The sequence below is a fragment of the Haloferula sargassicola genome (genome assembly GCF_040362925.1).
Taxonomy (GTDB): Bacteria; Verrucomicrobiota; Verrucomicrobiia; order Verrucomicrobiales; family Akkermansiaceae; genus Haloferula; species Haloferula sargassicola.
In genome coordinates this window covers 55,726-168,810 of record NZ_BAABRI010000004.1, presented here as the reverse complement: position 1 = coordinate 168,810, position 113,085 = coordinate 55,726, and the positions used below count along the sequence as shown (strand labels likewise).

Below are 113,085 nucleotides of genomic sequence, written 5' to 3'. Positions count from 1 at the left end.
CGACCACTTCGGCGTCGGGCGCCAGGTGATGCGCGATCCAAGGATCGGCCGCTTGGAGAAGCTCCGCAGGCCGAGCGCGGGTTGATAGCGGCGCATCCACTGCTGGGTATTGGGCAACAGCCAGACGAGGAGAACGCAGGCGATGGCCCGGTAGGCGTGGCTTGCCTTGACCACGTAGCTGCTGCGGTCCGGCCAGGCGGAGATGCCGTGGAATCCGAACATCGATTCAAGCACCGAGCGGATGGCATCGAGCGCGGCGGTGGTCGATCCGTGAGGGCCCAACTCGAAGCTTCCCGCCCGGAATGGGACCCAGGCCACCAGCACTGCCAGGAAGGTCAGCGCGCCGCCGAGGACGGCGGGCATTTTCGGCCAGCCGCGCGATTTTCTGAGCGCGACCCAGCCATGGTTCACGCACAGGTAGAATCCGTGGAGGGCACCCCAGAGAACATAGGTCCAGCCGGCGCCATGCCACAGGCCGCCGAGGAGCATGGTCAGGAAAAGATTGAAGTAGCGCCGGGAAACGCCGAGCCGATTGCCGCCGAGCGGGATGTAGAGGTAATCGCGCAGGAAGCGGGAGAGCGTGATGTGCCAGCGGCGCCAGAACTCGATCAGCGAGGTCGCCTTGTAGGGCGAGTGGAAGTTCACCGGCAGGCGGATCCCGAACAGGCGTGCCGAGCCGATGGCCATGTCCGAGTAGCCCGAGAAGTCGAAGTAGATCTGCAGCGCGTAGGCAATGGTCGCGGCCCAGGCCTCGCCCATGGTGAGGTGGCGCTCGCCAAGCGATGCCTGCTCGAAAAGCCGGGTGGCGATGGGCGCGAAGTTGTCCGCCAGCACGACTTTCTTGAACAGGCCGATGGCGAGGATGGTCAGGCCCACGGACAGGTCGATCGACCGGCGACCGGAGGAGCGGGTCCGTTCGAGCTGGGGCATGACCTCCTTGTGGTGGACGATCGGGCCGGCGATGAGCTGGGGGAAGAAGGTGACGAAAAGGAAGTAGTCCGTGATGCGGTATTCCTTCGTTTCCCCCCGGTAGGCATCCACCAGGTAGGCGATCTGCTGGAAGGTGAAAAAGGAAATGCCGAGGGGCAGCAGCACGTCGGGAATCGTCAATCCGGCACCGGTGAGGGCGACGATGGTCTTGGTGAACAGCCCGGCATACTTGAAATAGCCGAGCAACCCGAGGTTGGCCGTGACCCCGAGGGCGAGCATCCGTTTCCCGCGGGGGCCATGGTGTTGGGCGAGGTAGCGGCCGAAAAAGAAATTCGCCAGGCACGAGCCGACGATCAGGCCGAGGAAGGCGGGGTTCCAAGGCTCGGCGGGATTCGGGTTCCACCAGCCGTAGTAGATGAGTGAGGCAAGAACCAGCCAACCCATCGCCGCGCGCAGACCGGTCCTGCGGAAAAGCAGGAAGCCCGCGTAGGTCAGCGGGAGGAAAATCAGCAGGTAGATGTACGAATTGAAGAGCATCCCGGGCGCGGACGGCGTTGTCGAAGGAGGTCGGAACTTTGTCGAGGGCGAATGGATGGAGTCCGGGCGCGGCTCAGAACACCCCGGCCTCGTGAAGGGCACTCAGCGCCAGGGGCATGAGGCGCTGCGAGAGGTGGACGCCGTCGTGGAAGAACGACAGGTCGGCCTTGGCCTCCCGGGGGTGATAGAGGCCGGCGATCGCGATCATCGGGAAACCGCGGGTAGAGCATTCCCGGTCCAGCGCATCGATGAAGGCGTAGGTGATGTCCCGCCGCAGTTCCCAGGGGCCGACGAAGGGGAAGGTCGGGCTGCTGAGCTTCTCGTCCTTCGGGATGATCTGCGGCGGCCCCCAGATCACCGGCTCGAAGCCCTGCGAGGCGATCCAGGCCGGAAGCTCGACGAACTTGGTGGCCGTCGCGGCCACGGCCTCATGGAGGTCCTTTCCTGCCTGGATGGCGCGGGCCATGTGGATGCGGCAGTCGATCTCCCCGAAGGAAATGAGGACCTTGGAGCCCTTAGCGACGTCCTTTTTCAGGAGGATCTCCAGCTTCTCACGCGAGCGGGTGGAGGAACCATGGTCGCCGGCTTTCCAAGCCGTCGCGGGGCCCACGTGGAACACGCGGAAGCAGGGGAGCAAGTCGAGCCCGCGGTTGATCCAGTTCGGCTTCCACAACCCGCTGCGCCGGTAGCGGATGAAGCGCAGGTGCTCGGCGCCGGCGAAGAACATCGTGTTGCTGTCGCCGATGCAGGTCAGCTTCTCGGTCGGAGGCCGGCTGGTGTGGCGGGCCAGCAGGGCGTGGCGCCGATCCTCAAGCTGGCCGGTCGGGGTGGCGCGGGGCCGCCGCGTGCGGAAGGCATCCAGATCGTTGGCCAGGCCCTCGATCTCAGCGCGCAACTCGTCGGACAGGGGCGGAAGGTCGGTCATGCGGTCAGGCTCCAGCCGGGGGCGAGCCAGCCATCGGGCGTGGCGTGGGAAACGAGCACCAGGTCGGTGTGGACGCGGTTCGGGTCGCCATGGAGCTTCGGCACGTCGGCGAAACAGGTCACCTCGGCCAGCTTCTTGTGTTTCGCGGAGACGACGCGGTAGGTTCGGAAATGCTGCTGCAGCCAGTTCAGGTAGTCATCCGGATCCTCACCCGCCCAACGGATGTACTGGCCGTCGAATTCGATGAAGCCCACGGCCCGGGCCGCCTTGCTGAAGGTCCCGACGAAGCCCTTCAGAGCACGGCTTTCGTAGCCTTCGATGTCCATCTTGAACAGCAGCGTGGCCCCGTCCGCCTGCTCGGGCGGAACGACGGAATCGACCGGCCGCGCGGGCAGCCTGAACTCAAGCGCCTCGGGGCGGTCGTTCAACTCCTTCACCGCGGAGGAGCTGCCGCTCCAGTCGGGGTTGACGAGGAACGGGACGCCGTCGGCCGGCGCGTCCGAAACCAGGCAGTGGGTGATCGTCATCCGTTCGCCCGCCGGATGACCGTCGCGGCTTTTTTCCAAGTGTGGAATCAGCCGCGGATTGGCTTCGAAGCCGAACATCCGGGTGTCCTCGGGATAGTCGGCGCCGAACAGGCATTCGCCGTAGTTGAGCCCGACATCGACGATCAGGGTCGGCTTCAGGTGGGCGATGAAGTCGCGCCAGAAGGCCAGGTTGTCGGAGACTTTTCCACGCAGCGGCTCCTCCACGACCTTCTTGATCGCGCAGGGATCGCCGGCGTCGATGTAGATCCAGTGGGGGCTGCCGTGCAGCCGTGCCCGCGTCGGCTTGAGGGTGCCGTAGCGCAGCAGGGTCAGGGGCTTCAGGTAGGCGCTCTTGAAGGCCTTCTCGAACCGTTTGTAGGGGCTCGGCTTCATCCGGCTCAGTGGGGCGGCGTGATACGGATGCAGTCAGTATCGACCTCCACCTTCCAATCGGGGCGGTGGCTGGAAACGAAGGCCCGCACCTCGTCCATGCCGGGATAAACCTGGTCACTCTGGCCTTGGAAACAGCGGGCGTCATCGATGAGGATCACGCAGCGGAAATCCGGGCGGGCGAAGATGTGGCCCAGCTCCTCCATGACCGGCGTATCCTTGTCGCCGCGGGCCGTATTGCCGGCCGAATAATGGCCGTCCAGCCAGAACAGGGTCGGGCCCTCGAGCTTCGGCACCAGCTGTTCCATCACCCGGCCACTGTCACCGTGCAGGATCTCGACGTTGCCGTCTCCCTTGAAGCGCTCCACCGCGGCGGCGTGGAAATGGTCCGCTAGCTCGATCGAGTAGACCTTCTTGAAGTCGTGCTTCATGGCCTCGACCATGTCGCCCTTGAAGGTCCCCGTTTCGACCATCACCTCCAGGCCGAAGCGCTGGCGGTAATCGTGGATGTTGCGCTGCTTCACCGCGTGCGGTGGCGGGGCCGGCCGGCCGGCGGCCTCCCACTTGGCGAGGGCGCGGCGTTCTTTCCAACGGGCGATGATGCTCATGGCGTCTGGGGCGTGGGGTTACGATGGTCCTCGTAGATGAATCCGTGCATGTCGATCTCCTTGCGATAAACCCGGTCGATAATTTCCAAGTGGCGGGGCTCCAATACTTCGCTGTAGTGGCGGCGGTCGGTGCGGTAATCGCCCTTGGCGCGCACGCCGAGCGAGCCCTCATAGGGGATGCCAAAGCGATCGCAGAGGCGCCCGATCCCGGCGGCCAGCTCGTGGTAGGGGATAACCTCGTCGACCATCAGCCCGCCGCGCTCATCACAGTATAGGCTGGTGTTCACGCAGAACTCGCCGCGCTCGAAGTACTCGTCGAGCGTCATCGTCCCGCCGCGGACGGAGCGCTGCATGTGATAGTGGGAAAGCGTCTTGTCCCACGGGTTCCGCTCGATGGTGAACTTGTGGTAGCCGTTCCAGACCTCGGGGGGCACCCGCTGCTTGACGATCCGCGCCGGAATGTGCTCGTGGAACTTCCGCCGCTTCACCATGTCGGCGACGGTCCTTTTCGGCGTGAGGAAACGGCGCTCGGCGAACACCCGGCGGTCGATCGGGTAGTTGAAGCTCAGGATTTCCTTCAGCGGAAAAAACCAGCCCTGCCAGTTCCTCGGCTGGTGACCCTCCACGGGGGGCCGGGTCGGGGTGAAGACGTCGTCCGGGCCGCAACGCGGCGAAAAGAAGGCCTCCACGCTCGTTCCCGCCGTCTTGGCGGTCTTGATGAAGATGAACTTGTGCTGGTGGGAAATGACCATCCGAGGCCCCGTGGATAGGCATCCGGGCGCCCCGCGCGCAAGTCGTTTCCCCACGCTTGCCCGGCCGCGAGGGATGCCCGATAACGACCCGGATGTCCGCACCTCGAGCTTACGCCACATGGCTCATTGCCGCCGTTGTCGGGGTCTCGGTGGCCGCCTTCATCCTGAACACCCGGGTCAATCCCTGGCGGGTGACGCCGGTGCCGTGGGCCGACGACCAGCTGGACGCCTATCGCGACGTGTCGTCGCAGATCCGCACGGCCAAGGCCGGCATGGTCCGCTCCGCCGGCGAGCTCGGCGTCGGCTTCTTCGGCTCCTCGCGGGTGGCCAATGCCTTTGATCCCACCGATCCGCGCTGGGGTCGCGACGACGTGCTGAACCTCGGGTGCAGCGGAGGCTTCCTCTACGAGAGCACGGCCATGTGCCGCTACGCGATGCGGCACCATGCACTGGAGATCGCCATTCTCGGCGTCGATCCCGGTGATCTTTCGTCCGACCTGGACACGCGCCCGATGGGGGACTTCTACGCCTCGCCGTTGGCCAGCCGGCAGGATCCCGATCGAGAACTTCGCTACCTGATCGGGATCTCCACCGCCGAAGCCTCGCTGGAGACGCTGAAGAGGTCCTGGAAGGGAGTTCTTCCGCAATATGCGCCCGGCGGCCAGCGAGTCCGGTCAAGGAAGGCCCGGGGAAAGCCGCAGATCGCCTTCATTCGGGAGCAGATCACCGGTGAGGCGGAATTCGGGATGCTGGCGGATGGTCGCGGTGCCGCCACGGTGCGTGAGGAAAAGGCGGTTCTGGTCGAAGACCTGGCACTCGAGGCGCGGCGGCGCGGCACGCGGCTGATCCTGCTTTTCCACCCCACCCACGCCCTACGCCACCTCCGGGCGACCGATGCCACGGATCCCCCGGTGCTGTTTGAAAACGAACGCCGAAGGCTGCTGGCAATCGTCGACCGAGCCAACGCGGCCGGGGGCGGCGGCCCGCCGGTGGAGTTCTGGGATTTCCTGGATGCCCATCCGCTCAACGATGATCCGCTGCCTGAGGGCGACGGGATGATGGAGCACTGGACCGACCTCGACCACTACACCGACGAGGTCGGCGGCATCATCCAGGCCCGCGTGATGGGCTGGAAATGCGCCGCGCCGGATTATGGAACCCGCGTGACGGCGCGTAACCTCGACGCCTGGTTCGAGCGCGTGAGGCATTCCTGTGGACAGTATGTGGCCACGACCGGTCGCGAAGACATCCGCTGGAAGGAAGCCCTGATCGAGTCCTCCGTCGGCCATCCCTGATGCTGTTCAACTCTTACATCTACCTGCTGATATTCCTGCCGGTGGTCCTGGTCGGCTACCAAGCCTTGCGGCGGGCGCCGTTGCGGGTCGGGCTCGGGTGGTTGGTGCTGGCGAGCCTGGTCTACTTCGGGTGGTGGAAGCCCTCGCCGGACGAGCCGTGGACGCCGCGCTACCTGGCCCTGATCCTCGGCTCCTGCGTGGCCAATTATTTTGTGGGCCGCCTGATCTCGGGTCGCCGCGGTAGGCCCGCGGGACGGGCGGCGCTGGCGACCGGCGTGACCGCGAACCTTCTCCTCCTCGGCTATTTCAAATACGCGGGCTTGTTCGACAAGACCCTAGCCGCGCTGACCGGCAACGGTCTCGACCTTCCCGACATCGTGCTGCCTCTCGGCATCTCCTTTTTCACCTTCCAGCAGGTGGCGTATCTGGTCGATGCGTGGCGCGGGGAAACGGAGGAATACCATTTCATCGACTACCTGCTTTTCGTCACCTTCTTCCCCCAGCTCATCGCGGGACCGATCGTCCACCACGGGGAGATGCTGCCGCAGTTTTCGGAAAAAAAGTCGCGCGGGATCCGGTCGCTGGACCTTTCGGTCGGGATCACCTGCCTGGCACTCGGTTTGTTCAAGAAGGTCGTGCTGGCCGACTATCTGGCGCGGACCGCGACGCCGATCTTCGGGCTTGCCGCGGCGGGGGATCGCCCCCTCACCATGGGCGAGGCGTGGGCGGGGATGCTCGCCTACACGCTGCAGATCTACTTCGACTTCTCGGGCTACTCGGACATGGCCATCGGCTCGGCACGCCTGTTCGGCATCCGCCTGCCGCTGAATTTCCATTCACCTTACAAGGCGGCGTCAGTCATCGACTTCTGGCGCCGCTGGCACATGACGCTTTCCCGCTTCCTGCGCGACTACCTCTACATCTCCCTCGGCGGCAACCGCAAGGGCACCGCCCGCCGCTACCTCAACCTGATGGCCACCATGCTGCTCGGAGGGCTGTGGCATGGCGCGGGCTGGACTTTTGCCATGTGGGGCGCCCTCCACGGGTTCTACCTGTGCGTGAACCATTTCTGGCACCACTTACGGAAACACCTCGATTTTCCCGCGCTGCCGCTCCCGGCTTCCGGAGTCCTCACCTTTTTCGCCGTCGCCCTGGCATGGATTCCCTTCCGGGCGGGCAACTTCGAACTCGGGCCGGAGGGATCAACCACCGCGGCCCTCGCTGCCACCAAGTCCGTCCTGGCCTCGATGTTCGGACTTCATGGTCTCTCCGGCTGGCCCGGGGATTCGGTGATCGTGGTGACGAAATCCCGCGCCTTGCGGCCGATCGTCGGCGGGCTTGTGATCGTGTGGCTGCTGCCGAACACCCAGCAGTTTCTCCGCCGCTACCGCCCGGCGCTCGGACTCAAGCCGCTCGATCCGTGGGGGGCCCGCCGCTGGTGGCAATGGCGCCCGAGCTGGCCGTGGCTGCTGTTCACCCTCGGGCTGCTCTATGCCGTGGGCCGCGGGTTCGACCAGCTTTCGGAGTTCATTTATTTTCAGTTCTAGCCACCACGTCCTCCATCTCCGGCAGGCGTTTCTCGATCGCCCGGACCAGGGCGAACTGCGCCCGGCAGCGGTCGAGGTTGTGGCCGGGACGGTGGGTCTTGAAGTAGTGGTCGCCGTCCAGGTAGTCGGTCAGGAAACGGATGCCGCACTCCAGCGCCAGCAGCTTGCCGGAGAAGGCGAGATGCTCCACCTCCGCCGGGACCAGGAAACTGGCGGCGGCGAGGTAGCCGCGGATCAGGGCCTCGAAGCGGTCCATCCGCACGTCGATCACCGACAGGTCGACTTCATCCTCGCGCGTGGTCGGGCAGGCGGTCCGCACCATGTCGCCGAAGTCGTAGAGCACCGAGCCGGGCATGGTGGTGTCGAGGTCGATCACGCACACCCCTTCCGAGGTGGCCTCGTCGAGCAGGACGTTGCTCAGCTTGGTGTCGTTGTGGGTGACCCGCTCGGGCACGTCCCCGGAGGCGATCAGGTCGGTGATGACGCGGGCGTCCGCTGCGCGGGAAAAGGCGAACTCGAGATCGTCGCCGACCCGCTCCATGCGGTCCTTCGGCGCGTTTTCGAGGACCGCCCGCAGCGCGTCGAGGCGCTTCGGCGTGTGGTGGAAATCCGGGATGGTCTCGTGCAGGCGCGGCCCCTTCAGGTCGGCGGCGAGCTTCTGGAACTCGCCGAAAGCCTTGGCGGCCTCCTCGGCCTGGCGGAGGTTCTCGATTTCCTCGTAGCCCAGCGCCCCCTCAATGAAGGGGAAAGTCCGCCAGTAGCCGCCTTCGGCATCGCGTGCCCACGGCAGGCCATCGCAAGAGGGAATCAGGGTCAGCGTGCGGCGGTGGGCCTCGGAGTGGCCGGCCTCGACCAGCCGGGCGAGCGAATGGCGGGTGACCCGGTCGATGTTTTCCATCAGGGCCTCCGGGTTCCGGAACACATGGGAATTGATCCGCTGGTGGATCAGGCGGATCTCGCGTCCGGCCTGGTTGTAGGTGGCGCAGAAGGTGTCATTGATGTGGCCGGAGCCGTGCGGTCGCGCCGTCAGGAAGTCGGCGCGGGTTTCAAAGAGTCGGGAAATCGCCTTCAGGTCCTGCACGGCGCGGATCGTCGGTCGGCTGGAAGGATTCCGACAAGAGAAACCCGCGCGCCCCGGACGGCGGGGATTTCGATTGCCTCAGGCCCCGCCAGCCGGGAGTTTCCCATCGTGCTGTCGAAAGGGTTCCGCGATCTGGTGAAGGCGCCGTGGCTGAAAATCCTCGAGGAGCTGAAGATCTCCGGCGGCCTGCCCGTGCCCGAGCTCCAGCGGCGGATCGGCGGCAGCTACATGGGCGTCAAGGACCAGTGCGAGGCGCTCAAGAAACGAGGCTATCTGGAAACCTGGCGGGTGCCGCGCACCGAGGTCGGGCGGCCCGAGATCATGTACCGGCTGGCCCCGAAGGCCGACGGACTGTTTCCGCAGGCGGCGCGCGAGATGTCGCTGGGCCTGCTGGACGCCGCCCGCCAGGTGTATGGCGATGCCGCCCCGGAGCGCCTGCTGCTGCAGTATTTCCAAAATCTCGGCACCAGCTGGCAGCCGCGGCTCAACCGGGCGAAATCGATGGTCGAAAAGGCCACCATCCTTTCCTCGCTGCGCGAAAAGATCGGCTGCTTCGGCCGCTGCAAGTACGATGCCGACCGGGGGTTCCGGATCGAGGAATACCATCACCCCCTGCGGGAAATCCAGGAAGCCTACCCGAACGCGATCCAGTATGAGCTGCGCATGATGGAGGAGCTGCTCGGCAGCCGGGTGGTCCGCCGGGAGGTGCCGGGCGGGCGCGGCGGCCCGGCGCGGATCGACTATGAGGTAGCGACTCTCGGAGTTCGTGAATAAACTGGCGCTCGCCCCGGTCTGACGAACCGAACCTCCGTGTTGCCATGAAAAAACCGATCCTTCTCCTGCTCGCTGGCTCCTGCCTGATCGCCGGCTGCGACCGCATTTCCCAAACCAGCGACCGGGGCGGGGACGATGCCGCCATCGCGGCGCTCGATGAAGCCCGCGAGGCCGCCCGCCTGGAGCGCGAGGCCCTCGAAGCCGAGCGCCAGCGGCTCGAAGCCGAACGGATCGCGCTGGAGGACATGAACGCGGTCGACAACGAGGACCTCGGCGAGATCGATCCGGTCGATTCCGTGCCGGTGGCGGTCACCGTGGATGACGACGCCCCCGACGCCGAGCGGGCGATGCTCGAGGCTTGGGAAAACGAACTGACCGAGCGGGAAAAGGAACTCGCCGGCCGCGAGGCGCTGGAGGACGAGATCGAGCCGCTGCCCGAAAGCTACCAGGAACCGGTGGCCGATTACGGACTGTTCTACAACTCGCTGGATGACCAGGGCGAGTGGTTCGATACGCCGGACTACGGATACATTTTCCAGCCGACCGTGGTCGTGCAGGACCGCAGTTGGCGCCCCTACACGCATGGCCGGTGGGTGTGCAGCGACCGCGGCTGGATGTGGATATCCGAGGAGCCCTTCGGCTGGGCGACCTATCACTACGGCCGCTGGGTCCTGCTGGCAGGCCGCGGTTGGTGCTGGGTGCCCGGCGGGGAATGGGCTCCGGCCTGGGTGGCCTGGCGCCATGGCGGCGGCCACGTGGGTTGGGCCCCGCTGCCGCCGGAAACGCTCGGCGTTTCAGGCCACGGCTGGGGCGTCAGCGTGGAGGCCGATTTCGGCATCGGCGAATCGTGGTTCACCTTCGTCGAGGAGCGCTACATCGCCGCGCCCATCTGGCGCCATTGCGTGCCGTTCAACCGGTATCGCGGTTTCTGGGGTCAGGCACGGCCGTGCACCAATTTCTACTACGCCCACGGCCGCCCCATGGCCTGCGGCCCGGCCTACGCCGCGCTGCGCAAGCACGTCCACGGACCCTGGCCCGTGCGGCGGATCGAGATCGATCCGATCGGTGGCATCCGCCATCCCGGCATGCGCCTGCCGCACCAGCGCGATCGCGACATCCGCGTCTTCGCCCCGTCCTTGAATGCCGCGTGGAACCCCGCGATCCGCCCGCCGAAGGTGGCGAAAAGGCTGCAGGACCTCCGCGTCGAGCGCGCCCCGGGCGGGGTCAATCGCGAATGGATGAAGCGCTTCGAGGACCAGCGCCGCCAGCGCGAGCAGGCCCAGAAGCAGTGGGCCGGAAAATTCGACCAGCCCCGCCAGCAGCAGCTCCGCCAGAATCGCCTGGCCGCGGTCAACGGGCGCAACCAACAGATCAAGAAGCGCCTGGAGCACTGGAAGCCCACGCCCGCCGGAGTCCCCGGGAATCGCCCGCGTCCCGATCAAGGACGCCCTCAAGTCGATCGCGGACCCCGCCCGACCATGCCGGGAAACGGTTCCGCGGCCGATCGCCTTCGCGCCGCCCAGCAGGCTCAGGCCGAAAAGCTGAAAGCCCAGCAGGAGCTTCAGCGTGAAAAAAGGCAGCAAGCCGCCACGGACCAGGCCGCCGCCCGCCAGGCCCGGGCCGACCAGCTGAAGCAGCAGCAGGAACGCCTGCGGGAAAAGATGCAGCAGGCCGGCAAGGGCACGTCTTCTCCCCGCCAGCCGAGCGGCAATGGCGCCCTCCGTCAGAAGCAGGAGGCTGCCCAGGAAGCCATGCAACAGCGCCAACGCGCGCAGGAACAGCAGCGCCAGACGGCTCAGGAAAAGCTCCGCCAACAGCAGGAAGCCGCCCGCCGTACGGCGGACGAACGCAGCGCCCGCCGGGAGCAGCAGAAGCAGGAGGCGCAGGAAAAGGCGCGCCAGCAGCAGGCGCAGGCTCGTCAGGCCGCCCAGCAACGGGCTGCCCAGCAGGAGCAGCAGCGCCAGCAGGCGCAGGAAAAGATGCGCCAACAGCGGGAGGAGGCCCGCCGCGCTGCCCAGCAACGCGCCGAACAGCAGGAGCGGCAGCGCCAGCAAGCCCAGGAAAAGATGCGCCAGCAACAGGAGGAACGGCAACGCCAGCAAGCCCGCGAACAAGCCCGCCAGCAGCAGGAGGAGGCCCGGCGTGCCGCCCAGGAACGCGCCCGTCAGCAGCAGGAGCAGGCGCGCCAGGCGGCCGAGGAACGCGCCCGCCAGCAGCAGGAACGGCAGCGCCAGAATCAGGAACGCCTGCGCGAGCAGCAGGAACGCGCCCGCCAGCAACAGGACCAGGCCCGGCAAGCCGCCCAGGAGCGCGCTCGCCAGCAGCAGGAGCGACTGCGCCAGATCCAGGAAGAGCGCCAGCAGCGCCGCGGCCGGTGAGGGCTTGAGTCAGGCCGCCGGGCACCCATGCTCGGCGGCGTGAAACCTCAAGTCGGTGATCCCGCCCCCGAGTTCGCGGGCCAGCTTGCGTTGCCCGATGGCACCGCGCGGCCGGTCGATCTGAAAGATTTCCGCGGCCGCCGGCTGGCGCTGGTCTTTTACCCGCGGGATGCCACGCCCGGCTGCACCACCCAGGCCTGCGCCCTGCGCGATGGTTGGAGCGAGCTTGAGGGCAAGGTCGACGTCATCGGCGTCAGCATCGATCCGTTGAAGAGCCACCACCGTTTCATCGAAAAGCACTCGCTGCCCTACCCGCTGCTCGTCGATGAGGAAAGGAAGCTCGTCCAGGCCTTCGGCGTGTGGGTCGAGAAGTCGATGTACGGCCGCACCTCGATGGGCACCGAGCGCACCACGTTTCTCATCGGGACCGATGGCAGAATCGAGGCGGTGCTCGAGAAGGTGAAGCCGAAGGAGCACCTCCAACAACTGCTCGCGGCGCTCGCTTAGCCCTGCGGAAAATCGAAACGCGTCAGGAGGTCGTCGATCACCCGGCGCGAGGTGGTCATCGCGGGGTGGATCGCCACCGGCACCTCGACATTGACCGCGCGATCCCACACCGAGCTGGTCGAGGGCACGATGATCAGGTCCATCGGGGTCCGGTAGGACAGCAGCGGCATGTCGCCCAGCCGGTGCTGGCCGGCCTCGAGTTCATTGAGAAACACGCTGCCCGGCCGCATTTCCGCGGCCCCCTTGCCGTAGTGGAAAAACGCGGCGCGGGTTCCGTGGTGCGGAGTGGCAAGGGTCACCAAGGCCTGGCAGCGGGCTGCGCCGCCGAGATCCTGCAGGTAGGTGCGGGCGATCAGACCACCCATGCTGAAGGCGATCACCGCAAAGCGCGATTTCGGCGGCAGCCGGAGGTCGATCGCGTCCTTCAGCTGCTGCGCCATCGGCTCGAGGCCCTCGCGCCCATCAGCCGGCGACAGGCTGGGGGCGATGCATTCGACGCCCCGCTCTTCCAGCGTGCGCCGCAGGCGGCCGAAACACGTTGCCTCGTTCTGCCAGATGCCGTGGACGAAGACGACTCGGTCGACCTTCAGCGTGGTCCACCCGGCGGGCTGCGGCTCGGCGAGGGCCAGGCCACCGAGCACGAGGAAAAGGAGGACTCGGGACATGCGCACTAACCGGGGGGCCAGGTCATCGCGCGACCGGCGAGAACGTGAATGTGGAGGTGCGGCACGGCCTCGCCACCGTCCGGGCCGTTGTTGATCACGAGGCGAAAGCCCTTTTCGGCGAAGCCGCCCGACCGCGCGAGCTCGCCCGCCACCAGCAGCATGTGCCCGAGCACCGCTTGATCTTCGGCGCTCGCTTCCGCCACTCGCGGGATGAGCTTTTTCGGCACGATCAGGAGGTGGGTGGGTGCTTTCGGGTCGATGTCCTTGAAGGCCAGGCAATGCTCGTCCTCGTGGACGATGGTCGCCGGGATCTCGCGGTCGCGGATTTTCTCAAACAGCGTTTTTTCCGCCATGGCGGGAGACTGGCACGGAGGTCCGGCCGGCGCAAGGATGCGGGTTCAGTCGAGGCAGCCGTCCTCGGCGCGGAAGGCGATGCGGTTGATGCCGTCGCGCGTGCGATCGTGAAGGTGGAGAAAAGATCGCACCTCGGACAGGAACTGGTCGCAGCGGTCGTTCCAGTCGTCGGCATGGCACAAGTGCAGCGCCGATTCGCGGAGCCGCACGAAGCGGACTTCTTCGGCGCCGGCCTGTCGCAGGTCGTCGATTTCGTCCCGCAGCAGCTGGAAAAACGCGAGTTCGAAGCCATCGCCGGCCTCGTGGGCCAGGGTTTCGAGGCACAGGGTGACGGGCGGCGCAAGCGGCTCAAGGTGCTCGGCCAGCGGGCGGCAGCCGATGGTTTCCAGCAGGCGGCGCAAACGGTCGAACAGCTCCTGGAGGGGGAGGAGCTGCAGGGAACAGCGGGTTTCGAGGTAATACTCGATGCCTTGCTGGATCTCGTCGAGGCAGGGGAAGTCCTCGCGATCCGCGGCGCGGGCGGCGCGGCGGAGGGCGTCACCCAGCCAGCCGGTATCGTAGTCGTGGACCTGATAGCGGCCGACTTGGATCACGGGGCGGTTGCCGATGAGGGCGATCACGCGGGGGATTCGGGAGTCGAGGTGGGGCGGGGGAGAGGTGGCGCGGGGTGGGGTGGTTCAGCGGTGGCTAGAAAAGCTTTCTTTGCATCGGATCGCGCAGCGCGCGGCGCTCGAGGGCCTGGATTTCGCGGATGAACTCGCCGACGTCCTCGAACTGCCGATAGACCGAAACGTAGCGCACGTAGGCCACCGGATCGATCTGGTGCAGCTTGTCCATCACCTTGGCGCCGATGTTCGACGAGGGCACCTCGGAGACGTGGTCGCGATGAAGTTCGGTCAGGATCTCCTCCACGGCGCGGTCGATGCGTTCCATGGAGACCGGTCGTTTCTCGCAGGCCTTGATCAGGCCGCTGCGGATCTTTTCGCGGTTGATCGCCTCCTTCGTGCCGTCGCGCTTCGTCACCCGAAGCTCGGTCCGCTCGATCGTTTCGTAGGTCGTGTAGCGGTAGCCGCAGGCCAGACACTCGCGGCGACGGCGGATCGCCGTCCCTTCCTTCGTGTTCCGGGAGTCGAGCACCTTGTCCTTTTGGGATCCGCATTGCACACAACGCATGGTTTCAGCCGAGCGATGGCGGAGACCCTATCGCAAGATACGGTATCGCGTGAAGAAAAATGCTAGCTTATTTAGTGGTTGATCGCGGATGTTGTAGCTCCCCGAAGGGGCTTTTTTCAAAAATGGGGGTCGCTCCTCGCAGGGCACCTTCTCCCGTCAAAAACTTCGTTTCCGCGCATGGAAAAGGGCCGGCGACTTGCGTCACCGGCCCGGGTTTTTGAGCTTGGGGAGGCGTGGGCCTCAGGCCGAAACGAACTGCTCCTTGAGCATCGCGATGCCGTAGTCACGGTTGAGACGCGCGATGTGGTCGACGCTGATCTCCTTCGGGCAGGCGGCTTCGCATTCGTATTGGTTGGTGCAGCCGCCGAATCCTTCCTCATCCATCTGGCGGACCATGGCGAGCGCACGGCGCTCGCGTTCGGGCTGGCCCTGGGGCAGGTGACCGAGGTGCGAGACCTTGGCGGCGGTGAAAAGCATTGCGGAAGCATTCTTGCAGGCGGCCACGCAGGCACCGCAGCCGATGCAGGCGGCGGCCGAGAAGGCGGCATCGGCATCGGGCTTGGGGATCGGCACCGCGTGGGCGTCGGGCGCCGCGCCGGTGCGGACGGAGACGAAACCGCCGGCCTGCTGGATGCGGTCGAGCGCGTTGCGGTCGGTGACGAGGTCCTTCACCACCGGGAAAGCGCGGGAGCGGAAGGGCTCGATCCAGATGGTGTCGCCGCTGCGGAATTTCCGCATGTGGAGCTGGCAGGTGGTGATGCCGCGGTCCTTGCCGTGCGGGATGCCGTTGATGGTCAGCGAGCACATGCCGCAGATGCCCTCGCGGCAGTCGTGGTCGAAGTGGATCGGCTCCTCGTTGGTCTCAATGAGGCGCTCGTTGACGATGTCGAGCATTTCAAGGAACGAGGCCTCTTCGGGAATGTCCTTGGCTTCGTAGGTTTCGATTTTGCCGGGGGCGTTCGGCCCGGCCTGACGCCATACCTTGAGGGTGAGTTGAAGCTTCGCCATGGTCAAAAGGATCGCTGGGGCCAATCTAGGGGGCGGGCACGGCACCGCCAGCCAAAATCAGGACTGTAGGGCGCATGGTTTGCGTTTTGGTGCGCATATAGGACATGCTGAGTTCCGGGCGGAAGATCGCGCGCAGTTTCGCGCAATCGCGGTTTGCCAATCCCGGCTGCGGGCGGTACGGGACGGGCATGTCGATGCTAGCCGATGACTCCGCCGTAATGACCAAGGTCCGCGAACTCTGCGCGGCGATTGCCGAGGACGACCGTTTTCAATCGCTCCAGGGCGACGTGGAAAAGTTCATGGACGACGAGCAGGCGACGCTGATGTATCGCGGCGTTCACGAGCGTGGCAGCGAACTTCACCAGAAACAGCACGCCGGTGTGGAATTGAGCGACTCCGAGATCCGCGAGTTCGAGTCGGCGCGCGACCAGCTCATGGCCAACCCGGTGGCCCGTGGTTTCATGGATGCCCAAGGCGAGCTGGAAACGCTCCAGCGCTCGGTGATGAAGTACGTGAACATGACCATGGAGCTGGGTCATGTGCCCTCGACCGAGGAGATCGCCGCCGCGGAAGGTGGCGGCTGCTGCGGTGGCGGAGGCGGCGGCTGCGGATGCAGCCACTGAGCGAACTTGGGGCGGTCCCTTGCTTCTCGGAGCCATGGGTGCCCGTCCTTTCCTGCGCAGGAAGATTCCGACGGCCTCCTTGGGCGAATGGCGAAGCTCATGATGGGGGTCTCCGTCGTGCCTCGATCCGGGCGCGGGTCATGCGTTCGCGGAGGCCGCCTTCTTTGAGAAAGTCGAGCTCGAGGCGGCGGATGAGGCGGTCGAGGAGGTAGTTGGCTTGGTGGATGAGGCAGACGAGGATGTTGGCGATGACGGGGGCCTCGCGGGTTTCGAAATAGGTCCGGTAGGTCTCATAGGACTCATTTTCCTGGCGACCGAGTTTTCTCACGAAGAGGGCTTCCTTGGAGTTCTTGTCCCAGAGGGGGTGGTTGCCGCTTCGAAGGAAGTCGCGGTAGTCCTCCAAGAGTTCTTCGAGGCTGGCGCGCGCGACGTTCATGAGCTTGATCTCGGTTTCCTTGGAAGTGCCGGAGGCTTGGCTGCCTTCGAGGATGTTCTGTTTCCCGGAACGTGCGGCCTGGACCATCTGGTCATGGGTGCGGGAGCGACGGTTGATGAAGCGGTCGCAGAAGACGACGGTGGCATCGTAGACGACGCGGGATTTGTGAAAGCACTTGAGTTGCTCGTAGCCGCCGTGAGGGGGAATGAAGCCTTCTTCCATGGGAGCATGGCTGTTCGGGATGGAAGGAAAAGGCAAGAAAAGAGTGGGCAAATGAACAGGTGAGCGGGCTGCCGGGGAATAGGTCCTATGAGTCCGATAGGACCTATGGGGGAAGAGCCCCCCTCGCTGGGCTGAAGAGCCGCTCAGGTGAAAGAGAGCGCGTCCATGTCAAAGACGACCGTCACATCCTCCGGGAGGGTGGTCTTTGCCAGGACCTGCTGGACATGCCTCGTGAGCGCCCGCGCTTTGGGCCCGCGGAGCATGAGCTGGAAGCGGAACTGGCCGTGGGCTTTCACCAACGGACTCGGCAAGGGTTCGCCGAGCTCGATGCCTTGGGGAAGGTCCTCCTTCAGGCGGCGGTGCAGCGTTTGCAGGGTGAACTCGGCGCGGCGTTCGTGGGTGGAGCGGCTGGTGAGGACGGCACAGCGGGTGAAGGGCGGAAACCCGAACTGACGCCGCATTTCAAGCTCCTGCTCGGCAAAGCCGTCGAAGTCGTGGTGGCGCGCGAACTGAATGCTCGGGCTGTGCGGCGTGAAGGTCTGGACGATGACCTCGCCCTCGAGCGAGCCGCGGCCGGCGCGGCCGGCGACCTGGGTGAGCAGTTGGAAGACGCGCTCGCCGGCGCGGAAGTCGGGGACGTGGAGGCCGATGTCGGCATTGAGGATGCCGACCAGGGTGACGTTGGGGAAATGCAGGCCTTTGGCGATCATCTGGGTGCCGATGAGGACGTCGATCTTGCGCGCGCGGAAGGCGTTGAGAAGGTCGCGCAGGGCGTTCTTTTTCCGCAGGGCGTCGGCATCGATGCGGGCGATGCGGGCCGCGGGGAAAACCTTTCGAAAAACGTCCTCCACCTTCTGCGTTCCGAAGCCCTGGAGAACGATCGCGGGGTCCTTGCACTCGGGACATTTCCGCGGGACGACGGCCTGGTGTCCGCAGATGTGGCAGATAAGTCGGTCGTCGGTGCGATGATAAGTGAGCGCGAGCGCGCAGTGCGGGCAGGTGCAGACGTGGCCGCAAGCGGGGCACTGGAGCGAGCGGGCGAAGCCGCGGCGGTTGAGGAAAAGAATGGTCTGCTCGTTCTTTTCGAGGCGGTCGGTGATGGCGTTGCGGAGCCGGTCGGAGAGGAAGGTGTCCTTGGATTTCTGCTTCTTCGACTCAAGGCGCATGTCGATGACGCGGATGAGCGGGAGGCTCTGGCCATCGGCGCGATGGGTGAGGCGGAGGAGTTGGTATTTTCCGTCGAGCGCGTTTTGCCATGACTCGAGCGACGGCGTGGCGGTGCCGAGGACGACGGTGGCGCCTTCGAGGTGGCCGCGAAGCACGGCGACGTCGCGGCCGTGGTAGCGGGGGATCTGGTCCTGCTTGTAGGAGTTCTCGTGTTCCTCATCGACGAGGATGAGTCCGAGGTCGGGCAGCGGGGCGAAGACGGCGGAGCGGGCGCCGATGACGATGCGGGCCTTGCCTTTGCGGATGCGATGCCATTCGTCGAAGCGCTCGCCTTGGGAGAGATTGGAGTGGAGGACGGCGACCTGGTCCTGGATGTCGGCGAAGCGGGCGCGGAAACGGCGGACGGTTTGGGGGGTGAGGGAGATTTCGGGAACGAGGACGAGGACGGTTTTTCCGGCTTCGAGGGTGTGGCGGGCGGCTTGGAGGTAGACTTCGGTCTTGCCGGAGCCGGTGACGCCGTGGAGGAGGATCGGCTTCGCCGGAGTGCCGAGTGTCGAGTGATCAGTGATCCGTGGGTGAGTGCGGCCTTCGGCCGGGGAGGGGGGTGAAGGAGTTGAAAACTCCTTCACCATAATGGCGGCAAGGGCTTGTTGTTGCTCGGAGGAAAGGGGAAGGTCTGTGGTGGGGAGGAGTTCGTCGATGCCGTCGGCTTCGGGATCGCGGCGGACTTGTTGGTCGAGGAGCTGGACGAGACCCTTCTTTTCGAGGGCTTTGACGCTGGCGTTGGCGGTGGCGCCGAGGTCGGCGAGGGGGATGGTGTTTCCCTCGGCGTGAGCAAGAAGGCTGAGGATGGCGTGCTGCTTGGGAGCGCGCTTGGCGAGCTGGTTCAGCTCTTCAGCGGAGGGCGGCTGGGGGAGGTGGACGGCCTTGCGGGTCTTGGCGGACTTGTCCTCGGTGCGGACGGCTTCGGGGACGAGGACGCGGATGACGCTCTCGATACTAGCTCCGTAGTAGTTGACGATCCAGTGGGCGAGCTCGAGGAGCTTGGGCGTGACGAGCGGCTCCGGATCGGTGAGGGAGTGGAGCGGGCGGAGGGCGAAGCCGAGGTCGGCGGGGTCGCTGGAGGAAACGGCCAGGACGGTGCCGGTGGAGGTTCGGTTGCGGAGGGGGACGCGGACGCGGCAGCCAGGCTGGACGGGGAGGCCCTCGGGGATGGCGTAGTCGAAGACGAGCTCGGAGGGGCCGTCGATGAGGACTCGGGCGGCGGGCACGGTGCGAGGCTGCTCCGCGAGTAGCGAGTGGAAAGGAAAAAAGTGGCGGGTCCGGTCAGCGGACCGCGGCCGGGGGATTCAGGTGCCCGCGATGAGGTTGCGAAGACGCTGGTGGCAGCCGGTGGGGACTGAGGCGGAGAATTTCACGCGACCTGTGCCGTCGACGGCGATGGTGCCGCGGGCGACGCCGAATTCGGCCAGGACACCATCGACCTGGTGGAGGGTCCGGCTTTTCACCAGACCCTTGGCGAGGCGGCAACGGCCGTCGCGGATGGCGATGACCGTGGGATTCAGGAGTTTCGAAAGCCAGAGCACGGGCCTGAAAGCCTCAGAGGTGTTTGCTGATCTTCTTGATCGCGGCCTCGACGGTGAGGCCGTGTTTTTCGCGCAGGATGTCGTTTTTCCCGTGCTCGATCCATTCATCCGGCCAGCCGATGCGCTCGACTGGCGTGGTGATGCCGACGCCGTGGAGATGTTCGATGACGCCGGTGCCGAAGCCGTTCATGAGGACGTGGTCCTCGAAGGTGCAGACGACTCTGGCGTTGCGGGCGACCTTTTCGAGGAGCTCGGTATCGAGAGGCTTGATGAAGCGGGGATTGACGAGGGAAACGGAAAGTCCGCGCTGCTCGAGGCGGGCCTTGGTTTCCCCGGCCATGCCGAAGAGGGTGCCGAGGCCGATGAGGGCGACGTCGGTGCCCTCGGAGACGAGCTCGCCCTTGCCCAGCTCGATGGGCGGGCAGGGGGCGTCGAGGGGAGTGCCGGCGATGGGGCCGCGGGGGTAGCGGATGGCGGTCGGGCCGTCGTCGTAGGCCGCCATCCATTTCAGCATGGCGACGAACTCGGCCTCGTCCTTCGGCTGCATGTGGATGAGGCCGGGGACGACCCGGAGGTAGCCGATGTCGAAGAGCCCATGATGGGTCGGGCCGTCATCGCCGGAGAGGCCGCCGCGGTCCATGCACAAGCGGACGGGGAGATTCTGCAGCGCGATGTCGTGCAGGATCATGTCGTAGGCCCGCTGCATGAAGGTCGAGTAGATCGCGAGGAAAGGCCGGATGCCTTTGGTGGCGAGGCCGCTGGCGAAGAGGGCCGCGTGCTCCTCGGCGATGCCGACATCGTAGTAGCGCTCGGGGATCTCGTCCTTGAAGATTTCCAGCTTGGTGCCGCCGGGCATGGCCCCGGTGATGGCGACGATCTTCGGGTCGTCCTTGGCGAGGTCGGTGACGGTGCGGCCGAAAATCTCGGAGGCGGTGGGGGTGGACGAGGCTCCGGTGGAGCCGTCCTCGATCTTGTAGGTGCCGAGGCCGTGGAACTTGCCGGGGTTGTCGATGGCCGGCTGGTAGCCGCGGCCCTTCTCGGTGATGACGTGAAGGACGACGGGCTCGTTGAGGTTCTTCAGGTAATCGAAGGTCTTGACCAGCAGGTGGACGTTGTGACCGTCGATGGGACCGAAATAGCGGATCCCGAACTTTTCGAACAGGACGTTGGGAAAAAGGAGGTTCTTGGCGCCTTGTTCGACCTTGTGGGCGAGGTTGCGGGTCGCCTTGCCGGCCAGTCTTTCCACGAAATCGGCGGCGGCATTGCGAACCGAGGAGTAGGTCGAGTGGGTCTGGAGGGCGTTGAAATAGCGGGCGATGGCGCCGACGTTCTTGTCGATCGACCACTCGTTGTCGTTGAGGACGACGATGAACTTCTTGGTGGTCTCGGCGATGTTGTTGAGTGCCTCGAGCGTGGGGCCGCAGGTGAAGGCGGCATCACCGGCGAGGGCGACCACGTGGCTGTCCTCCTTGAGCTGGTCGCGGCCGGCGGCCATGCCGAGGGCGGCCGAAAGGGCGGTGCCGGCGTGACCGGCGCCATAGCAGTCGTGCTCGGACTCGCTCCGCAGCAGGAAACCATTGAGGCCCTGATAGGTGCGGATCGTGTGGATCTTGTCCGCGCGGCCGGTGAGCATTTTGTGGACGTAGCCCTGGTGGGCCACATCAAACACGAAGTGGTCCTTCGGTGTGGAAAACACGCGGTGGAGGGCGATGGTCAACTCGACCACGCCGAGATTCGGGCCGAGGTGGCCGCCGGTGCGGGAGAGATTGGTGATGAGCGAGTCGCGGATTTCCTGCGCCAGCCGCGTCAGGTCCGCTTCCGGGAGAGCCTTGAGGTCCTCCGGCGAGTGCAGGTTGGCCAGCAAAGGACCGGGGTGGGGAGGCTCAGAAGAGGCGGATGTCGTCATCGGGATCGTCGTCGGACGCATCGGTGCTTGCTTCTTCGTCCGGGGTCAAGGGGTTTGCAGTGGAGGTGCTGATCGTCAGCAATCGCTCTCGGGCGCTGGTGAGCACGGCTTGGCAGCGCTCGAGCAGCTTCACACCTTTCTCGTATCGGGAAACCAGATCCTCAAGGGGAAGTTGATCTTCCTCCATCGACTGGACGATGGTCTCCAGCTCCTCAAGCGCCTCCTCGAACGAAGGCGGCGCGGGAACGGTGGCGTCGGCTTTTTTCCGGGCAGCCATCAGTTTCCGGCATCAAGATTGCGGATCTTCTTCTCCGAGTAATACATCAGCTCCTGGGGAATCAGCGAATATCGGTAGGGGAAGCGGTTGTAGAGCGGCTGCGTGACGGGGGCCTTGTCGTAGAGTGATTGGCCGGCATGTTTGGGGGTCGGCCCGGTGATCTTCGCGAACGACCCGTCAAGGATGAGGGCGGCGAAATCCTCGTTGTTGGAAATGACGTTCGAAACCGAGCCGTCGTTGCGCGAGGAGGGGGAGATGAGGATGCCGGCGAAGCGGTTTCCCTGATCGATCGCCTTCGTCTCAAGCGTGTCGAAATCCTCGATCGTCTTGGGCAGCCACAGGGAGGTGACGTCCGCATACCATGCCGTGGCCCACGGTTGGTCGGAAACCACGATCTCGGCGGAGTCGGGGCGCTTGTCGACCCAGTCGGAAAGCCCCTTGTTCAGGAGCAGCGGATAGTAGGGGGGCCACTGGGGGATGCCACCTTTGTCGACGAAGAGCAGGTAGGTTCTGACTTCCCGCGGCAGGGAAAGGAGCAGCGGTGCCGCGGAGAGGATGACGATCGCGTAGTAGTGGGCATCGCGCAGGAAAGGCACGGTGGTGGCGACGTTGAGGCGGCTCCACAGGATGGACAGGAAAGCGAGCCCGTACGCCGCCATGACAGGAGCAAAGAGGAGGTGGATCTGGTTCGGGTGCAGATCCTCGAAGCTGTCGATGCCGAAGATCGCCATGCCGATCGCGGCAAACAGCCACATCAGCGCGACCATCCAGCGGAACTTGGCGATCGAGGTCCGCTTGAAGGGATGGAGCAGCGCCACGAAGAACACGGGTGCCGCCAGGATCCCGCCGAGGAAGGGCACCAGGTTGCTGGCCTGGACCAGCGTCGTGGCGAAAATCTTCAGCAGCAGGCCGTTCATCACCAGCGGGGTGGAACTCAGGTCGAGGGTCCGCATGACGGCCGACTCGGAACCGGCGGAGAGCCCGTTGTAGAAAACGAAGCGGGCGACGCCGAAGGGCTGGCCGGTGATGTTGGCCATGCGGGCGAGCGGAACGGCGACGAAAACGAGGAGCACCACCAGGGAAGACAGCGCCACGATCCCGCGGGGCCGGAAGGCGATGGCGGCGTAGATCAGAAAACCGAAGAACACCCAGGCGGTGAGCCAGTGGGTGAGAACCATCAGCGAGAAGAAGACCGCCGCGAGCAGGGGTTGGAGGTAGGAGCCTTTGCCCTCTTCCTGCTCCTCGATCGCCCGGTAGGCAAAGTAAAGGCCGCAGCTGAAGAGCAGCAGCAGTAGCATCTGCGGCATCCCGCTCTGGGAAAAGCGCCAGTACATGTCGCAGAACAGCATCAGCACCGCGGTGAAGCCGGCGATCTTGGCATCAAAGATCCGGCTCACCAGCAGATAGGTCACGCCGATGGCCATGAGGAAGAACAGGGTCGAGACCAAGGCCACCACCCGGTCGAGTTCGTAGATCAGTTCCTTGGGAGGCATGGTCCACTTGTCCGGCTGGTCGGCCCCCACGAGCTTGAAGACGGCACCCAGCACCAGGGGGTTCAGCGGCGACTGATAGGTGTCGCGCAGCCCGACCATCGGCACGGGCGAGTTGCTGTGGCTTTCCGCCAGGTGGAGCTCGAGCGGACGGATGACCTTGGTGGCGAAACCCTCGCCGCGGGCGATTTGGCGGCCCAGCTGGGCCTGATCCATGGCCTCCGCCGTGCCGAGTCCCCGGAAGGTGATGAAAAGATGGATCAGTGCGAGCCCGAACAGGCACAGGAAAAAGACGGCGCGACGGATCAAGGTCGCAGCGTCGAAAGTCGAAGAAGGATCGCTCATGGGGAAAAATCGAATCGGGGAATCGGCCTCATTCGTCGAGTTCTTTCAACTTCCGCTGAAGAGTCCGACGGCTGATGCCGAGAAGTTCGGCGGCCCGGGTGCGATTGCCATCGGCCTCGGCCAGTGCCGCCCGGATCGTCTCAACTTCGAGCGCATGCAAGTTGAATTCCCGTGGAGCGGCAAGGGGGATTTTGTTTTCCGGCGCGGCGGTCGCGGGCGGCGGCGCGGCGGGTGCAAGAACGCCGGCGGGCAGATGCCGGAGATCGATCACCGGATCGTTCGACATCACCACGCCGTGCTCGATGGCGGTGCGCAGTTCGCGCACGTTGCCGGGCCAACGGTGGTGCCTCAGGGCCTGCATGGCGGCGTCCGACAAGGGCTTGACCGGCCTGCCGTTGTCCTCCGCGAATTCCTTCAGAAACTTCCCGGCCAGCAGCACCACGTCCTCGGCCCGCGTGCGCAGGGGCGGCATCTCGATCCGCACCACGTTGAGGCGGAAATACAGGTCCTCGCGGAAGTCGCCGGCCTCGACCAGCGAGGCGAGGTTCTTGTTGGTGGCGGCGATCACGCGGACATCGATCTTGACGGGGGCGTTCGAGCCGACGCGCTCGATGGTCCGCTCGGACAGCGCGCGCAGCAGCTTGACCTGGGTGGCGGCGTCGATTTCCCCGATTTCATCGAGGAAAAGCGTGCCGCCATCGGCCTGCTCGAAGCGTCCGATCCGCCGCTGCGCCGCGCCGGTGAAGGCTCCCTTTTCGTGGCCGAAAAGCTCGGACTCGAGCAGCTGCGGAGAGAGGGCGGCGCAGTGAACGATCACCAGCTTGTCGGCCGGACGGCCGGAAAGGGCGTGGAGGGCGTGGGCGACGACCTCCTTGCCGGTGCCGCTTTCGCCCTCGATGAGCACGGTGGCGCGGGTGGAGGCGACCTGCTTCACCGTTTCCGCCACGCGGCGGATGGCGGAGGAGTTGCCGACCAGGCGGCCGAGGCCGGCGGGATCGGGGACTTGCTGGCGGAGCTGCTGATTCTCGACCTCGAGCTTCTGGCTGCGCAGAGCCCGCTTGAGGAGCATTTCGACCTCGTCGAGATTGAGCGGCTTGGTGACGAAGTGCCAGGCGCCGCGGCGCATCGCCTCGACGGCGGTATCGACCGAGCCGTAGGCGGTCATCATGATCGCGGTCGGCGGCTTGGGCAGGGCGAGGGCGTCGTCCAGGATCTCCATCCCGGAATCGCCGCCGAGGCGGAGGTCGGTAAGCAGCAGGTCGGGGGTGTCCGCCTTGAGGATGGCGCGGGCCTCTTCGCGGTTGGAGGCGAGGAATACGTCGAAGTCATCCTCCAAAGCCGCGCGGAGGCCGTCGCGGGTGGCTTTTTCGTCATCGACGATGAGCAAGGTCGGAGTCATGGGGTGAGGCGGAATGCTGGGGAATAGGTGGTGTAGGTCCTATGGGCCTATCTCAGTCGATGTCGATCACCCCGGGATGATCTTCCAACAGGCGGACCGGTCTCTGGCCTCTGGGAAGGTGGAGGGTGATGGTGGTGCCTTGATCGGGCTCGGACTCGATCTCGATCTCGCCGCCGTGGCTGCGCACGACGCGGCGGACGATCAGCAGGCCGAGGCCGGTGCCGGATTGCTTGGTGGTTTTGTAGGGCTCGAAGAGCGAGCCCATTTGCTCGGGCGAGATGCCGCTGCCGTTGTCGGAGAGGGAAATACGGGACTCGTAGTCGTTGGCGAAGGTGGCGATGCGGATCCGGCCGTCGTTTCCACGGATGGCCTGGTAGGCATTGCGGAGGAGGTTGTAGAAAACTTGCTGGAATTGCGAGGGATCGACCTCGGCAGGTGGGAAATCGGGCGCGAGGTCGAGTTCCACGGCGATGTCCCGCGAGGCGAGTTCGGGCTCGAGCAGGCGCAGGGTCTCATGGAGCAGGGCGTGGAGATCGGTGCGCTCGCGGTTCGGAGTAGTGGGGCGGATCGCCTCGAGGAACTGTCGCAGGATCGTATCCAGCCGCTGGATTTCGCGGCGGGCGGTATCGAGGTGCTCCTCGAGCGGGTCGCGATCGCCGGGCGGGAGTTTTTTGATCCGGCGGGCGAGGAGCTGGAGGTGGATGTCCAGTGAGTTGAGCGGGTTGCCGATCTCGTGGGCGACGCCGGCGGCGAGCAGGGTCAGGGCGTTGAGGCGCTCGCTTTCCAGCGTGTCCTCGGCCTCGCGGCGGGTGGCGGTCTGGTCGCGGACCAGCATGACCCAGCCGAAGGTGCCGCTTTTTTTCGGCGTGGCGATCGGCGACAGGTAGAAATTCAAATAGCGGTTCTCGGGGTAGAACACTTCGAGGTCGCGCGAGACGGTTTTGCCCGGCTTGGCCAGGGCGGTGAAATCAAGGCCGGGCACGCGGCGCTGGAGCGGCTCGCCGAGGACCTCGTCATCCAGCCCGAAGAATTTCTGCGCGGCGCCGTTGATGAAGGTGATGAGTCCGTCCTCATCGAGCACGATGACGCCTTCGTGCAGGGCCTCGAACACCTGTTCGAGGAATCCTTTTTCCCGGATCAGGCGGGACAGCAACTGCTGCGCCTCGACGGGATCGATCCGGTCCAGGCGGGCGAGGAGTTTTTCGAGAAAGCCGGATTTCAACTCGAAGGTGGAGGTTTCAAGTTTTCAGTATCAAGTAGCTCCATGAGCGAGGTCCTCGTGGTGATGTGCACGTTCCCCGACGAGGCGACGGCGCGTCAGATTGGCGCGGCGCTGGTGGAAAAGCAAGTGGCGGCCTGCGTCAACGTGGTGCCGGGATTGCGGTCGATTTACCGCTGGGAAGGCAAAGTCTGCGACGAGGCGGAGGTGCTGGTTGTGATCAAGACCACCCCGGCCGCCTACCTGGCCCTGGAGGCAACGCTGATGGAGGCCCATCCCTATGATACGCCGGAAATCATCTCCCTGCCGGTGGTCCGCGGAGCCGAGGCCTATCTGCGGTGGGTGGCGGCGGAGTGCCGGTAATCGAGCCGCGTCCAGATCCCTCTCCGAGGACCCGGCTTCCGGAATCCTGCGGGCTTTCGGGCGGATCTTCCGGCTACCCCGTGATCGTGAAGCCCTTCACGCCCTCGAGCGGCTGGATGTTCTTCACGTGCATGCCCTTGATGTTGTGGGCCATGGGGCTCTCTTCGGCGATTTCCTGGATGAAATCCTCGACTTCCCCGCCTTCACCCATGACCTCGAGTTCGACGGTGCCCTCGGGAAGGTTGCGGACGGTGCCGACGACCTCGAAGCCCTTGGCGAGGTCCTTGCAGGTGTAGCGGAAGCCGACGCCTTGGACGCGGCCCTCGAAGATGACTCGGCGGGCGATCATGACGGGTGTGGGGTGAGTGGTTTCAGGGTGGCGAGAGATGTTCGAACCGTACCCGGGTGGCGGTGGGCCGGGTGACCCGCAGCCGGCGTCCGTCCGGGGCGGTGGTCAGGACGCCGAGTGTGGCATCCGAATCGGATTCGGCAAGAGCGCCCGCGAAGGCGAGTCCTGCCTCGGCGATGCGGTCCGCCGCTGCCGGGGTGGCCAGTTCGATGTCCCAGCATAGATCGAGCAGGGAGTCGCTGCGGGCCCGCAGTTGGTACCGGTCGCCCCGCCACGCGGCGGCGGGCACGGCCCCCTGCGGGTCCTCGGGATCCAGCGTCGCGAGCCAGAGCTCGAGGCCGAGGCGGCCCGCGCTTTCCTCGATGACCAAGGTGCCGGGGGCATCCGGCATTTCCGGGACGAGCGGGGAAAAATCCACTTCGCCGAAGACCGCGGCGGTGGTCTGGGGGGGCGAGTGAAGAGCCGTGAGGAGGCCGTTCTTTTCCATCAGGCGCTCGGCCCGCGGCAGGCCGACGCGTGACGGGAAGGTGGCGAGGCCGCGGATGTAGGCGGGCAGGCTGGCCAGCAGGTCGGTGGCATCGTTGTTGCGATTCTGGCTGCCGGTGAAGCCGAGGCCGAGCGCCTGGCGGGCGAGGAAGCGGTTCTCGATCGCCATGGCGGCTCCATGGTGGAGCGCTTCGCGGGCGCGGTCGGGCTCGTCGCCGGGATAGCCGGGCGGCGGCGGGAAATGCTGGTGGAGGAGGATGCGGACCAGCACGCGGAGCAGGGCGGACTGGTCCGGGATGCTGGAGGGCTGGAACTGGTCGGTCACCCAGCCCTCGCCGGTCTGGTCATCGAACCACGAGCGCGCTCCGAGGCTGCGGGTGGCCGCGAGCTGCGGCGCGAACAGGTCGTCCGGCGCGAGCAGCCCCATCCGACGCCAGGCCTGCTGGCGGTGATCGAGCGTGTTCGGCGGGAAACGGGACTCGATCGAGGCGATGACCCGCCCGCGCAGCTCTTCGAAAGCGATCTTGTGAACCACCGGCGAGCTGCGGAAATCGAGTCCGAGCGTGTCCTCGGCGAAGTGCTCCAGCTCCGGAGGCACCTCGACTTCGCCGCCGCCCTGTGCCAGCGAGCGCAGGCTTTCGTTTTCCGAGCGGAGCATCTCCAGCTCCGACTCCAGGTCACGGATGCGGGCCTCGTTGTCCTCCTGTGCACTCGCCGCGGCCGCGTTTTTCCACTGCAGGCCCTGCAGGATGCCGGCCGCGCCGATCGCGCCGCCGATGAGAAGTGCCAGCAGAACCGGGGGGCGCATGGAGGGAGGCGCGGGAAAAGGCCGGGATCAGTCCCTCGCTCGTCCGAGCGGCCGGGCGCTCGGATTGGCCGGCTCGGCGGCGTCCGAGGCGTCGCCTTCTTCCAGCTCGTTCAGATTAGGCAGCGCCTGGCTCTTGCCGAAGACCTGGTCGGCGGTCTTGCCCTTGATGAGCGTGATGCCGACCGGCACTTCTGCGGATCCATCCGGGCGGTATTTATAAATGAAGGCATGCACCGGCATCTCCTCCTTGGTGCCGGGGCGGAAGCGCTTCACCCGCGTGTCGTAAAGAAGTTCCTGGGCGAGCTTGCCATAGGTCGGGCCCGGCCGCTTCGAGTAGGCGAAGGCGGTCTTGTAGAGCTTGTTGCCGATGCCGTCGTAGATGTCGCACTTCAGCGGATTGCCGCGGCTGTCGAGGCGGTAGACGGTTTTGAGCGTCAGGTTTCCCCCGGCGGTGAAGGTCTTCTTGGTCAGCGTTTTCTCGTCCTGCCCGCGCTCAAAGACGGTCTTGGAGCCATCGTCGTTGCGCTTCACGCGGACGAAGGGGCCTTCAATCCCGATGCCCGGGAGTCCCTGCGCGGAAACGGTGGCCACCAGCAGGAGGCCGAGCAGGGCGGAGCAGAGGCGTCGGATCATGGGCGCGGAGATTAGTGCTTGGCCGCGCCCGGGGCAAGAGGGCATTCCGGGTGCGGATGTGGTGGAAATTCCGCGGCAAATGTCTCGATCTCACGCACCGCGCGGCGGTGATGGGGATCCTCAACGTGACGCCGGATTCGTTTTCCGATGGCGGCCTTCATGACGCCCCGGCCGCGGCCCTGCGCCGAGCGGAAGGCATGATCGACGAGGGCGTGAACATCATCGACATCGGCGGTGAGTCGACCCGGCCCGGCGCCGATCCGGTGGAGGTGGCGCGCGAAATGGAGCGGGTCCTGCCGGTCGTCGCGGGACTGCGCGAACGGTGGAGCGGGCTGATCTCGATCGACACCATGAAGCCCGAGGTCGCCCGCGCGGCGGTCGAGGCCGGCGCTGACATCGTCAACGATGTCAGCGGCCTGCGCGACCCGCGGATGGTCGAGGTCTGCCGCGATGCCGGCTGCGGCGTGGTGGTCATGCACATGCGCGGCGAACCGCGGACCATGCAGGCGGCGCCCGATTACGATGACGTGGTCGGCGAGGTCAGGAGTTTCCTCCAGGCGAGGCACGACGAGCTGACCGCGGCCGGGATCGCCGCCGAGGCCTTGGTTTACGACCCGGGCATCGGTTTCGGAAAAAAACTGGAGCACAACCTGGCGCTGCTGCGGGCGACCGGATCGCTGGCTCCGGCGGGGCGTCCGCTGCTGATCGGCTTGTCGCGGAAACGCTTCATCGGCTGGCTGCTCGAAACCGAAGCCATCGAGGACCGCGACTGGCCGACGGTGGCGCTGACCGCCTGGACCCGCGAGGAAGGCGCGATGATCCACCGCGTGCACGAGGTGCGGAAAAGCCGCGAGGCCCTGCGGATGGTGGAGGCGGTGATGGGGGATTTCAGATTGAAGATTTCAGATTGAAGATTTCGATCAGGCGGGCGACTTCGGCGAAGGTCGGGTTTTCCGCGAGGGGAGGGGTGTTCAAGGTGAGCAACGGAACCTGCTCGCGGGTGTGATCGGTGCCGGCGTGGTAGGGATCGTTGCCGTGGTCGGCGGTGATGAGCACGACATCCTCCGGGTCGATTTTTTCCAGAAACCCGCCCAGCCAGGCATCGAACTCGCGCAGGCAGCCGGCGTAGCCTTCCGGATCCCGGCGGTGGCCGTAGAGCGTGTCGAAGTCCACCAGATTGGCGAAAATCAGGCCCTCGACCTGGTCGGCCCACAGCCGGTCGATGGTCGCCATGCCGTCGGCATTCGACTTCGTCGGATGGCTGCTGGAGATGCCCGAGGCGGCGAAGATGTCGCTGATTTTGCCCACGCCGTGCACCTCGATGCCCGCGTTCTTCAGCTGGTTGAGCACGGTTGCCGGCGGCATCAACGAGTAGTCGTGGCGGTTCGAGGTGCGCTTGAAATCATCCCGCGTGGTGCCGACGAAAGGCCGGGAAATCACCCGCCCGATGCGGATGCCGCAGCGGTCGAGGATCGCGCGAGCGTCGCGGCAGAGTTGCTGGAGCCGGTCGTTGCCGAAAATCGCCGGGTCCTCGTGGGCGGCGAGCTGCAGGACGGAATCGGCGCTGGTGTAGAGAATGGGTTTTCCGGTGGCCACGTGCTCCTCGCCGAGGCGGGCGATGATTTCCGTGCCGGAAGCGGCCTCGTTGCCGAGAAACCCACAGTCGCCCGCGTTTTCCAGCTCTGCGACCAGATCGTCCGGAAAGCTCTCGAAGGTGGCGAACGGCTTCTCGATCACCGCGCCCATCAACTCCCAGTGGCCGGTGGTGGTGTCCTTTCCGGCGGAGATTTCCGTCAGGCGGGCGTGGTGGGAGTTTGGCAAAAGCGGGGTTTCCGGCAGGGAAAGCTGCGGATCCGCCTGGCGGAGGACCTCATAGAGCCCGATCGAGCCGAGATGGGGCAGCGCCAGACCGGGAATGCGCTCGAAAAGATGACCGAGGGTGTTGGCACCGGCATCGCCGAAGTCGGCGGCGTCCGGCGCATGGCCACAACCCACGGAATCCAGGACGATGCAAAGGACGCGCATGGACGGAACCATCGACCGACCGGGTGAAACATTCAATTTTCAAGAAATCGGGTCCTCGCGGCATCCTGCTTCCTCTCGCCGGGCCCGGCCGTCGCGCGAACGGGAGGTTTTTTCAAAAACCCCGATTTTGGCTTGCAATGGGGCTGTCATCGGGTATCCACCGCGCCCCGAATTATGGCTAAGAAAAGCTGGATTGCCCGCAACGAACGGAAAAAGCGCACCGTCGCGAAGTACGCCGACCTGCGTCACAAGCTGAAGGATGAGAAGGACTACATCGGTCTGACCATGCTTCCCCGTGATGCGAGCCCGACCCGCGTGGTGAACCGCTGCGCCTTCTCCGGCCGCCGCCGCGCCTTCCTCCGCCGCTTCCGCCTTTCCCGGATCAGCTTCCGCGAACTGGCTTCGCACGGGATGATTCCCGGCGTGACGAAGTCGAGCTGGTGATCGGTAGCCGCTTGCGCTACTCTTCGCGGGAGGCGGAAACAGCCCGTCCTCCCGCATTGTCATGCCGATCTACGAATACGTTTCCGAACATCCGGAAGATCCCGAGCGATCTTGCCGGATTTGTCGCAAAGGATTCGAACTGCGTCGCCCGGTCGATCGGGCGCCACTGGAGAAGTGCCTGGCATGCCGGAATCCGATCCGGAAGGTCATCTCCCGCGTCAATACGCCCAAGGTCGCCAAGCCGCTCTCGGTGAGCGATGCCAAGGCCGCCGGTTTCACGATCCTCGAGAAGCGGGATCAGGGCGTGTACGAGAAGCTGTGACCCGCGATGAACCTGCCCTCCCTTTCCGTTCTCGCGGCGACCGCGCACGAGGTGTCGACGACCTATCCGTCGCCCCTCGTCGCTTTGGTGTACATTGCCGGCATCATCTTCTTCCTTCTGCTCAACGCGTTCTTCGTCGCGTCCGAGTTCGCCATCGTCAAGGTCCGGCCGAGCCAGCTGGAGACCGTTGAGGAAGAAAATCCCGGCAAGGCCCGCCGTGCCTTGGGCATCGTGGCCAAACTCGACGGCTACCTGTCCGCCAACCAGCTCGGCATCACGATCGCCTCGCTGATGCTCGGCTTCCTCGGCGAGCCGTTCATCAGCGCGCTGGTCTCGCCCACCCTTTGGAAAATGGGCGTCCCGGCGGTGATGCGGGTCGGCACCGTCGATGTCGAACTCATCAAGTGGGTCTCGCTCGGCTTCGCCATCATTTCCTTCACCTTCCTCCACGTGGTGATCGGCGAGCTGCTGCCGAAATCGATCGCCATCCGCAAGGCCGTCGCGACCACGCTGCTTCTGGCCAAGCCCCTGCATGTCTTCTATCGCTCGTTTCACTGGGCCATCCGCCTGCTGAACGGCACCGCCAATTTCCTGCTCAAGAAGCTGTTCCGGATCGATCCTGTCAGCGAGGGCGAGCACATCCACTCCGCCGAGGAACTCGCGCTGTTGGTTTCCCAAAGTGGCGAGGCCCTCGAGGTCACTGAAACCGAGCAGGAGATCGCCATCAATGCCCTGGAGCTGAACGAACTCTGGGTTCGTGACGTCATGACGCCGCGCCAGGACGTGATCGTGCTGGATGCCGACGAGCCTTTCGAAAAGGCCCTCTCGATCGCGCGCCGGACCCGCCACACCCGCTTCCCGCTGGTGAAGGGCGGGCACCTCGACCACCACATCGGCCAGATCCACATCAAGGACGTGCTTGATCTCGTCGGCGAGGAGGATCCCGACCTGATGCGGATCAAGCGCGAGCTGAAGATGGTGCCCGACACCATGCCGCTCGACACCTTGCTCAAGTTTTTCCTCAAGGAACGCCAGCACCTGGCCTTGGCGGTCGATGAGTTCGGCACACCGGTCGGCATCGTGTTTCTCGACAACGTGATCGAGGAAATCGTCGGCGACATTCAGGATGAGTTCGACAACGAGCGCCCCGACTTCGTGCGCATCGGCGAGGACGAGTTCGTGGTCGACGGCACCCTGACCCTCAACGACCTGACGGACATCACCGAGGATCTCGAGCTGGAGAGCGGCGAGGTCACCACCATCGGCGGCTACGTCACCCAGCAGCTCGGCCGTTTCCCTGAAGTGGGGGAAACGATGGAGATCGAGGGCTGGGAAGCCAAGGTCACCAGCACCGACGGCCGCCGAGTCGGCCAGATCCACTTCCGCAAGCTCGCCCCCGTGGTGGAAGAGGAAACCGGCAAGGACGAGCAGGAGTAGGAAACCGGAGGTCGGAAGGCTGATCTCAGGGCAGTTTCTAGAGCCGGGCTTCTTCAGGGCCAAGAGCCCCTCACATTCCAGCCCCGGCTGAAGGCCGGGGTTGGCTGTGCGTGGAATACCGGAGGGCTGAAAGCCTGACCCATGCGTCGGGGACTTCTCTTCAATCCCAGACGTATCTCTCGTCGAAATCGACCCGCAGTTTCCGAAGCAACGCGCGGTATTCGTCTTGGAACGACATCTTGCGATGATGCTCCTCCTGTCCACCGATGTAATCGACGAGCTGGGAGAGATGGGTCCGGCTGATCGAGAACGCCCCGTATCCGGCTTGCCATGCGAACGTTTCCCATGTGGGTCCCAAGGTCTTGATCCATTTGGAGGAGCTGCTTTTGACCTGCTCGACCAGCTTGGAAACGGAGAGGGTGCGGGGCAGTCGGACCGCGAGATGAACATGATCTTCAATGCCTCCGGCGCGATAGCATTCTGCTCCGAGTTGTCGTGCGGTGGCAGCGAGATAGGCATGGACCTGCGGGCGGATCGTCGATGAGAGGAAGGGACGCCGCTCTTTGGTCGAAAAGATCACGTGGAGGAGGATCTGGGATAGGGATTGGGCCATGCGTGATGTTAGACGCGCCATCCCGCATCTGTCAGGCTTTCAGCCCTCCGGTAACCTGCGCGAAGCATACCCCGGCCTTCAGCCGGGGCTGGGATGTGACGGGCCGTTGGCCCTTGGAAATCAGCTCTGTGGAAACGTTGAACGAGCGACGATCGTGATGATCTGGCTGTCTTCATCGACGGCGATTTCCTCGTCGAAATCCGCGACGGCGTTTTCGACGGCAAAGCCGGCATCGGTGAGCAGGCGCTGGAGTTGCCGGGGGGTGAACCAGCGGACGGTTTGCCGGGAAAGGTGCTCCTTTTCCCCGTCGGGGCCGGCGAGGCGATAGCGATGCTCTCGATGCAGTTGGCGGGTCTTGCGATCCAGACGGAAGCGGGTCTCGACCGAGGCGTGCCGTCCATCGGGCAAGGTGGTCTGGTGGTCGGAGTACCACTCGTTTTCCGGCAGCTCCCGATGGATCTCGGCAAGCGGAATGAAAACGGTGAGGTAAAGGAGGCCGCCGGGACGGAGAAGGCGGCGGAAGTTGGCCAGCGTGGCGGCGGGATCATCGGAAAGCTGGAAGGTGAAGGCGGGCACCAGCAGCGATCCGTAGGCCTTTCCGGGGAAAAAGGTGGCCATGTCCCCTTCGTGAAGCACCGGATTCACGCCGAGCTTCAAGGCGCTTTCGCGGCACAGGGCGAGCATGTCGGGGGAGTTGTCGAGACCCTCGACCGCGAGGCTTTTTTGCAGGAGCGGCAACAGCAGCCGTCCCGAGCCACAGCCGATTTCGAGCGCCGGCTCTTCGAGGAGACTCTCCATCCACAGCAGTTCGGGCGTTTCCTCGTCGGCCCAGAAGGCGTCGTGGAGCTGGGCTTCGAGGGAGGTGTAGGCGTTCAAGGGGGGATGGGCTTGGCAACGCGAGCTTCAGCCCCCTCGCAGAGCCTTGCGAGCGAAAGCTTTCATTCCAGCCCTCGACTCACGCCTGGGCACCGGCGAAGAAGATCTCCATGCGACGGTGGAGGTCGTCGTAGAAGCGCTTCTTCATCGCCTCCAGCGCGGCGAGTTTTTCCGGCCCGGCGTGGGCGTGGGCTTCCTGCTCGAGTCGCATCTGCTCGGCGAAGGAGCGTTCCATGGAAATGAGGGAATCGAGAAACTCGCGGGCGGCGCGGGAGTGCTCGACGCCATCCACGAGGGCGTTTTCGAGCGTCTTGTTTCGCGTCACGGCGATCAGGTTGCCCGAGGCGAGCTGTGCCATGTAGCGGCCGTGGCTGTGGAGGAAGGCCTCGTGCTCGGCGGCGTAGGAGGTTTCATCGCGGTCGAGGAGCCGGTCGTAGGGACCCGGCTTGGTGAAAAATTTCACCACCAGCGGAATGGTGTCCACCAGCATGAACAGGGCGGTGAGGATGAGATAGGTGTAGAAGGCGAACTTGCCACCCTCGGCGCCCTGCTCGAAGAGCTTGTGGAGGGCGAGGGTCTGGGTGAGGACGTCGCGTCGGGGCTCGGCGTTGATCGCATCGATCCGCTCCTGCTCCTCGCGGGAAAGGGCGGACAGTTCCCCTTGGGCGGTTTTCAGCTCGGCGTTGCGGGTCTCGATCTGGGTGTCGAGTGCGGTGCGCACGGCGTTCTGCTGGGTGACGAAGGCGTCGGCCTGGCTCTGCTCGACCTGGTGCTTGAGAGCGGCCACGCGCTCGGCCTCGGCCTGATTGGCGGCCTCGATTTCGGCCAGCCGGGCCTCGAAGCCGGACAGGGCCGCCTTTTCCGCCTCGCGGGCCTGGGTCTGGAGGGTGGCTTTCTCGCTGGTCAGGTGCTCCAGCAGTGCGGCCAGGCGCTTGGTTTCCTCGCGGCGCGGTTCGAGCTGGTCGGCTTTGATCGAGCGAGCCCGCGGGCCCTCGCCGATAAGGCCGGAGCGCTGGCCGTTCAGCTCCCGCTCGTATTCGGCCTGCCAGAAAGTGAGCTCCTCCTGAGCCTTGGCGAATTGCGGCGTGAGCTCGTCGAGCTGCGGGTTCACGACATCGAGCCTCGCCCGGAACGGCGCCGTGGCCTCGTCGGTGGCTTCCTTCAGCTCGGCCTGCTGCTCGGCGGTGAGGCCGGGAATGGCGGTGTCCGCGTCGGCCTTTTCCTGAATGATGAACTGCGCGTTGTAGGTCTGGAGCCGGTCTTCCTGAAGTTTGGCGATCTTCTGCTCCAGCGTGTCCATGACGCCGCGGACGCCGTCCTTTTGCCCGGCGAAGGCGTCCCGCTCGGTCTGGATCTCGGCGGCGCGCTCCTCCTCGATGACCGAGGTGATGGTGTCGCGGAACAGCAGCAGCACCAGCGGGTGGGCGATGGTGAGGCCCATCAGGATGGCGACTCCGAGGCGCAGCGAGAACTGCGACAGCTTGCGCGTCCAGGACAGGAACGGCCGGTAGCCGGCGAGCAGGGCGCGGTCGATGGTGAGGATGATGAAGGCCCACACCGCGGCCACAGGGTAGGTGACCCGCGGGTTGTCGGTGAGGGTGGAAAGCGCGTAGGCGCAGGCGATGAAGGCGAACGCGCAGGGGACGAGCACGGTGGCGCCGAAGGCGACGTATTTGCGCTGCTCCCAGTTCGGGCATTGCTCGAGGGTCTCGGTGCCGGCGCCGGACAGCCAGAAGAAGGCGCGTTTCAGGGTGCGGGACATGGCAATCGCGGATTACTGGTCCCTCGCCGCGGATGTTTCAGGTTTCAATTCCACCGTTTCAGCGTTTTCCGGGACCAGCACGTACAGCGTCGATCCCGGCGGGAGTTTTTCAATTTCCGCCGGGGCGGGCCGCAGGCCGCGCGAGGAATCGGTGATGAAGAGCACCATGGCCGAGGTGCCGGCATAGGTTTTCTCGAAATCCTCGAAGGTGAACTTCTCGGTGAGGTTCGATTTTTTCACCAGCGCGCCCTGGTGAGCCATCTGCTGGAGCTTGCGGTGGTCGGGGGCTCCGGTGAAGCAGTTCTGCACGCGGATTTCCGACGAGGTCGCGGTGCGGTGGTGCGCGCTGCGGTCGGAGGGCGCGAGCTGCCAGACGTGGGCGCGGTCGAAGTGATGGCTGAAACGCTGGGCGGCGATCGAGTTCACCTCGTCGTTCGGGGTGCCGGCGACCAGCGAGCCGAGGCCGTTGAAATCGAGTTCTTCCTCGGCGAATTCGGACAGGATGTTGGCGCGTTGGGCATCGAGCCCGAGCAGCTTGGAGGCGGCGATGTTCGAGTAGTTCGTGTCGAGCAGCATCACCCGGTGGCCGTCGTCGTGCAGTGCCTTGGCGACCAGCCGGGCCCAGGCATCGGCGCCGGCGAAAAGGATGCCGGTGGGGTTTTTCGAGGCCAGCCCGAGGGCCCGGGCGAGCGGCGCGGCGGCCAGGCCGTAGATGGCGACCGTGCCGATGATCACGAGGAAAATGAGGGCCGTGATTTCCCGCGACTGGCTGGCGATGACGGGCCCCAGCTCGCCGAAGCGGCCGTTGTTGGCGGCGACTTCGAACTCGAGGGCGAAGATGGAGGCGACGGCCGCGGCGACGATGCCCCGGGGAGCCAGAAAGGCGAGGAAGGCCCTTTCCTTGAAGGTGGTCTGCTTCGATCCCGCCAGCGAACCGAACACCGACAGCGGCCGGCCGACGACGATCAGAAAGGCCAGCAAGGCGCCGCCCTTGCCGAGCGCATCGTGCAGCTCCGGCAGGGAAATCCGGCCGGAGAGCACGAGGAACAGCGACGAAATGATCAGCGTCCGCAGGTTCTCCTTGAACTCGAGAATGTGGCGGACCGAGACCGAACGCTGGTTGGCCAAAACCACGCCGAGCACGGTCACGGTCAGCAGCCCGGCTTCCTTTTCGACGAGGTTCGAGAGCGTGAAAGCCACCGCCACCACGGCCAGCAGGAACACGGGCTGGAGGAAGTCCGGGATCAGGTGCCGGCGGAGCAGAAGCTCGACGATTTTTCCCAGGGCGTAGCCGCCGAAGCCGCCGACGAGGATCATTTTCCCGATCGCCAGCAGGACTTGCGATGAGGCGGTGTCGGCCCGGCTCGAAAGGGCGATGATGAACACCAGCACGCCGAGGATCGCGCCGATCGGATCGACGACGATGCCTTCCCACTTGAAGATCGAGGCCATCTTGCGGGTCGGGTTTACGTGGCGCAGCAGCGGCGCGATGACGGTGGGGCCGGTGACGGTGAGGATGGCGCCGGTCAGTGCGGCGAGGCGGATGTCATAGCCCAGCCCGTAGATCATGAAGGTCGTGGTAAGGGCGCACGAGAGGGCCACCGCGAGGGTGCAAAGGCGCAGGATCGGCAGGCCCGACTCCCGCAGTTCGCTGAACTTCAGGGTGAGGCCTCCTTCAAAAAGAATGATCGCCACGAACAGGCCGACCGCCGACAGCAGCGGCGAGCCATGCCCTGAACCTCCGGCCAGGAAGTCATCGATGCGGACCCCGGTGAGTTGCCCGAGACCGAATCCGAAGGCCAGCAGCAGAAGGATCGAGGGCAGCTTGAAACGCCAGGCGATCCACTGCGCGACCACCCCGAGGGCGAGGATCAAGGTCAGGTAGGCCAAGGCGGACATCGGGGCCTGTGCGGCGAGCAGGAGCGGCATGCGTTCCGAATCTGCCCGCGAAACCTAACCGAGGCTAACGGAAAAACTACGTGGGGACCCCATTCCGCGATCTGATACCTACGTAAAGCAGGAAAGAAAGTATCTTCCCAATGACGAAAGGTTAAGGTAGATGAAATGACATGCCTACGCCTGATTCCCACACCGACCCGTCGGAGCGCATGAAGGCCCTCTTCGATGCCGCCATCCGCAGCCCCGACATTTCCGCCACGGAAAAGACGATGGACCTTCCGCCGCGGGCGATGGCTCCGGTGAGGCCGGCTCCGACGGTGGCCGAATCCGCGATCGTGCCGGCTCCCGCTGTGGCCCCGGTGCCGCAGATGGAGGTGCCGGCGGCGGAGTCAAAGCCGGTGGTCCACCATACCGAGCAGGACGAGGAGCTCTCCGCGATGCTGGAAGAGCGGGACGGGCGCTTGAAGAAACGGCGTGGCAGGGTCCGGATGGTGACCAACGTGGCTCTTCTCGCCCTGATCGTGGCTCCGACGGCCGCGGTGATGATCCACCCCGGCCTGCGGGCGAAGTTCGACTGGCTCGTCGTCAACATCGGCAAGAGCATGGAAGACGTGAAGTCGATGGCGAACACCAAGGACTCCTACGATGAAGCGCTGGACAAGGTCGCCACCCGCGGCAACCAGATCGATGACGCCACCCGGGCTCTCGGGGTGGACCCGACCCAGGTCGTGCCGGGTGAGGATCCGGAAATGAAGGCCGAAATGCAGGCCTTCATGGGCGACGAGGCGGACGGCTTCGACAGGCGCCGCGCGGGACTGGAGAAGATGGGTTTCGTGGCCAAGAAACTGACCGGCATGGAAGAGCACGTGCCCGACGCCGACGCCGGCGGCCACTGATGGCGGGTTTTTCGCTGACGATCCGCCTGCCGTGGCGCTAATCACCCGGCATGCGGAATCGCTTCTACACGGCCTTCGACATCGAGCGCCCCTCCGGCCGTGAGGCGGTGGATGACTACCGCACGCCGTTCCAGGTGGATCGCGATCGGGTGCTGCACACGCCCGCCTTCCGGCGGCTGCAGAATAAAACCCAGGTGTTCTGGAGCGGGGAGTACGATTTCTATCGGACGCGGCTGACGCACTCGTTGGAGGTGGCGCAGATCGGCCGCGGGATCTGCCACTGGCTGCGGCATTCGAGCGAGCGGCTGGACGAGGACCATTTCATCGATCCCGATCTGGTCGAGGCCGCTTGTCTGTCGCACGACCTCGGCCATCCGCCCTTCGGCCATGCGGGCGAGCGAACGCTCAACCACTTGATGGCGTCGTGGGGCGGCTTCGAGGGCAATGCGCAAACGCTGCGGCTGCTGATGGAGCGGATCTTTTCCGCGAAGCGGGCGGGCATGGATCCCACGCGGGCCTTCGCCGACTCGGTGCTGAAATACAAATCGCTGTGGAGCGAGCTGTGGCGCATGGCGGACCAGGCGCCGGAAAATCACTTCCTCTACGATGGCCAGGTACGCTGGCTCGACTGGGTGCTGGCGGGAAACGACTTTCCGCCGGAATCCCCGCCCGGCGCCGCGCGGGACGGCGGCAAGTCCATCGAATGCCAGATCATGGACTGGGCGGACGACACCGCCTACTCGCTCAACGACCTGGCCGACAGCGTGCGGGCCGGGTTTTTGACCCGGGAAAAAATCGAGCGCTGGGCCGAAGCGAACGGCGTGGACCATGGCGAGGGCACGCCGCTCGGCGAGCTGGTGCGCGCGATGCACCGGCAGAAGGTCGATCCTTTCGTCGGCAGCCGGATCGGCCGCTACGTGAAGGCGGCGAGCCTGCGCGACCAGGTGGGCTTCATGAGCGGGCAGACGAACCGCTACCGCTACCAGTTGGAGGTCGATCCCGCGATCCGCGAGGAGTGCGCGGTGTTCAAGCGGCTGGCCTTCGAGGTGGTGTTCCTTTCTCCGCAGCTCAAGCAGCTCGAGCACAAGGGCAGCCGGCTACTGCACGGGCTGTGGGAGGTGTTGGAAACGCGCTACGTGCGGGGCGAAACGATCGACGGCCAGGATTTCCAGCTGCTGCCGGAGGAAGTGGCCGCGGAAATGGAGGCCTGCCAGGAGCCGGCCGACCGGGCGCGGCTGGTGTGCGACTTCCTGGCCGCGATGACCGACGGCGAGGCGGTGCGGACCTACAAGCGCCTGTTCACGCCGGACTTCGGCTCGATCGGCGACCTCGTCGGTCAGTGACCGATCCGGCCCAACACGAACCGGGCGGCGGCCAGCGCGCCGGCATTGCGGCCGTGGCGGGACAGGGCGTGCTTCATGGCGCGCCAGCCGCCGGCGCGGTCGGCCAGCATGTCGGAGAGGTGTCGGCCGATGGCCTCGGGGCCCGGAGCATATTCACCCCCGCCGATTTGCCGTAGCAGGGCCAGGTTGCCCTCCTCCTGGCCGGGAACCAGATGGTGAACGAGCATCGGGCAGCAGGCGGCGATCGCCTCGTGGACGGTCGCCCCGCCGGCCTTGCCGATGACGAGGTGGTGGGAGTTGAGCAGCTGCGGGACCTTGCGGGTCCAGCCTTTGAGGGTGACGCGGCCGGGGAAGCGCTCCTTGATTTCGTGGGCCTTGGCGTAGAGGAGGCGGACGTTTTTTCCGAGCACCAGCGTCACCTGGGTGCGGGGCGAGGCGTTGAGGATGGCCTTGGCGATGCGGCGGACGTGCGGGACCTTGGCGGTGGTGAAATAGATGACCTTGAAGGGGTCGCAGGAGTCATCGGCCGGGACCGGCGTGAGGCGGGAAAACGAGGGATTCACCGGGAATCCGGTCTCCGTGATGCGGGCGGCGTCCAGGCCGGCCTCGATCATGGCCGTGCGGGTGGCGGCGTCGGTGACCAGCCAGCCGTCGGTCGGGGCTTGGGTCCAGGCCGGGTTGACCTCGATCGAGTCGGTGACCACCGTAAACGATGGCAGGGTGGAGCCACGGGATTCGAAGATGCGTTCGAGGAAATAGGGATAGAGTGGGTAGGTGCTGACGATCGCCTGCGGCTGGAACTCCTCGATCAGCCGCTCCACCTCGCGCTCGGGCCGGCGCATCAGGGGAAGTCGTTGTTTGGAGAAATCGACATCTCCGGTGTGCTTGTAGAGCAGCTCCCAAAAGCGCGGCGAGTAGGTGGTGACCAGGCGGTAGCCCTTCGACAGGGTGCGGGTGGCGGCGGGGGCCCCGAGGAGGCAGGGATCCTCGACCCGGGCCTCCGCCCCAAGCTCGCCGAGCGCCAGGGCGAGGTTTTTCGCGGCGCTGTTGTGGCCTTCGCCAAACGCGGCGGTGAGGATGAGGATGCGGGGAGGCATGCGGTCGGCCGGAGGATTTAGCGGTCACGGGGGTATTGCGTCGAACCGCAAATGCGGGTTTGTTTGCCGCGGATGGCCGATCGCAAATCTAATCGGAACGTCGAACTCAAGGTCGTGGGAGACGATCGGGAGTCGACGGAGGAAGTCGTTCGCCTTGAAGGGGAAAGCGCCGTCACGGTGGATCGCCTGAAGGTCGAGAAGCCCGAGGAAATCACCGCCCGGCTGGTGGCCAAGGAGGAGGCCGCGAAGCGCGAGAAACAGCCCGAGCTGGATGCTCTGCTGGAGGAAAACCGGATCGATCTCGATCCCGAGTCGGACTGGAAGGAGCAGGAGGGATCGAAGCCGGTGCCGCACGGCTGGTTTGTGATCATTTTCACGCTGATCGCCGCCGCCATCCTGACTTCGGTGTTTTATCTGACGCGGCCCGAGGACCAGCAGGAAGCCGAGATTTCCAGAGCGGCCGCCATCGAAAGCATCCAGGAAAGCAAGGCCGACGAAAAGGAGGCCGAGGCGCTGGTGGACAACATTCGCAGCACCGTCGAGCACTTCACCGAGGGCCGCACGGTCGAGGACATGCTGCCGTGGGTGCGCGATCCGGAGCGGGTCGCGCCCTTGATGCGGGACTGGGAGAAGCGGCATCCGATCGCGCCGCCCCGGCTGACCTTTTTCGGGGGCGTCGCGCCGGTCTTGAAAACCCAGGACCGCGAGATGTGGCGGGCCGAATACATCGGGCCGGATGAGAGCCGGCTGTCGCTGCTGGTCCAGGTGATGGAGAACCGCAAGCCGAAGGTCGATTGGGAGACCTTTGTCTGCTACCAGCCGATGGATTGGGATGAGTACGTGGCCGAGCGGCCGTCGAAGCCCATGGACTTCCGGATCTACCTGGAGCCCGATGCGGGGCATCTCTACGCCTTCGAATTCCGGGACGACAGCCAGTGGCGGGGCTACCAGCTGACCACCCGGAACTCCACGGACTTCCTGATCGGCTACGTGCCCCGGGATGGCGAGCTCGACCAGCTGTTCGAGCGGATGCTGGTGGCGAACCGGGGCAAGGCGGCCCTTATTCTGACCTTGCGCGTGCCGGAAGAGGCGAAAACTCTCCGCGGCGTGTACATCGACCAACTCGTCAGCGACAACTGGGTGATCCTCGGCCACCCATGAAGAACCCGGACATCGACTCGGCCGCGACTTTCCAGGCCGATCCGGGGCTCGGGAAACCACCGGCCGCCGGCGGAAAAGCCGCTGCCGGGGTGGGGGCCTTTCTCACCATCCAGTACGCATGCTCGATCTACCGGCTGGCCCATAGCTCGAGCGCCATGGACAGCAAGTTCAGCGACCTCGCCGTGTCGCAGTATCTCGGCTTCCTCATCGGGCAAAACCTGCTGGTGCTTGTCGGCTACGCCCTGCTCGGCCTGGCCGCCTGGCTGCTGTTGTTTCCCGTGGTGCGCCGATTCGACCGCGGGCGTCGGCCGTTTCTGAAAGTCGCGTCCGCGGCGCTGATTGGAGCGTGGCTGATCCACAGCTACTTCCTGCTGCGGCTGGTGTGGACGCGGCCGTATTTCCTGGGGGATGCCTCGCTGGGCGGATGGTATGAAACGATCGTCAGTCTGCCTCCCTCGTGGCTGCGGCCGTGGATCAACAACCTCCTGTTCGGAGCCCTGCCATGGATCGCCGTGGCGCTGGCGGCGGTGTGGTGGTGGCGGCGCAGCAGGGTGGCCAAGGTGGCCCTGGTCGGCGCGGCGCTGGTGGCCCTGGTGGCGGGCGCGGTGGCCTGGTGGCGGCCGGGCACGTCGAAGGCGGCGGAAATCGCCGGCGACAAGCAGCCGAACATCCTCATCATCGGCTCGGACTCCTTGCGGGGCGATCGCCTCGGCTACACCGGCTACCGGCCGGGGCGGACCGATGGCGCGGCGGCGGCCGGCGTTTCCCCGAACATCGATGAGTGGGTGCGGGATGCCTCCATCTTCGAGCAATGCCGCACACCGATGGGATCAACGCTGGAGTCGAACATTTCCACCATGACCTCGACCTACCCGCACACCCACGGGATCCGGCAGATGTTCCCGCCGCGGGAGCAGGTGGAGGAAATGCAGGCCCGGACGCTGCCGCTGGCCGAGGTGCTGGAGGGCCGCGGCTACCAGACCTATGCGATCGGCGACTGGTGCGCGGGCTTCTTCGAGGTCGCGCCGCTGGGCTTCGACGAGATCGACGTGTCGAGCTTCGACAACTTCCGCATCTACATGAGCCAGGCGGTGATGATGGCGCACTTCGTGGTGCCGCTGTATTTCGACAACGCGCTGGGCTACCGGATTTTCCCGCAGATCAAGTCGTTCGCCCAGTTCGTGACGCCGGAAGTGGTGACCGGGCGGGTCGAGAACCAGCTGGCCCGCTGCGCGGCGGACGACCGGCCGTTCTTCATGAACGTCTTCTATTCGTGCAACCACCTGCCCTACCGCTCGGCGGAGCCCTATTGCCGGATGTTCGCCGATCCCGCCTACAAGGGGCCGAACGAGACCGGCGTGGATTTCGACATCGATGAATTCATCGGCGGCACCGACCTCGAGCAGAAGTGGAAGGCGCTGCCGGAAAAGGAGGCCCGCCAGATTCGCGCGCTCTACGATGGCTGCACGCGGCAGTTCGACACCTGCTTCGGGCGCATCCTGCGGGCGCTGGAAAAGAACGGCCTGGAGCGGGACACGATCGTGGTGCTCTCCGCCGACCATGGCGATGACCTCTACGAGCCGAACGTGACGCTCGGCCACGGCCTCTGCTTCGAGGGTGCGGACCACAGCTTCCACCTGCCGCTGGCGATCCGCGTGCCGGGCCGGAAGGGCAGCCGTTTCCCCGAGCAGGTGCGCACGCTCGACATCGCGCCGACGCTCGCGTCGCTCGCGGGAGCTGACATCCCCGAGCGCTGGGAAGGCCACAACCTGGCGCCATGGATGGAGGGCAGCGAGCCGGCACGGGACCTGCCGTACTTCGGCGAAACCCAGTTTCCCTTCATCCAGTTCCACGTGCCGGGCATCGAACGGCCGCCGCTGCCGCCGATGGACGAGCTGACCTCGATCGATCCCTCGTTCAACCACCAGTTCGTGATGAAGGCGGAGTACCGGCAGCCGGTCGTGGATGCCAAACAGCGCTGCCTGCGGACGGGGAAATGGAAGGTCGTCCTCACGCCGACCCGCCAGGGCGGCCGGCACTACCAGCTCTTCCACACCGCGTCGGATCCGGACTGCCAGCAGGATCTCGCCAGCCGGCGGCCGGAGGTCTTGGCGCCGATGCGGGCGGCGATCGACCGCTGGATCGACGACAAGCGGGAAACCCCGGTGGCGGCGATCTTTCCCGGCGGCGAGCCGGATTGAGTCAGGATTTCAGGTCGGCTTCGAGCGCCTTGAGCGAGCCGGACACATCGGCGAAGAAATACCACAGCGCGATGATCAGCGACAGGATGCTGAGCAGGAACAGCGCGGAGACGACGATGCCGAGATCGAAGCTGACGAAGACCGAAAGGAACAGCGTGAGGATCAGCAGGGCGGCGAACAGGATGGCAAGGCCCATGAACAGGATCGCCGAACGGATCCACTTGGCGCGCTTGGTGATGATCTCCAGCTGAAGGTCGCGGGACGGAGAGTCATTGGTGCGGAGGTGGCGTCCGCGGTCGATCGCGCGCCCGAGGCGGTTGGTCAGGCTGAGCAGGAGCAGGCCGTAGGCCGAAATCAGGATCACGGGGCTGACGGCGAGCGGGAGGGCGGTGAAAACGGTGTGCGGGTCCATGGATGCGATGCCCCGAAGCTAGGATCATGCCCGGCCGCGGGCAACCCGGTGAGCGGGAATGCCGAGCATTTCGCAAGTCAGTGGGCCGCCAGCCAGTGGTCGCCGGTGCCGTGCTCGACCAGAATCGGCACGCCGTGGGGCAGCGGCAGGGCCGTTTCCATGAGGCCGATGATCTCCGGAACCAGCGTGGACTCTTCCCCGGGATGAAGATCGAAGATGAGTTCGTCGTGAATCTGCAACAGCATCCGGCTCTGGTACTGTTTTTCCCGTAGCAGGGCGTCGATGCGGATCATGGCCAGCTTGATCATGTCCGCCGAAGTGCCCTGGATCGGCGTGTTGATCGCGGCGCGCTCGGCGTTGCCGCGGATGGTGGCATTGGACGAGCGGAGGTCCGGGAAATGCCGGCGGCGGCCGGACAGGGTCTCGGCGTAGCCCTTTTCCCGCGCCTCCTCGATGGTCTGGTCCATGAATCGGCGGATCGCAGGGTACTGCTTGAAGTAGTTGTCGATGATCTCCGCCGCCTCGCCGCGCGGGATGCCGAGGCGCTGGGAGAGCCCGAAGGCGGAGATGCCGTAGATGATGCCGAAGTTCACCATCTTCGCACCACGGCGCTGGTCGGAGGTGACCTCCTTTTCGGCCACACCCCAGACACGGGCCGCGGTGGATGTGTGGATGTCCTTCCGGGCGCGGAAGTCGGTGATCATCGACTCATCGCCCGCCAGTGCCGCCATCACCCGCAGCTCGATCTGGGAGTAGTCGCACGACAGCAGGGTGAAGCCCGCGCGCGGCACGAAGGCGCGGCGAATCTCGCGGCCGGCGGCGGAGCGGACCGGGATGTTCTGCAGGTTGGGCTCGGTCGAGGCGAGGCGGCCGGTGGCGGCGACGAGTTGGTGGAAGTGCGTGTGGACGCGCCCGGTGGAGGGCTGGAGGTGGGCGGGCAGGGCGTCGAGATAGGTCGATTTGAGCTTGGTGATCTCGCGGTATTCAAGGATCGCATCGACGATCGGGTGGGTGCCGGAAAGCGAGGACAGCGTTTGCTCGTCGGTCTTGTACTGGCCGGTGCGCGTTTTCTTCGGCTTGTCGATGAGCTTGAGGTCATCGAAGAGGATTTCCCCGAGCTGCTTGGGGGAGTTGAGGTTGAAGGGTCGTCCGGCCAGCGCGGTGATCTGGATGCCGATCGTTTCAATGCGCTCGCCCAGCGTGCCGCCGATCTCGGCGAGGGCGTCGGGATCCATGCGGATGCCCTCCATTTCCATGCGGACCAGCACCGGAAGCAGCGGAGCCTCGATCTGCTCGAGGACGCCCTCCTGCTGGGCCTCGACCAGCAGCGGACCGAGCTTTTCCGCCAGCTGGAAGGTCACGTCGGCGTCCTCCGCGGCATACTCGGCCAGCTTTTCCAGAGGTACCGCGGCGACATTCAGCTCCTTCGTTTTCGCCTTCTGCGCGGCGAGCGTGAAAAGGTCGTCCTGCTCCTGGGCGGCGACCGGGGACTCGGCAATGTCGGCCAGCTTGATGGGCGAATAGCCGAGCAGGGACTCGGCGAGGTAGTCCATGGTATGCCGGCGGTCGGGCGCGACCAGCGTGTCGGCGAGCATGGTGTCGAAGAACGGGCCGGTGACCTCGATGCCGTGGCGGTGCAGCACGCAGAGATCGTATTTCAGGTTGTGGCCGATCTTCAGGCAGGTTTTTGAAAGCGAGCTGCGGAGGGCGGGGAGGAGGGACTCGTCAAAAGGCAGGTACCAGGCCTCGCGCGGCTTCCACGAGAAGGCGATTCCCAACAGTTTCGCCTCGAAGCGGTCGAGCGAGGTGGTCTCGATGTCGAAACAGAAGCGCTTGGGGCTTTCCAGAAGGCGGAAGAGTTCGGCCTGCTTTTCCGGGGTGTCGGCGAGGTGGTAGGTGTGCTCGACCTCGGCCAGTCGCTTGAAGGTCTCTTGCAGCGTCGGGGTGGCGTCGCCCGACGGTGCGGCGGGGGCACCGGCTCCCGCTTCGCCGAAAAGCCGCTTGGTCAGGGAGCGGAACTCGAACTCGTTGAAGAGCTCCTTTACCGCATCGGCATCGCGTTCCGAGAGCACGAGGTCGTCCCAGGTCACTTCGACCGGCGCATCGACGATGATGGTGGCGAGGTCCTTCGACAGGCGGGCCAGGTCGGCGTTTTCCTCCACCTTTTCCTTCTGCTTGCCCTTGAGCTGGGCGGTGTTCTGGAGCAGCCCCTCGAGCGAGCCGAAATCCGCGATGAGCTTTTGCGCGGTTTTGGGACCGATGCCGGGGATGCCGGGGATGTTGTCCACGGCGTCGCCCATCATGCCGAGCAGGTCGATGATCTGGTGTGGCTCGGAAACGCCCCAGACCTCCGGGAGTTGCTCGAGGCCGATGACTTCGTGGTCGGAGCCTTTTTTTCCCGGCCGCCACATGAAGGTGTGCGGGGCGAGGAGCTGGGCGAAGTCCTTGTCGGGGGTGACCATGTAGGTCTCGAAGCCCTCCGTTTCCGCCCGGCGGGCGAGGGTGCCGATGAGGTCGTCCGCCTCGTAGCCATCGACCTCCAGCACGGGGATGTGGAAGGCGCGGCAGAGCCGCTTCACATTCGGGATGGCGGCGGCGAGTTCCTCCGGCATGTCCTCGCGCTGGGCCTTGTATTCCGGAAATTTCGCGTGACGCGGGGTCGGCGCGGAGGTGTCGAAAGCGACGCCGAGGTGGGTCGGCTTCTCGTTTTCGAGGATGGTCAGCAGGGTGTTGGTGAAGCCGTAGAGAGCCGAGGTGTTGATGCCGCGCGAATTGCGGATGGGATTGCGGATCAACGCGAAATGGGCGCGGTAGACGAGCGCCATGCCGTCCAGGAGATACAAGCGGGGCATGGCGGAGGTTCCGTGCCCGGCGGGGGGATTTCAAAGCAAATCGGGGATGACGCGATGCAGGGAAATCTCTGGCAAAGAAACGATCACCTGCCTACGTATCGGGCTCACATGAACTGGGTTTCGGGATTGGTGGGAGTTGGGGTGATCGGAGCAGCCGGCTACTTTTTGGAGCCGGTGGTGCAGCCGATGCTGTTTTCCCTGACGGAAAAAAAGGAAGCACCCGCCCCGACCGTCGCGGAAACCGAGGATGCCGAGCCGTCCGAGACAGGCGCCGCCGTGGAGACCCCCACGGCGGAGCCGGCCCCGGAAAAGGCCGCCGAGCCAGCCTGGCCCGATGCGCCGGAATGGGTGGCGGATCTGAAGCCGGAGCAACTTCCGAAGGAGGTGACCTTGAAGGCCGATCTGCCGATCACGGTTCCCGGTGCCAAGCAGCCGATGTTGATTCCCGAAGGCATGAAGGTCACCCCGCTGCGGGTGGAGGGCACCGATCTGGTGGTCAGCCCGCAGGCCGGCACGCTCGAAGGCACGCTGCCGGTGATGGCCACCGATCTGGTCGATGTTCTCGGGGGCCAGCCACCGGCCGAGCCGGAGCCCGAGCCCGCCGAGCCCGAGATGGCGGACCAGGGATCTCCCACCGGCACCGAAGATCCGCTGCGGCTCGATACCATCCGGCCTCCCGGCGAGACCGCCGATGAGGAGGAGCCCTCGATGACCGAGACGGAGCCTGCCGGGGAAACGCCGGCCGAGCCCGCATCGACCGGCGGCGGGGATGTGGTGAAGCTGATGCAGGACAGCATCAAGGCCGGCGACGTGAAGGAGTTCACCTTCGACCAGGTCGTCGACTGGAAGGAAGGCGGCCCGGTCGAACGCGATGGCGAGAGTTACCAATCCGGCATGGCCTCCTACAAGGCCGAGACCATCTTCGGAGTGAAGACGATCCAGGCCCAGGCCCTGATCCAAAGCGGCAAGGTGGTGAAGTGGATCTGGCCGAACAGCGGCATGGAAATCCAGTGACCGGTCAGGCCGTGTAGCGCTCCCGGAGGTGCGCCAGATGGGCGGCCGCTGAGGGCTCCTCGCCGGTGGCCCGCCGGATCAGATCGGCCGGCGGAAGCGTCGCCCCGGCGTCGTGGACGTTTTCCCGCAGCCACTTCAACAAGCCGGCATAGTCGGCTTTTTCCACGCCGCTTCCGATCTCCGGATGGCGGCAGGCGGCGGCGAAAAGCTGGGCCGCGCCGAGGTTCCCGAGCGTGTAGGTCGGGAAGTAGCCGATCCCGCCCATCGACCAGTGGATGTCCTGCAGGCAGCCCTCGCGATCCGAGGGGGGACGGCTACCGAAGGAAGCCTCGAAGGCGTCGTTCCAGGCAGCCGGGACGTCGGCGACAGCCAGCTCGCCGCGGAGCAAGCGGCGTTCGAGATCGAAACGCAGCAGGATGTGCAGGTCGTAGGTGGCTTCGTCGGCCTCCACGCGGATCGGTGTGAAGCCCGCTTTCCAAACGTAGGCCAGGAAGTCATCGAGCGACACCCCGGAGAGCTGCGGGAAATGCCGGCCGGCGACGGGCAACCATTTTTCCCAGAACGCCCGCGAGCGGCCGACGTGATTTTCCCACAGCCGCGACTGCGATTCGTGGATGCCGTACGAGCACGCACCGCCCGCGGGCAGGCCGAAGTCGGCCGCCCACAGGCCTTGCTCATAGAGCCCGTGGCCGGCCTCGTGCATCACGCCGAAGAGCGAGGAGGTGAAGTCGTCGAGGTCATAGCGCGTCGTCAACCGCACGTCGGCCGGCCCGAGCGTGGTGCAAAACGGGTGCGTCGTAGTGTCGATGCGGCCTTGGTCAAAATCAAAGCCCATGGACGCGGCGACTTCGCGGTTGAAGGCCTGCTGGGCCTCGATCGGATAGGGCCCCGCGGGCAGCACCGGGCTGCGGGAAACGGATCGCTCCACCGCCCGGGCCGCCGTTTCCCGCAGCTCGGGCGCGAGGGCTTCGAAAAGCCCGGCGATGCCCTCGGCGGTCCAGCCGCGCTCGTAGTCCTCGAGCAGGGCATCGTAGGGCTCGTGCTCGAACCCCCACAGGTCGGCTTTTTCGCGAAGCAGGGCGACGATCTGCTCCAGATAGGGTGCGAAGGCGGCGAAGTCATCCTTCGAGCGGGCCTCGGCCCACGCGTGCTTCGCCTGCGAGGTCAGCTCGGTTTCACGCTCGACGAATGCGGTCGGCAAACAGGCGGCCCGCTCGAAGTTCCGGCGCATCTCGCGCAGGCTGGCCAGCTCGCGGTCGTTATCGGGCTCGGCCTGATCGAGCGCCGCCTGCCAGCGCTGCGAAGTGCGGAGCTGGTGCTCGCGGCCGGCCAGCCAGCCGAGCTGGCGGGAGCGCCACGGGGACGCCTTGGCGGGCATGCCGGTTTCCTGGTCCCAGCCGAGCGTGGCGGCGGAGGACGAAATGATCGCCGCCTCGGTGGCGAGATCGCGGAGAGCTTGGAAAGGGGACATCGGGGCGACGCTAGCGGCCGGCCCGAGGCAGCGCAATCCGGACCATGGGCGCCAAATCCCCAAGAAGTTCCGGCCGGCCCGCGTTGGAGCCGGGAGAACCATGGCCCGCCCCCGCACGTCCCCGGTTTCACCGGAAACGGAAGCCCAGCTGGCCGACCGGCTGCAGCGCGCACGCCGGCGGTCGGCGCTGGGCAGCCTTGTGATCTCCTTGCTGGTCATCGCCTTCCTCATGGCGCTGCTGGGATTCATCCTGTTGCCCGCGCTGGACCGACGGCAGCCGGTGTTTTTCGCCTACGCCGCACCGCCGCCGCGGGAGGAGGTGAAGGAGGCCACCCAGGCCATCAAGCCCTCCCGCTCGAAGCCCAAGCCGCCGGCGGCGAGCATGAACCGCGTGATCGTCGCCGAGGCGGCGTCGAGCCTATCGTTGCCGGTGCCGGAGGTGGACCCGGTGGAATGGACGCCGGACTTCGGCTCGGGCGATGATTTCAGCGAAGGCTGGGGCGGCGGCGATGGCGGCGCGGGAGGAATGGGCGGCGGGGCCGGAGGCGGCGCGACGTTCTTCAACCAGTCGGTGAAGGCGAAGCGTTTCTGCTATGTGATCGACTTTTCCCGCTCGATGAACGGCAAGCGCGATCCGATGATGCGGGAGGAGCTGGCGCGCTCGGTGGGAACCCTGCCGGAGGGCTCGCAGTTCGAGATGATCTTCTTCGCCGGCCCGGCCTGGATCGCCGGTTCGCAGGTGGAAATGCCGGAGACCCATCGCGAAGCAATCGTCCGCGCGGGAGGCAAGGACTACGAATGGCGCCGCATGGGCTTCGGCCAGGGCTGGGTGACCAAGGGTCGCGAGCAGAAGGCCGCCTGGCGGACCTGCACGGCGGCCTCGCGTGAGGAGGCGATGACGCAGATTCGCGAGACGCCGCTGGTGTGGGGCACCGAATGGGAACACCCGCTGGAACTGGCGCTCGATCTCGATCCCGCCCCGCAGGTGATCTTTTTCATGACCGATGGCGCGATCAGCGGCGACATGGAGGACTTCGTCCGGCGCTTCGGCCACCGGGCGAAATCCAAGGGCACGACCATCAACACCGTGGCCATGATGGAGCCGCAGGCGGAAAAGCCGATGAAAACGCTGGCGGAGCGCTCGGGCGGCCAGTTCACGATCATCCATCGCACCGGCGAGATCGAGGTGGTGCCGCTGAAATGACGGGGCCGGCTCAGGCGGGCTGCTGCTGGGTGAGGCAATGCAGCGTGCCGCCCTCCTCGACCAGGTCGAGGCAGTCGATCCCGACCACCTCGCGGTCCGGAAAAAGCTCGCGCAGGATGCCCAGCGCCCGGTCGTCATTGCGGTGCTGGCGGAAGGTGGGGACCAGCAGGCCTCCGTTCACGATCAGGAAATTGACGTACGACGCCGGTAGTACCGGAAGCCGCCAGCCGGGGACCTCGCAGGCTTCCGGCATTGGCATTTCCACGATCTCGAACGGCCGGCCGGCGGGCGTGTGAAATCCACGCAGGCGCCCGAGGTTGTCGTCCAGCACCCGGTGGTTCGGCGATTCCCGGTTGCGCTCCGTGCAGGCGACGAGGAGGTCGTCGGCGCAAAAGCGGGCGAGGTCGTCGATGTGGCCATCGGTGTCGTCGCCCTCGATGCCCTTCTCCAGCCACAGCACCTCGCGGATGCCGAGGGTGGTCCGGAGTTTCTCCTCCACCTCCGCTCGAGAGAGGTGCGGGTTGCGGTTGGAGTTCAGAAGTACGGCTTCCGTCGTAAGCAACTGGCCGGCGCCGTTGATCTCGATGGCACCGCCCTCAAGGATCATCCCGCCCTCGAAGCGCGGCAGTCCGAGCTGATCGGCGACCTGGCGGGGAATCGAATTGTCGGCGTCCCACGGAGCGAACTTTCCGCCCCATGCGTTGAACTCCCAATCGCTCACGGCCAGTTCGCCGGTCTTGCGGTGCTTGAGGAAGATCGGGCCGTGGTCGCGGCACCACACGTCATTGTGCGGGTGGGGGAAAACCTCGACCCGCTCGGGCACGGCGCGGTTTTGCAGGCAACGCTCGCGGACCTGGTCCTCGGTGCCCGGAATGGCGTTGATGCGCACCGTTTCAAAGCGGGAGACCGCCGCCGCGAGGGTGGCGAAGCGATCCAGGATGAGCTCGCGTTTCGCTCCACCCCAGTGCCGCGGATCATCCACCGGCCAGGAGATCCAGACCGCTTCCTGGGGCACCCATTCGGGCGGCATCGTGTAGTCGGAGACGTCGGGCATGGTCGGCACGTCAGTGGCTTTGGCCGCAGTGGCGGCAGCTGTCAACGACGCGGGCCCGCAAGCTGGCCTGGAGCGTGGTGGATGATGGGTCGGAGGTCATGGCAGGCATCGCCAAGGCGGCTGCCGGGGGAGGGAGGACGGCCTTCAGCTGATAGAAGGCACCGCCGGAAGCGGGCATCGAGTCGGTGAAGTGGTCGATCATGCCATCGCCCTCGGCGGCGGGACGGATCGCAGTCCAGTGGCTCAGATCGGGCGAGCGGTGGATTGAATAAAGCACTCCCGAACTGGTGGGCCACGACAGGGTAGGCGGATCGTTTCCCCGGGCGATCTCCAGACGCGGAGGAGGCAGGATTTCCCATCCCAGGTCGCGCAGGGCGGCGAGATCGAGGTCGGTCAGGACCTCGAGGTGACGGACCGTGGTCAGGGTGCAGTGGGTGGGATCCATCAGCGCGATCTGGGCTTGACCGTGCTGACGTCCGAAGCCCTCCAAGGTGACGGAAAGGACGTTGTCCGGGTTGGAGGGATTGTAACCGAGCGGGGCCTGGCAGTCGTCGTCATCCCGCCAGTGACCGGCCTCCGGATCCAGCGGCACGGCGGTTCCCCAGATCTGCATGGTGGAGCTGCCTGTGAAAACGAGGCCTCCTCCGAAGGTCGAGATCCGGCCGTCGAAGACGTCGCTGGTGCCGAAGCCCAGCACATGGCACATCTCGTGGAGAGCCACGGAAACGAAGTCGGACCGATCGTTGGCGGGCCGCCCGGCGAGGTCGAAGTTCCACGTTTCCCCGGTGTCGAAAGCGATCGAACCGCCCCAGGGGCCGATGTCGGTCGCCGGGGTGGCAGCGGCGCCCGCCTGACCGCGGAAGCGCAGCCCGTTGAGCCATCCGCTGGTGGCGGTGGCGGTGTAGCCTCCGGGGCCGCCGACCCCCACGGATCCGCCGGCAAGCGAGCGGCCCCCGACAAAGATGATAAGCGTGTCCTGAGGGACCACCATGTCCTGCAACTCGGGAGGATGGACGTATTCGCCGGTGGCGGGATGGAAAAAGCCGGGCGTCCAGGTGTTCACCCCGGTAGGGACGATGGCGGTCAGCTGGTCCTGCAACAGCGCTTCGAAGGAGTCGGCCACGGCCCGCAGGGCGGTTTTGGCTCCGGGCTGGCTGAAGAAGTCGGAGGTGTCGTAGCGGTAGTCGATCTCGATCTCCAACGCCATCGCGGGGCACGCTGCGAGGAGGAGGAGACCGACTTTCATGGACAGACGGTTCAGTGCCGCCAACGTTGGGTTAGATCACTGTAAGCGTCGATCCTGCGATCCCGGAAAAAGGGCCAGATCCTTCGGAAATCCTCCACTTCGCGGAAGTCGGCGTCGTGGTAGAGGATCTCCTCGCCGTCGGTCGATGCTTTGGCGACCAGCTGGCCGTAGGGGTTGGCGACAAACGAGCGGCCCCAGAACTCGCTTTCACCCTCGGTGCCGACACGGTTCACGGCCGCGAGGTAGCAGCCGTTGGCGACGGCGTGGCCGCGTTGTACCGTCTCCCAGGCGCAGTGTTGGGCTTCGCCGAGGGCCTCTTTTTCCTCCGGCAGCCATCCGATGGCGGTGGGGTAGATGAGGATTTCGGCTCCGCCGAGGGCCATCAGGCGGGCGGCCTCGGGATACCACTGGTCCCAGCACACGAGCACGCCGAGCCTCCCGAAGCGGGTTTCCCAAACCGGCCAGCCGGTGTCGCCGGGAGTGAAATAGAATTTCTCCTCGAAGGCGGGATCCTGGGGGATGTGGGCCTTGCGGTAGAGGCCGAGCATGGAGCCGTCGGCATCATGGACCAGGGCTGTGTTGTGGTAGAGTCCGGGGCCCCGGTGCTCGAACCACGAGGACACGATCACCACGCCCAGATCCCCGGCGAGCTGGCCCAGCCGCTCGCTGGCCGGGCAGGGGATGCGGTCGGCCAGGTCGAAATGATCGGTGGCCTCGACGGTGCAGAAGTAGGGGGTCAGGAAAAGCTCCTGGGTGACGATGATCCGGGCTCCACCTGTCGCCGCCTCGCGGATCAGCGATTCGTGATGGTCGAGGGCCTCGTCCTTGGTCGGAAAGGCGCGGGATTGAAGCAGCGCAAGTCGTGGCATGCGGACAAGTTGAACGCGGGCCGAGGCCCGCGTCCAATGATTCCCGAAACCTGAAACTTGGATGGACTCCGAATCAAAGATGGCTGACCGCCTCGGCGATCGTGAGCGATAGCTCGGGGGAGTCCGCGGAGATCTTGGTGTGGAACACCACGCGGCCGTCGGCGTCCACCGACTGGATGATTCCGCTTGAGAAATCGACGGTGACCTTGGGGCCGGCAAGTCGGGCAGCCTCGGCGGCGGAGGCGACGGCCTTGAGTGAGCCGGGCTCGAGGTCGCCGGCGGCGGAAAGCCGATCGAGGATGTCGCTCGGTCCTCCGGCCAGGATGACCGGCACCGCCTCCACCTGGGCGCTGTTGGTGCCACGGAAGCTTTCGTCGCCTTGGTGGACGAAACGCGGGGCGATCACTCCGAGCAGCAGGATTGCGGCGGCGGAGATGGCCAGGCCCGGCATGGAAATCGCGGCACCGAGCCGGGACAGCCAGGAGGTATTGGCGGCAACCGCCGGCCGTGTCACCGCGGGGCGGGCGAAGCGGGCCTGAAGGTCCGCGTGGAGATCCGAGGGCATCAACGGTGCCGGATCGTCAGACCTCGTTCGGAGGCTGCTCCCCAACATTCGAATGACGGGGTCGAGATTGTTGTTGGGTTCAACTTCCATGGCTACTGCCTCCTATCGCGGCTTTTCCGCTAGATTTTCAAATGAAGAAATTTTTCCGGATTTTTGTTAGCGCTTCTTCGGCCTTGATCAGCAACTCGCGGCGTTTGGTCGATGGAGACGCCCCCGCGCGAAGCCCGTGCCGGGCGCAGAAGCCGGCATCGGCGATCAGTTCCTGCACCGGCGCGGTCTGGGCGACGTAGAGGGTATAAATCAGGTCCCATTCCTTGGCGGTGAGGGCTTCCCGGCATTCCGAGTAAATCCTCTCGAAGGTGGTTTGGCCGGGATCGGCGGATTCGTCCTCGAACTGGACGGGACGCTCGGGATCGCCGGTGAGGGCATCGAAGCTGTCTCCGGTGTTGGGCCGGTTTTTCTGCGCTCCCCGCCGCCGCATCCAATCGATCGCACGGAAACCGACGATCCGGGTGTGGAGGGGGATGAGTTCCTCAAACACGGTGGGGTCGAGGATGGGAGCGCCGCCGCCGGAGCGCTCGCGGGCCAATTCCACGAGGGTGTCATTGAAGACCTCTTCGGCATCGGGTCCCTTGATTCCCTTGCGGCCCAGGGTGTGCAGGGCAAGGGGGCGCAGCAAGGGCGGCAGACGGTTCCACTCCCGGTCGGCGAACGTGCCTTCGGCATCGCGTTTCTGCAGCCGGTCGAGATCGAGGTTGCGCTCGTAGCGCGGGTCGCCGGGATCGTGGTGAAGTTGGGGATCGCGGGCTTCTCGGCGTTGGGCGGCCACGATCTCGCGCCCGGTGCGGGAGATCTCTTCCAAGGCCTTGGCGGCGAATTCCGCCTCGGAGGGAAATTCGTCGTAGTCCAGCGAGACATTGCGCATCGCCCGCTCCGCCAGCCGGGCGGCCTCGGCCTCGGGCACCAGGATCCCTTCAACCGGCCGGCGCGCGCGCGCCCAGCAGGCCTCCCAGCACCGCTGCCATTGGTCGAGGGTCGCTCCTTCCAGAAGTTGGAGCTCGTTACTCATGAGAAAGCATCAAGGTTAAGATCTAGGTGCGGGTGGGTGGTTTTAACAAGATCGGTTTTCAGTCGGACCGGTGGAGCCTCTTCCTGCGGAAAAAAAACCACCCACCGGTCGCAAGCAGGAGGACGCCTGCGGCGATCCAGGACAAGATGGTGATCCTGGGGATGGGCGGCGGCAAGGGGATCGGCGGGCCGGTCTGCAGCGGACCGGACTGGCTGATGATGAAGGGCGCGTAGCGCAGGACGGAAAGCTCGAAGTCCGGATCATCTCCCCGGGGAATGAGCGAGCGCTGGGTTTCCCAAAGAGCCTGGGCGGGCCGATCCGAGGCCAGCGCGCGGAGGTAGAAATCGCGCATGAAGCGGGGAGTCGACCGGTCCGAGACCGGCCACAGGGCCACGGCCACCTCGCTGGCTCCCGCCAAGTGGAAGGAGCGGCGCAGGCCGAGCAAGCCTTCCCCCGAAACGGGGGTGCCGGCCCCGGAATCGCAGGAAGAAAGCGTGACGAGCCGCGTTTTCCCCAGAGGCAGATGGGCGATCTCCGACGGGAAGAGGATATCGTCATCCGGGAGCACCGGAGGGCCGGAAAAGGGTCTAATCGCTCCCTGATAGAGCACCAGACCCCCGGCGTAAAGGAGGTCGGAATGGACATCGAAATCGATGGGCATTCCCGCCGTGTCCGCCGCGTCGGCCAGGAAAAACGCGTGGCACCCCAGGTGGAGCACGGTGGGAGAGAAATCCGGCCGCCGCAGCGCTTCCTCCCGGGCTTCCTGGTCGCTGAAGAACAGCGAGTTTTCGGGGGCCAGCCTCCTCAGGTATCCCGACTCGCGGGCCGTACCCGGCATGTCCTCCAGCGAGGACAGAAGTTGCAGCAGGCGCGACGAATGCTCGCCGGACGGGGGAGGCTTCGGAAAGTGGGAGACCGTGATCACTTCCCAGGGAGCGGCGTCGAGCTTCCGCGTCGGCGCCGGGGCGAGAAGCTCGCGCGCGTGACCCACCGTGGTGACCTGAAGGAACCGGTGGCAGAGCGGCTCCAGGTTCTCATCCAGAAGGGCGGCCAGGGGTAGGAAGTGAAGGGCTCCATCGGGCGACCACGCCACGTGCTGGGTTCCCTCCGGCAGCAGCTCGGCGATGGGTTGCCAGAACTCGCGGTCGAGGGCCTGGAGGATGGACGTGATTTTCAGGGTGGGAGGAGCACCATCGTCGCCCGACTGCCGGCCGCCGCACCATTGGAGGCGCTCGCGCAGGGCTCCCAGCCAGCGCAGGGCCTGGTCCTCGGATCCCAGCGGCACCCACTCGGGTTTTTGATCGGGGAGGTAAAGAACCGCTCCATAGCACGCCGCCGCGCGATCCTCGTTGGGGAAATACCGGCAAACATCGGCGAAAGCGGAACCGGCCGGAAGAGCGGCCGCCACCTCGGCGGCGGTCGGAATGGCTTTCCCGGAATCGCCCAGCAGTGTGTCCAGCAGCCGGCCCTTGGAAGCGATCAGCGTCGCCGCGATCCGGGCGGGATCTTCGGTGGCGCAGGGCAGGGAAACCGGGTCGAAACGGGAAAGAAAATTGAGCCGTTCGCGCTCGGTGCCGTGATGAACCACTTCATCCAGCAGCTTGAGACCCACATCGGTCGCTTCATCGACCATCTCCAAGGCCCGCGGATCGTTCATCGCGAGGCAGACGAAGGCCAGATTGCGCCGGGTTTCCTGCACGCGCAGGTGGATCGGCTCCAGGTATTTCTCCTGCAGCGCCAGGCAGCGGTCCAGAACCTCGCGGGCCTCCTGCTGGCGCCCCTGCCGGGACAGGGCGACCCCGAGGTTGTTCAGGGGAGTGATCAAGCCGGGGTGATCCTCTCCCACGGATTCCCCCAGCAGCATCACGGCATGCTGGGACGCCATCACCGCATCGTCGAGCAAGCCGAGGTTCAGGTAGATCCAGCCACGGTTGTTGATGTAGGGAACCACCCGCAGCGGTTGGTGGGGAAAGAGTTTTTCGGCGTCCGCGGAGATGCTGTTGTACTCCTCCACCGCCTTGTCGATGTTTCCCAGTCGCAAGGTGCTCAGAGCGAGCTGGGAACGCAGGTTCAGGCGCAGCTGCGGGTCGGCGAAGTCCAGCGCCAGGGCCTCGTGCAGGGAGGCGATGGAGCGCGCATGGCTGCCCAGCGTGTAATGGTAGCCGCTCAGGTGGCCGAGCAACTGCGCCCGATCGCCCGGCGCGTCTTCAGGAATGAGGCTGAGTGCTTCTTCAAGCAGTTCCTTGACCTCGGGATAATGACCGGCCACGAGCAGGTTCATCGCCAGATGGTCGAGCGAGTGGGCCAGCGCCCTCGAGGGACCGTTCCGACGACGCTCCGCAACCACCTTCTCGAGGAGTTTCCTCGAAGTGGCAAGGTGCCCGGCGTCCTGCTCGGTGAGGGCCAGAGCTTCCCGGGCGTCGGTTATTTTCGCTGCCGGTGCCCCGGCGAAATGCCGGACCGCCTCGCGGAGGTTCTGCAGGGCCTCCGGGGTTTTTCCCAATTGCCGGCGCACGATCCCCAGCGCTTGAAGCGAGTCCGCCAGCGCGAATCGGGCATCCTTCGAGGGATGCTCCGCCAATTCCTTCCTCCAGTCGGCGACCAGCCCCGACAGGTCCTGTTCCGCCGCCGCGGGGTCGCTCAGATCTAGATCCTCCGAAGCTGCGATCTTCGCCGGGCCGGCCAACCCGACGAGCCAAAACATGCCGACGAGACAGGGGAGGCACCTGCCGCCCAGGCCTTGAAATGAAAAACGAAGTCGCCTGCTTGCCATCGGAGTCGCGGATCCCAAGCGGCGGGCAAAAAAGCAGCCACCCGTCGTTGGAGTTAGTATTCAACTCCAAGAAATCGGGAAACCCCATGTTTTTCTCTCCACCCGTCCATGGGGATTCTACGAAAAAGCCGGAATCCCCGAGGGATTCCGGCTGATGGGAAAGGACAGGCTTGCTGCGGGGCCGAAGCTTATTCGAACTGAACTTCGAGGCAGTAGGAGGCCGATGCCGCGGTGTCGTTGAAGGAAACCTCCACCGGCACCCTGCCATTGACGACGCTCCCCAAGGTGATCGTGCCCGTGGGCGCGGCATCCCAGGTGTCGGCGGATTTTTCCTTCAATACCCGCCAGTACCCGCCGGCGGCGAGGCGGGTGACATCTCCCGCGGCCAGGGTCCCTTGGGGGACCGAGAAGGAGAGCGTGGACCGGGATCCCTCCCGCTTCAGCTTGAGGCTGACGGGGATGCTGGTGCTGTCCGACCAGTCGGTGCCGAAGAACGCCTCGACCTCGTTGGGGGCGCCATCGTAGTCGATGTCCTCCGGAACCGGGATCTGAAGAATGGAAATCGCGCCAGCGGCTAGGCGGCCTTTCAGGGTCGCTTCCAGCTCCTGAGGGGTGGCCTCCGGATCGGCCGAGAGTTCGAGCAGGGCGGCTCCGGCGGCGATGGCGGTGGCGGGGCTGGTGCCATTCATCAGGCTCGTCTGCCCGGCCCCGGGATTGGCGGGGTTCAGGCAGCGGACATTCTGGCCCGGGCAGTAGAAATCCACCGCAGAGCCGTAGTTGGAAACGGAGTAGCGGAGGTTGCTCGAAGTGCTGGCACCGACACAGATCGCTCCCTGCACCGTGCCATTCGATGCGGGGGTGTAGTTCGAGGCGCTCGCGCTGTTGTTCCCGGCGGAAAAGACCACCGTCATTCCTTCGTGGAGCGCCTCGGCCACGGCGGCGTTGACCAGATAGCTCTGCCCCGGCGCACTGGCGGCGCAGCAGATCACGGCAGGCACATCCGGGTGCTCCGATTGATAATCGACCGCCTTGTAGATCGCGTTGGCAAGATCCCCGGTGCTCGTCGTCGCCGTTCCGTTCATCAAGTTGATGTTCACCACCTGGATCGGCGTCGAGGGAGCGATGCCCGCCTCGCTGCCGGCGATGATCGAAAGCATCTTGGTGCCGTGATCGACCGTCGGACTGGAGGACCCGCCTTCGTAGAGGGCCTCGTAGTGCTCGAACACGAGGTTCGGATTCTTGTTGAACCAGGCGGAGGAGTTGTCGACCGCCGAGTCGAGGAGATACAGACGGACCGGGGTCTTCGGTTCCGGGTAGGCGTATCCCGTGTTGGAGGCGGTGTAGGTGATGTCATTCATTCTCGCTGGCGCCCAACCAGCTGTCGGATTCCATCCCTGGAGTTCCACCTGAAGGGCCTCCGATGCTGCCGGAATGATGGGAATCGGATGGGCGTTGACGCCGGGCAGGAAGCCCAGCACGACGAGGGTGCGTAAGTATCGAGACATGACGGCGTGTGTGTTGTTAGCCGCCGTGTTGTGTATGTGTTAAACCATTAGAAGTCTAGATGTTTGTTGTAACTTAAGCTTCTTGTATACTATCATTTAAGAGATAAAACAATAAACTGGATTGCAATGTTTGCCCGAAAAACGGCAAACATTGAGTTGCCGACCTGTCGGATGTTCCGCGACATTGAATTATTTGCCGATCTTTACGCTGGGACCGGAAACCGCCGTGACAGCAACAAAAAGCCCGGACGCGAAGGCGCCCGGGCAGGAGGGTGGGGAAACCGGTCCCCGCAAAAACTCAGCTCAGCGGAATGCGCAAACCCAGGAGGGTGGTCACCGCGCCGGTCATGATCGGGGCCAGACTCATCGGGTCGTGAGAGACATTGCACGCATATTGAAAAAATGCGCGATGTCCTTCGGTGGGAAAAAGGAGCTCCGGAACGGTCAGCGCCAGCGATCCGAGGATGGCGGGCAGGGTGGAGCAGATCATGATCGCCGCCTGCGCCCCGCTGTAGCGGGCTTGGATGACGGCTTTGGGACCTTCAACGAAGGTTTCCTTCATGCCGTGGACCACACGGTGGCGGTGCAGGTTCGGCCGCGGCCGCTGACCTGCGCAGAGGTATTGGCTCGGGATGGTGGACAGCATACTGCTTCAATCGCCCCACCCGGCGACCGCTTCCACACAAATCCAAGGTTTGCGTATATTACACCCTTACGTAAATCCGTGGGGCTCTTGCCGCGCGGATCTCAGTCCGACCGCTTGGAGATCTCCCAGATTTCCACAATCTGGTTGCGTTCGGGGATCCGGGAGGAAAAGCGGTCGGTTTGACCGAGGTAAGCGGCCTGGACCTTCTGGGAACGATCCTTGGCTCCATTGAGCATCCGCGCGACGTTGGTGGCGCGGTTGGAGGAAAGGGCGCGGTTGGCATCGACATTACCGGTTTCCGAAGCGTACCCGACGACAAAGAGCATGGCGTTTTTCGGCGCTTGGCGGGCGATTTCGGCCAGCTCCTGGTCGAGCGGCGGAGCCACGTCGGCGGAGCCGGTGGCGAAGGTGCAGGTGCGCATGACGTTGGCGCCGAGCTTGGCGCCAAAGCGGCTGTAGGCGGTGGAGATTTCCGAGTCGGCCTTGCCTTCGAGATCCTGGAGCGCCTGATAGAGAGCGACGGCCTCGGGCCGGATCTCCGATGCGGTGCCGGCGAAAATGGTCGCCTCGTTGAGTTTCTTCACCAGCTCGCTGATGCGGCGGTGGAGTTCCGTGTTTTCCGACTCGGAGGCGGCGAGCCGCTCCCGCAGCGACTGGGGCACCTCCCGGGCCTCGGCCAGGTCCTTTTCCAGCGCGGTGATCCTCGCCCGGGCGGACTCCAGATCGGACTTGAGCGTGGTGGCGTAGGAGGCGTCCATCATCGCCTTGTCGAGATCGCTCTTGGCGGAGCCGAGAAGGTCCCTCAGACGCTTCTGGTCCTTCAGCGCGCTGACGCTTTCCTCGCGCAACCGGTCGATTTCCGAATCCTTCTCCTGGATGAGAGACTCGAAGCTCTGGGCCAGGGCCGACAGGGTGGAGGCGTCTTCCTTGATTCGCGCCGAGACCTGCTCGGCCGTTTCCACGGACTGCCCCGAGGCGATGGGCTCGAGCCCGAGCGACACCCGGGTGCGATTCAGCTCGGCGCGGCGGGTTTCCAGGTCGGCCTTGAGGGAGGCCATGCCGGTGCTCTCATAGGGCTCGGTGCCCGATGGCTGCCGGGGGACGAAATTCTGGAAAATCAGGACGCCCAGCAGGGTGATGATGATGAAGCCGATCACCGCCACGGCCGGGGAGACGACCGAGGACTTGGTCGCGGGCTCGGTGACGGTTTCCTCGCCGGCGGCGTCGTCGTCGGTGCCGGCAGGGGCCGACTCGAGGTTTTCGTCGTCGGAGACGGAGGCTTCGGAATGCGGGTCGTCGGGCATCGGATCAGGTGTGGAGATTCAGGAGGTCTTCGGGCCGGGTCACCAGGTGCTCAGGCTTTTCCATCAGCAGGGCCTCGGGCGAATTGAAGCCCCAGGTCACGGCGGCGACGTGGATGCCGGCCTTGCGCGAAGCCTTCACATCGCGGATTTCGTCGCCGACGTAGAGCATTTCCTCCGAGGCGAGCGAGAACGTTTTTCGGATCGCACGCAGGTGCTTGGCTTTTCCCGTGAGCTTTGAGGTCGAGGAGATGAAGTCGAACAACTCCCGAAGCCCGTGGGACCGCAGGAAAAGATCAACATTGGTGGGCGCATTCGAGGTGAGAATGCCGAACGAGTGGCAGCGCTGGCGGAGGGAGGGAAGGATGCCCGCCATGCCCTCGATCAGAGGGAGATGCATGATGTTTCCCCGCATGAGCGTCGTGCCACGGGCGATCAGGCCGGGGACCCGGCGTTTCGGGATCGACAGGTGCTTGATGAGTTCCTTCAGCGAGAAATGGCGAAGGCCCGGCAGTTCCTCGGAAGTCACTTGGCGCAGCCCGAGTTCCGGCGCCATTTCATTGAAAATCCGGCGGCTTTCCTCGAGCGTGTCCGCCAAGGTGCCGTCGAAGTCGAAAATAATCGTCCGGTAAGCCATCCGCCCGAAGGGGAAACGCTGGGTCAGGGACCGCCAAGGAAAATCAGGGCCGGGCGAGCGGCAGATTGGGATCGATCGGCTCGCTGAGGGGCGAGCTGCGGCCTTCCGCGTGGCGCAACAAGGCCGCGAACCCGATCATTGCCGCATTGTCGGTGCACAGCCCCGGATCGGCGGTGAGCAATCGATAGCCGGCCTGCTCGCACGCCCGCTGGAAATCCCGCCGCAAGGTGGAGTTCAGCGACACCCCGCCTGACAGGGCGATGGTCCCCCGCCCGGCATGACGGGCGGCTTTCAGGGTTTTCGTGACCAGCACGTCGATCACGGCCTGCTGGAAGCTGGCACAGAGGTCCGGCAGGTCTTCGGGCCGCGGGGTGCCGGACTCAGGATGGCGGTCGGTCAAGGTGTAGAGCACCGCGGTCTTCAGGCCGGAGAAGGAAAAGTCGAAGCTCCGGTCCTTCAGCATCGAGCGCGGGAAATCAAAAGCCGTCGGGCGGCCCCCCATGGCGGTTTTTTCGATTTCCGGACCACCGGGGTAGGGGAGGCCCAGCATCTTCGCCACCTTGTCGAAAGCCTCGCCCGCGGCGTCGTCGCGGGTGGTGCCGAGCTTGCGGTAGCGCCCCGGGCCTTCGACATCGAGCAGCAGCGTGTGGCCTCCGGAAACAATCAGGGCCACGTGCGGCGGGACCTCGCCGAGGCCGACAAACGGCGACAGCAGGTGGCCCTCGAGGTGGTTGATGGCAAGGAATGGCCTGCCGGCCGCGGCAGCCATGGCCTTGGCCGCGGTGGCCCCCACGAGCAGGGACGAGGCCAGCCCGGGGCCCGAAGTGGCGCTGTAGGCATCGATGTCCTCGACGGTGACGCCGGCGTGTTCCAAGACCTGCTCGACCAGTGGCCGCAGGTGCAGCGAGTGGTTGCGCGAGGCCAGCTCGGGAACGACCCCGCCGTAGACGCGATGCAGCTCGATCTGGCTGGCGATTTCCGAGGCCAGAATCGCCGCCGGGCCGCCCGGACGCCCGCGGAGAATGGCGACGGCGGTTTCGTCGCAGGATGATTCGATGGCGAGGATGATCGGCATGGGCGAAATGCGAGCATCTTCAGCGACCCGGCGCCTGGCAAGGCGGATGGAATCGCTTCCCGCACCCATGCCTCCCTCTCACTCCGCCACTGCAGCTTCCTCGTGGGTGGGCGCCACCTCGGTTTGTTCGTCCGGCTTCCTCAGCAGAGTCGCGAACTCGCCGGCCCAATCCTCGGCCTTCGGATGGTCGACGTATTTTTCCAAATGCTGGAACATCCGAAGCGCGGCGCCCCGTTCGTCGCCGGCCTCGTAGACATCGACCTCCATTTTCCAAAGCAGCTCGGGATACGTCTCGGCGATGAACTTGTCCATTTCCGGCGTCCGCAACGCGTCCTTCATGCCCACCCGGTTCGGTCCGTCCTCGCCGCGCTTGCGGCGCGTCCACGTTTCACGGCCGTCGATTTCCTGCTGGATCCTTCTCATCCACATGGCCCGGAGTCCATCGGTGCTCTCCGGCTTGCGCAGCGGCGGGAGCAGGACCTTGTCGTAGACCGCCTCCAGATCCACGGGCGACATCGGCCAGTCGTCCACCTGCACGTCGGTGATCTCATAGGCGCGGGCGAAGACGGTGCCGGTGACGCCCTGACGGAGGGTTCGTTCCTCGTCCTTGAGCAGATTCAGATCGGAAAACACATCATCCACCGCCGCTCCGGCCTGGTCCGCGAACCTCGTCGGCGGGCCGTGCGAGGCGACCTGCAGGGTCAGGATCAGCCAGCGCAGCTGGTGGCGTAGAGCCCGCTTGAAGCCCATGCTCTTCAGGTGGTCCGACTCCTTGCGCTTCCACTCGCGGAAATCCTGGCTCTTCTTGTATTGGTCCTCGAAGTCGACCTTTTCAACGCACTTCAGGTAGAGGTCCATGGCGGCCTCCTCGCTGCCCGCGCCCTCGCGGAAAGCCGCCACCGCCATGCTGAAACGCGCCTCGACCTTGGCGTCGGCGGCGTCCTGGATCTTTTTCAGTTTGTCCAGCAACGCCTCCCGGTCCGATTGCGTCAGGGACTGGGCCGACAGGCCGGTCGCGAGACTGAGGAGGATAGGCAGCAGGAAACGAAGGCGCATGGGGGTTCTCGAAACTAGGATTTTTCCCTCAACGCCGGCAGCCGGGCAAAGCTTTCAATGCCGGTTGCCGCAAGTGTCAGTGCGGGAGGGTCTTGAGCGCCGCCTGGACCACCGGATCGGTCCAGCCGTCGAGCCGCGACAGCTCCTGCGGCGTCAGGCTCCCGCGGCGAAACGACAGCCCGATTTTCTCGCGCGCGGCGTCATCGGTTTCCACCGGCACGTCCGGGGTGATGCCCACGCCATGCGGGGTGCGGCCGCTGGGCGTGTGGTAGGTGGCGATGGTCAACCGCAGCGCGGTGCCGCCGCCCATCGGGATGATGTTCTGCACGGAGCCCTTGCCGTAGCTGACCTCGCCGACGATCTCGGCGCGGTCCAAGTCCTGCAACGCGCCCGAGGTCAGCTCGGAAGCGGAGGCCGAGCCGCGGTCGATGAGCACCGCCATGGGGTAGCCGCGCTGGCGCCGTTGACGCTCGGGCGTGGTGAAGGTGTCGATGACGCCCTCGCGACCGCGGGTGGTGACGACTTCGGTTTCCGGCGGCAGGAACAGGCCGAGAATCTTCACCGTGGCGGAAAGCGAGCCGCCGGGGTTGCCGCGGAGGTCGAGGATCAAGCGCTGCATGCCGGTGTCCTCCATCTCGTCGAGCGCGGCCTCGATTTCCCGCGGCGCGGCGGCGGTGAACTCGGCGAGGCGCAGGTAGCCGGTGCCGGTTTCGTCGATCAGGTGGAAATCGGTGACCGCACGGGTCGGGACGGCGTGGTGGGTCAGCTCGATCTCGATCGGCTTCGGCTCGGCGGGCGACTTGAGCTTCAGCTTCGCCGTTTCGCCGGCCGCCTTTTGAAGCGAGCCGAGGATTTCGTCCAATGGTCGGCCGACCGTCCCGTGGCCGTCGATTTCCAACAGCGCGGATCCGGGCAGCAGAGAGGCCGCCGACGCGGCGGATCCTGGCAGGACCTGGGCGAGGTAGGGTCCGTCATCGCGCCAGCCGAGAACCATGCCGAGCGAGGGGACGGCGGGGTCGAGCTCGGGGTTGGCCTTCATCATGGCGGCCATTTCCGGGTGGATGAAGGACGAGTGGGGATCAAGCGAGGCCAGCATGCCTTCGAGCGCGTGGTTGACGAGGCGGTCGTAGCCGAGCTTGTCGACGTCGATGTGCCGCTCCCGGACCTGTTCGAGAACCTCGATGAAACGCTCGATCGCCGGGTAGGCGGCCTCGTCGGGATCCGGCGGGGACTGGGCGAGGAGCGGGGTGGCGAGGAGGAGGATGAACAGGCAGCGCACGAGCGAAAGCGTGAGGGATCGTGCGGAGGACGGCACGCTGAAAGCGCATGCTCCTCCCGCAAACCTGGAGGTTCGCGCCACTCAGGCGTGCCGCTGCAACCAGGCGGCGGCGTAGCCGCAGATCGGGTGGATCGTGAGGTCGCGCGCGCGGGCGAAGTCGACGACGCCCTGCATGAGCCGGCCAGCGGCGCCTTGGCCGCGCAGAGCCGGGTCGGCCTCGACGTGCGGGATCACCAGCACGTCGCCCTCGATCCGGTAGTCGGCGAAGGCGAGCTTGCCTTGCTCGACGAGTTCGAAGCGCTGGCGGTCGGTGTTGTCGGTGACTTCCGACATGGTTTACGGGCGGGTCAGCCAGGTCTGGGCTTCGGTTTCCTCGTCGAGGGTGAAGGCCTTGATTTCGAGGCCGGGCAGCAGCTTGCCCTCCCATTCGCTGATTTTTCGAATCCAGTCCTTTTCCGCCAGGATCGCGGCCCGGCGGAAGCGTCGCATCAGGCGCAGCATCTTCGGCATGCGGGAGATTTCGATGGCGATGGCGTGCGGAGTGGGGATTTGAAAATCCTCGACGCGGTAGAGCAGCGTTCCGTTTTCGATGCCTTCGGACTGGGCGCAGAATTCATCCAGCACCGCGTGCATGCCTTCGGCATCGAGCTGACCGCCAAAGGTCATGTCGAGGTGGTTGCCGGTTCGGTGGATCTTGAACATGCGAAATCTTCGCATTGAAATTCAACCCGCGCAAAGCGGGCTTTCACCGTCGCCGACGGAAAATCAGGGCCAAACCAGTGAGAGCGAGAAACGCCGTGGACGGCTCGGGCACGGCAAGAATGCCCGTGTTTTCGGTGATCCAGGGGAAGAATGAGTCGAGGTAAGTCGCCCCGCTGACCGCGCCGTAGCGGCTGTTGGTGCCCTGCGGGCGGCTATCGAGGGTGCTGCGGAAACTGGTGATGCCAATAAGTCGCGGCACGCCGTCGATCATGACGAAGACGCCGCCGCCGCTATCGCCGGGCGCGACACAGCCCTCGAGCGCGCTGGGTGTGGGATCGGAGCCGGGGGAATTGTCGGCGTCGAGGCCGCTGTCGAAGTCGGCGAGAATGGCGGTGCCGGGAAGACCTTCGTAGTCGGGATGGTCGCCGAAGACATCGATGACGTTGGTAAAGGCTCGAAGCTCGATGAGCGACGGGCTGGCGCCGGAGCTGCCGTCTCCGGTGAAACCGGTGCCGACCCAGGTCGCGTCGAGGCCGAGGACGTCGGTCGGCGTGCCGAATTGATACAGGGTGGCCGCCGGGACGTTGCCGACGGAGGTTTGGAGGAGGAGCAGTCCGAGATCGGAGTTGGGGAAAGCGAGGTCCGGATGAATGATGCTACTGGAAACGGCGTAGGTGCTGCCGCCGATGGTGAAGGAGCCGCCGGCTTTTCCCTGTGCGACGTGGCCGGCGGTGAGCACCCAGCGGTCTCCGATGAGGACGCCGGAACCTTGCAGGCCGCTGCCGGCAATGGTGCCGACGGAGGTGTAGGGCGCCGCGAGGTCGCGCGACAGCTGGGGATCAACGGAGTCGAGCAGCGTGGACGCGGACGCCGTGGCGACCATGGAGGCCGCAAAAACAAGTCGATTGAGCACGGCGCTTTCTACAGGCAACCCGAATCTGGAGCTAGGCTTTCTCTTTGAGAAGTGTCTGCGAAAGTGCGTAGCCGAGTTTGTCGGGGGCTTTGCCGTTGGAGCTGAGGAGCTGCTCGCAGCGGTGGATGCCGCGGTCGCAGATGTATTGGGCGATCTGGATCGAGCGCTTGTCGCCGAGCTGATGGGCGCGGGCGGCGGAGAGGCTGAGGGTGAGCAGCTCGGCGGCGGTGTCGACGAGGCGGCCGAGAAGGAGCTGTTGGCGGTCGAGCTTGGGACCGTATTTCGCCATCGAGTGGAAGATCGCGCGCGCCAGCCGGCGGCTGAGCGAGGCGGTCTTTTTCATCGAAGCCTTGAGGCCGGCGTCGAGGTCGTAGGGGATCTTGCCGGACCGCGGCAGCCACTTTTGCGGATACCAGGCGGCGTAGTGGAGGCCGGCACCGACGGCGGTTCTGGCGCGTTCGGACATCGGCTTGCGGGTATCGAGCGCGGCGGCGCCGCGGCGCAGGTGGGGATCGAGCGCCTCGCGGGCGATGAAGAGATGCATGATCTCGGTCGAGCCCTCGAAGATCGTGTTGATGCGGGAGTCGCGCAGCAGGCGCTCGATCGGGTCGGGCTTCTCGCCGCGGTTGCGCAGCGAGTCGGCGGTCTCGTAGCCGCGACCGCCCTTGATCTGCATGGTGGAATCGACCCCGCGCCAACCGGCTTCGGTGCCCCACAGCTTGGCGATCGCGGCCTCCATGCGGATGTCGGCCGAATGGTCTCGATCGACCAGTGCGGAGGTGAAAAGGACGAGGCTCTCGGTGGCGAAAGCATCGGCGGCGAGGTCGGCGAGCTTGGCGGCGATCGCGGCGTGCTTGCCGATTTCCTGGCCCCACTGGACGCGGCTGCCGGCCCAGTCGAGCGACATCTCGAGGCAACGGTCGAGCAGGCCCACGCAGGCCGCGGGCAGCGTGAGGCGGCCGGTGTTCAGCGTGGTCAGTGCGACCTTGAGGCCCTTGCCGACGCCGCCGACGACGTTCTCGTTCGGCACGCGGACATCGGTGAAGCGGATCACGCCGTTGTAGAGCGCCTTGAGGCCCATGAAACGGCAGCGCGTCACGATCTCGACGCCGGGCTGGTTCGTCTCGACGATGAAGGCGGTGGTGGCGTGCGGTTTTTCCTCGGTGGGCGTGCGCGCCATGACGATGACGGCGTCCGACTTGAGGACGTTGGTGCACCAGAGCTTTTCGCCGTTAAGCAGCCAACTGTGGCCATCGTACTTCGCCTCGGTCTTCATGCGTGCGGGATCGGAACCGACTTCCTTTTCCGTGAGAGCGAAGGCGGAAATCGAGCCGGCGGCGCAGCGGGTGAGGTATTTCTTCTTCTGCGCCTCGGTGCCGAAGACGAGAAGAGGCTGCGGCAGGCCGATCGACTGGTGGGCGGAAAGCAGGGCCGTGAGATTCCCGCAATGCCGGCCGAGCAGCATGGCGGCGCGCGAGTAGTTGGTTTGCGAAAGCCCGAGCCCGCCGTATTCCTTCGGGATCTTGATGCCGAAGGCACCGAGCCGGGCGAGGCCTTCGATGACGGAGTCCGGGATCTCGCCGTCGCGGTCGATGGCGTCGGGGTCGGTTTCGTTTTCGAGGAAGGTGCGGAGCTTGGAAATGAACTCGTCGCCGGCGGCGCGTTCGTCGGCCGGCTGTTCGGGGAAGGGGAAGATGAGCGAGAAGTCGGGCGTGCCGTTGAAGATCGAGGCGGCGAAACCGGAAAGCTCGCGGGTATCGCGCGAGGACTCGGCGAGTTCGAGCGCGGCGCGCTGGCCTTCGCTCATGTTCGAGGTGTCGATGAGGGAGTCGCTCATGGGATTTCAGATTTGAGATTTCAGATTTCAGATTTGCATGGGGCCGCCGCGGAAGGGGGCGAAGCCGGTGCCGAGGACCATGGCGAGGTCGATGTCGTCGGCGGACTCGGCGATGCCCTCGTCGAGGCAGCGCCGGGCTTCGTCGGCCATCAGGCCGGCGAGGCGGCTTTGGAGGTCGCGCGGGGCAGGCTCCGAGCCGGTGCGCAGGCTGAGGGCTTTGGGCGAGGGTTCGTGGCCGTTTTTTCCGTAGCGATAGAAGCCCTTGCCGGACTTGCGTCCGAGGTGGCCGGCCTCGACGAGCTTCTCGGCGATGGCGGGGACGCGCATGCGGTCGGGAAAGGCGGCGGCGAGGGTGTGGGCGACGTGCGCGGCGACGTCGAGGCCGACTTCGTCGAGCAGGCGCAGCGGCCCCATCGGCATGCCGAAGTCGAGCATGGCGTCGTCGATGACCTTCGGGTTGCCGCCCTTTTCGAAGATCTCGGCGGCCTCGACGAGGTACGGGAGGAGGATGCGGTTGACGAGAAAGCCGGGCGAGTCCTTGACCAGCACGGGCATCTTGCCGATGCGGCGGACGAAGGCGATGGCGGTGGCGATGGCTTCGTCGGAGGTCTGGTCGGTGCGCACCACCTCGACCAACTGCATGCGGTGGACGGGGTTGAAGAAGTGGAGGCCGAGCAGGCGCCACGGGTTCTCGATCGAACCGGCCAGCTCGCGGATCGGCAGGGCGGAGGTGTTGGTGGCGAGGAGGGTGTCGTGCGCGGTGCGCTGCGAGAGGTCGGCGAAGATCGTCTTCTTGATCTCCAGCTCTTCGGAGGCGGCCTCGATGACGAGCTGGCAGCGGTGAAGCGGGACGGGCCTGGCGGTGGCGTGGATGCGGTCGAGCCCGCGGGCGGCCTCGGTGGCGGAGAGGATGTGCTTTCTACGGGAAGTGTCGTAGTTCTTCGAAATGCGCGCCATGCCGGCGGCGACGGCCTTTTCCGAAATGTCGCGGAGGACGACGTCGATGCCGCGGGTGCTGAGCCAGTAGGCGATGCCGGCACCCATGACGCCCGCGCCGATGACGGCGGTGCGCTGGATCTCGCGCGGCTCGGCCTCGGTGTAGCGGTGCTTCTTGGCGCGCTCGGTCAGCTGGAAGAGCCGCATCAGGCTGGCGGTCTCGGGGCGGCGGGCGAGGTCGAGGATGGCTTCCTTTTCCCGGGAAAACGACGCGTCCTTCGAGCCGGAGACGGCGCGGCACATGACGTCGAGCGCGGCCGGCTGGGCGGGGTAGAGTCCGCGGGTCTTGTCCTCGAGGTCGTCGCCGGCCTTCTTGCGGATGACGGCGACGGAGACGGGGTTGTGGGCGAGGAAATGGGAGGGCTCGGAGCGCTTGCCGTTTTTCAGGTAGCCGAGGGAGTGGGACTCGAGGTGCTCGCGCGGCACGACGGCATCGACGAGGCCCTTGCGGCGGGCGGCTTCGGGCTTGAGGAGTTTCCCGCCGAGGACCAGTGGCAGGGCGGCGGGCAGGCCGACGAGGCGCGGCAGGCGGGTCGAGCCACCCCAGGCGGGAAGGATGCCGAGCTTGGTCTCGGGCAGGCCGATGCGGGTCTTCGACGAGTCGGAGGCGACGCGCCAATCGCAGGCCAGGGCGAGTTCGTAGCCGCCGCCGACGCAGGCGCCATGGATGGCGGCGACGGTGGGGATGCGGAGTTTTTCGAGCTGGTTGAAGACGCGGTGGCCGAGGTCGATGAGGGATGCGAGTTCGTCGCCGCTGGCCGAGGAGAGGGTCTTGAGGTCGGCGCCGGCGATGAAGATGGAAGGTTTGGCGGAGCGGAGGAGGAGGCCCTTGAGCGAGTTGTCGGCGGCGATCTGTTCGAGCTGGGTGGAGAGTTCCTCCAGCGTGGCGCGGTCGAAGATGTTGGCGGACGAGCCCTCGCGATCGAAGAGAAGGGTGGCGATGCCGTGGGTGCTTGTTAGCGAAATGTTCATGGCGCTCCTTGTTAGCGTTCGAGGAAAAGGGCGGCCCCTTGGCCGCCGCCGATGCAGAGGGTGCAGAGGGCCCGGTGGGCATTGAGTTCGCGGAGTTGGTCGAGGGCGGTGAGGATGAGGCGGGCACCGGTGGCACCGACGGGGTGGCCGAGGGCGATGGCCCCACCGCGGCGGTTGAGCTTTTCCGGCGGGATGTCGAAGCCGGACTTCGATAGCTCTTTCAAGACGGCGATGGCCTGGGCGGCGAAGGCTTCGTTGAGCTCGACGAGTTCGGCGCTGTGGGGGTCGATGCCGCGCTGGCGGAGTCGCTCGATGGCGTGGACGGGGCCGAGGCCCATGCGGGCGGGGTCGCAGCCGGCGTAGGCGTAGCCGGTGATGCGGGCGAGGGGCTGGAGGCCGAGGCGGTTGGCGGCGGACCCGCTGCCGACGAGCAGGGCGACGGCGCCATCGGTGACCTGCGAGCTGTTGCCGGCGGTGACGGTGCCTGTGCGCTTGTCGAAGATGGGCCGTAGTTTCGCGAGGCGCTCGGGGGTGGAGTCGTCGCGGATGCCGTTGTCGGAGGTGACGGCCTTGCCGTTGACGTAGACCGGGGAAATCTCGGACTTGAGGGCGTCCATGGCGTTGAGGGCCTTGCGGTGGGACTCGGCGGCGAAGGCGTCCTGCTCGCTACGGGAGATGTCGTACTCGCGGGCGAGCAGCTCGGCGGTGTCGCCCATGATCATGCCGGAGACGGGGTCGGTGAGGCCAAGCTGGAGCCCGATGCGGGGCTTGAAGTCGGCGGTGTGGAACGAGGTCAGGGCGGAGAGCTTCTGGCCGAGCGACTTCGCGCGCTGGAGGCGTGCGAACTTTTTCGCCGTGGCGTGGGAGTAGAGGAGCGGGATGCGGGACATGCTCTCGGTGCCGCCGACGAGAAACAGGTCGCCATGACCGGCGGCGGCGCGCTGGGCGGCGGTGGTGACCGCCTCCATGCCCGAGGCGCAGTTGCGGTGGACGGTGGCGGCGGGGACGTGCTCGGGAACGCCGGCACGAAGGGCGATGACGCGGGCGATGTTGGCGGCATCGGCCGGCTGGGCGACGCAGCCGAAGATGACTTCGGAGATCTCGCCGGGATCGATGCCGGACTGGGTGAGCACGGCGCTGGCGGCGTGACGGCCAAGGTCGGCGGCATCGAGCGGGTCGAGATCGCTGCCCATGCGGCAGAAGGGGGTGCGGGTGCCGGCGAAGATGTAGAAAGGAGACATGGGAAGATTGAAGATTTGAGATTGAAGATGCAGGCTGAAGCCTGAGTTCCGATCGGGTCAGTGGTCCTTAGGGCGGTGGTCGACGACTTTCTGTTCCTTGAGTTCCTTGCCGACGCCTTGCATGCGGCGCATTTCGTCCCAGCTGTGGAAGGCGATGCCGTTGGGCGAGAACTCGGTGGCCTTGCGGAAGCGTTCCTCGATGCGATTTCGGAGTTCGTCCTTGCCAATGCCGTCGAGCGGGACGGCGTGAACGAGGACCTGGTCGCCGCCGAGCGGGTCGTCGTCTTTTTTGCGAAGCTCGATCTGCCAGGCGCCAAGTCCGTCGGTGTCGTCGAGGAGGTTTTCGAGCGCGTTGAAGTCGACCTGAGTGCCCTTGAGTTTGCCGATGTTGAGGCGGCGGATGTCGGAGACGCGGGAGATTTTTCCCATCAGGCGCGGGCAGGTGCGGCCGCAGTAGGGGCAGGGCTCGCGGGTGATGCCGCCATCGATGAGATCGCCGGTGCGGTAGCGGAGGACGACGGTGCCGCGGGCGTCGAGCGGGGTGTAAACAATCTCGCCCGGTTGTCCGTCGGGGACGCGCTCGCCGCTCTCGGGGTCGATGATTTCCACGAATCCCATGTCGGGGTAGGTGTGGAAACCGGAGGGCTCGGCACCGGCCTCGGGCGGCATGCACTCGGTCCAGGCGATCTTGGCCTCGGTGAAGCCGTAGGTGGACATGATGCGGACATCGGTCGCGCCGAGGTCCTTGCACAGCGCGGTGAGCTTGCGGCGCATGCCGGTGGGGACTTTTTCGCCGCCGAGGACGATGCGCTTGAGCTTGGTCCACTCGGAGCCGTTTTCCTCGCCCTCTTGCAGGAGGTGGTAGAGGAAAGTGGGCATGGCAATGATCGAGTCGGGGTTGATCTTGTCGATCAGGCGGATGTTGCCCTCGGTGCCCATGGTTTTCCCGCCGCCGGTGGAAAGGACGAAGGTGGTGAAGCCGAGGCCGGCGTAGTGGGCCTGCCAGAAGGCGAGGTGGGGCGCGAAGGGAAAGGCGTTGATGTGGCGCCAGTCGTCCTGCGCGCCGCAGAGGACCATCAGGCGGCGGCCGCCTTCCTCGAGCCGGGTGAGGTCGTGCTTGGTGTAAAGGAAGGGGACCGGGGCGGCGGAGCGGCCGGTGGTGCTGGTGAGCAAAATGGGGCGCAGTTCCTCGGTGAGCACCTTTTTCACGCCGTGCGGTCCGTGGAGGACGACGCGTTTGAGGGTGGACCATTGCTTTTTGAGAACGTCCTCGTCCGGGATGACGACGAAGTCGCGCGGGTCCTCGATGTGGCTTTTCCGTGTGAAGGGGATCTGCGCGAGGTCGTCGATCGTGTGGATGGCGCGCGGGTCGATGCCCATCTCCTCAAACTGCTTGCGGTAGTAGGCGACGAAAGGAACGACGCGGTCGCGCAAGTACGGCGTGAGTAGTTGATTCTGATGGTGGGCGATCTCGTCAGGCGACGCGGTCTCCCACCAGTCCTTCGCGGTGGGTTTCATGGGCTTGATCGATGGGTTCGAGGAGGGCGCGGATGTCATCGAGGCGGCGGGTGGCGACCTCGCGGCCGGCTTCGATGAATTTTTCGAAATTCGAGTAGTCGTGCCACAAAGCGGCGGTGTGACCGGGGTGCAGGCAAAGGTCGGCGCGGGCGATCGAATCGTGCGCGAGGCGGATCTGGGCGGCACGGATGCTTTGGCGGAAGGTGTCGATGGCGTTGCCGGGAGCCATCAGGTTGAGGTTGCGGTTGAGAGCGGCGGTGGCGCGTTTCCAAAGCGGCGGATCGACGGGCTCGTCGCCGACGTTGGCGAGCCCGGCCTCAATTTCCTCGAAAGTCGGGACGACCGAGACGGCGACGATGCGGTCGACCTGGCCGTATTTCTGAAGGGAGCCGACGGGGACGGGCTCGACCACGCCGCCATCGACACAGCGGTGGTCGCCGAGTCGCACCGGCGCGATGATGCCGGGCATGGCACAGGAGGCGTGGACGGCATCCACCAGCGAGCCGCTGCGGAGGACGAGGCGCTCCTTGGTGTCGATGTCGACCGTGACGACGAGCAGGCGGCGTTCGAGATCCTCGAAGGTGAGGTCGCCAAGCGACTGGGCGAGGTGGGCCTTGGCTTTGAGTCCGTGAAAGAGGCCTTTCATCGGCGGCACGATCGGATCGGCGAGCTTCCAGAGCTGGCGCCGGTCGTGCATTTCCGCGGCGAGCTCCTCGAGGTCTTTTCCAGAGAAACCGGCGGCCCACAGGGCACCGACGTAGGCACCCATGCTGGAGCCGGCGATGGCGTGAATCTCGATGTCGTTTTCCTCCAACACCTGAAGCACGCCGACGTGGGCGAGGCCGCGGGCGCCGCCGGAGGAGAGGGCGAGCCCGAGCTTCGGGGCTGCGGAGCCACGCAGCGGGCGCTCGACCCGATGGCGGGCGGGATCGCGGCGGAAGAAGCTGAGAATACGGCTGAACATGGGTTGGAAAGAGTCCACCCTAACAGTAGAGCCGGTCGTGGGCTGGCGCAAATGGAAGACGGCCGATTTACGAGATGGGTACGCGAAAACACGCTCTCCTGTGAGGAGGGCGTGTTGGAAAGAAGAAGCGAGGCGGGCCGCCTCCGCCACGGCCTGCGGCGGGCCGCCGCAGCTACGCGGCGTCCTTGTCGGAGCGCCCTTTGCGAACGAGGGGAGCCTTTTCGCCTTCGACGACGGCGCGGTTGATGGTGACGGACTCGACGTCGTCGCGGGACGGGATGTCATACATCACGTCGAGCATCAGGCGTTCGAAAATGGAGCGCAGGGCGCGGGCGCCGGTGCCGCGCTTGACGGCTTCGGCGGCGAGGGCACGGAGGCCGTCCTTGGTGACCTTGAGCTTCACGTCGTTCAGCGCGAGCTGCTTGCCGTATTGCTTGGTCAGAGCGTTCTTCGGCTCGGTGAGGATGGAGACAAGCTCGTCCTCGGTGAGCTGGCGCAGCGCGGTGATGACGGGCAGGCGGCCGATGAATTCGGGGATCAGACCGAAATGGAGGAGGTCTTCCGGCTCGACGGTTTCGAGCGGGTTTTCCTTCACCTCGCGGGCTTCGGAGATGCCGTGGAAACCGAGCGATGCCTTGCCGAGGCGGCGCTGGATGATGTCCGGCAGGCCGACGAAGGCACCGCCGCAGATGAACAGGATCTTCTCGGTGTTGATCTGGATGTATTCCTGCTGCGGGTGCTTGCGGCCGCCCTGCGGCGGAACGTTGCAGACGGAGCCTTCGAGAATTTTGAGCAGGGCCTGCTGGACACCCTCGCCGGAAACGTCGCGGGTGATCGAGACGTTGTCGGTCTTGCGGCCGATCTTGTCGATTTCGTCGATGTAGATGATGCCCCGCTCGGCGCGCTCGACGTCGAAATCGGCGGCCTGGAGCAATCGCAGGATGATGTTTTCCACATCCTCGCCGACGTAGCCGGCCTCGGTGAGGGTGGTGGCGTCGACGATGCAGAAGGGGACGTCGAGCAAGCGCGCCAGGGTGCGGGCGAGCAGGGTCTTCCCGGAGCCGGTCGGGCCGAGCAGGAGGACGTTGGACTTTTCGATCTCGACCTCGTCGAACTCGGCGTTCTCGAGGCTCTGCTGGCGGAGGCGCTGGTAGTGGTTGTAAACGGCGACCGAGAGAACCTTTTTGGCCTGCTCCTGGCCGACCACGAAGTCATCCAGGCGGGCGCGCATTTCCGCGGGCGACATCAGCGGGCGGGTGACCGAGCCGGTGCGGCTCTTCTTGCCGTCCTCGCCGCCGCCGTTGAGTTCCTTTTCGAGGATGTTCGAGCAGACGTCGACGCACTCGTTGCAGATGTAAACGCCGGGGCCGGCGATGAGCTTCTTCACTTCGGAGTGACTCTTTCCACAGAAGGAGCACATCGTGAGGTTGGAGGCACGGGCCATAGGTAGGAAAATCGGGAAGGATCTGAGTTTGAAAGCAAAAGGGGTGCCACGGACCCGCCGCAGCACCCCGGTAGACTAGCGTCAAAAAGATCAGGCGTCGTCCTTTTTTCCGTCATCCGAAGAATCCAGCTCGGATTGGACGGCATCAGGAAGCTCCTTGCGGCTTTCCAGGACTTTATCGACGAGGCCGTATTCCATGGCCTGCTCCCCGGTCATGTAGTTGTCGCGGTCGCTGTCGTTTTCGACCTGCTCGACGGTCTTGCCGGTGTGCTTGGCGAGGATGCCATTGAGGCGCTTCTTGAGGTTGAACATGAAGCCGATCGTCCGTTCGACGTCCGAGGCGGTGCCTTGGGCGCCACCGGAGACCTGGTGGATCATGACGTGGGAGTTCGGCAGGCAGAAGCGCTTGCCCTTGGTGCCGGCGGTGAGGAGGACGGAACCCATTGAGGCGGCGATGCCGATGCAGTAGGTGTTCACGTCGCAGGTGACGAACTGCATCGTGTCATACATCGCGAGGCCCGCGGTGACCGAGCCGCCGGGGGAATTGATGTAGATGTGGATGTCCTTTTTTGGATCCTGCATCTGTAGGAAAAGGAGCTGGGCGATCACCGAATTGGCGACGAAGTCATCGATCGGCGTGCCGATGAAGATGATGCGGTCCTTGAGGAGCCGCGAGTAGATGTCGAACGAGCGCTCGCCGCGGGCGTCCTGCTCGATGACGACGGGGACGTAGTAGTTGCCCTGGGGTCCGCCCGCCTGGGGAATGGAAGTGGGATGGTTCATGCTTCGGAGGTCTCCGGAGTTTCGGCCGGGATTTCCTCGACGTTTGCGTGTTCGAGCACGAAGTCAATGGCCTTGCCCACCAGCATCGAGTTGCGGATGCCGGGGATGCGGCCTTCGCGCTGGAGCTGCTTGATGAACTTTTTCGGGTTCTCCTTCCGGCTGCTCGCGATCTGGGCGAGGTGCGAAACGAGTTCCTGGTCGCCGACCGAAAGGTTCTCGGCGCGTGCGATTTCCTGAAGGATGAAGTTCGTCTTGAGGTTGGTGCGGGCCTGCATGCCGGCGGTGGCGAAGATCTCCTCGCGTTGGGCGGCGAGCTCGTCTTCGGACATGCCGGACTGGGCACCGCGCTGGACGAGTTGGTCCGCCTGGCTCTGGGTTTCCTGGTGGAGCAGGGCGTCGGGCAGGTCGAAATCAACGGCGCTGTTGAAGTGCTCGACGATCTGGTTGACCTTCATGTCGTCGATCTGGCGCTGCTTTTCGTAGCCCATGCGCTGGCGCAACATCTCCTTGAGTTCGTCCAGACCCTTGCCGCCGGTGATTTTGCCGGCAAACTCATCGTCCAGCTCGGGCAGCACGGCCTCCTTGATTTCGTTGACCGTGACCTCGAAGGAAAGCTCCTTGCCGTGGAGTTCGGAAACCGGGAAGTCGTCGGGCACGGTGACGGTGACAGTGCGCTGGTCGGCCTTGTTGGCGCCTTCGAGCTGGGCGGCGAAGCCGGGCAGGAAGGATTGCTCGTCGAGCTTCATCCAGAAGCCCTCGCGGCCGGCGATGTAGCCGACCGGGCGGCCGACGAATTCCTCGATCGACTGGCCTTCGACGGTGCCGGAGTAGTTGATCACGGCGATGTCGCCGGCTTGGGCGGGGCGATCCTCGACGTCATGGTACTCGGCCGAGCGCTCGCGGAGGGTTTCCAGCTGCTGGTCGAGTTCCTGATCGGTGATTTCCGCCGAAGGCGCGGAGATCGACACGCCTTTGTACTCGGGCAGGGAAATGTCGGGCGCGAGGATGAGGACCGACTCGAAGGTGATGGCTCCGCTTTCCTCGGTGTTGAAGAGGGCCGGGTGGCCGAAATTGAGCACCTTGATGTCCTGGGTTTGCAGCGCCTCATCGAAGGCCTTGCGGGTGAGGCGCTCCTCCAGTTCCTCGGTGATCTGGTCGGCGAAACGCTTTTCGATGACCTTCTTCGGAGCCTTGCCGGGGCGGAAACCCTGGATGCGGGCCTGGGAGGCGTAGGTGGAGACGATGTTATCACGCTCCGACTTGACGGTTTCCGAGGGGACTTCGACACGGAGGGTGGCGGTGCAGTTGGGCTGCTTTTCAACGCTGATGTTCATGATCCGGGAGCGGCTGGCGCGGCGGGTTTCGGCCGCGGGCCGGGAGCCTTAGGAGACGCGGGGCGGGATGTCAAAGCGAAGTAACCGCTTCCAACCCGCGGGATGGGGGACATGGTCCTTGACGCGGATAGGGTCGGCCGGGTTTCATCCGCCCATCACTGAACCACATGGATTTTCTATCCTTCACACAACTTAGGGGCATGGTCCGCGTGGCCGGTCGGGTGATTGGCCTGTTGGCCGCGGTTTGGGTGACCTCCTTCGGGACGGCCGCCGCCCAGGACTTCGAGGGCCAGAAGGTCGTCGGCGTGGACTTCCGTTACGAGGGACCGAAGACGGTCGATGAAGAACGCCTGCGGAACTTCGTCCAGCTCGCGCCGGGCACGACCTACCGCACCGATACCATCGATAACGACATCAAGACGCTCTACGAGTCCGGCTTCGTCGATGACGTCCGGGTGCTGGCCGAGCCGGTCGGCGGGGGCGTGCGCGTTGTGTACGCGGTGACCCCCCGCGCCGGGGTGGACGCCATCGGATTCGTGGGAAATTCGGTTTTCTCCGACAACAAGCTGGCCAAGGCCTCGAAGATGACGGCCGGCGGCGCCCTGAGCGACCAGGCGATTCTCGATGCCCGGCGCAATCTGGAGCAATACTACATGGATGCCGGGTATCCGGACGTGCAGATTTCCCACCGCATCCAGCCCTCTCCCTCGGGAACCGGCTCGGAGCTGATCTTCGTGATCGACGAGGGGGTCAAAAACGAGATCCGCGACATCCGTTTTGAAGGGAATTCGACCTTCGACGACCGCACGCTGCGTCGCCAGATGAAGGTGAAGGAAAAGGGCTTGTTCGCCTTTTTCACCAAGTCCGGCCGCTTCGAGGTGGATCAGCTGGATGACGATCTGGAGGCGGTGCTCGATTACTACCGCACCAAGGGCTACCTGCGCGCCAGCAGCCCGGGGGTTCGCCGCGAGCCGGTGGGCGACGGTCGCGTTGACCTCGTGATCCCGATCAACGAAGGCGAGAAATACACGGTCAAGGGCGTCGGTTTCGGCCGCATGTCGGTCTTCACCGAGGAAGAGCTTTACCCGGCCCTGACGCTGAACGGCGGCGACGCCTACAACTCGAAGAAAATGCGCGCGGACATGACCACCATCCGCAGCTACTACGGTTCCCGTGGTTACGCCGATGCCACGGTGACGCCCGACATCCGCGATGCGGGTCCGAATCAGGTCAACGTGATCTACCGGGTTTCCGAAGGGAAGCGCTTCCGCGTCGGAAACGTGAACATCCAGGGCAACACCAAGACCCAGGACCGGGTGATCCGCCGGGAGGTGCCTCTCAAGCCGGACGACTACTTCAACTCCGTCGAGCTCGATACCACCAAGTCGCGCCTCGAGGGACTGCAGTATTTCCGCAGCGTCCAGGTCGACAGCTCGCCGAGCGCCCGCGGAGGCGGCTATCGCGACGTCGATATTCTGGTGGAGGAGGGCAAAACCGGCTCGGTGAGTGCCGGGGTGGGCTTCAGCTCGATCGACAACGTGGTCGGCTTCGTGAACCTCGAGCAGTCGAACTTCGACATCCGCAACCCATGGAACTTCACCGGTGGTGGCCAGCGTTTCGCGATGAACCTTCGCATCGGCTCGGAGCGCAGCGACTTCTCGGTCTCGCTGGTCGAGCCCTGGTTCATGGGCCGCCAGCTCGCGGTCGGCGGCGAGCTGTTCTACCGCGATTCGCAGTATTACTCGGACGCCTACGAGCAAACCAACATCGGGGCCGCGATCAACGTCCGCAAGCCGCTCACCGAACACACCTACTTCACCGCCGAGTACCGGATCGAAAAGGTGGAGATCGACCTTGAAAACGCCGTCTACACCGCGTCGGCCGCCTCGGTGGCGGGCGGCGGCCCGGCCTCGCTGCTCATTCCGGAAGCAGGCGATTACATCCGCAGCGCGGTCAGCGCCCACTGGATTTACGACACGCGCGACGCACTTATTGAAACCCGCAGCGGTAGCAAAGTCGACGTGGGACTCGACGTGGCGGGCACCTTCCTGGGTGGCGACGTCGATATCATCGGCGGTTCCCTGCGCGGACAGAAATTCTGGAATCTCAAGTGGGACTCGATCCTCTCCGTCAACGGCGAACTCGCGGCCGTGGACGCGACCAGCGGCAACGTGCCGATCTTTGACCGCCTGTTCCTCGGTGGTGCCCGCACCCTGCGTGGCTTCGACTTCCGCGATGTCGGCCCGCGGGACCCGGTGACCGGCGAGGTCGTCGGTGGCACCTCGCTCGGTTACGGCCAGGTCGAATACACCGTGCCGATCATCGACAACGTGCGGGTCGCGGCCTTCTACGACGTGGGCTTCGTCAATTCGGCCACGGAACTCTACCACGACGTGGGCGTGGGCGTCCGCCTGCGCCTGCCGGTGAGCCCGGTGCCGATCGCGCTCGACTACGCGGTGCCGGTCCGCAGCCCGGATCCGCGCGCCGACCAAGGGGGGCGCTTCAATTTCTCCCTCAGCTACGAATACTGATTCGTCGGCAAAGCCTTCATACGGGCGCGGCTTGGAAACAGGCCGCGCCCGTTCGGTTTTTCAAACAACGGTCAGCGTGCTGTCCGGCCGGCCGGCCAGCGTGAAATGGCGGTGGCCGAAGGCGGCTTTCTTCAGGAAACCGAGGGCGGCCTCGCCGGAGGGAGCCACACTGGTCAGCTCCCCGCACGGCTGACCCTCCATCTGGATCCCATCGCCGGGAGCCGCCGGGCCGTTCAGGGCAAAGCGCTGCAGCCGGCGATTCACCTTTCCGGCGCTCTTGATGCGGGAGAGGGTCTCCTGGCCGATGAAGCAGCCTTTTTCAAAGGAGACGGCCAAGGCATCGAGGCCGGCCTCGGGGGGAAGCATGCCGACGATGGCTTCGACGGCTCGCTGCGGAATTCCATCGCGAATCCGGCGTTCTTCCCGATCCGCTTCCGTTCCGCCTGTGGAAAGCCCGGCGGGGGAGCCTTTGAACCAGTGATCCCGCCACCCGTCCGGCCAGAATGCCTGGCGGGAGAAGCTCGCCTCCGGCAGCGGGCCTCCGGAGCGGATCCGGGTCCATGAGCCGGGCTCGCGGCCCAGTTCCACCTCGTCGGCGATCAGGTAGCGGTCGAGACGCTCGAAAACAGGGTCGGTTTCCTCCGGCGCACAGAGAATCCACAGGATGCCGTCCGCGGGACCGGCAAGGACTTCGACCAGATGCTGGAGTTTCCCCTTGGCATCCGTCAGGCAGGACAGCCGGGTTTCGTCCCCGAGATGGCGGACGTCCTGGGTCAGCTGTCCGTTGAGAAACCTGACCGCATCCGCGCCGCGCACCGTGACGATGCCGGGCGACTCGGGGGGGAACGTGTTTTCCATCAGGGATCAGTTCGACTCCTCGCGCTGGAGGGCGAGTTCCACCAGCTTGGTGGCCTGCTTTTCAATCTCGGCCATCTTTTCCGGCGTCGGATCCTCGCCTTCCTTGAAGGTCATCTCGGTCCGCATGCCGGCCAGCAGGTCGCGCATGGCCAGGTAGTTCGGGCGCTCCGCGATCCGCGGCTCGAGCGAGCCGATGATGGACGAATAGTAGTCGGCGATGTCCTCACGCATCACTTCCTTGGCGCGTTCGGGAGAAAACTGGCGCACCACCGCGGCGGAGGCCACGTCGAGCGCCCGCACCCAGCCGCCGAGCGAAATCAGGTGCGCCAGGTCGGCGTCGCGCAGCGTGACGAGTTCCAGCTCCACGTCCTGCTGGGTGGCGGAGAGTTCTTTCTTGAGCTGATCGACGTGGCCCTCGCGCGCGCTTTCCAGCAGGCTGGCGGCGTGGCGGTTGACGCGATCACCCGCACCCAGCGCCTTGCCGTAGCGGGTGAGGTGGCTGGCGAGATCCTCGACTTTTCCGAGCTCTCCTGCCTGGACGATCAGGAAACCGTCGGCGATGAGAAAGCCCAGCTCGACCGCCAGATCGGCGCGGTTGAGCGGCATGCGCTCGGGGATTTCGCGGGTGTGTTCGTTGATCGGCAGGGGAGTCAGGGACTCCAGCGAATCGAAAATACGGGAAATCGACGGCGCGGTGAACTCGTTGATGGCGAGTTCCTCACGGACATGGGGATCATCCAAAAGGTCGGCCGGAATCGAGGGTGCCGCTGGGTCAGGAGCTTCCTGGGCGAACAAGGAACCTGCCAGCAGGGTCGCGAGTAAGGATGGGCGGATCACACGGCAACTCTGGCAGGGGCCGCCGGTTTCCGCAACGGGAATGCGGGGCCGGATCGGAACTTGACGGGGCGCCCGATTCCTGCTGGCCTTCCGGCCCGCACCGCGAGGGTGTCAGGCGCTGATTTTCAACTCATTCCGATCGCTTCCACGCGGATCCGGCTGCTGGAACGAGGTCTGCTCTGTTTCCGGCATCCACCGGTCTTGGGGGGTGGCGATCGTTTTTCTATCCTTTCTCATACGCATCCGGCAATCTTTCCAACTCCTGAGAACATCATGGAACTCTGGTCATCTCCCCTCTGGTACGCCGCCTATCTGCTGGTCCTGATCGGCCTGGCCGGTTACGGCGCCCACCGCCTCACCATCGTCTATCTCTACCTGCGCCACGCCCGCCGCCGACCGGAACCGGCCCGGCGTTTCGCCGAGCTGCCCCTGGTCACCATCCAGCTCCCGGTCTTCAACGAGCTTCACGTCGTCGACCGCCTGCTGGAATCCGTGGCCGCCCTCGATTACCCGCAGGACAAGCTGCAGATTCAGGTGCTGGACGATTCCACCGACGAAACGACCGCCATCTGCGAGGCCGGCGTAGCCCGATTGGTGGAACGGGGCTTCGACGCCCAGCTGATCCACCGCGTTGACCGCACCGGCTTCAAGGCGGGGGCGTTGGAACACGGCACCCGCCAGGCCAAAGGGGAGTTCCTTTTCATCCTCGACGCCGACTTCGTGCCGAATCCCGATGTGCTCCAGCGCACGATCCACTACTTCGCCGACGACAAGATCGGCATGATCCAGACCCGCTGGGGGCACCTCAACCGCACTTTCAACGTGCTGACGCGCATCCAGGCAATGTTCCTGGACGGTCACCTCGAGCTGGAACAGACGGCCCGCAACCGCAGCGGACGTTTCTTCACCTTCAACGGCACCGCCGGGATCTGGCGCAAGGGCTGCATCGCCGACGCCGGCGGCTGGGAGCACGACACCCTGACCGAGGACATGGACCTCAGCTACCGGGCCCAGCTCAAGGGCTGGCGCTTCATTTTCCTCAACGACGTGGAAACGCCGGCCGAGCTGCCGGTCGACATGGACGGTTTCAAGAGCCAGCAGCACCGCTGGACCAAGGGCTCCATCCAGGTCTGCAAAAAGGTCCTGCCCGCGATCTGGCGCAGCCGCGTGCCGCTCCATGTGAAGCTCGAGGCCACCGCCCACCTGACGTCGAACTTCGCCTATCTGCTGCTGATCTGCCTTTGCTTCCTCATCTATCCGAACCAGCATGCCGCGCCGGACTTCGGGCCCTTGACCTACTACATCGTTAACGTCCCGATCTTCTTCTTCGCCTCGGTGTCGGTCATTGTGTTCTACCTTACCTCGCAGAAGGCGCTGCGTCCGGGTTCATGGTGGAAGGAAATCCCCTATCTCCCCTTGTTGCTCGCCTTGGGCATCGGGATGTCGGTGAACAACGCCAAGGCGGTGCTTGAAGCGATCTTCAACCACCAGTCGGCCTTCGTCCGCACGCCGAAATACGGCATCGACCAGACCCGCAAGACCGACTGGCGGAAGAGCAGCTACAAGGCGATCAAGTCGATCACCCCGCTGGTCGAGCTGCTGTTCGGCTTCTTCTTCCTGTTCGTCGTGCTGGAGGCGGCGCTGGATGGCCGCTGGTCTTCGGCAATTCTTCTTCTTCCCTTCCCGGTCGGTTTCTTCTATACATCGACGGCGTCGATCGCGCGGATGCTTCCCGGCCCGAAGGTGGAGAAACCACGGATCGACTGATCACCCACACTCAACGTTTCCCTTATATGACACAAAAGCTGCGGATTCTTCTGCTTCAGGCAGGACTCATCCTCGGTTGTGCCGTGATTTCCAGTTGTGGCACGAGCCGGGACGATCACAACAAGATGCTGGTCAGCGTGCGCGACCAGCAGATGCTCCTGGTCCGGGACGGCAAACCGGTGAAAGCCTACAAGGTCTCCACCTCCAAGTTCGGCCTCGGATCACGCAGCGGCTCCAACTGCACGCCGCTCGGCTACATGGAAGTCGCCCGCAAGATCGGCGACGGCGCCCCGAGCGGCATGGTCTTCAAAGGCCGGCGGCCGACCGGTGAGGTCCTGCGACCCAATGAGCCCGGCCGCGATCCCATCGTCGGCCGCATCCTGTGGCTGCACGGAAAGGAAAGCCAGAACCGCAACACCTTCGGGCGCTGCATTTACATTCACGGCACGCCCGAGGAATGGCGCCTTGGATCGCCGGCCTCTTACGGCTGCATCCGGATGGCGCAGCGGGATGTGGTGGATCTCTACAACCGGGTCGGCGTCGGAGCGGAAGTGCGGGTCATCCGCGGTTCCCTTCTGACCACGCGCGAGGGCCTTCAGTATGCCCAGAAGCAGGGGAACGACCGCTACCGGGGGTACACCGCCTTTCATCCCTGAATTTTGCCGGGGCGCGGGCTTGACAAGCCCGCCCCAATTCCTATTTTCCCGGCCCCCTGCGGCGCGGTGATCCGTCCCGCAGGGGTTCCCGACCGCACTTTTTCCGACTTTTTCCGAATCACCATGGCCAACCACAAGTCCGCCCTCAAGCGCGTCCGCCAGACGAAGACCCGCACCGAGCGCAACCGCGCCCGCAAGACGACCATCAAGAAGCTCCGCAAGGAAACGCTCGCCGCCGTTGCCTCGGGCGATGCCGGCACCGCCGCCTCCGCGGCTTCCCAGCTCTCCTCGGCGGTGGACAAGGCCGCCAAGAAGGGGCTGATCCACGCCAACAAGGCCGCCAACATCAAGAGCAAGACCGCCAAGGCGCTTGCGGCGATGGCGTGAGCAGGCCACGCGCCTCTGCCGAGGTGCCCGTCCATTCTTTCAGGCGGCGCCGGGATCCGGTGCCGCTTTTTCCGTGTCCGTCTCATGAGCGATCCCACACCCATCCAGCCCTCTGCGCGCCAGAAGAAGGCTGCCGAAATCGCCGCCAACCCGACCGGCTACAAGGTTTGCGAAGGCTGCGAGTCCATCGTCGGCCGCGGCGTGGTGCTGTGCCCCAACTGCCATAGCTTCCGCTTTGATGATGCCTCGGTGCGCGTCATCGAGCAGGCCCAGCTGCTAGGCTCGCGCGACCAGACCTCGGTCACCATGGGCGACCTGTCCTGAGGGACCGCTTTTCAGTCCTCCTTTAGCAATTCCTCGCGCATCCGGCGGGCCCGTTCGGCCGTCAGCGCGCGGACCACGGCGACCAGCACCACGCTCGAGATCAACAGCGCGGCCGTCTCCCAGGGAGCGGTCGCGCTTTTTCCGAGCTGCAGCAGGGCAGGGGCGCAGCGGGCGGCTCCGAGCAGGCCGAGCACGCCGGCCCCGATGATGCCGTGCCAGCGGTTGGAAAACGAGAACAGGCCGCAGATGATCCAGCCGCCGCCGAGGGTCAACGCCCCCTGCAGCATCCCGGGATCCTTGAGCTGTGAGTGGGCGGCGAAGGCCAGGGCGGTGGTCAGCCCGCCGGCGGTGAAAATGAGGGCTCGCACAGGTCAGTTGGGCTGGATCGCGCGCTCGAGGCGCTTTTGCAGGGCGGTCAGAAGCTTGGGATCCGTCGCCTGGCCGCCGCCGGGCATGGTGACGTAGAGCGTGTCGAGCGCGGCACCCTTTTCGGTGCAGATACGGGCGTGGACGGTGTCGAGGCCCGATTCATTGATCGCGTGGAAGAGGTCGTGCAGCAGGCCGATCCGGTCGATGGCCTGAATTTCCACCACGCTCGAGGAAGGATCGATCTGGTTCGAAATGTGGGCCCGCACGGGAAAGGCGATGCCGCCGTTCTCTCGCGGGCGCAGCAGATTCCGCTTGGGTTTGAGGTAGTCCGCCGCGACGTAATCCTCGCTGCGGCCGAGTTTGTAGAGTGTTTGGACCACCGCCTCGCGCACCGCGGGATTGGACACCGGCTCAAAATCGACGGTGCAGACGCGGAAGATGTCGACCACGATGCCATCGGTCCGGGTGTGGAAGTCGGCCGAGAGGATGTTGATCCCTTCCGAGGCGATGGCGCAGCAGATCTTTTCGAGAAACAACGGCCGGTTGCGCGAGACGACGACCACCTCCGTGTAGCCGCGGTCGGCGCGGTCGAGGCCTTGAATGGAGCATTCGAAACCGCCGTCGCTCTTTTCCTCCCTTTCCTTGAACTGACGGACGGCGCGGATGTGGACGGGAATGCTGCGTGGGCTGCGGAAGCGGAAATAGGCGGCCGGCATGCGCTCGAAATGCTCCTCCACCTCCTGCTGCCAGTCATCGCTCATGGTGTTGAGCGTCTGCTTTTTCAAGGCCTCCCGCTCGAGGGCGATGATCTCGTTGAAGCGTTCTTGGCCGTCGGTGAGGAAGCTGCGGGTCGAGGAGTGCAGCTGCCGCAGCAGGGTTTCCTTCCAGCTTGTCCAGGCGTCGGGTGAGGTGGCGTTCGAGTCGGCGTAGGTGAAGAGCAGCAGCGCGTCGAGGCGGGTGGTGTTGCGCATCAGCCCGGCGAACTCGGCGACCACCTTCGGATCCTCGATGTTGCGCGTGGTGGCGTAGCGCCAGAGCGTCAGGTGGTGGTCCACCAGGAACATGATCAATTGGCGGCGCGTGCCGCGCACCTGCAGGCGGTTGCACAGCCGCTGCGCGAGCATCGCGGAGCCGTCGATGTGCTCGCGGACGTTTTCCGACCGGCCGCTGTCGTGCAGCAGGATCGCCAGGTACAGCGCGTAGGGATCCTGGATGTCGATCAGCAGCTGGCGGTAGAGCTGGAGCCGGGGATCGTCGCTTTCGACCAGTGAGTCGATCGTCTCGATGAAGCGCAGCGTGTGCTCGTCCGCGGTGTAGCGGTGGAAAAACTCGTGCTGGACGAGGCAGTCGAGCGCGCCGAACTCGGGCAGGTAGCGGCCGAGGAAACCGACGCGGTGCATTTGCCGCAGGGTGCGCGCCACGTCGCCCTTGCGGGACATGATGCCCTCGAAGACCTCGCGGTTGAGCTTGTTGTAGCGGAAGGGGCGGTCGATGTCGCCCCAGTGTTTTTTCACCAGCTTGCGGATGGGCGGGCTGAGGCGCAGGTTGCGGACTTGGCAGTGTTGGAACAGGCGCATCAGCCGCAGCGGATCCTCCTTGAAGATGTCAGGGCTGGCCGGAAAGATCCGTCCGTCCTGCGAGACGAAGCCGTCGAACTCCTCGCGCTTCTGTTTCCGGAAGGTCAGGAAACTCGCCAGGCCGCTGCGGTCGGCGCCGCTGTCATCCTCGATCTGGAAGGTCTCCATCACCGAGGAGGTGTGGTGGTAGAGGTTGCGCGTATGACGGTAGTAATCGCGCATGAAGGCCTCCGTGCGGCGCAGGATCGAGCGCTGGGGATAGCGGAAATCGGTGGAAACGATGCCCTGCAGGCGCAGCGTCAGCTGGTCGGAGCCGCGGCCCGCCTGATAGTGCAGTTCATTCCGCACGCGGTGGAGGAAATCGTAGGCCTCTTTGACCTGGCGCAGCGCCCCCTTCGTGAGGATGCGCGCCTCCACCAGCTTGTCGAGCGAGGTCCAGCCGCGCTTGACCCGCGTGACCCACAGGATGTTCTGGTAGTCGCGCATGGCACCGCAGCCTTCCTTCACGTTCGGTTCCTGGAGGAAAACGGTGTAGGAGAACTTCTTGTGGCGGCTGCGCAGGTCCTCGCGGCGCATTTTGAAGAAGGCCGCCTGGCCGCGCTTCAGCTCGACGTTGAAACGCTTGCGGAAATCGGCGAAAAGCGACCGGTCGCCAGCCACGCGGCGGGCATCCATCAGCGCCGTCTTCGATTCCTGGTCGAGGCGCGAGTGCTGGATGCACTCGGCGATCGAGCGCACCGAGTGGCCGACCTTGAAGCCCACGTCCCACAGCAGGTAGAGGACCTCGTGGACCACCTCCTCCAGGTCCTTCGGCAACTTGTGCGAGGCCCGTGGCACGAGGAACAGCAGGTCGATGTCCGAGCAGGGGTTGAGGGTGCTGCGTCCGTAGCCACCCACGGCCACCAGCGCCAGCTTCGAGCTGAGTCCGCGCTGCTTGAGCGCGCCGTGAAACACCGCCCGCAGGACGATGTCGAGCAGCTCCGAGCGGGAGCGGGCGATTTCCAAGCCGCCGGCTCCGGCCTGGTGGCGGAGCTTGATCCGGTGCTCCTCGATCTTGAGGAAGCGCTTGAAAACGCTCAGCCGCTCACCGGCGGAAAGCTTGCCCTCCTTGGCCGCCTTGAGGGCGGCCTGGGCATGTTCGGCGAGGTTCTTGAGGTGGGGTGAAGCCATCGGGCAGCGACAGATTGCGGGAGGTGGTCCCGCCGGTCTACCCCGGAATGGCCGCGCGTCACGCGCGAAGTTTCGAGTAGCCCCTCAGGTAGCCCGCGCACTGGGCCACTTCCGGCAGCGACTTGTCCCAATTGTGCTCGTATTCGATCGACACGTTGCCGGCGAAGCCGTGCTTCCGCACCTCGTCGAGGATCGCGCCGTTATCGATGATCCCGGTGCCGAACGGCCGGTCGTGCGTCCATTTTCCGATCTCCTCACGGTCCTTCATGTGGAAGGAACGAACCCGCGGAGCGATCTTGCGGATCACCTCCAGAGGATCCAGCCCGGAGGTCGCCCAGTGGCCGACATCCGCGCAGTAGCCGATCCGTTCGTCGCGGCCTTGGATCGCCTTCCAGACGGTGTCCGGATTCCATAGCGGCGTGCCCTTCGGGTGGTTGTGGAAGCAAACCTTCAAGTCGTATTCCTTCACCAGCTTCTCCATCAGGTCGAGTGAGCCGAGGGACTCGGTGGTCACCCCGTAGGCGCCGAGCTGATTCACGAAATCGAAGATCTCCCGCGCCTTGCCCTCGTCGTTCGGGACGTCGGTCACGCCGAAGTTCACCGGGGAAACGCCGTGCTCCTTGCATTTCGCGAGGATCGCCGGGACCTGTTGGGATGCCTTCGCCGGATCGACTCCGGCATCCCCGAGTTCGCCGCCGATCTTTTGTCCGGGGAACAGCTCCACACCGCCGGCACCGGCCGCGGCGGCCATTTCAATGGCCTCGAACAAAGTAAACTCCTTGAAGGACCAGCACTGCACCGAGATCGCGAAGCCGGCATCGGTGGCGGCCGATTTCGGGATCGGGGCGGCGGCGGCGCGGGCGCCGAGGAGGAGCGAGGAGGCGGGCAGGAGGGTCAAGGCGTGGCGGCGTTTCATAGAACTGTGGGATACTACGGAGGCGCGGGCGTTTTCTCGCGAAAAAATCATCGGTTCCGTGCCAGCGCGGAATCCGGTGGGCCGGTGCTTTTGCTTGCGCCCACAGGAGGGACGGGCGGATGCTCGACGCCACCGATGGGAACTCCGACCTCCGTCAACATCGTCCGCCTCCTCTACGTGCTGATCTGCGTGGTGGCGGGCTTCATGCTGGCCTTCGGCACCAAGGGCAACGAGGCGTGGAGCATCCCGATGTGGGCCGGCCTGCTCGGCGGTCTGCTCATCGCCGGGGTCTTTATCCTGGTGGAGATGCTCATGAAAGGCTTCACCGTGCGCGGGCTGTCCACCGCCACCTTCGGTCTGCTCGTCGGCCTGTTCTGCGCCTTCCTGCTGACCCGGGTGGGCCTCAGCGAGCTGGTCAACGCCGCTTTCAATCGAGTCATCGAAATGGACCGCGGATCGGCCTCGGGCAAGGACATCGCGCAAACGATCAACCTCGCCGTCGGTACCATGATCTATGCCGGCTTCGGCTTCATCGGTGCCGTGCTGGCCCTGCGCAGCAGCCGGGACGACTTCGCCTTCATCCTGCCCTACGTCCGCTTCCGCCAGGACGGCACCTCCGGCCGGCCCGTGGTGCTGGATGGCGACACCATCATGGACGGCCGCATCCCCGGCCTGGTGCGGGCGGGATTCCTTGCCGGCCGACTCATCGTGCCGCGCTTCGTGCTCGATGAGCTCCAGTCGATCTCCGACTCCGCCGCCACCACCCAGCGCCAGCGGGCATCCCGCGCCCTGGAGTTGTTGGAGAAAATGCAGGCGGACTCGGCCATTGCCATCACGATCGAGGACGCGAGCGAGGTCGATAAATCCGAATCGCTGGACGTGCGCCTCGTGCAGACGGCGCTGCTGCTCGGGGCGCGCCTGATGACCACCGATGAAAGCCTCGGCAAGTTCGCCCGCCTGCGCGGCGTCGAGGTGCTGAGCCTTCACGAGTTGGCCGAGGCCTTGAAGCCGTCGGTCGTCGTCGGCGAGCGCATCCGCCTGGCGCTCGTCCGCCCCGGGAAAGACGACCACCAGGCCGTGGGCTATCTTTCCGATGGCACCATGATCGTGGTCAACCACGCCGTGCAGCGCATCGGCCACACCGAGGACGTGCAGGTCATCAGCACCCTGCAAACGGCTGGCGGTACCATGGTCTTCGCCGAGCTGGCGGGGTGAGGGCCGGGGCTGGATCGCTCCGGGGAGGAAGCCCGTTACCGGACCGCCTCAGCCGGGTCTTCGGAATCTCCGCGATCCGGTCACTCCGTGGTTCGCTTACGACTCGCCTCCGCGGCGGGCCGGATTTCGACTTTGCAGCCGGGCCCGGAACCCGCTTCCCTCCGGCATGCATGACCCCCGCGTTGATGAGCTGGCCCGCCAGTTGGTCGGATACTCCGTTTCCCTGAAGAAAGGGGAAAAGATCCTGATCGATCTCTACGATGTGCCCGATGAAATCGGCTTGGCGCTGATTCGCGAGGTTCGCCGCAGGAAGGGCGTGCCGCTCATCCGCAACCATTCCTCCCGCCTGACGCGCGAGTTGCTGAAAGGTGCGACCGACGAGCAATACCAGCTGATGTCAAAGCACCTGCTCGCCGAAATGAAGGATATGAACGCCTACATCGCCGTCCGTGGGTCCGCCAACATCGCCGAGACGAGCGACGTGCCGAGCAAGAGCATGGCGCTGGCGATGAAGCAGCTCCGCCCGGTCATGGACTGGCGCGTGAAAAAGACCAAGTGGTGCGTGCTGCGCTGGCCGAATCCCTCCATGGCCCAGCAGGCCGGCATGAGCACCGAGGCTTTCGAGGACTTCTACTTCAAGGTCTGCCTCGTCGACTACAAGTCGCTCGTCCCCGCCGCCACGGCGCTCAAGAAGCTCATGGATGCCACCGATCTCGTCGAGATCACCGGCCCCGGCACCGACTTGCGTTTCTCGATCAAGGACATCCCGGCAGTGGTCTGCGCCGGCACCTGCAACATCCCCGACGGCGAGGTCTTCACCGCGCCGGTGCGCGACAGCATCGAGGGCACGCTTTCCTATAACGCGCCGACCATCTACCAGGGCATCCCCTTCGATTCGGTGAAGCTGACCTTTGAAAAAGGCAAGGTCGTCAAGGCCGAGTCACCCGGGAAGAACAAGGAGATCAACAAGATCCTCGATAGTGATGAGGGTGCCCGCTTCATCGGCGAGTTCGCGCTGGGCTACAACGCGGCCATCCGCGAGCCGATGCGCGACATCCTCTTCGACGAGAAAATCGGTGGCTCGTTCCACTTCACCCCCGGGCAGGCCTATGAGGAGGCTGATAATGGCAATCGCTCGCAGGTCCACTGGGACATGGTCTGCATCCAGCGCAAGGACTACGGCGGCGGCGAAATCAAGTTCGACGGCAAGCTCATCCGCAAGGATGGCGTGTTCCTGCCCAAAGCCTTGGCGAAGCTCAACGGCTGAAACGGAGCGCCGGCTGTGACCGCTCCTCGCAAGGCCCGGAGGCTCGCGCCGCCCGGTGCCGCTACAAGACCGCCCGGCGGATCTTGCCGGTGGGGCGGGCGAGGAAGCGTTTGGCGAGCTTTTCAAACTGCTCGCTGAGGTCGGTGAGGTGGATGTGGAGCTTGCCAGGCTCGGTGGACGGGTTGAGGAGGTCGAGGCGGGTGAGTTCGCTCTTCAAGTGCTCGGCGCAGGTGGTGGCGGAGTCGACGAGACGGATGTCGTCGGGCAGGAACTTGCGCAGGGTGGGGATGAGCAACGGGTAATGGGTGCAGGCGAGCAAGAGGGCGTCGATGCCGGTCTCGACCATGGGGTCGAGGTAGGTGTGGAGCGCGGCGGTGGTGGCGGGATGGTCGAGCCAGTCCTCCTCGATCAAAGGCACCAGCAGGGGCGCGGGCTGGGCGTGAATGATCAGGCCGGTGCGCTGCTGCGCCAGGGCGTGCTGATAGGCGTGGGAGCGGATGGTGCCGCGGGTGGCGATGATGCCGACGCGGTCGGCCTCGCGGTCGGCCAAGGTGGCCTGCACGCCGGATTCGATCACCCCGAGGATGGGCACGCGGAAGGTTTCCCGCAGGGAGGGGAGGGCGTGGGCCGTGGCGGTGTTGCAGGCGACGACGATTGCCTTCACCTGGTGACCGAGCAGCCATTGGACGTCCTCGGCGGCGAACTGGCGGATCGTTTCCGGGCTCTTTGATCCGTAGGGGACGCGGGCGGTGTCGCCGAGATAAACGATGTCCTCGTGCGGAAGCAGCGCCTGCGCGGCGCGGACGACGGTCAGGCCTCCGATGCCGGAATCGAAGAAGCCGAGGGGTGAGGTCTGCACGGCGCTAGAATCGACAATTCACTCCGCTTGGCAACCACAGCGGTGGGGTCAGGCTGCCGGGGGAAGGTCGCAGGATGGACGGGATAAGGATGCAGGGGATGGTGGTTTTTGAAACCCATAAACCCATTCAGGCGAAGGAACGGATCAAGGGACCCTACTCGAAATCCTATTCATCCCTCACCATCCCACTCATCCTAACTCCCAAATCCCTGGAAGCGGTCTTCCCGGAAAGAAACTACTTTCCAAGGAGCTGGGCGAAGTAGGGGATGGTGCGGTCGAGGCCTTCGTCGAGGTCGACGGTGGGCTGCCAGCCGAGCTCGGATTTCGCCAGGGTGATGTCGGGCTGGCGTTGAAGCGGATCGTCGCCGGGGAGGGGGTGGAAGGTGAGCTTCGACTTGCCGCCGACCTTTTGCAGCACCTTTTCGGCGAGTTCGAGCATGGTGAACTCGCCGGGGTTGCCGATGTTGACGGGGCCGGTGAGGGTGGGGTGCTCCATGAGGCGGACGAAGCCCTCGATGAGGTCATCGACATAGCAGAAGGAACGGGTCTGGGTGCCGTCGCCGTAGACGGTGAGGTCTTCGCCCTTGAGGGCCTGGACGATGAAGTTGGAAACGACGCGGCCGTCATCGGGGAGCATGCGCGGGCCGTAGGTGTTGAAGATGCGGACGACGCGGATCTCGAGGTGGTGCTCGCGGTGGTAATCGAAAAACAGGGTCTCGGCGCAGCGCTTGCCCTCGTCATAACAGGATCGGATGCCGATGGGGTTGACACAGCCGCGGTAGCTCTCGGGCTGCGGGTGGACCTCGGGGTCGCCATAGACCTCGGAGGTGGATGCCTGGAAAACGCGGGCCTTCACGCGCTTGGCGAGGCCGAGGCAGTTGATGGCGCCCATCACCGAGGTCTTGGTGGTCTTGATGGGGTTGTATTGGTAGTGCGGCGGCGAGGCGGGGCAGGCCAGGTTGTAAATGCGATCGACCTCGAACTTGAAGGGGTCGATGACGTCGTGGCGGACGAGCTCGAAAGACGGGTTGCCCAGCAGGGGCGCGATGTTGGCCTTGCGGCCGGTGAAGAAGTTGTCGAGGCAGATGATCTCGTGGCCTTCGTTGAGGAGACGTTCGCAGAGGTGGGAGCCGAGGAAGCCGGCGCCGCCGGTGATGAGAATTCGCATGCGGAGGAGTGTTGGATCGGTGGCACCTTTGTGGTCGGCCGGACCGCGGTAGGCAAGTTCCGGGCCAGCTTTCCGACCGGGTTTTCCGGAGGGGACCGATTCCTGGCCGTGGTTTCGCCGAGCCTGCGGGGACTCGTTTCCCATGGAAAAGACCGGAGGACGGAGGTGTCCGCCGCTCCGGTCGGGGAGGGAAGCGTCCTGCAGGGAGACGGTCCGGTCAGCCGATGGGCGGCGGGCCGAAAGGTTTGGCCGGCATTTCCTTCGACGCGCTGGATTCCTGCAGGATCTTGGCCAGCGAGGCGACGGTGCCACCGATGTCCGAGAGATTCTGCGGGACGATCAGGGTGTTGCCTTGTTTGGCGAGGTTGCCGAATTCCTTCACGTATTGCTCGGCGACGCGGAGGTTGACGGCGGCCTGGCCGCCGGGTGCCTGGATCGCCTGGGCGATCTGGCGGATGCCGTCGGCGGTGGCGTTGGCGAGCAGCTCGATTTCGCGGGCCTTGCCCTCGGCTTCGTTGACCTGGCTTAGCTTCTTGGCTTCGGATTGCTTGATGACCTCCTGCTTCTGGCCCTCGGCGACGTTGATCTGCGCCTCGCGCTGGCCTTCGGAAAGGGCAATCTGGGCGCGCCGCTCACGTTCGGCGCGCATTTGTTTCTCCAGCGCATCCTGGACCGATTGGGGCGGCTTGATGTTGGCGATCTCGTAGCGCGTGATCTTGAGACCCCAGGGCTCGGACGCCTTGTCGAGAGCCTCGATGACGGAGGCGTTGATGGTGTCGCGCTCCTCGAAGGTGCGGTCGAGCTCGATCTTGCCGATCTCCGAGCGGAGGGTGGTCTGGGCCAGCTGCGAGGCGGCGAAGAAGTAGTTGTCGATGCCGTAGGACGCGGCCTTCGCGTCGAGGACCTGCATGTAGAGGACGCCGTCGATCTCGATGGCGATGTTATCCTTGGTGATGCACATCTGCGAGGGGACGTCGACGGCCACTTCTTTGAGTGAGTGCTTGTAAGCCACGCGGTCGATGAATGGCACGAGGATGTGGAAACCGGCCTCGAGGGTCTTGTGGTATTTCCCGAGGCGCTCGACCACGTGCGCCTGGCGCTGGGGTACCACGCGCGCCGTTTTCATGAGCGCGATGACGGCGATGAGGACCAGCGCAATCCCGATGATCGCGGGAAAGGTGATGTCGGCAAGAATGGGGTGCATGGTGGGATGGGGTTGGTTGGTGGAAATGGAAAACTCAGACCGGGCGGACATGCAGGGTGAGGCCTTCGCGCCACTCGATGATCACGGTGTTTCCTGCGGCGATGGGGGTGGCGGAGCGGGCTTTCCACTCGGCGCCCTTGATCTCGACCCGTCCGTCGGTGGTCCCTCCGGGGATGTCACGGAGCACCCGCGCCTCGCGGCCGGTGAAGTCGTCGTCCAGGTCGCCGGTGGTCGGGTCGGCGCTGCCGACGAAGATCGCCTTCGCGAAACGCCGCAGGCCGAAGAGGAGGGCGAACGAGGAAATGCCGAATACGATGGCCTGGGATCCCAGTTCCGAAGTCCAGCCCAGCCAAGTGGTGAGCGCGGTGAGGATGGCCCCGATGCCGAAGAAGAAGATCACGAAGCCGGGAGCGGCGAATTCCGCGAGGATCAGGACGACGCCGGCGATCAGCCAGAGGAGTTCGGGTGTCATGGTGGGAGAGGGGTTTCCGGCCTCCTTTCTAACCCAATCTCGTCGGCCGGCGATTACAATTTGGGGGGCACGATTGGAGGCGGAAAAGACGGCGCAACAGGGAGCTTGCCGCCGCCGGGGCTCTCTGGAAGCATGCGGCGACCAATGCCATGAAACTGGAAGGACGGCGCAAAAGCAGCAATGTGGATGACCGGCGGGGCCGTCGTTCCACAGGGGGTGGAATCAAGCTCAGCGGCGGAATGATCGTCCTGATCCTGATCGCGGCCGTGATCTTCAAGAAGAACCCGCTGGCCCTGCTGGAGCAGACCGGCGCCCTCAGCCAAGGATCCTCCGAGGTGGGCGAGACGGGTCCGCTGAGCGAGGAGCAGAGGAAGATGGGAGATTTCGCTGCGATCATCCTGGCCTCGACCGAGGACGTATGGGCGAAGGAGTTCCGCGAGATGGGAATGGTCTATGAGCCGCCCACCATGGTGTTGTTCACCGATGCGACTGATAGCGGCTGCGGCTTTGCCAGCGCCCAGACGGGGCCGTTCTACTGTCCGGCGGATCGCGACGTTTATCTCGACCTCTCGTTTTTTGATGAAATGTCGCGCCGCTTTCATGCGCCCGGCGACTTCGCCCAAGCCTACGTGATCGCCCACGAGGTGGGCCATCATGTTCAGAACCTGCTGGGGATCTCCGACCAGGTCCATTCAGCCCAGCAGCGCTCCGATCCGACCGCCGCGAACCGGCTTTCCGTGAGGCTGGAGCTTCAAGCCGACTTCCTGGCAGGCATGTGGGCGCGCCATGACCAGGAGCGCTTCGGGTCCCTGGAAGAGGGCGATATCGACGAGGCCATGAGGGCGGCCAACGCGATTGGCGACGACACGCTCCAGAAGCAGGCGCAGGGGAAGGTGGTGCCGGACTCGTTCACCCACGGCACTTCCGAGCAGCGGATGCGGTGGTTCATGAAAGGCTTTCGCGGCGAGCCGTTCGACCCTGACAATACCTTCCGCGCGAAGGATCTGTGATGCCCGGCAGCATCGCCTGGTGCGGCCGGACGTGCCTCAGTTGCGGTTCTCGAGGAGCAGGGGATCGCGCGGATTCAGGCGGTGGAGTTCGCGGCGGCAGTCCGCACACGTGGTGGTTTGCCGGGCAAGCAGGCGACCGAGCCGCTCGGCCCGCTCGGCATAGGTCTCCAGCGATCCCGGCGCGGACCGGCGGCGGCCGTTCATGTGGTTGCGGGCGTCGTTGAGGGCCGTCTGAAGTTCGTTGAGGCTGGCTTGGGCGGCGATATAGCGGGCGCGGGCAACGGCGATTTCCGTCGGACTTGCGGCAGGCCTGGCATCGCTTCTCGGGGTCTGACGGGATGGAGCCACGCGTTTCGAGGCGTGCTTTCGGGCCGGCTCGTCGGCGGCCTCGGCCTGCTCCCAGAGCAACCGTTCCCTCAGGCCCTCCGGGAGGGCGCTGAGCGGGATGGCCGCATTTCCTCCACTGTGGGAGATCCGCATGACACCGGGCTTGAAACCAGTGATCCGGCAATCGCGATAACCGGACCGGCCGATGAGGGAAAGATCGCCGAGGTAGGTGCCCACCATCCGCTGGCGCACCTCGTCGCGCTTCTGGTGACGGTAATCCTCGAACTCCTCGGTGAGTTCCGGAATGCGGGCCTTGAGCTGCTTGCGCTGCTCGATAAGCGACTCGCGCCGGAGTTCCAGCGTGGCGATGTGCATCCGGGTGTCCTTGAGTTCCGAAGCGACCTGTTTTTGTTCATCGGCCGAAATGACCTTCCGCTGCCGCAGGCGATGGATCTCGGATTGCAGCCGCTCGATCTCCACCCGGTCATTGCCGATGGTCTGGACCAGCGACTGCGTGGAATCCGCGCGGGCGGGTTGGGTTTCAGCCAGCAGGCTGATGGCGATGCCTCCCAGAACCAGTGCGATGACACCTACCAGTGTTATGAATATGCCAACCTGGCTGTCTCCCATGATGAACAGAGGGTGAAACCTGTTACTCCACCTTGCCGGAGTGGATTTCCGCGAGTTTCTGCCGGGCCTCGAGCAGTTGCTCTTCCTTTTGGGAAATCTCCTGGGTGAGCGTCGAAATATCCCGGCCGATCTGGGGGACGGCCTTGTTCATGTCGCGGAGGTCGGACTCCAGCCTGCGCAGCTTTCCACGCATCTCCGGCACGTGCGACACCGACTTGCGGCGTTCCTTGTCGATCTCGATCCGCATGGCCTCGACCCGCTGCTGCTGCTGGGGAATGGCGGTCTTGGAGCGCTTGAGCATGTCGCGCTTCGACTGCACGGCGGCCCGGAGCTGGGTGAGCTCGTTCTGAAGCCGGATCACCAGATCCTCCTGCTGCGCCACCTTGACCTGGAGTTCGGTTTGGTTGCCTTTCTGGATTTCCGCCAGGCGCCGGTCGTCCTCCTCCTCGGCGGAGTACTGGAGGTAATCCCTGATGTCTTGCGGGAGGTCGGCGAGATTGATCTTACCGAAGCCGTTGGTGTGCTGATAGCTCATACGGATGGGATCGACCTTGCTCACCTTCACGTCATGCAGCACCTGTCCATCCGGCAGTTCGAGATCAGCGATCACCGTGCCCTCCAGGGATTTGCGGGCACTGTCGCGATACTCCTCCTTGTATCCGTCGAACTCGGCGACCACGGCGGCGAGCTTTTCGCGCGCGGCGTCCTGCTCGGCCGCCAGGTTGTCGCGGCGACTTTCGAGTTCCCTCGCAGTCACCTCGCTTCTCTGAAATTCGAACGAGGCCTTCTTGATTTCATCGAACTCCCCGAGTTTGCCGGTCGCCGAGGCGATGTTTTTCCTGAGGTGGTTGATCTCCTTGCCGTTTTCCTCGATCACGGCCTCGATGCTGGGGCCTTCCTTCAGGTACTGGTCGCCCACAAGCATGTAGAGACCGCCGAATCCCAGAAGGACGATGAGGGCCATGAAGGTGCCCACGACTCCGGGGCCATAGCTGCTAGAGAATAGATCGGTGCTACCCATAATGATGTTGAGGTGAAATGGAAACCGGCAAGGGGTTCAGCGAAGGGGATACTTCCGCTGATAATCGCTCATCTCGTCTTCAAGATCCTTCTTCTGCGTTTCCAGGCCGGCGATGCTTGCCTCGAGCTCGCCGACCTCTTTCTTCAGGAGCTCGGACTTTGCTTTCACGCGCAGGAGTTCCTCGCGCTTGTCCTCGGGAGGATTCCTGAGCTTTTCCGTCAGGAGGTTCAGCTCGCCCTCGAGCTTGGCGATCTGGGCCCGCTGCTGCTCCCGCTGCTGAATGAGTGCGGGATCCTCCTTGTTGCAGGCGGCGAACGGAAGCACTAACAGAACCAGGCAGGCTATGGGACGGAAGGAGCGCGATGGTGACATGGAATCAACGGTAGGGGTAAGGGCGGCAGACGGGGACGTGCTGGGGACGGTAGCTGATATAATGTCCGGCCAGCGACCTTCCGTTCATAGTGTTAGGATAAACACGCCCCGTGTCCAGACTGTAAATGAGACCACCCTCCTGCCGATAGTTGCTGGAAGTCCGGCCATAGCACGTGGGTCGCGGGTAGTAGACACGGCGGACACCGGTCCAGTAAACATCGGGCCCGCGGCTCGGGCGGCGCGACCGGTCCCGCAGCGGGGACCTCGAACTGACGGTGGAAGCGGCGACCCGGCGGCTGCTCTCGCGGATTCTTTTTTCGAGCACCGCGAGCTGGCGCTGCGCCGCTTCTTCGGCGCGCTTCTCCTCGGCCCGTTCGGCGGTGGTGAGGGCCAGGTCGACCTCGTTGGAGTAGGCCACGGCCATCGCCTTTTCCCGCGCCACGCAGGCGACCGAGCGTTCCGGATCGATGCCGAAGTGCGAGAGCTGGTCGGAAGTCAGGTCTTCGGAGGTGAGTCGTGCGAGCCCGCCGGCGTGCCGGAACTCGACCCCGGCTTCGCTCACCCGCGTCACGGTGACGTGATGATAGGATTTTCCTGACGCGGAGGTGATTTCGGGAAACGTCTCGCCCTCGCGGGAGCTGCGGAGGTCGGCGAGGCGTTCTTCAAGCCAGATCGCCATGTCGATCTTCATGGTTTCGATCTCGTCACGAAGATCATCCTCCACATCGGCAAGTTCATGGTGCCGGGTGGCGAGCTCCCGGCATTGCTGCTTCGCGACCGACCAGATCTGTTGGTCCTTCTCCATCTCGGCGACGCGGTATCGAAGCAGGCGAACCTCGTTTTCCACCTCGATCTTCCGGGTCTCACCCATCCACCAATCCGCCTGCCCGGTATGATCATGATCGCGGAGGGATTGGATTCCAACAGTCACCGTTGCCAAGCCTCCCGCGAGCACGGACAGGGGTATCCACGTGGACGCCTTCATCTGCCTTGGATTAAAGGTCGGCCGGCCAACCCCTAGCAAGAACGAATCCGTAAGATTCTGCGTAGTTTTCCTCTACAGGGCCGCAGCAGGATGTCCATGCCGCATTTCGAACTTGTATGACAACTTACAGCGATGGACAACTCGGCCAGCGACATGCCCGACCGAATCCTCCTCACCACCTGCAGTTTCCAGGACACACCCGGACCCCACCACGAGTTCCTGGAAAGCCAGGGCTATGAGATCGTCCGCGAGCGGGGTCCTCTCAGTGAAAGCCGGATGTTGGAGTTGGCAGGGGAGTTCGATGGATTCCTCTGCGGAGACGACGGAATCACCCGGGCGGTCATCGAGAAAAGCCTGCCACGACTCAAGGTGATCGCGAAATACGGCATCGGGCTCGACAAGATCGACATCGCCGCGACCCAGGAACGGGGCATCCCGGTCATGTTCACGCCGGGGGTGAACCACACCACGGTGGCCGAGCACACGTTCTGCCTGATGCTTGCCCTATACCGCAACCTGGTGGACACGGTGGTGGCCACCCGCCAAGGCAACTGGCTCCGCATGACCGGGCACGAGTTGTGGCGGAAAAAAATCGGCATCATCGGCATGGGCCGGATCGGCCAGGAAATGGTCAAGCGCGCCCGCGGGTTTGACATGGAGGTGCATGGTTATGGCAACTTCTGGCCGGAGGATTTCTGCGTGACGCACGGGGTCACACGGCATGACTCGCTGGATTCGCTTTTCGCCACCTGCGACATCGTCAGCCCGCATACCAAGCTCAACGACTCCACCCACCACATGATCAACCGCGCGCGCATCGCGCTGATGCCGGCGGGTGCGATCATCGTGAACACCGGTCGCGGCGAGCTGGCCGACACGGCCGCGGTGGTCGAGGCGCTGGGGTCCGGCCAGCTGGCCGGCTACGCGACCGACGTGATGGAGGAGGAGCCACCGCCAGCGGACCACCCGCTGCTTTCCCATCCCAAGGCGCTGGTTACCGCCCACATCGGCTCGCGCACCTTCGAAAGCGTACCGCGGCAGGCCATGAAAGCGGTGACCAACCTCGTCAACTTCCTCCAGGGTGAAGGGCCGGTCTTTTGCGCCAACGGCGTGGTCCCGAGCGCCGAGGAGTAGGCCCATCTTCCAACGATTCTTCAACATTCCATGTCCCTGACCCTACGCCCTGCCGATTCCGTCGCCTTTGATATCATTTCCCTCGGGGAAATCATGCTCCGCCTCGATCCCGGCGACGGCCGGGTGCGCACGACGCGGCGCTTCGATGTCTGGGAAGGCGGCGGCGAATACAACGTCGCCCGAGGCCTGCGCCGCTGCTTCGGCAAGCGGGCGGCCGTGGTCACCGCCTTCGCGGAAAACGATGTCGGCCGGCTGCTGGAGGACTTCATCCTGCAGGGAGGGGTCGATACGCGCTTCATCCGGTGGACGCCGTTCGACGGGCTCGGCCGCAACGTCCGCAACGGCCTCAATTTCACCGAGCGCGGTTTCGGCGTCCGCGGTGCCAAGGGCACGCCGGATCGCGGCCTGACCGCCGCCATGCAAATGAAGCCAGGCGACATCGACTGGGACGAAGTGTTCGGCAAGCAGGGCAGCCGCTGGTTCCACACCGGCGGCATCTTTGCCGCACTCTCGGAAACGACGGCCGAGCTGACGATCGAGGCCTGCAAGTCGGCGAAAAAGCATGGCACCATCGTTTCCTACGACCTCAACTACCGACCGAGCCTGTGGAGAAGCATCGGCGGGCTGGCCAAGGCGCAGGAGGTGAACCGGGAGATCGCCCGATACGTCGATGTCATGATCGGCAACGAGGAGGACTTCACCGCGTCGCTCGGCTTCGAGGTCGCGGGCGTCAGCGAGCACGTCACCGGTCTCCAGGTCGATAGTTTCAAGGACATGATCCAGCGCGCGGTGGCGGACTTCCCGAACTTCCAGGTGGTCGCCACCACGCTGCGCGACGTCCACACCGCCACGGTGAACGACTGGGGCGCGATTTGCTGGCACGACGGGGAGTTCCATGAGGCGACCCATCGTCCGAAGCTCGAGATCTTCGACCGCGTCGGCGGCGGTGACTCGTTCGCCAGTGGCTTGGTCTATGGTTTCATGGAGTTCGACGACGCCCAGATGGCGGTCGAGTACGGTGCCGCCCACGGTGCGCTGGCCATGACCACGCCGGGCGACACCACCATGGCCACGGTCGATGAGGTGAAGAAGCTTGTCGGCGGCGGGTCCGCGCGGGTCGATCGCTGAGATCGCGGGGCAATTTCGAGGTCCGCCGCGGAGGTTCGTTTCCGCGGCGGTTTTCTCATTCGCCCGGATCCGGGCTCTTTCGTGCGGTGGCGAGGGCTTCGGCAACCGCATCGCGCACGGCGCCACGGACGCCCATGAGATTGTGCTCGTCGAAGACCACCGGAAGTTCGTCGGGGATGGGCTCGATGGATTGAAGCCGTTCGACCAAGGCCTGGGTGAGCTCCTCGAAGGGTAGATCTTCGCCGGACAGGTGGACTTTTCCATCGGCGTCCACCATGACGACCGGCACCATGGTGCGGGTGTCGAACGGGCTGGCCGGGAGCCCGGCGCCGTTGGTCAGATTGGCCTCGGGGACGTGGCTCCAGCCGTAGCGGACGGCGGCGGGTTCGCTGACCTCCGGGTTGCCGACGACCACGGTTTCGCCCCGGATTTCCGCGGAGGCGGGAAAGAACGGCCCATCCCTGCCGGCGATCTCGAAGCCCTTCAAGGCACCTTCGGAGCGGAGCCCTCCGGCGTGGTCGAAATGCAGGACGGCCTTGGGTCCATCGGCACTCATGTGCCGGAACTGCGGGCCCGAATACTCGATCTTCTCGCCGTAGGTCAAAGCGCGCGCCGCCAAGGCGAGCCGGTGGCCGACCGGTTGCTTGTCGGCGGGGTGGATGTCGCCGGCATCCCCGACATCGGTGGTGACGACCAGCGCGGCGTGCGGCGTGGCTCGGACGGCCTGCAATTGGGCATCGCGCAGCTGCGGGGTCATGTCTCGATGGGGAGCGATCTGGACGACGTAGAACGGCAGGTCGGGCTGCTGGAACTGGTCCCGCCAGTCGCCGATCAAGGTGGGAAGGAGCCGGCGGTACTGGGCCGGGTTGTCGTTGTTCGACTCGCCCTGATACCAGACCACCCCCTTGATCGGGAAGGGCGGCAGCGGAGCGATCATGCCGTTGAACAAGCGCGCCGGCTGGTCGACTTCCCGGGCGGCCAGCAGGCTCATCGGGGTTTTCCGGAAATCCACACCCACCCGGGTCTGCCACGGGCCGGACAGGGAATGCGCGTGCTCGCCGGTCTCCAGCTTCAAGGCATCCGCGCCGTCCATCCAGCCGCCGAGGCCACCGGTATCGGTGATGCGCACGGCGATGACGTTGCGCCCCTCCTTGAGCACGCCCGGGGGCACGGCGTAGTCGCGCGGTGCCGTCCAAATGCCCGTCGAGCCGATCTCGCGACCATTGATCCACACCACGTCCTGGTCGTCGATGCGGCCGAGCTTGAGGCGGGCCTGCCGGGCGGCGTCATCGGCCGAGAGTTCGATTTCCCGGCGGAACCAGACGATGCCGTCATCGATGCCGAGATCGCTCTTCTCGAACTGCAGCGGCAGCTCTTCCACCTTCCACGCGTTCGGCTCGGCGATCTCGACGGCGCTCCAGCCCGGCTTGGACGAACCCGGATCGTGGCGGGCGATCCATTGATCAACGAGCTGCTGGTGATCGATGCCCGCCTCCATCTGGCGGATCTGCTCGGCGAAGTCCGGCATCGTCTTCAAGGCACCGATGCTGGTCCACGCCTCGGCTCGCGTGCCGCCCCAGGAGGAGTGGATGATGCCGATCGGGATATTGAGGTTCCGCTGCAAATCGCGGCCGAAGAAAAAGCCGACCGCGCTGAAATCCTCGGCCGTTTCCGGCGTGCAGACGACCCACCCGCCGCGTTCATCACGGACCGGCGCGTCCGAGATGACCCGTGGCATGTGATACTCGCGCAGCAGCGGCAGCTCGGCGGTGCGCACGGCTTCCTCCCAGCCGATGATCGGCTTCTGCCCATCCTGGAGGCCGAGGCGGCGTTCCATGTTCGACTGGCCGCTGGCCAGCCAGACGTCCCCGACCAGCAGGTCGTCCACGGTCACGGTGCGGTTGCCGGAAACGGTGAGTTGTGAAGGCTCGCTGTCGGCCTCCAGCGGATCGAGCGTCACCGTCCAGCGCCCGTCCTCACCGGCCGTGCCCGATTTTTCCTGGCCCGCGAAGGAAACGGTGAGCTTGCTGCCCGGCGCGGAAATCCCCCACACCGGCAGCTCCACGCCGCGGGGCAGCACGGCGTGATCGCGGAACAGGCTGTTCAGCTGGACCAGGGTTTCCGCCGGCTCCACCGAGCCGCTCAGGGCCACGGCCACCGTTTGCGCCATCACGCCCGAGCCGGCGTTGTCGGGGTGGACGCGGTCGGGGATCAGCTCGGGTTTTCCCTCCAGAGGCGCGTGGAGATCGATCAGCTCCAGCTTCATCTCCCCGGCGATGCGGTCGATGATCGCGATTTCCTCCTGGATGGCGGGCTCGTTGATGCCGAAATTTCCGTCGCCCACCACGGGAACCGGCCGGCAGACGTAAATGCGCGGCTTCGAGGAGAGCTCGGCGAAGGATTTCACCAGCTCGTGGTAGTCCTTTGCGAATGCTTCCTTGTGCCGCCAGTTGTGCGGTTTGGTGTCGTTGGCACCGAGCAGGATGACCACCGCATCCGGCCTGAAATCCATGGCCTGCTGGTAGGCGGATTCCTTCCAGTAAGGATAGTCGCCGGAGCGCATCAGGGTTCTGCCACTGACGCCGAAATTCCGCACGTCCCAGTTCGGGCCCAGCATTTCCTGAAGCTGCACGGGATAGGTACGGCCGTCGCGGGTGCCGGATCCTGCGGTGATGCTATCGCCCACGCAGGCCACCCGGATGGCTTCGGAGAAATCGTGGGGATCGAGGGTCTCCGCGCGGAGAACCAGGGAAAACAGCGACAATGCCAGAGCGGTCAGGCGACATGGGTTCATGGGGGGCAGGCTGACAGATCGCCCGGCGGGGGATGAAGCGCGAAATGGAGCGGGAGGGTCACGGGGCTGGCTCGATGCCTTCCACGAGCAGCACGGCATCCTGATAGTCGCCGTTGGATGCCTCCTCGAAGCCCACGACCCATGCGTGCTCCAGCCGCCGGCCCTGGACGTAGCGCGCCGGGAAAATCCTGACCGTGTGAGGGATGCCGGCCTTCGACGGCCGCGCGGGATCGGAAAAGGAAGTGTACTGGTGGCCCTGCATGTAGAACCCGAACGGCTCGTCGGGGGCATCGATCTCGATCGAGCTCGCCCCACCTTCGAGGGGCGGGAACAGACACTGGTGGGCATCGGCAACCCCGCCGGACCCGGCCAGGCGTGCGACTTCCCGGAGTTCGTCTTTTCCGCGGAAAAAGATCCCCACCGGCGTGGAACCGGGCGGCGAAAAGCGGGCCAGCGGGGTGATGCGGACCTTTCCGTCGCCGGCAGCCACGAAGTAGGAGGCGGTGCTGCCTTCGCCGATGGCGGCCGCGTCCTTGTCGAGATCGAGCTGCGAACCGCCGACATCGAGCGGGATGCCGAGCGCATGCACGATGTCCTGGAGCGGGGGTTCGTTGCCGCCCTCGAAGGCATCGAGGGCGATGCCCTGCAGCAGGACGTGGGCACCGTCTCCAGGTTCGCCCAATTCGAGGAGGGCGCTGTAGCGGCCGCGGCCATGGTCGGGATGGAAGCCGATCGTCCACGTCGCCTCGGTCTTGCCGGCCCCCCATTTCCCGGGTCCGTCGAGGAGTTCGAATGCGCCGGCGTCGGCTCCCGAGAGGTGGACTCGATCGATGCGGACGTCGGCTGGCTTGGTGATGGTGACGGACCGGGGACGGGTCGCCTGGCCCTTCACCGCGCTCAGGCTGAGGAGTCGCGGTTCCGCCCTCAGTCGGGCGGCCGGCAGCTCGCGGATGCGGATATGGCGGTATTGGATTTCCGCCGCCTCGAGCTGGAAGCTGATGCGTCCCGCGGTGAGCGGCTGGCCATCCTCGCCGACCATGCCAGCGATGCGCGCGATGATGCGGTCGTTGACGATGTGGACGGCTTCATCGCCCTCCACCCGGATCTCGACGCGGTTCCAGCCGGACGGCGAGTCCGCCTCCTCGAAGCGGCCGATGTACGGCCAGCTCGGCTCGAAGAACCGGGGGATGCCGCCGTTTTCCGGGAGCAAACCCGGCTCGCCCTGGCCATCGGGGGCGGACTGGCCGGCCGGGCGCATCCAGGTGAGCCCGCCGGTGCGGATGAAAATGAGGTCTCCCGTGTCGCCTTCCTGCACCTGGCACTCGGTGCCGGACGGCCACACCTTCGAGGCGTCCTGCACGTGGTAGATCACTCCCGCATCCCGCAGGTCCTTCGCGCGCGGCTCGAACTGCTTGCCGATCCAGCGGTACTCGAAGCGTAGCTGGTAGTCACTGAACTTTTCGTCGGTGGTGATCACGCCGAAAGGCACCTTCTCGCCGTTCGGCACGTCGCGATACATGTGGATCACGCCGTTCTCGAAGTGAACGAGCCCCTCGGGATCTTCGCCGGGTGCCTGGTCTTCGAGCGTGACCCGCCAGCCCTCGGCAAACGGGGATTTCCAACCGCTTTCTTCGGCGGACAGGGGCGCGAGCAGCAGGAGCGGGAGGATTCGAAAAATCATCCCGACGAAAAGACCCTCAGCCAGCGGAGGAGACAAGGGAGAACGCGGGCAAGCGGATTTCACCATTCGCTGCGTGGATTCTGAGATCCTGTGGCGTCGGGGCCAAAGGTCCGCTATGCCCGCCTCGCCTGCCGGAGCGCGATGCCCCGAGCCGACGCTGCATTCCAGCTCTGATTCGCCATGATCTCGTCCAAGCCCGTGATCGCCGGAGTCGATCTGTCCTCCTCCTCCGCCGGCATCCTCCGCCACGCCGCCCATATCGCCCGGGCCTCCGGGTCACCCCTGATCGCCGTTCATGTGGTCGATCCCGCGCGGCTTTCCCAGCACCACGGCAGCGGATCGTCCGCAGCCATGCTCACCGATGTGGTGAAGCGATCGGAGGAAATCCTGACCCGCCTGGCGGAAACCCACGCCGCCGGATCGGTCGTGCGGTCGGTGGTCCTCGTCGGCCGGCCCACCGAACAATTCCGCCAGTTGGTCGATCGCGAGCATGCCGGTTTGTTGGTCATCGGGGCCAACGACAACAAACGGAAACGGCTCGGACCGATCGCCTCGCGATGCGTGCGGACGGTCGATTGCGACGTGCTTTTGCTCCGCCAGGCGACCTCGGCTGATTTCCGCAAGGTGGTGGCCTGCGTGGACCTGTCCGTCATTTCCGGCTCCGTCATCGGCCGGGCGATCGAGGCCTCCAGCGAGGGAGCGGAGCTGGACATCGTGCATGTCATGTATCCCGCCGACCGCGGATGCCGCACCGAAATGCTCGACCACGATGCCAAGCGGGGTGCCGAGGAAAGCCGCGAGTCCACCCGTCGGCAGATGCGGCGCACCACCGATGGTTTCCGCGAGGCGCTCGACACCTTCGTCCATGAAACCCGCATCCTCGAATCGACCACGCCCTCGGTCGAGCTGACCTGCCACATCGGCGACCGTCATGCCGATCTTGTGGTGCTCGGCACGCGCCGACACTCGCAGATCGGGGCGATCTTTCTGGATACGAATGCCGAGCGCCTGCTGCACGCCGCGTCCGTCTCGGTGCTGGCCGTGCGGGTCTGACCCCGGAGTTCCCGCAGCGGGCGGGGGGACCGGTGCCGACACCTCTCGCATCCCGGATATCCGGATGGGCATGGCGGTTCGTTTGCTGCTAGTTCTCCGGCATGATCGAGCGTTTCTTCCACCTCCGCGAGCACGGCACCACGCCGGGCCGGGAGGTGATCGCGGGCTGCACCACCTTCGCGGCCATGGCCTACATCCTGGTCGTCAATCCGACCATCCTCGCCGATGCCGGCATGCCGCGTGAGGCACTGGTCACGGCCACCGCGCTCGGGGCGGCGCTGGCCACGCTGCTGATGGCCTTCCTCGCCAACCTGCCGCTGGCGCTTGCGCCCGGCATGGGTATCAACGCCTTCTTCGCCTACGCCGTGTGCATCGGCATGGGCATCCCGTGGCAGAGCGCGCTCGGCTTCGTGTTCATCAACGGGTTGATCTTCCTCGCGCTGTCGCTGGGCGGGATCCGACGCAGGATCATCCACGCCATCCCTGCCTCGCTGAAGGCGGCGATCGCGGCGGGCATCGGACTGTTCATCGCCTTCATCGGCCTGAAGAACGGCGGTCTGGTGGTCGATCATCCGGCCACCTTCGTCGCGCTCGGCGACCTGACCCGGCCGTCGGTGGCGCTGTGTTTCGCGGGCATCCTGCTCACCTGCGTGCTGGTCGCGAGGAAAACGCCGGCCGCGATCCTGGTGGCGGTGGCGGTGATCTCCGCGGCCGGGTTTTTCGTGCCGGACGGAAACGGCGGGCGGGTCACGGCGCTGCCCGGCTCGCCGGTGTCGCTGCCGGCCTCGCTGGAGCCGCTGTTTCTCCAGCTCGACTTCGGCTACCTGCTGCGCGAGCCGCTGAAGTCGCTGCCGGTCATCCTGACCCTCCTGCTGGTCGACATGTTCGACAACATTGGCACCCTGATCGGCGTGACCAAGCGCGCCGGCCTGATGAATGATCAGGGCGAGCTGCCCGGGATCCAGCGGGCGCTGACGGCCGACTCATTGGCGGCGATCCTTTCCTCGCTGCTCGGCACCTCGACGGTGGTCAGCTACATCGAGAGCGCGACCGGTGTGCAGGCCGGCGGACGGACGGGACTTACGGGAGTCGTCGTAGCAGGCCTTTTCCTCCTGTCGCTGTTCCTGACGCCGGTGATCCTCGCCATTCCCGGCGTGGCGGTGGCACCCGCGCTGGTGGTGGTGGGAATCCTGATGTTCGAGAGCGTGGCGGAGATCGACCTCAGCCGCTTCGAGATCGCCGCGCCGGCGGTGCTCACGATCGCGGCGATGCCGATGACCTTCAGCATCAGCACCGGCATGGGCATCGGCCTGATCGCCGCGGTGGTGATCGCGCTGGCGAGTGGTCGCGGAAAGGAAAACCTCACTCCCTTCACCATCGGTCTCGCGGTCGTGTTCGTGCTTCATTTCCTCGAGCCGCTGCTGATGCGAGCCGCGGGCTCTTGACGGGAGATGGGTCGGGCCAGGCGATTTTGATCTGGAGATGTCCCGCGGGCGTCAGGTCCGCTGACACATGGCCGCCGAGCAACTCGACGCAGGCCTTCACGATCGACATCCCGAGCCCCGAGTGGCCGTGGCCCGTGCGTGACTCGTCTTTTCGCCAGAATCGCTCGAAGACGTGTTCGACGTCCTGCTCGTCGAGGTCGGGCGCGGGATTGGTCATCCAGAAGCGGCGGGGTGAGGCTTCGAGGGCGACGGTGCTTTCCGGAGGAGCGTGGGCCACCGCGTTCCCGACGAGGTTGTGAAGGATAGTGGACCACAGGACGGGATCGGTGTGGAAAGGTCCGTCATCGATCCGCGGATCGAATCGAATGCGGCGCTCCGAGGCCTGGGGGGCGAGGCGCTGGGTGGCGTCGTCGATCGATTGCGCCAAGGGCACTTCCTCCAGGGTGACCGGCTGGCGGCCGGCGTCGGCGCGGGCGAGCAGGGCGAGCTTGTCGAGCAGGCTTTCGAGTTCGCCCGCGACCCCGAGGATCTCCCTGCAGCGGTCCGAGGTCGCCTCCTCCGGCCAGGTGGCACCGAGCTCGGCCATGCTTTTCAGCTCGGCCAGCGGCGTGCGCAGCTCGTGGGCGGCATGGCTGCTGAAGCGGCGCTCGCGCTCAAAGGACGCCTCGAGCCGGGCAAGCCAGTCGTTGAGGTTGAGGGCGACGGGGGCGAGCTCGGGCGGCAGGCGGTCGGCATCCAGGCGGCGGTGGAGCGACTCGGGCCGGATCGCTTTGACCTCGGCGGAAAGCCGGTCGAGTGGGTCGAGCCCGCGGCGCAGGCCGAGGCGGATCACCGGCACCATGGCCACCAGCGCCGCTGCGCCTGCTACGGTGAGCACCGTAGCCAGCAGCGCGAGCTGGAGGTGCATGCCACGGCTCGGGCTGGCGACGACCAGATGGAGGTCGCGGAAGCGCTTCTTCTTGTCGTCCTTCGGCTTGAAGGCCTGGAGGTAAAAGCGCGCCGGGCGCCCATCGCCGAGTCGGGCGGCGAAAATGTCCGGCTCCTCGTCGCCGGGAGTGCCGGCGCGGGGATCCTCGGTGATGCGGAAGCCGTCCTGCTCAAGCGAGGGCGACAGAAGAAAAAGCTCCCCGTTTCCCCGGCGGATCTCGAAGTAGTCCTCGCCGCCGCGGCCGAAGCCGGCGAAGTCCTGGACGGTGAGGTCGATCTCGAAGTCGCCGTCATCGATCTCCGAAGCGGTGATCAGCGCGCGGGCCTTGGCGGTGAGCGTTTCGTCGAACTGCTTCTGGAGCAGGCCGCGCATGGCGAGGAAAACGCCGAGGCCGGTGGCGATGAACAAGGCGCCGACGGCGAGGCACAGCAGCAGGGTGAGCCGGCGGCGGATCGAGATCATGCTTCGAGGACGTAGCCGAGCCCGCGGCGGGTGTGGATGAGCGCCGGGCTGCCGGGCGGCGAGATTTTCCGGCGCAGCGAGTAAATGGCGGCATCGACGGCGTTGCTGACCGGCCCTTTCAGCTCGGCGTAGAGGTGGGACTCGATCTGCTCGCGGTTCATGACCTGCCCCGGCCGGCGGGCGAGGAGTTCGAGCAGGGAAAACTCGCGCGCGGTGAGCGGCAGCGCGGCGCCCCCGAGGATGGCGGACTTGGTGGCGGTGTTGATTTCCAACGGACCGACCCGCAGCACGGGATCGGGCTGGGCGTAGCGACGGCGGACGAGGGCCTCGAGCCGCGCGACCAGCTCGGCCAGGGCGAAGGGCTTGGTGAGGTAGTCGTCGGCGCCGTGGCCGAGGCCGCGGACTTTTTCCTCCACGCCATCGAGCGCGGTGAGCAGCAGCACGGGCGTGCCGATGCCGTCGCGCCGCCAGCCGTGGAGCAAAGTGAGGCCGTCCATGCCGGGCAGCATGCGATCGAGCACCACGGCGTCGTATTTCGCGGCGCGGCCCATGGCATCGCCCTCGTGGCCATCGCCGGCGAGATCCACCGCGTGCCCCATGCGGGTGAGCGCGTTCTCCAGCGTCTCGCGGAGGCGGGGCGAGTCCTCGATGACCAGCAGTTTCATGGCGGCGCGGCAGCATCGAACCGGAAGTGGCACGCGTCCACTTCCGGCTGATAGATTCGAGTGGGTCGGCGCTCAGTCGTCGTGGTCTTCGGTCTCGCGGACCAGATTGCCGGAGGCATCGACGATGAGGTTGAGGTCGGGCTGGCCGGCACGGTCGATCTCGACATGCCAGATGACCTTTTCCCCGGCGGTCTCCTTTTCGATGTCTTCCAGCCGCCCGTTTCTCTCGGTGGCGAGCTGGCCGAGGAAGCGCGGAGCCTTGTCGTGGGGGACGTCCTCGACCGTTTTGACGAGCGTGCCGTTCT

Annotated in this window: 102 protein-coding genes (2 of these 102 cut by a window edge); 29 read left to right on the top strand and 73 right to left on the bottom strand. The window is 65.3% G+C overall.

The annotated features are described in order from the left end of the window. The 5 genes from ABXH26_RS04685 to ABXH26_RS04665 all read right to left on the bottom strand — a co-directional run. Positions 1–1,467 carry the 5' portion of an MBOAT family O-acyltransferase gene (locus ABXH26_RS04685; protein WP_353565884.1) on the bottom strand. It extends 78 nt beyond the left edge of the window, so the window shows 1,467 of its 1,545 coding nt (coding positions 1–1,467); the start codon lies at positions 1,465–1,467; the stop codon falls past the left edge of the window. Between the two features lie 73 nt (positions 1,468–1,540). Then, positions 1,541–2,392, bottom strand: coding sequence for a hypothetical protein (locus tag ABXH26_RS04680; RefSeq protein WP_353565883.1), 852 nt, complete (start codon positions 2,390–2,392; stop codon positions 1,541–1,543). After that, positions 2,389–3,312 (bottom strand): FkbM family methyltransferase, encoded by a 924-nt coding sequence (locus tag ABXH26_RS04675; protein WP_353565882.1) that lies wholly within the window; start codon positions 3,310–3,312, stop codon positions 2,389–2,391. The genes ABXH26_RS04680 and ABXH26_RS04675 overlap by 4 nt, the downstream gene beginning before the upstream one ends. Positions 3,313–3,317: 5 nt before the next feature. Continuing rightward, a complete protein-coding gene (locus tag ABXH26_RS04670) occupies positions 3,318–3,917 on the bottom strand; it encodes a class I SAM-dependent methyltransferase (RefSeq protein ID WP_353565881.1) in 600 nt (199 codons plus the stop codon). Then, entirely contained in the window at positions 3,914–4,669 is a 756-nt protein-coding gene (locus ABXH26_RS04665; protein WP_353565880.1) for a hypothetical protein, read from the bottom strand. Before ABXH26_RS04665 ends, ABXH26_RS04670 begins: the two co-directional genes overlap by 4 nt. Before the next feature lie 92 nt (positions 4,670–4,761). On the opposite strand from ABXH26_RS04665, the gene ABXH26_RS04660 reads away from it, so the two are divergent. Beyond that, positions 4,762–5,964, top strand: a complete 1,203-nt coding sequence (locus ABXH26_RS04660; protein WP_353565879.1) for a hypothetical protein — start codon at positions 4,762–4,764, stop codon at positions 5,962–5,964. Further along, positions 5,964–7,511: an MBOAT family O-acyltransferase gene (locus ABXH26_RS04655; RefSeq protein ID WP_353565878.1), complete on the top strand. Its 1,548-nt coding sequence runs from the start codon at positions 5,964–5,966 to the stop codon at positions 7,509–7,511. Before ABXH26_RS04660 ends, ABXH26_RS04655 begins: the two co-directional genes overlap by 1 nt. Here the strand turns inward: ABXH26_RS04655 and ABXH26_RS04650 are convergent. Next, entirely contained in the window at positions 7,492–8,592 is a 1,101-nt protein-coding gene (locus tag ABXH26_RS04650; RefSeq protein ID WP_353565877.1) for a phosphotransferase enzyme family protein, read from the bottom strand. The two genes, ABXH26_RS04655 and ABXH26_RS04650, sit on opposite strands and share 20 nt — an antisense overlap. Positions 8,593–8,700: 108 nt before the next feature. Between ABXH26_RS04650 and ABXH26_RS04645 the strand changes: the two genes are divergently transcribed. From ABXH26_RS04645 to bcp, 3 genes are read left to right on the top strand one after another with little or no spacing between them, the layout of a single operon-like run. Further along, positions 8,701–9,366 (top strand): helix-turn-helix transcriptional regulator, encoded by a 666-nt coding sequence (locus tag ABXH26_RS04645; protein ID WP_353565876.1) that lies wholly within the window; start codon positions 8,701–8,703, stop codon positions 9,364–9,366. A gap of 44 nt (positions 9,367–9,410) precedes the next feature. Beyond that, complete coding sequence (locus ABXH26_RS04640) at positions 9,411–11,744, top strand: DUF6600 domain-containing protein (protein WP_353565875.1); 2,334 nt, start codon at positions 9,411–9,413, stop codon at positions 11,742–11,744. 39 nt (positions 11,745–11,783) lie between these two features. Then, complete coding sequence (bcp, locus tag ABXH26_RS04635) at positions 11,784–12,251, top strand: thioredoxin-dependent thiol peroxidase (RefSeq protein ID WP_353565874.1); 468 nt, start codon at positions 11,784–11,786, stop codon at positions 12,249–12,251. On the opposite strand, the gene ABXH26_RS04630 is transcribed toward bcp, so the two are convergent. The 5 genes from ABXH26_RS04630 to ABXH26_RS04610 form a co-directional block, all read right to left on the bottom strand. Further along, the gene (locus ABXH26_RS04630) at positions 12,248–12,916 is read right to left on the bottom strand and encodes an esterase/lipase family protein (protein WP_353565873.1); all 669 of its coding nucleotides are present in this window, start codon (positions 12,914–12,916) and stop codon (positions 12,248–12,250) included. The genes bcp and ABXH26_RS04630 overlap by 4 nt on opposite strands. Before the next feature lie 5 nt (positions 12,917–12,921). Then, on the bottom strand, positions 12,922–13,269 hold the full coding sequence (locus ABXH26_RS04625) for a histidine triad nucleotide-binding protein (RefSeq protein WP_353565872.1): 348 nt from the start codon (positions 13,267–13,269) through the stop codon (positions 12,922–12,924). 45 nt (positions 13,270–13,314) lie between these two features. After that, positions 13,315–13,890 carry a hypothetical protein gene (locus ABXH26_RS04620; RefSeq protein WP_353565871.1) on the bottom strand — a complete coding sequence of 192 codons (576 nt, stop codon included), beginning with the start codon at positions 13,888–13,890 and terminating at the stop codon, positions 13,315–13,317. Between the two features lie 67 nt (positions 13,891–13,957). After that, a complete protein-coding gene (gene nrdR, locus ABXH26_RS04615) occupies positions 13,958–14,443 on the bottom strand; it encodes a transcriptional regulator NrdR (RefSeq protein ID WP_353565870.1) in 486 nt (161 codons plus the stop codon). 240 nt (positions 14,444–14,683) lie between these two features. Beyond that, positions 14,684–15,451 (bottom strand): succinate dehydrogenase/fumarate reductase iron-sulfur subunit, encoded by a 768-nt coding sequence (locus ABXH26_RS04610; RefSeq protein ID WP_353565869.1) that lies wholly within the window; start codon positions 15,449–15,451, stop codon positions 14,684–14,686. Between the two features lie 188 nt (positions 15,452–15,639). Here ABXH26_RS04610 and ABXH26_RS04605 point away from each other — a divergent pair, with 188 nt between their 5' ends. Then, positions 15,640–16,074, top strand: coding sequence for a YlbF/YmcA family competence regulator (locus tag ABXH26_RS04605; RefSeq protein ID WP_353565868.1), 435 nt, complete (start codon positions 15,640–15,642; stop codon positions 16,072–16,074). Positions 16,075–16,171: 97 nt separating this feature from the next. On the opposite strand, the gene ABXH26_RS04600 is transcribed toward ABXH26_RS04605, so the two are convergent. The 8 genes from ABXH26_RS04600 to ABXH26_RS04565 all read right to left on the bottom strand — a co-directional run bounded on the left by ABXH26_RS04600 (position 16,172) and on the right by ABXH26_RS04565 (position 26,124). Further along, positions 16,172–16,732, bottom strand: coding sequence for a four helix bundle suffix domain-containing protein (locus ABXH26_RS04600; RefSeq protein WP_353565867.1), 561 nt, complete (start codon positions 16,730–16,732; stop codon positions 16,172–16,174). 143 nt (positions 16,733–16,875) lie between these two features. Then, complete coding sequence (gene priA / locus ABXH26_RS04595; RefSeq protein ID WP_353565866.1) at positions 16,876–19,170, bottom strand: replication restart helicase PriA; 2,295 nt, start codon at positions 19,168–19,170, stop codon at positions 16,876–16,878. 78 nt (positions 19,171–19,248) lie between these two features. After that, positions 19,249–19,485, bottom strand: coding sequence for a hypothetical protein (locus ABXH26_RS04590; protein WP_353565865.1), 237 nt, complete (start codon positions 19,483–19,485; stop codon positions 19,249–19,251). 13 nt (positions 19,486–19,498) lie between these two features. Then, positions 19,499–21,391: a 1-deoxy-D-xylulose-5-phosphate synthase gene (gene dxs / locus ABXH26_RS04585; protein ID WP_353565864.1), complete on the bottom strand. Its 1,893-nt coding sequence runs from the start codon at positions 21,389–21,391 to the stop codon at positions 19,499–19,501. Then, positions 21,369–21,668, bottom strand: a complete 300-nt coding sequence (gene xseB / locus ABXH26_RS04580; RefSeq protein WP_353565863.1) for an exodeoxyribonuclease VII small subunit — start codon at positions 21,666–21,668, stop codon at positions 21,369–21,371. The genes dxs and xseB overlap by 23 nt, the downstream gene beginning before the upstream one ends. Next, entirely contained in the window at positions 21,668–23,503 is a 1,836-nt protein-coding gene (locus ABXH26_RS04575; RefSeq protein ID WP_353565862.1) for an ArnT family glycosyltransferase, read from the bottom strand. The genes xseB and ABXH26_RS04575 overlap by 1 nt, the downstream gene beginning before the upstream one ends. A gap of 28 nt (positions 23,504–23,531) precedes the next feature. After that, complete coding sequence (locus ABXH26_RS04570) at positions 23,532–24,902, bottom strand: sigma-54-dependent transcriptional regulator (protein WP_353565861.1); 1,371 nt, start codon at positions 24,900–24,902, stop codon at positions 23,532–23,534. Positions 24,903–24,954: 52 nt separating this feature from the next. Further along, complete coding sequence (locus tag ABXH26_RS04565) at positions 24,955–26,124, bottom strand: two-component system sensor histidine kinase NtrB (RefSeq protein WP_353565860.1); 1,170 nt, start codon at positions 26,122–26,124, stop codon at positions 24,955–24,957. Between the two features lie 42 nt (positions 26,125–26,166). On the opposite strand from ABXH26_RS04565, the gene cutA reads away from it, so the two are divergent. Further along, entirely contained in the window at positions 26,167–26,484 is a 318-nt protein-coding gene (gene cutA / locus ABXH26_RS04560) for a divalent-cation tolerance protein CutA (RefSeq protein WP_353565859.1), read from the top strand. 73 nt (positions 26,485–26,557) lie between these two features. Here cutA and ABXH26_RS04555 read toward each other — a convergent pair whose 3' ends face one another. The 3 genes from ABXH26_RS04555 to ABXH26_RS04545 are packed head-to-tail and all read right to left on the bottom strand — an operon-like array spanning position 26,558 to position 28,760. Beyond that, the gene (locus ABXH26_RS04555; protein ID WP_353565858.1) at positions 26,558–26,833 is read right to left on the bottom strand and encodes an acylphosphatase; all 276 of its coding nucleotides are present in this window, start codon (positions 26,831–26,833) and stop codon (positions 26,558–26,560) included. Between the two features lie 22 nt (positions 26,834–26,855). Further along, positions 26,856–28,127 (bottom strand): hypothetical protein, encoded by a 1,272-nt coding sequence (locus ABXH26_RS04550; protein WP_353565857.1) that lies wholly within the window; start codon positions 28,125–28,127, stop codon positions 26,856–26,858. Positions 28,128–28,154: 27 nt separating this feature from the next. Then, positions 28,155–28,760 (bottom strand): hypothetical protein, encoded by a 606-nt coding sequence (locus ABXH26_RS04545; RefSeq protein WP_353565856.1) that lies wholly within the window; start codon positions 28,758–28,760, stop codon positions 28,155–28,157. A 56-nt stretch (positions 28,761–28,816) separates the two neighbouring features. Between ABXH26_RS04545 and folP the strand changes: the two genes are divergently transcribed. Continuing rightward, positions 28,817–29,671: a dihydropteroate synthase gene (gene folP / locus ABXH26_RS04540; protein WP_353565855.1), complete on the top strand. Its 855-nt coding sequence runs from the start codon at positions 28,817–28,819 to the stop codon at positions 29,669–29,671. Here the strand turns inward: folP and ABXH26_RS04535 are convergent. After that, on the bottom strand, positions 29,649–30,785 hold the full coding sequence (locus ABXH26_RS04535) for a phosphopentomutase (protein WP_353565854.1): 1,137 nt from the start codon (positions 30,783–30,785) through the stop codon (positions 29,649–29,651). The two genes, folP and ABXH26_RS04535, sit on opposite strands and share 23 nt — an antisense overlap. Positions 30,786–30,959: 174 nt before the next feature. On the opposite strand from ABXH26_RS04535, the gene rpsN reads away from it, so the two are divergent. From rpsN to ABXH26_RS04520, 3 genes are all read left to right on the top strand, one after another. Further along, positions 30,960–31,229, top strand: coding sequence for a 30S ribosomal protein S14 (gene rpsN, locus ABXH26_RS04530; RefSeq protein WP_353565853.1), 270 nt, complete (start codon positions 30,960–30,962; stop codon positions 31,227–31,229). A gap of 61 nt (positions 31,230–31,290) precedes the next feature. Next, positions 31,291–31,551: an FmdB family zinc ribbon protein gene (locus tag ABXH26_RS04525; protein ID WP_353565852.1), complete on the top strand. Its 261-nt coding sequence runs from the start codon at positions 31,291–31,293 to the stop codon at positions 31,549–31,551. Between the two features lie 6 nt (positions 31,552–31,557). Then, on the top strand, positions 31,558–32,988 hold the full coding sequence (locus ABXH26_RS04520) for a hemolysin family protein (RefSeq protein WP_353565851.1): 1,431 nt from the start codon (positions 31,558–31,560) through the stop codon (positions 32,986–32,988). A gap of 160 nt (positions 32,989–33,148) precedes the next feature. Here ABXH26_RS04520 and tnpA read toward each other — a convergent pair whose 3' ends face one another. From tnpA to ABXH26_RS04500, 4 genes are all read right to left on the bottom strand, one after another. Then, a complete protein-coding gene (tnpA, locus tag ABXH26_RS04515; protein ID WP_353565850.1) occupies positions 33,149–33,601 on the bottom strand; it encodes an IS200/IS605 family transposase in 453 nt (150 codons plus the stop codon). 120 nt (positions 33,602–33,721) lie between these two features. Continuing rightward, entirely contained in the window at positions 33,722–34,477 is a 756-nt protein-coding gene (locus ABXH26_RS04510; protein WP_353565849.1) for a class I SAM-dependent methyltransferase, read from the bottom strand. A gap of 79 nt (positions 34,478–34,556) precedes the next feature. Further along, the gene (locus ABXH26_RS04505; RefSeq protein WP_353565848.1) at positions 34,557–36,239 is read right to left on the bottom strand and encodes a DUF4407 domain-containing protein; all 1,683 of its coding nucleotides are present in this window, start codon (positions 36,237–36,239) and stop codon (positions 34,557–34,559) included. 12 nt (positions 36,240–36,251) lie between these two features. Then, positions 36,252–38,168: a cation:proton antiporter gene (locus tag ABXH26_RS04500; RefSeq protein WP_353565847.1), complete on the bottom strand. Its 1,917-nt coding sequence runs from the start codon at positions 38,166–38,168 to the stop codon at positions 36,252–36,254. A 140-nt stretch (positions 38,169–38,308) separates the two neighbouring features. Between ABXH26_RS04500 and ABXH26_RS04495 the strand changes: the two genes are divergently transcribed. Together ABXH26_RS04495 and dgt are read left to right on the top strand one after the other, a co-directional pair. Beyond that, complete coding sequence (locus ABXH26_RS04495; protein WP_353565846.1) at positions 38,309–39,034, top strand: hypothetical protein; 726 nt, start codon at positions 38,309–38,311, stop codon at positions 39,032–39,034. A 50-nt stretch (positions 39,035–39,084) separates the two neighbouring features. After that, entirely contained in the window at positions 39,085–40,377 is a 1,293-nt protein-coding gene (dgt, locus tag ABXH26_RS04490) for a dGTP triphosphohydrolase (protein ID WP_353565845.1), read from the top strand. Here the strand turns inward: dgt and ABXH26_RS04485 are convergent. After that, entirely contained in the window at positions 40,371–41,474 is a 1,104-nt protein-coding gene (locus ABXH26_RS04485) for an MGDG synthase family glycosyltransferase (protein WP_353565844.1), read from the bottom strand. The two genes, dgt and ABXH26_RS04485, sit on opposite strands and share 7 nt — an antisense overlap. Before the next feature lie 72 nt (positions 41,475–41,546). Here ABXH26_RS04485 and ABXH26_RS04480 point away from each other — a divergent pair, with 72 nt between their 5' ends. Then, a complete protein-coding gene (locus ABXH26_RS04480; RefSeq protein WP_353565843.1) occupies positions 41,547–42,635 on the top strand; it encodes a hypothetical protein in 1,089 nt (362 codons plus the stop codon). Then, on the top strand, positions 42,632–44,836 hold the full coding sequence (locus ABXH26_RS04475; RefSeq protein WP_353565842.1) for a sulfatase family protein: 2,205 nt from the start codon (positions 42,632–42,634) through the stop codon (positions 44,834–44,836). The genes ABXH26_RS04480 and ABXH26_RS04475 overlap by 4 nt, the downstream gene beginning before the upstream one ends. 1 nt (position 44,837) lies before the next feature. Here ABXH26_RS04475 and ABXH26_RS04470 read toward each other — a convergent pair whose 3' ends face one another. Both ABXH26_RS04470 and polA read right to left on the bottom strand, forming a co-directional pair. Then, the gene (locus ABXH26_RS04470) at positions 44,838–45,248 is read right to left on the bottom strand and encodes a DUF2721 domain-containing protein (protein WP_353565841.1); all 411 of its coding nucleotides are present in this window, start codon (positions 45,246–45,248) and stop codon (positions 44,838–44,840) included. 77 nt (positions 45,249–45,325) lie between these two features. Beyond that, the gene (polA, locus tag ABXH26_RS04465; protein ID WP_353565840.1) at positions 45,326–48,100 is read right to left on the bottom strand and encodes a DNA polymerase I; all 2,775 of its coding nucleotides are present in this window, start codon (positions 48,098–48,100) and stop codon (positions 45,326–45,328) included. Positions 48,101–48,208: 108 nt separating this feature from the next. Here polA and ABXH26_RS04460 point away from each other — a divergent pair, with 108 nt between their 5' ends. Continuing rightward, positions 48,209–49,114: a hypothetical protein gene (locus tag ABXH26_RS04460; protein WP_353565839.1), complete on the top strand. Its 906-nt coding sequence runs from the start codon at positions 48,209–48,211 to the stop codon at positions 49,112–49,114. A gap of 4 nt (positions 49,115–49,118) precedes the next feature. On the opposite strand, the gene ABXH26_RS04455 is transcribed toward ABXH26_RS04460, so the two are convergent. Then, complete coding sequence (locus ABXH26_RS04455) at positions 49,119–50,585, bottom strand: carboxypeptidase M32 (protein ID WP_353565838.1); 1,467 nt, start codon at positions 50,583–50,585, stop codon at positions 49,119–49,121. Between the two features lie 100 nt (positions 50,586–50,685). Here ABXH26_RS04455 and ABXH26_RS04450 point away from each other — a divergent pair, with 100 nt between their 5' ends. Continuing rightward, on the top strand, positions 50,686–51,789 hold the full coding sequence (locus ABXH26_RS04450) for a vWA domain-containing protein (protein WP_353565837.1): 1,104 nt from the start codon (positions 50,686–50,688) through the stop codon (positions 51,787–51,789). Between the two features lie 10 nt (positions 51,790–51,799). On the opposite strand, the gene ABXH26_RS04445 is transcribed toward ABXH26_RS04450, so the two are convergent. From ABXH26_RS04445 to tig, 24 genes are all read right to left on the bottom strand, one after another. Then, complete coding sequence (locus tag ABXH26_RS04445; protein ID WP_353565836.1) at positions 51,800–52,843, bottom strand: agmatine deiminase family protein; 1,044 nt, start codon at positions 52,841–52,843, stop codon at positions 51,800–51,802. Positions 52,844–52,853: 10 nt separating this feature from the next. After that, positions 52,854–54,089 carry a matrixin family metalloprotease gene (locus ABXH26_RS04440; RefSeq protein ID WP_353565835.1) on the bottom strand — a complete coding sequence of 412 codons (1,236 nt, stop codon included), beginning with the start codon at positions 54,087–54,089 and terminating at the stop codon, positions 52,854–52,856. A gap of 11 nt (positions 54,090–54,100) precedes the next feature. Beyond that, the gene (locus ABXH26_RS04435) at positions 54,101–54,958 is read right to left on the bottom strand and encodes a carbon-nitrogen hydrolase (RefSeq protein ID WP_353565834.1); all 858 of its coding nucleotides are present in this window, start codon (positions 54,956–54,958) and stop codon (positions 54,101–54,103) included. Between the two features lie 73 nt (positions 54,959–55,031). Then, entirely contained in the window at positions 55,032–55,523 is a 492-nt protein-coding gene (locus ABXH26_RS04430) for a hypothetical protein (protein ID WP_353565833.1), read from the bottom strand. Positions 55,524–55,650: 127 nt separating this feature from the next. Next, positions 55,651–56,592 carry a hypothetical protein gene (locus tag ABXH26_RS04425; protein ID WP_353565832.1) on the bottom strand — a complete coding sequence of 314 codons (942 nt, stop codon included), beginning with the start codon at positions 56,590–56,592 and terminating at the stop codon, positions 55,651–55,653. A 58-nt stretch (positions 56,593–56,650) separates the two neighbouring features. After that, on the bottom strand, positions 56,651–59,296 hold the full coding sequence (locus ABXH26_RS04420) for a CHAT domain-containing protein (RefSeq protein WP_353565831.1): 2,646 nt from the start codon (positions 59,294–59,296) through the stop codon (positions 56,651–56,653). 257 nt (positions 59,297–59,553) lie between these two features. Further along, a complete protein-coding gene (locus ABXH26_RS04415; RefSeq protein ID WP_353565830.1) occupies positions 59,554–60,870 on the bottom strand; it encodes a S8 family serine peptidase in 1,317 nt (438 codons plus the stop codon). A 298-nt stretch (positions 60,871–61,168) separates the two neighbouring features. After that, positions 61,169–61,432: a hypothetical protein gene (locus ABXH26_RS04410; RefSeq protein WP_353565829.1), complete on the bottom strand. Its 264-nt coding sequence runs from the start codon at positions 61,430–61,432 to the stop codon at positions 61,169–61,171. Positions 61,433–61,617: 185 nt separating this feature from the next. After that, positions 61,618–62,820: an OmpA family protein gene (locus ABXH26_RS04405; protein ID WP_353565828.1), complete on the bottom strand. Its 1,203-nt coding sequence runs from the start codon at positions 62,818–62,820 to the stop codon at positions 61,618–61,620. A gap of 4 nt (positions 62,821–62,824) precedes the next feature. After that, the gene (locus ABXH26_RS04400) at positions 62,825–63,454 is read right to left on the bottom strand and encodes an HAD hydrolase-like protein (protein WP_353565827.1); all 630 of its coding nucleotides are present in this window, start codon (positions 63,452–63,454) and stop codon (positions 62,825–62,827) included. Between the two features lie 43 nt (positions 63,455–63,497). After that, positions 63,498–64,529 (bottom strand): tRNA (adenosine(37)-N6)-threonylcarbamoyltransferase complex transferase subunit TsaD, encoded by a 1,032-nt coding sequence (gene tsaD / locus ABXH26_RS04395; protein ID WP_353565826.1) that lies wholly within the window; start codon positions 64,527–64,529, stop codon positions 63,498–63,500. A 78-nt stretch (positions 64,530–64,607) separates the two neighbouring features. Further along, on the bottom strand, positions 64,608–65,585 hold the full coding sequence (locus ABXH26_RS04390; RefSeq protein ID WP_353565825.1) for a hypothetical protein: 978 nt from the start codon (positions 65,583–65,585) through the stop codon (positions 64,608–64,610). 76 nt (positions 65,586–65,661) lie between these two features. Further along, the gene (locus tag ABXH26_RS04385) at positions 65,662–66,900 is read right to left on the bottom strand and encodes a S41 family peptidase (RefSeq protein WP_353565824.1); all 1,239 of its coding nucleotides are present in this window, start codon (positions 66,898–66,900) and stop codon (positions 65,662–65,664) included. A gap of 45 nt (positions 66,901–66,945) precedes the next feature. Further along, the gene (locus tag ABXH26_RS04380) at positions 66,946–67,197 is read right to left on the bottom strand and encodes a GNAT family N-acetyltransferase (RefSeq protein ID WP_353565823.1); all 252 of its coding nucleotides are present in this window, start codon (positions 67,195–67,197) and stop codon (positions 66,946–66,948) included. Between the two features lie 3 nt (positions 67,198–67,200). Further along, positions 67,201–67,566 carry a SpoIIAA family protein gene (locus tag ABXH26_RS04375; RefSeq protein ID WP_353565822.1) on the bottom strand — a complete coding sequence of 122 codons (366 nt, stop codon included), beginning with the start codon at positions 67,564–67,566 and terminating at the stop codon, positions 67,201–67,203. A 43-nt stretch (positions 67,567–67,609) separates the two neighbouring features. Beyond that, on the bottom strand, positions 67,610–68,449 hold the full coding sequence (locus ABXH26_RS04370) for a trypsin-like serine protease (RefSeq protein ID WP_353565821.1): 840 nt from the start codon (positions 68,447–68,449) through the stop codon (positions 67,610–67,612). 61 nt (positions 68,450–68,510) lie between these two features. Next, positions 68,511–70,316, bottom strand: coding sequence for an acyl-CoA dehydrogenase family protein (locus ABXH26_RS04365; RefSeq protein WP_353565820.1), 1,806 nt, complete (start codon positions 70,314–70,316; stop codon positions 68,511–68,513). 27 nt (positions 70,317–70,343) lie between these two features. After that, positions 70,344–72,284, bottom strand: a complete 1,941-nt coding sequence (locus tag ABXH26_RS04360; protein WP_353565819.1) for an FAD-dependent oxidoreductase — start codon at positions 72,282–72,284, stop codon at positions 70,344–70,346. Between the two features lie 11 nt (positions 72,285–72,295). Then, a complete protein-coding gene (locus tag ABXH26_RS04355; protein WP_353565818.1) occupies positions 72,296–73,525 on the bottom strand; it encodes a thiolase family protein in 1,230 nt (409 codons plus the stop codon). 57 nt (positions 73,526–73,582) lie between these two features. After that, the gene (locus ABXH26_RS04350) at positions 73,583–75,043 is read right to left on the bottom strand and encodes a phenylacetate--CoA ligase family protein (protein ID WP_353565817.1); all 1,461 of its coding nucleotides are present in this window, start codon (positions 75,041–75,043) and stop codon (positions 73,583–73,585) included. Further along, positions 75,000–76,007 carry a patatin-like phospholipase family protein gene (locus ABXH26_RS04345; protein ID WP_353565816.1) on the bottom strand — a complete coding sequence of 336 codons (1,008 nt, stop codon included), beginning with the start codon at positions 76,005–76,007 and terminating at the stop codon, positions 75,000–75,002. The genes ABXH26_RS04350 and ABXH26_RS04345 overlap by 44 nt, the downstream gene beginning before the upstream one ends. 172 nt (positions 76,008–76,179) lie before the next feature. After that, entirely contained in the window at positions 76,180–77,451 is a 1,272-nt protein-coding gene (gene clpX / locus ABXH26_RS04340) for an ATP-dependent Clp protease ATP-binding subunit ClpX (RefSeq protein ID WP_353565815.1), read from the bottom strand. A 90-nt stretch (positions 77,452–77,541) separates the two neighbouring features. Beyond that, positions 77,542–78,234, bottom strand: a complete 693-nt coding sequence (locus ABXH26_RS04335) for an ATP-dependent Clp protease proteolytic subunit (protein ID WP_353565814.1) — start codon at positions 78,232–78,234, stop codon at positions 77,542–77,544. Further along, positions 78,231–79,568: a trigger factor gene (gene tig / locus ABXH26_RS04330; protein ID WP_353565813.1), complete on the bottom strand. Its 1,338-nt coding sequence runs from the start codon at positions 79,566–79,568 to the stop codon at positions 78,231–78,233. The genes ABXH26_RS04335 and tig overlap by 4 nt, the downstream gene beginning before the upstream one ends. Positions 79,569–79,768: 200 nt before the next feature. Between tig and bamA the strand changes: the two genes are divergently transcribed. Further along, the gene (bamA, locus tag ABXH26_RS04325; protein ID WP_353565812.1) at positions 79,769–82,099 is read left to right on the top strand and encodes an outer membrane protein assembly factor BamA; all 2,331 of its coding nucleotides are present in this window, start codon (positions 79,769–79,771) and stop codon (positions 82,097–82,099) included. Between the two features lie 60 nt (positions 82,100–82,159). Here bamA and ygfZ read toward each other — a convergent pair whose 3' ends face one another. Then, positions 82,160–82,957, bottom strand: a complete 798-nt coding sequence (gene ygfZ, locus ABXH26_RS04320) for a CAF17-like 4Fe-4S cluster assembly/insertion protein YgfZ (RefSeq protein WP_353565811.1) — start codon at positions 82,955–82,957, stop codon at positions 82,160–82,162. A 6-nt stretch (positions 82,958–82,963) separates the two neighbouring features. Further along, entirely contained in the window at positions 82,964–83,794 is an 831-nt protein-coding gene (locus ABXH26_RS04315) for a hypothetical protein (RefSeq protein WP_353565810.1), read from the bottom strand. Positions 83,795–84,067: 273 nt separating this feature from the next. Here ABXH26_RS04315 and ABXH26_RS04310 point away from each other — a divergent pair, with 273 nt between their 5' ends. From ABXH26_RS04310 to ABXH26_RS04295, 4 genes are all read left to right on the top strand, one after another. Next, on the top strand, positions 84,068–85,561 hold the full coding sequence (locus ABXH26_RS04310; protein WP_353565809.1) for a cellulose synthase family protein: 1,494 nt from the start codon (positions 84,068–84,070) through the stop codon (positions 85,559–85,561). Positions 85,562–85,587: 26 nt separating this feature from the next. Beyond that, positions 85,588–86,217, top strand: coding sequence for a L,D-transpeptidase family protein (locus tag ABXH26_RS04305; RefSeq protein WP_353565808.1), 630 nt, complete (start codon positions 85,588–85,590; stop codon positions 86,215–86,217). 123 nt (positions 86,218–86,340) lie between these two features. Next, positions 86,341–86,604 (top strand): 30S ribosomal protein S20, encoded by a 264-nt coding sequence (gene rpsT / locus ABXH26_RS04300; RefSeq protein WP_353565807.1) that lies wholly within the window; start codon positions 86,341–86,343, stop codon positions 86,602–86,604. 84 nt (positions 86,605–86,688) lie between these two features. Next, a complete protein-coding gene (locus ABXH26_RS04295; protein ID WP_353565806.1) occupies positions 86,689–86,928 on the top strand; it encodes a hypothetical protein in 240 nt (79 codons plus the stop codon). Between the two features lie 11 nt (positions 86,929–86,939). Here ABXH26_RS04295 and ABXH26_RS04290 read toward each other — a convergent pair whose 3' ends face one another. Genes ABXH26_RS04290 through ABXH26_RS04280 form a run of 3 tightly spaced genes read right to left on the bottom strand, consistent with a single transcriptional unit; the run spans position 86,940 to position 90,960 of the window. Then, positions 86,940–87,296, bottom strand: a complete 357-nt coding sequence (locus ABXH26_RS04290; protein WP_353565805.1) for a hypothetical protein — start codon at positions 87,294–87,296, stop codon at positions 86,940–86,942. A gap of 3 nt (positions 87,297–87,299) precedes the next feature. Beyond that, positions 87,300–90,044, bottom strand: a complete 2,745-nt coding sequence (gene glnD, locus ABXH26_RS04285) for a [protein-PII] uridylyltransferase (RefSeq protein WP_353565804.1) — start codon at positions 90,042–90,044, stop codon at positions 87,300–87,302. 58 nt (positions 90,045–90,102) lie between these two features. Beyond that, positions 90,103–90,960 (bottom strand): sugar phosphate isomerase/epimerase family protein, encoded by an 858-nt coding sequence (locus tag ABXH26_RS04280; RefSeq protein WP_353565803.1) that lies wholly within the window; start codon positions 90,958–90,960, stop codon positions 90,103–90,105. A gap of 135 nt (positions 90,961–91,095) precedes the next feature. Between ABXH26_RS04280 and ABXH26_RS04275 the strand changes: the two genes are divergently transcribed. After that, positions 91,096–92,175, top strand: a complete 1,080-nt coding sequence (locus tag ABXH26_RS04275; protein WP_353565802.1) for a PIN/TRAM domain-containing protein — start codon at positions 91,096–91,098, stop codon at positions 92,173–92,175. A 166-nt stretch (positions 92,176–92,341) separates the two neighbouring features. Beyond that, positions 92,342–93,442 (top strand): aminopeptidase, encoded by a 1,101-nt coding sequence (locus tag ABXH26_RS04270; protein ID WP_353565801.1) that lies wholly within the window; start codon positions 92,342–92,344, stop codon positions 93,440–93,442. A 61-nt stretch (positions 93,443–93,503) separates the two neighbouring features. On the opposite strand, the gene murI is transcribed toward ABXH26_RS04270, so the two are convergent. The 4 genes from murI to ABXH26_RS04250 form a co-directional block, all read right to left on the bottom strand. Then, positions 93,504–94,301 carry a glutamate racemase gene (gene murI / locus ABXH26_RS04265; RefSeq protein ID WP_353565800.1) on the bottom strand — a complete coding sequence of 266 codons (798 nt, stop codon included), beginning with the start codon at positions 94,299–94,301 and terminating at the stop codon, positions 93,504–93,506. 235 nt (positions 94,302–94,536) lie between these two features. Continuing rightward, complete coding sequence (locus ABXH26_RS04260) at positions 94,537–95,469, bottom strand: UDP-glucuronic acid decarboxylase family protein (protein ID WP_353565799.1); 933 nt, start codon at positions 95,467–95,469, stop codon at positions 94,537–94,539. Positions 95,470–95,686: 217 nt separating this feature from the next. Beyond that, complete coding sequence (locus tag ABXH26_RS04255; RefSeq protein WP_353565947.1) at positions 95,687–96,595, bottom strand: SPFH domain-containing protein; 909 nt, start codon at positions 96,593–96,595, stop codon at positions 95,687–95,689. Between the two features lie 112 nt (positions 96,596–96,707). Continuing rightward, on the bottom strand, positions 96,708–97,145 hold the full coding sequence (locus ABXH26_RS04250) for an NfeD family protein (RefSeq protein ID WP_353565798.1): 438 nt from the start codon (positions 97,143–97,145) through the stop codon (positions 96,708–96,710). 149 nt (positions 97,146–97,294) lie between these two features. Between ABXH26_RS04250 and ypfJ the strand changes: the two genes are divergently transcribed. Continuing rightward, positions 97,295–98,155, top strand: coding sequence for a KPN_02809 family neutral zinc metallopeptidase (gene ypfJ, locus ABXH26_RS04245; protein WP_353565797.1), 861 nt, complete (start codon positions 97,295–97,297; stop codon positions 98,153–98,155). A gap of 36 nt (positions 98,156–98,191) precedes the next feature. Here the strand turns inward: ypfJ and ABXH26_RS04240 are convergent, their stop codons facing one another. From ABXH26_RS04240 to ABXH26_RS04225, 4 genes are all read right to left on the bottom strand, one after another. After that, positions 98,192–99,112, bottom strand: a complete 921-nt coding sequence (locus ABXH26_RS04240; RefSeq protein WP_353565796.1) for a hypothetical protein — start codon at positions 99,110–99,112, stop codon at positions 98,192–98,194. Between the two features lie 22 nt (positions 99,113–99,134). Then, positions 99,135–100,076 (bottom strand): hypothetical protein, encoded by a 942-nt coding sequence (locus tag ABXH26_RS04235; protein WP_353565795.1) that lies wholly within the window; start codon positions 100,074–100,076, stop codon positions 99,135–99,137. A 93-nt stretch (positions 100,077–100,169) separates the two neighbouring features. After that, positions 100,170–100,457, bottom strand: a complete 288-nt coding sequence (locus tag ABXH26_RS04230) for a hypothetical protein (RefSeq protein ID WP_353565794.1) — start codon at positions 100,455–100,457, stop codon at positions 100,170–100,172. A 52-nt stretch (positions 100,458–100,509) separates the two neighbouring features. Then, the gene (locus ABXH26_RS04225) at positions 100,510–101,376 is read right to left on the bottom strand and encodes a hypothetical protein (RefSeq protein ID WP_353565793.1); all 867 of its coding nucleotides are present in this window, start codon (positions 101,374–101,376) and stop codon (positions 100,510–100,512) included. A 267-nt stretch (positions 101,377–101,643) separates the two neighbouring features. Between ABXH26_RS04225 and ABXH26_RS04220 the strand changes: the two genes are divergently transcribed. Both ABXH26_RS04220 and ABXH26_RS04215 read left to right on the top strand, forming a co-directional pair. Further along, positions 101,644–102,624, top strand: coding sequence for a phosphoglycerate dehydrogenase (locus tag ABXH26_RS04220; RefSeq protein ID WP_353565792.1), 981 nt, complete (start codon positions 101,644–101,646; stop codon positions 102,622–102,624). A gap of 30 nt (positions 102,625–102,654) precedes the next feature. Then, a complete protein-coding gene (locus ABXH26_RS04215; protein ID WP_353565791.1) occupies positions 102,655–103,752 on the top strand; it encodes a PfkB family carbohydrate kinase in 1,098 nt (365 codons plus the stop codon). A 55-nt stretch (positions 103,753–103,807) separates the two neighbouring features. On the opposite strand, the gene ABXH26_RS04210 is transcribed toward ABXH26_RS04215, so the two are convergent. Both ABXH26_RS04210 and ABXH26_RS04205 read right to left on the bottom strand, forming a co-directional pair. Further along, entirely contained in the window at positions 103,808–106,546 is a 2,739-nt protein-coding gene (locus tag ABXH26_RS04210) for a GDSL-type esterase/lipase family protein (RefSeq protein WP_353565790.1), read from the bottom strand. 58 nt (positions 106,547–106,604) lie between these two features. Further along, positions 106,605–108,227 carry a 3-keto-disaccharide hydrolase gene (locus ABXH26_RS04205; protein ID WP_353565789.1) on the bottom strand — a complete coding sequence of 541 codons (1,623 nt, stop codon included), beginning with the start codon at positions 108,225–108,227 and terminating at the stop codon, positions 106,605–106,607. Between the two features lie 180 nt (positions 108,228–108,407). Here ABXH26_RS04205 and ABXH26_RS04200 point away from each other — a divergent pair, with 180 nt between their 5' ends. Beyond that, positions 108,408–109,280 (top strand): universal stress protein, encoded by an 873-nt coding sequence (locus ABXH26_RS04200; RefSeq protein ID WP_353565788.1) that lies wholly within the window; start codon positions 108,408–108,410, stop codon positions 109,278–109,280. 101 nt (positions 109,281–109,381) lie between these two features. Next, the gene (locus tag ABXH26_RS04195; protein WP_353565787.1) at positions 109,382–110,725 is read left to right on the top strand and encodes an NCS2 family permease; all 1,344 of its coding nucleotides are present in this window, start codon (positions 109,382–109,384) and stop codon (positions 110,723–110,725) included. On the opposite strand, the gene ABXH26_RS04190 is transcribed toward ABXH26_RS04195, so the two are convergent. The 3 genes from ABXH26_RS04190 to ABXH26_RS04180 form a co-directional block, all read right to left on the bottom strand. Further along, positions 110,652–112,115 (bottom strand): sensor histidine kinase, encoded by a 1,464-nt coding sequence (locus ABXH26_RS04190; RefSeq protein ID WP_353565786.1) that lies wholly within the window; start codon positions 112,113–112,115, stop codon positions 110,652–110,654. The two genes, ABXH26_RS04195 and ABXH26_RS04190, sit on opposite strands and share 74 nt — an antisense overlap. Then, positions 112,112–112,780: a response regulator transcription factor gene (locus tag ABXH26_RS04185; RefSeq protein ID WP_353565785.1), complete on the bottom strand. Its 669-nt coding sequence runs from the start codon at positions 112,778–112,780 to the stop codon at positions 112,112–112,114. Before ABXH26_RS04185 ends, ABXH26_RS04190 begins: the two co-directional genes overlap by 4 nt. A gap of 72 nt (positions 112,781–112,852) precedes the next feature. Beyond that, on the bottom strand, positions 112,853–113,085 hold the end of the coding sequence (locus ABXH26_RS04180; RefSeq protein ID WP_353565784.1) for a hypothetical protein. The gene runs 247 nt beyond the window's last position; only the last 233 of its 480 coding nucleotides appear in the window; the start codon falls outside the window, past its right edge; it ends in the stop codon at positions 112,853–112,855.

Coding starts and splice junctions, on each gene's coding strand:
- ABXH26_RS04680 (WP_353565883.1), bottom strand. CDS start 2,392: ATGACCGACCTTCCGCCCCTGTCCGACGAGTTGCGCGCTGAGATCGAG.
- ABXH26_RS04675 (WP_353565882.1), bottom strand. CDS start 3,312: ATGAAGCCGAGCCCCTACAAACGGTTCGAGAAGGCCTTCAAGAGCGCC.
- ABXH26_RS04670 (WP_353565881.1), bottom strand. CDS start 3,917: ATGAGCATCATCGCCCGTTGGAAAGAACGCCGCGCCCTCGCCAAGTGG.
- ABXH26_RS04665 (WP_353565880.1), bottom strand. CDS start 4,669: ATGGTCATTTCCCACCAGCACAAGTTCATCTTCATCAAGACCGCCAAG.
- ABXH26_RS04660 (WP_353565879.1), top strand. CDS start 4,762: ATGTCCGCACCTCGAGCTTACGCCACATGGCTCATTGCCGCCGTTGTC.
- ABXH26_RS04655 (WP_353565878.1), top strand. CDS start 5,964: ATGCTGTTCAACTCTTACATCTACCTGCTGATATTCCTGCCGGTGGTC.
- ABXH26_RS04640 (WP_353565875.1), top strand. CDS start 9,411: ATGAAAAAACCGATCCTTCTCCTGCTCGCTGGCTCCTGCCTGATCGCC.
- ABXH26_RS04630 (WP_353565873.1), bottom strand. CDS start 12,916: ATGTCCCGAGTCCTCCTTTTCCTCGTGCTCGGTGGCCTGGCCCTCGCC.
- ABXH26_RS04625 (WP_353565872.1), bottom strand. CDS start 13,269: ATGGCGGAAAAAACGCTGTTTGAGAAAATCCGCGACCGCGAGATCCCG.
- nrdR (WP_353565870.1), bottom strand. CDS start 14,443: ATGCGTTGTGTGCAATGCGGATCCCAAAAGGACAAGGTGCTCGACTCC.
- ABXH26_RS04610 (WP_353565869.1), bottom strand. CDS start 15,451: ATGGCGAAGCTTCAACTCACCCTCAAGGTATGGCGTCAGGCCGGGCCG.
- ABXH26_RS04605 (WP_353565868.1), top strand. CDS start 15,640: ATGTCGATGCTAGCCGATGACTCCGCCGTAATGACCAAGGTCCGCGAA.
- ABXH26_RS04600 (WP_353565867.1), bottom strand. CDS start 16,732: ATGGAAGAAGGCTTCATTCCCCCTCACGGCGGCTACGAGCAACTCAAG.
- dxs (WP_353565864.1), bottom strand. CDS start 21,391: ATGACGACATCCGCCTCTTCTGAGCCTCCCCACCCCGGTCCTTTGCTG.
- xseB (WP_353565863.1), bottom strand. CDS start 21,668: ATGGCTGCCCGGAAAAAAGCCGACGCCACCGTTCCCGCGCCGCCTTCG.
- ABXH26_RS04575 (WP_353565862.1), bottom strand. CDS start 23,503: ATGAGCGATCCTTCTTCGACTTTCGACGCTGCGACCTTGATCCGTCGC.
- ABXH26_RS04570 (WP_353565861.1), bottom strand. CDS start 24,902: ATGACTCCGACCTTGCTCATCGTCGATGACGAAAAAGCCACCCGCGAC.
- cutA (WP_353565859.1), top strand. CDS start 26,167: ATGAGCGAGGTCCTCGTGGTGATGTGCACGTTCCCCGACGAGGCGACG.
- ABXH26_RS04555 (WP_353565858.1), bottom strand. CDS start 26,833: ATGATCGCCCGCCGAGTCATCTTCGAGGGCCGCGTCCAAGGCGTCGGC.
- ABXH26_RS04550 (WP_353565857.1), bottom strand. CDS start 28,127: ATGCGCCCCCCGGTTCTGCTGGCACTTCTCATCGGCGGCGCGATCGGC.
- ABXH26_RS04545 (WP_353565856.1), bottom strand. CDS start 28,760: ATGATCCGACGCCTCTGCTCCGCCCTGCTCGGCCTCCTGCTGGTGGCC.
- folP (WP_353565855.1), top strand. CDS start 28,817: ATGTGGTGGAAATTCCGCGGCAAATGTCTCGATCTCACGCACCGCGCG.
- ABXH26_RS04535 (WP_353565854.1), bottom strand. CDS start 30,785: ATGCGCGTCCTTTGCATCGTCCTGGATTCCGTGGGTTGTGGCCATGCG.
- rpsN (WP_353565853.1), top strand. CDS start 30,960: ATGGCTAAGAAAAGCTGGATTGCCCGCAACGAACGGAAAAAGCGCACC.
- ABXH26_RS04525 (WP_353565852.1), top strand. CDS start 31,291: ATGCCGATCTACGAATACGTTTCCGAACATCCGGAAGATCCCGAGCGA.
- ABXH26_RS04520 (WP_353565851.1), top strand. CDS start 31,558: ATGAACCTGCCCTCCCTTTCCGTTCTCGCGGCGACCGCGCACGAGGTG.
- tnpA (WP_353565850.1), bottom strand. CDS start 33,601: ATGGCCCAATCCCTATCCCAGATCCTCCTCCACGTGATCTTTTCGACC.
- ABXH26_RS04505 (WP_353565848.1), bottom strand. CDS start 36,239: ATGTCCCGCACCCTGAAACGCGCCTTCTTCTGGCTGTCCGGCGCCGGC.
- ABXH26_RS04500 (WP_353565847.1), bottom strand. CDS start 38,168: ATGCCGCTCCTGCTCGCCGCACAGGCCCCGATGTCCGCCTTGGCCTAC.
- ABXH26_RS04495 (WP_353565846.1), top strand. CDS start 38,309: ATGCCTACGCCTGATTCCCACACCGACCCGTCGGAGCGCATGAAGGCC.
- dgt (WP_353565845.1), top strand. CDS start 39,085: ATGCGGAATCGCTTCTACACGGCCTTCGACATCGAGCGCCCCTCCGGC.
- ABXH26_RS04485 (WP_353565844.1), bottom strand. CDS start 41,474: ATGCCTCCCCGCATCCTCATCCTCACCGCCGCGTTTGGCGAAGGCCAC.
- ABXH26_RS04480 (WP_353565843.1), top strand. CDS start 41,547: ATGGCCGATCGCAAATCTAATCGGAACGTCGAACTCAAGGTCGTGGGA.
- ABXH26_RS04475 (WP_353565842.1), top strand. CDS start 42,632: ATGAAGAACCCGGACATCGACTCGGCCGCGACTTTCCAGGCCGATCCG.
- ABXH26_RS04470 (WP_353565841.1), bottom strand. CDS start 45,248: ATGGACCCGCACACCGTTTTCACCGCCCTCCCGCTCGCCGTCAGCCCC.
- polA (WP_353565840.1), bottom strand. CDS start 48,100: ATGCCCCGCTTGTATCTCCTGGACGGCATGGCGCTCGTCTACCGCGCC.
- ABXH26_RS04460 (WP_353565839.1), top strand. CDS start 48,209: ATGAACTGGGTTTCGGGATTGGTGGGAGTTGGGGTGATCGGAGCAGCC.
- ABXH26_RS04455 (WP_353565838.1), bottom strand. CDS start 50,585: ATGTCCCCTTTCCAAGCTCTCCGCGATCTCGCCACCGAGGCGGCGATC.
- ABXH26_RS04450 (WP_353565837.1), top strand. CDS start 50,686: ATGGCCCGCCCCCGCACGTCCCCGGTTTCACCGGAAACGGAAGCCCAG.
- ABXH26_RS04445 (WP_353565836.1), bottom strand. CDS start 52,843: ATGCCCGACGTCTCCGACTACACGATGCCGCCCGAATGGGTGCCCCAG.
- ABXH26_RS04440 (WP_353565835.1), bottom strand. CDS start 54,089: ATGAAAGTCGGTCTCCTCCTCCTCGCAGCGTGCCCCGCGATGGCGTTG.
- ABXH26_RS04435 (WP_353565834.1), bottom strand. CDS start 54,958: ATGCCACGACTTGCGCTGCTTCAATCCCGCGCCTTTCCGACCAAGGAC.
- ABXH26_RS04430 (WP_353565833.1), bottom strand. CDS start 55,523: ATGCCCTCGGATCTCCACGCGGACCTTCAGGCCCGCTTCGCCCGCCCC.
- ABXH26_RS04425 (WP_353565832.1), bottom strand. CDS start 56,592: ATGAGTAACGAGCTCCAACTTCTGGAAGGAGCGACCCTCGACCAATGG.
- ABXH26_RS04420 (WP_353565831.1), bottom strand. CDS start 59,296: ATGTTTTGGCTCGTCGGGTTGGCCGGCCCGGCGAAGATCGCAGCTTCG.
- ABXH26_RS04415 (WP_353565830.1), bottom strand. CDS start 60,870: ATGTCTCGATACTTACGCACCCTCGTCGTGCTGGGCTTCCTGCCCGGC.
- ABXH26_RS04410 (WP_353565829.1), bottom strand. CDS start 61,432: ATGAAGGAAACCTTCGTTGAAGGTCCCAAAGCCGTCATCCAAGCCCGC.
- ABXH26_RS04405 (WP_353565828.1), bottom strand. CDS start 62,820: ATGCCCGACGACCCGCATTCCGAAGCCTCCGTCTCCGACGACGAAAAC.
- ABXH26_RS04400 (WP_353565827.1), bottom strand. CDS start 63,454: ATGGCTTACCGGACGATTATTTTCGACTTCGACGGCACCTTGGCGGAC.
- tsaD (WP_353565826.1), bottom strand. CDS start 64,529: ATGCCGATCATCCTCGCCATCGAATCATCCTGCGACGAAACCGCCGTC.
- ABXH26_RS04390 (WP_353565825.1), bottom strand. CDS start 65,585: ATGCGCCTTCGTTTCCTGCTGCCTATCCTCCTCAGTCTCGCGACCGGC.
- ABXH26_RS04380 (WP_353565823.1), bottom strand. CDS start 67,197: ATGTCGGAAGTCACCGACAACACCGACCGCCAGCGCTTCGAACTCGTC.
- ABXH26_RS04375 (WP_353565822.1), bottom strand. CDS start 67,566: ATGTTCAAGATCCACCGAACCGGCAACCACCTCGACATGACCTTTGGC.
- ABXH26_RS04370 (WP_353565821.1), bottom strand. CDS start 68,449: ATGGTCGCCACGGCGTCCGCGTCCACGCTGCTCGACTCCGTTGATCCC.
- ABXH26_RS04365 (WP_353565820.1), bottom strand. CDS start 70,316: ATGAGCGACTCCCTCATCGACACCTCGAACATGAGCGAAGGCCAGCGC.
- ABXH26_RS04360 (WP_353565819.1), bottom strand. CDS start 72,284: ATGAACATTTCGCTAACAAGCACCCACGGCATCGCCACCCTTCTCTTC.
- ABXH26_RS04355 (WP_353565818.1), bottom strand. CDS start 73,525: ATGTCTCCTTTCTACATCTTCGCCGGCACCCGCACCCCCTTCTGCCGC.
- ABXH26_RS04350 (WP_353565817.1), bottom strand. CDS start 75,043: ATGAAACCCACCGCGAAGGACTGGTGGGAGACCGCGTCGCCTGACGAG.
- ABXH26_RS04345 (WP_353565816.1), bottom strand. CDS start 76,007: ATGTTCAGCCGTATTCTCAGCTTCTTCCGCCGCGATCCCGCCCGCCAT.
- clpX (WP_353565815.1), bottom strand. CDS start 77,451: ATGGCCCGTGCCTCCAACCTCACGATGTGCTCCTTCTGTGGAAAGAGT.
- ABXH26_RS04335 (WP_353565814.1), bottom strand. CDS start 78,234: ATGAACCATCCCACTTCCATTCCCCAGGCGGGCGGACCCCAGGGCAAC.
- tig (WP_353565813.1), bottom strand. CDS start 79,568: ATGAACATCAGCGTTGAAAAGCAGCCCAACTGCACCGCCACCCTCCGT.
- bamA (WP_353565812.1), top strand. CDS start 79,769: ATGGTCCGCGTGGCCGGTCGGGTGATTGGCCTGTTGGCCGCGGTTTGG.
- ygfZ (WP_353565811.1), bottom strand. CDS start 82,957: ATGGAAAACACGTTCCCCCCCGAGTCGCCCGGCATCGTCACGGTGCGC.
- ABXH26_RS04310 (WP_353565809.1), top strand. CDS start 84,068: ATGGAACTCTGGTCATCTCCCCTCTGGTACGCCGCCTATCTGCTGGTC.
- ABXH26_RS04305 (WP_353565808.1), top strand. CDS start 85,588: ATGACACAAAAGCTGCGGATTCTTCTGCTTCAGGCAGGACTCATCCTC.
- rpsT (WP_353565807.1), top strand. CDS start 86,341: ATGGCCAACCACAAGTCCGCCCTCAAGCGCGTCCGCCAGACGAAGACC.
- ABXH26_RS04295 (WP_353565806.1), top strand. CDS start 86,689: ATGAGCGATCCCACACCCATCCAGCCCTCTGCGCGCCAGAAGAAGGCT.
- glnD (WP_353565804.1), bottom strand. CDS start 90,044: ATGGCTTCACCCCACCTCAAGAACCTCGCCGAACATGCCCAGGCCGCC.
- ABXH26_RS04280 (WP_353565803.1), bottom strand. CDS start 90,960: ATGAAACGCCGCCACGCCTTGACCCTCCTGCCCGCCTCCTCGCTCCTC.
- ABXH26_RS04275 (WP_353565802.1), top strand. CDS start 91,096: ATGGGAACTCCGACCTCCGTCAACATCGTCCGCCTCCTCTACGTGCTG.
- ABXH26_RS04270 (WP_353565801.1), top strand. CDS start 92,342: ATGCATGACCCCCGCGTTGATGAGCTGGCCCGCCAGTTGGTCGGATAC.
- ABXH26_RS04260 (WP_353565799.1), bottom strand. CDS start 95,469: ATGCGAATTCTCATCACCGGCGGCGCCGGCTTCCTCGGCTCCCACCTC.
- ABXH26_RS04255 (WP_353565947.1), bottom strand. CDS start 96,595: ATGAAAACGGCGCGCGTGGTACCCCAGCGCCAGGCGCACGTGGTCGAG.
- ABXH26_RS04250 (WP_353565798.1), bottom strand. CDS start 97,145: ATGACACCCGAACTCCTCTGGCTGATCGCCGGCGTCGTCCTGATCCTC.
- ypfJ (WP_353565797.1), top strand. CDS start 97,295: ATGAAACTGGAAGGACGGCGCAAAAGCAGCAATGTGGATGACCGGCGG.
- ABXH26_RS04240 (WP_353565796.1), bottom strand. CDS start 99,112: ATGGGAGACAGCCAGGTTGGCATATTCATAACACTGGTAGGTGTCATC.
- ABXH26_RS04235 (WP_353565795.1), bottom strand. CDS start 100,076: ATGGCCCTCATCGTCCTTCTGGGATTCGGCGGTCTCTACATGCTTGTG.
- ABXH26_RS04225 (WP_353565793.1), bottom strand. CDS start 101,376: ATGGGTGAGACCCGGAAGATCGAGGTGGAAAACGAGGTTCGCCTGCTT.
- ABXH26_RS04220 (WP_353565792.1), top strand. CDS start 101,644: ATGCCCGACCGAATCCTCCTCACCACCTGCAGTTTCCAGGACACACCC.
- ABXH26_RS04215 (WP_353565791.1), top strand. CDS start 102,655: ATGTCCCTGACCCTACGCCCTGCCGATTCCGTCGCCTTTGATATCATT.
- ABXH26_RS04210 (WP_353565790.1), bottom strand. CDS start 106,546: ATGAACCCATGTCGCCTGACCGCTCTGGCATTGTCGCTGTTTTCCCTG.
- ABXH26_RS04205 (WP_353565789.1), bottom strand. CDS start 108,227: ATGATTTTTCGAATCCTCCCGCTCCTGCTGCTCGCGCCCCTGTCCGCC.
- ABXH26_RS04200 (WP_353565788.1), top strand. CDS start 108,408: ATGATCTCGTCCAAGCCCGTGATCGCCGGAGTCGATCTGTCCTCCTCC.
- ABXH26_RS04195 (WP_353565787.1), top strand. CDS start 109,382: ATGATCGAGCGTTTCTTCCACCTCCGCGAGCACGGCACCACGCCGGGC.
- ABXH26_RS04190 (WP_353565786.1), bottom strand. CDS start 112,115: ATGATCTCGATCCGCCGCCGGCTCACCCTGCTGCTGTGCCTCGCCGTC.
- ABXH26_RS04185 (WP_353565785.1), bottom strand. CDS start 112,780: ATGAAACTGCTGGTCATCGAGGACTCGCCCCGCCTCCGCGAGACGCTG.